Source organism: Streptomyces avidinii (assembly GCF_045161815.1).
Taxonomy (GTDB): Bacteria; Actinomycetota; Actinomycetes; order Streptomycetales; family Streptomycetaceae; genus Streptomyces; species Streptomyces avidinii.
This window is the reverse complement of the sequence record NZ_CP108863.1, coordinates 5469786-5580499: the sequence shown is the minus strand read 5'-3', so window position 1 is coordinate 5580499 and position 110714 is coordinate 5469786. Positions and strand designations below refer to the sequence as shown.

Sequence of the window (110714 nt, the reverse complement as noted above, 5' to 3'; positions counted from 1 at the left end):
GGCGAAATACTAAGGTTAGGCTAACCTAATCCTCGCACGCCACACCCCACCCCCTCTCCCCCCTGCCCGGAGGAAAGTTGATGCGCTCGCATCTGCTGAACGAGACGACCGCGGACCTCTACCGGCGCTCCGTCACCGAGGGCGTCGACCGCGTCGCCGCCAAACTCGCGACGACGCAGCGACCCCACACCGGTATATCCGTCGACGAACTCGCTCCGGTCATCAACGGAATCGACCTGGACAAGCCGCTCGCGGACGCGGCCGCCGTCCTGGACGAGCTGGAGGACGTCTACCTGCGCGACGCGGTGTACTTCCACCACCCGCGCTACCTGGGCCACCTCAACTGCCCGGTCGTCATCCCCGCCGTGCTCGGCGAGGCGATCCTGTCGGCCGTCAACTCCTCCCTCGACACCTGGGACCAGTCCATCGGCGGCACGCTCATCGAGCGCCGCCTCATCGACTGGACCACCGAGCGCATCGGCCTCGGCCCCGGCGCGGACGGCATCTTCACCTCCGGCGGCAGCCAGTCCAACTTCCACGCGCTGCTCCTGGCCCGCGACGAGGCCTGCCGCCTCGTCATGAAGAAGGCGCTCGACGAGGGACGCGAGCTCACCAAGGCCGAACTCCTGCCGAAGCTGCGCATCTTCACCTCCGAGGCCAGCCACTTCAGCGTCCAGAAGTCCGCCGCGATGCTCGGACTCGGCTACGAGGCCGTCATCTCCGTCCCGGTCGACCGCAACCGCCGGATGGACACCGCTGTGCTCGCCCTGGAGCTGGAGGAGTGCGCCGCCGAGGGCCTCTTCCCCATGGCCGTCGTCGCCACCGCAGGCACCACCGACTTCGGGTCCATCGACCCGCTCCCCGAGATCGCCCGCCTGGCCGACGAGCACTCCGCGTGGATGCACGTGGACGCCGCCTACGGCTGCGGACTGCTGGCCTCCCCGACCCGCCGTCACCTCCTCGACGGCATCGAGCGCGCCGACTCGGTCACCGTCGACTATCACAAGTCGTTCTTCCAGCCGGTCAGTTCCAGCGCCATGCTGGTGCGCGACCGCGACACCCTCAAGCACGCCACGTACCACGCGGACTACCTCAACCCGCGCCGCATGGCCGAGGAGCGCATCCCCAACCAGGTCGACAAGTCCATCCAGACCACGCGCCGCTTCGACGCGCTCAAGCTCTGGGTGACCCTGCGCGTCATGGGCGCCGACGGTGTCGGCTCGCTCTTCGACGAGGTCATCGACCTGGCCGCGGCCGGCTGGGACATCATCGACGCCGACCCGCGCTTCGAGGTCGTCGTCAAGCCGCAGATCTCCACGCTCGTCTTCCGCTACGTCCCCGAGGGCGACGGGATCCGCGGCGACCTGGTCGACGAGGCCAACCTGCACGCCCGCAAGGCCCTGTTCGCCTCCGGTGAGGCCGTCGTCGCCGGCACCAAGGTGGACGGGAAGCAGTACCTGAAGTTCACCCTCCTCAACCCGCAGACCACGACGGCCGACATCACCGCCGTCCTCGACCTTCTCGCCGCACATGCCGAGCAGTTCCTGGGAGAATCCCTTGCCCTCCACCGCTAAGACCCACGACTTCATCGGCATCGGCGTCGGTCCGTTCAATCTGGGACTCGCCTGCCTGACCGCCCCGCTCGACGAGATCGACGGTCTCTTCATCGAGTCGAAGCCGCACTTCGAGTGGCACGCCGGGATGTTCCTGGACGGCGCCCACCTGCAGACGCCCTTCATGTCGGACCTGGTCACGCTCGCCGACCCGACCTCGCCCTTCTCCTTCCTGAACTACCTGAAGGACAAGGACCGGCTGTACTCCTTCTACATCCGGGAGAACTTCTACCCGCTGCGGGCCGAGTACAACGACTACTGCCGCTGGGCCGCCGACCGCCTCGACAACGTCCAATGGTCCACCTCGGTCACCGAGGTCACCTACGACGAGCAGGCCGGCCTGTACGAGGTCCACACGGACAAGGGCGAGACCCACCTGGCCCGCCGCCTGGTCCTGGGCACCGGCACCCCGCCGCACGTCCCGCAGGCCTGCGAGGGCCTCGGCGGCGACTTCCTGCACAACTCCGTCTACATGCAGAACAAGGCGGAGCTGCAGAAGAAGAAGTCGATCACCCTCATCGGCTCCGGCCAGAGCGCGGCCGAGATCTACTACGACCTCCTCGCCGAGATCGACGTCCACGGCTACCGGCTCAACTGGGTGACCCGCTCGCCGCGGTTCTTCCCGCTCGAGTACACGAAGCTGACCCTGGAGATGACCTCCCCCGAGTACGTGGACTACTTCCACGCGCTCCCCGAGGACACCCGGTACCGGCTGGAGACCCAGCAGAAGAACCTCTTCAAGGGCATCGACGGCGACCTGATCAACGCCATCTTCGACCTGCTCTACCAGAAGAAGATCAGCATGCCGGGCCAGGTCCCGACCACCCTGCTGACCAACACCTCCCTGAACAGCACCGCGTACGACACCACCACGGGCACGTACACGCTGGGGCTGCGCCAGGAGGAGCAGGAGCGGGACTTCTCCCTCACCTCCGAGGGCCTGGTGCTGGCCACCGGCTACAAGTACAGCTTCCCGGAGTTCCTGAACCCGGTGCGCGACCGGCTGAACTTCGACGGGCACGGCCGTCTCGACGCCGCCCGCAACTACAGCATCGACACCACGGGCCGCGGGGTCTACCTGCAGAACGGCACCACCCACAACCACTCCCTCACCTCGCCCGACCTGGGCATGGCGGCGTACCGGAACGCGTACATCGTCGGTGAGCTCCTCGGCCGCGAGCACTACAAGGTCGAGAAGTCCATCGCGTTCCAGCAGTTCGCCGCCCCGGAAGGCACCCTCTGATGAGCACCACCGAACTCCTCTTCTCCCGCACCGACAAAGAACTCGGTTCCTTCGCCGTGCGCCCCCTGGACCCCTTCGCCGACGCGGAGCTGCTCCACGGCTGGGTCACCCACCCGAAGGCTTCGTTCTGGATGATGCAGGACGCGTCCCTGCCGGACGTCGAGCGCGAGTACATGAGGATCGCCGCCCACGAGCACCACCAGGCCTTCATCGGCCTGCACGAGGGCCGCCCCGCGTTCCTGATGGAGACCTACGACCCGTCCGAGCTGGAGCTGGTCGGCCTCTACGACGCCCGCCCCGGCGACGTCGGCATGCACTTCCTCGTCGCGCCGAGCGACACCCCGCTGCACGGCTTCACCCGCGCCGTGATCACCACCGTCATGGCCGCGGTCTTCGCCGACCCGGCCACCGAGCGCGTCGTGGTCGAGCCGGACATCGCCAACACCGCCGTGCACGCCCTCAACGAGGCCGTCGGCTTCACTGCGGAACGCCAGGTCACCAAGCCGGAGAAGGAAGCCCTGCTGAGCTTCTGCACCCGCGCACAGTTCGAGGCCGCCACGGCCGCCCAGGGGGTCTCCATATGAGCCTCGCCGACGCCGTCGCCCACCTCTCCCCCGAGCTGTGGGCCCGCGCCAACCGCGCCCTGGTCCGCAAGGGCCTCGCGGAGTTCTCCCACGAGCGCCTGCTGACCCCGAAGCCGCTGGGCGAAGGCCGCTACTCGGTCCTCAGCGACGACGCCACCGTGGAGTACCGCTTCGAGGCGGTCCTGCACGCCCTCGACCACTGGTCGGTCGACGAGGCCTCCATCACCCGCCACCGTGACGGTGCCGAGCTGCCGCTGGACGCCCTCGACTTCCACATCGAGCTGCGCGAGAGCCTGGGCCTGAGCCCGCAGGTGCTGCCCGTCTACCTGGAGGAGATCTCCTCCACCCTGGCCGGCACCGGCTACAAGTACACGAAGCCGCAGGTCTCCTCCGACGTCCTCGCGAAGTCCTCCTTCCAGGACATCGAGACGGGCATGACCGAGGGCCACCCCTGCTTCGTCGCGAACAACGGCCGGCTCGGCTTCGGCGTGCACGAGTACCTCTCGTACGCCCCGGAGACCGCCAGCCCCGTCCACCTCGTGTGGGTCGCCGCCCGCAAGGACGTCTCCACCTTCACGGCGGGCGCGGGCCTGGACCACGACTCCTTCATGCGCGAGGAGCTCGGCGACGGGACCATCGGCGTCTTCGCCGAGCGGATGACCGCGCTGGGCCTGGACCTGGCCGACTTCCACCTCTTCCCCGTGCACCCCTGGCAGTGGTGGAACAAGACCACGGTCACCTTCGCGGCCGAGATCGCGAACCGCCGCCTGGTGCTGCTGGGCGAGGGCCCGGACGCGTACCTCGCGCAGCAGTCGATCCGCACGTTCTTCAACCGGAGCGCGCCGCGCAAGCACTACGTCAAGACCGCCATCTCGGTCCTGAACATGGGCTTCATGCGAGGCCTGTCGGCCGCGTACATGGAGGCCACCCCGGCCATCAACGACTGGCTGCACCAGCTGATCGAGGGCGACGAGGTCCTCAAGTCGGTGGACTTCTCGATCATCCGCGAGCGCGCGGCGATCGGCTACCACCACCGCCAGTACGAGCGCGCCACCGACCGGTACTCCCCGTACCGCAAGATGCTCGCCGCGCTGTGGCGCGAGTCCCCGGTGAACTCGATCCAGGGGGACGAGCGCCTCGCCACGATGGCCTCGCTCCTGCACGTGGACGCCGAGGGCAAGTCCTTCGTCGGCGCGCTGATCGCGGAGTCGGGCCTGACCCCGGCCGAGTGGCTGCGCCACTACCTGCGCGCCTACCTGGTGCCGCTGCTGCACTGCTTCTACCAGTACGACCTCGCATACATGCCGCACGGCGAGAACACCATCCTCGTCATCGAGGGCGGCCTGGTGAAGCGGGCGATCTTCAAGGACATCGCCGAGGAGATCGTCATCATGGACGCGGACGCGGTGCTGCCGCCCGCGGTCGAGCGGGTCCGGGCGGACATCCCCGAGGACATGAAGCTCCTGTCGATCTTCACGGACGTCTTCGACTGCTTCTTCCGCTTCCTCGGCGCGATCCTCGCGGACGAGGGCATCTGCGAGGAGGACACCTTCTGGCAGGCGGTCGCGGACTGCGGCCACGCGTACCAGGAGTCGATGCCGCAGCTCGCGGAGCGCTTCGAGCGGTACGACCTCTTCGCGGAGGAGTTCCAGCTGTCCTGCCTGAACCGCCTCCAGCTGCGCAACAACAAGCAGATGGTAGACCTCGCCGACCCGGCGGCGGCCCTCCAGCTGATCGGCAACCTCAAGAACCCCGTCGCGGCCTTCGCCCGGCGGTGACACACGGGGCGGGGAGGCATCGATACGGTCCCTCGGTGCCTCCCCCTCCTCCGCATGACCCGACGGCGTGACCGCGAAGCTCCGACCGGCCCTCTTCGCGGTCACGCCCTCGTGCTCCCCCGCTCTCCCCCGCTGTCCCCCGCTAGGACCAGGGCACGTCCGGCGCCCGGAAGAAGCCGATGCCCTGGGCGTCCAGCCGGGGCGCCTGCGCCGCCAGCCGGCGGCTGTACGCGGCCCAGTCGAGCGCGGACGAGGGGGACCAGCCCAGTTCCGCCAGGCCCAGGACCCGCGGGAAGGCCAGCTGCTCCCACTCCCCCCGCGTCGAGACGGTCTCCGTCCACAGCGGCGCCTCCACCCCCAGCACGGCGGACTCCGGCACCCCGGCCAGGTACGCCCCCGGGTTCCAGGAGTAGGCGCGCCGCACGGGGACGTACCCCGCCCACGCCAGGCCCGGCTTCGTCGCCGGGTCGTACTTCATGTCCAGGTACAGCCGGTCCGCCGGCGACAGGATCAGCGGGTGCCCCGCCTTCGCCGCCGCCACCACCGCGGCCTTGTCCGCGGCCGCGGTCCTGTCGTGGCCCCAGTACTGGAGCACCGCTCCCGGTGCCGGACGGGCCGCCGCCAGCTGGTGCCAGGCCACCACCGTCTTGCCGTACCGCCCCACCACCGCCTGGGCCCGGTCCATGAAGGCCGCGTAGTCCGCCGCCGGTGTCGCGTGCGCCTCGTCGCCGCCGATGTGCAGGTAGCGGCCGGGGGTCAGCTCCGCCAGCTCGCCGAGCACCTCGTCGATGAACTCGTAGGTCTGCTCCCCGGCCACGCACAGCGAGCTGAAACCGACCTTGATGCCGGTGTACCGGTCCGGTGCCCTGCCGTCGCAGTTCAGCTCGGCGTAGGAGGCGAGCGCCGCGTTCGTGTGCCCAGGCATGTCGATCTCGGGGACCACGTCCACGTACCGCTGCTGCGCGTAGGCCACCAGCTCCCGGTACTCGTCCTTCGTCCAGTGCCCGCCGGGCCCGCCGCCGACCTCGCTGCCGCCCCCGTACTCCGCCAGCCGCGGCCAGGAGTCGATCGCGAGGCGCCAGCCCTGATCGTCGGTCAGGTGCAGGTGCAGGGTGTTGACCTTGTACTGGGCGAGCTGGTCCACGTACCTCTTCACCTGCTCCACCGAGAAGAAGTGCCGCGCGATGTCGACCATGGCCCCCCGGTACGCGAACCGCGGCCGGTCGGCGACCGTGCCGCCCGGCACCGTCCCGGGACCGGCCACCGGCACCAGCTGCCGCAGCGTCTGCCCCGCGTGGAACAGCCCGGCCGGTGTCCGCGCGGTGAGGGTGACCCCGCTCGGGTCCGAATCCAGCCGGTACCCCTCCTCCCCCACCCCCTGCGCGCCCTCGTCGATCCTGAGCCGGATCCCGTCGCCCTGCGCCCCGTCGACCACCGGCAGCGGCAGCCCGCTCGGGCCGCGCAGCTGCTCGGCGAGGAGTTCGCCGACCCGGCGGACCTCCCCGCCCCTCCCGCGGCCGGTACGGATGACCGTGCCCGCGCCGAAGGCGTACCCGGGTCCCGCGCCGCGCGCGGAGACGGGCGCGGGCAGCAGCCGTTCGAAGGGGGTGAGGGCCACCGGCGGGTCGTCCCCGGGTCTGGCGTCGTCACCGTGGGCGGAGGTGCAGGCCGTGAGCAGGGCCGGGGCCGCACCGAGGGCGAGGAGGGCGCCGAGCGTACGTCGCAGGACTCTCATGCGCACAGGTATAGGCCAAGTGGGCCGTCCCGTCCGCTGCGGTCATCCAGGGCGGGCGGAAATCATCCGAAGGAGGTCACACCGAGCGCTCTTCTGGTCCAGACCAGAGAGATCCTGCCCGAAATCGGGCAGGATCTTTGCGTTCACCGCCGTTAGCCGCCAATATCTACGAGTGCTCGATCGCCGCCCGTCGCATGACGACCTCGTCGACCACCTGGTGCGCAGCACCGCGCTGCAGCGCGGCGAGGCCGCCCGGGTGGTACTGGACGTGCTCGCCTACTTCGACGAGACGACCGAGGAGTTCGTCCGCCGCCGCCACCGGGAACTGCAGTCCGGCGGAGCGGTGAACGCGGAGATCTTCGAGCGGATCGCGGCCGAACTGCCGCACCGCGCCGTGGCGCCGCCGGAGCTGTCGCTCCGGCAGTTGCGCCGCATCGTCTACGGCTGAGCCGGCGGCCGCGCAGGCGGCTGCGGGCGGGTACACGAACCGAACTTCAGGAGGGGCTAAACCGTATGTGCGGAATCGTCGGTTACATCGGCAAGCGTGACGTGGCACCGCTGCTGCTCGAAGGTCTGCAGCGGCTGGAGTACCGCGGGTACGACTCCGCGGGCATCGTCGTGAACAGCCCGAAGGCCTCCGCCCTCAAGGTGGTCAAGGCCAAGGGCCGGGTCCGCGAGCTGGAGTCCCGCGTCCCCAAGCGCTTCACCGGCACCACCGGCATCGCCCACACCCGCTGGGCCACGCACGGCGCCCCGAGCGACATCAACTCGCACCCGCACCTGGACGCCGAGAACAAGGTCGCCGTCGTCCACAACGGCATCGTCGACAACGCCTCCGAGCTGCGCGCCAAGCTGGAGGCCGACGGCGTCGTCTTCGTCTCGGAGACCGACACCGAGGTGATCGTCCACCTGATCGCCCGCTCCGAGGCCGAGTCCCTGGAGGACAAGGTCCGCGAGGCCGTCAAGGCGATCGAGGGCACCTACGGCATCGCCGTCATGCACGCCGACTTCGCCGACCGCATCGTCGTCGCCCGCAACGGCTCCCCGGTCGTCCTCGGCATCGGCGAGAAGGAGATGTTCGTCGCCTCGGACGTCGCCGCGCTGGTCGCCCACACCCGCCAGGTCGTCACCCTCGACGACGGCGAGATGGCCACCCTGAAGGCCGACGACTTCCGCACCTACACCACCAGCGGTGCGACCACGACCGCCACCCCGGAGACCGTGGAGTGGGAGGCCGCCTCGTACGACATGGGCGGTCACGACACCTACATGCACAAGGAGATCTCCGAGCAGCCCGACGCGGTCGACCGCGTGCTGCGCGGCCGGATCGACGACCGCTTCAACACCGTGCACCTGGGCGGCCTGAACCTGGACCCGCGCGAGGCGCGCGGCATCCGCCGGGTCAAGATCCTGGGCTGCGGCACCTCGTACCACGCGGGCCTCATCGGTGCCGGTCTCATCGAGGGCATGGCCCGCATCCCCGCGGACGCCGAGCCGGCCTCCGAATTCCGCTACCGCAACCCGGTCGTGGACCCCGACACCCTGTACATCGCGGTCTCCCAGTCGGGTGAGACGTACGACGTGCTCGCGGCGGTGCAGGAGCTCAAGCGCAAGGGCGCCCGCGTCCTCGGCGTGGTCAACGTGGTCGGCTCCGCGATCGCCCGCGAGGCCGACGGCGGCGTGTACGTGCACGCCGGCCCCGAGGTCTGCGTCGTCTCCACCAAGTGCTTCACCAACACGGTCGTGGCCTTCGCGCTGCTCGCCGTGCACCTGGGCCGCATCCGGGACCTCTCGGTCACCGACGGCAAGCGGATCATCGAGGGCCTGCGCAAGCTGCCCGCGCAGATCCAGGAGATCCTCGACGGCGAAGAGGACATCAAGAAGCTCGCGGCCGAGTTCGCCGAGGCCAAGTCGATGATGTTCATCGGCCGGGTGCGCGGCTACCCGGTGGCACTGGAGGCCTCCCTCAAGCTGAAGGAGATCTCCTACATCCACGCCGAGGCGTACCCGGCCTCCGAGCTCAAGCACGGGCCCCTCGCCCTGATCGAGCCCTCGCTGCCGACGGTCGCGATCGTCCCGGACGACGACCTGCTGGAGAAGAACCGCGCGGCGCTGGAGGAGATCAAGGCCCGCAGTGGCCGGATCCTGGCGGTGGCCCACCGCGAGCAGGAGAAGGCGGACCACACCATCCTGGTGCCGAAGAACGAGGACGAGCTGGACCCGATCCTGATGGGCATCCCGCTCCAGCTGCTGGCGTACCACACGGCCCTGGCCATGGGCCGGGACATCGACAAGCCGCGCAACCTGGCGAAGTCGGTCACCGTCGAGTAATCGTCGTCCCCACAGCGGAGAACCCCCGTGCGCGGTGCGCACGGGGGTTCTCCGCTGTCGGTGCGGTGGTGCCGGTGGTGCCGGTGGTGCCCCGCCGCCGCTCAGCTCGCGGCGACCGCCCCGCGCCGGGCCTTGCCGACGGCCATCGGCCAGTGCGCCAGTGCCGCGGTGGCCCCGTACCAGGCCAGCAGTCCGGTCACCGCGGCGACCCAGCCGCCCGCCTTGGCGAGCGTGCCGTTGTCGACGAAGGCGCCGATGGCCAGCAGGAGCAGCGACAGGGTCAGCAGGGCGTAGACGCCCTGGCTGAACAGACCGCTCGCGGCGGCGACCGTGAGGGTCAGCGCGAGCATCGCGAACAGGACAAGAAACGTTCCGGCGGCTTCGTCGGTGACCGAACCGCCCGCGCCCTTGGCCCACGTGAACCAGAAGATGCCGAGGCCCGCGAACGCGGTGCCGTTGAACCCGTTGCCGCCGCGGTACTCGAGGAGCCCGAGGAGGAAGAGGGCCGCGCCGCCGACGTACATCGCGAGCGACACGGAGTTGGCAGCGGACACGCCGTCGATGACACCGGTGTGGCCGATACCGAATGCGAGAAGGGTGAGACCCAGGGCTATGTTCCCGAGGGTCGAAGTCGAGGCCGTGCTTCCCGCAGAGACACCATTGTCCACGGCGGGCTCCCTTCGATCTGCAGTTGTTTGCTGCGTCCCAGCAGCATTTATCTACCCTTTACACGGGGGCACAACCGCACAAGCGGCTTAACAGAGGGTCACGGAATGACAACGACGGGTCGCTGTGCGCGCTTGGCCAGCCGGCCGGCGACCGAGCCGAAGATCCGGCCCACGATCCCGTGCGTGGAGCCGACCACGATGGCGTCGGCCGAATACTCCCGGCCGACCTCCTCCAGCTCATGGCAGATGTCACCACCGCGCTCGACCAGGATCCACGGCACTTCGGCCAGATAGTCCGCGCAGGCGAGTTCCAGCCCGAGCACCTCGGTGCGATGGTCCGGCACGTCGACGAAGACGGGCGGCTCGCAGCCGGCCCACACCGTGGTGGGCAGCCGGTTGGCGACGTGGACGATGATCAGACCGGACCCGGAGCGACGGGCCATACCGATCGCATAGGCGAGCGCGCGCTCGCTCGACGTGGATCCGTCGAATCCCACAACGACCCCGTGCCGGAAGGCCGGATCGCAGTGCGTACGTGTCTGTTCCACCGCGCGCAGATCGGCGGCCGACTCGGGGTCGACGACGCGTTTGCGCTTGCGGTCCGCTGGTTCGGAGAATTCGTGACCGGCCATGGGTGTCTCGGCGAAGAGGTCCTTGGAGGAAGCAACAGGGGCGAAATCGGCGACGCAGTGTGACGGAGCTCTGTCCGGGAAGCATCTTCCCAAGCCCATACCCACCAGGGTACGGCGACACTCCTGTCCTGCACAGGGCTTGCCGCCCTTGGAGAGCGTCCCAGGGAGCATGCCGGAGCGAGCGCGCCTTGGCAATGGCCGCTGTCCCCTACAGCCAGTGACGAGACGGGACATCGCCACCCGTGCGCGCAGTGACCGAGCCCCGCCGCCGGGCGTTGGGACATGCGTCCGACCAACAGGTAAGAGCCCGCAGGGAGCACGCCGTGCCCGGTCATCCGGTTCACCCCGTCCAGCCAGCTCAGCCGACGCAAGTCCCCCGTTCACCCCTTCACTCGTCCGTGCGTCCCTCCGGACACCCCCATGACGACCCCGCGGGTGACGTCGTGCGCTGGGCCGCCTTCAGCTGCCTGCTCGTCCCCGTGGTCCTCGTCGTCTACGGAACCTCCTACGGCGGGGCGGCCGTCGCGACCCTCGGCCTGCTCGCCGTCACGGCCGCGTGCCGGGTCCTGCTGCGCCACTCGGAGAAGGTGCAGCGGGCCGAGGCCCGGGTGCGCGCGGAGGAGCCCCTGCCGTCCGCGCACCGCGGCCGGCACTCGCGCGGCGGCGCCGGGAACCGCCGCGGTTGCCGGAGCTCCGACCCCGGCTCCCCGCAGGGCTGACTCATTCGCACACCCACACACGCATGTTTTCAGCCAACTTCCCGGCAGGTTGCCCCCCTTGCCGGAATGTCCCCCCGCCCCCCTCACCACCAGCGACGACAGACCTCGGGGGGCGTTCCGGCCCTACAGGTACTGGCCATGGCCGGGGAGCACGCTTCCTGTTCGGGTAGCGGAGTGGAACGCTTACTGATCGAATGCTTTTCGCCAAGTTGAGAAGTCGACATAGCGCTGCGTGCTGAACTTGTCACGCCGACACCACGGGACGCAGTAGATTCGATCATGTATTTACGGCGGGGGATCCACGTGCAAGGCCGAGGGGAAACGTGCAGGTGCGACCAGACCAAGGAGTCGCGACACCCAAGGGGGGCTTAGCGCCATGAGCCAGGATTCCACCGCCGTCGTCACAGCAGACGCCGGCCGGAAGCTCGCGGGGCGTCGCCGCAGGGAGATCGTCGCGGTGCTGCTCTTCAGCGGCGGACCAATCTTCGAGAGCTCCATTCCACTTTCCGTGTTCGGCATTGACCGGCAGGACGCGGGAGTTCCACGCTATCGATTGCTCGTGTGCGCCGGTGAGGACGGTCCGCTCAGGACCACCGGCGGACTCGAACTGACCGCGCCGTACGGGTTGGAGGCGATCGCCCGGGCAGGGACGGTCGTCGTTCCCGCCTGGCGCTCCATCACATCACCGCCGCCTCCGGAGGCGCTCGACGCACTGCGTCTGGCGCACGAGGAGGGGGCCCGGATCGTCGGACTGTGCACCGGGGCCTTCGTGCTCGCGGCCGCAGGTCTGCTGGACGGCCGGCCCGCGACGACGCACTGGATGTACGCGCCGACGCTGGCCAAGCGGTACCCGTCCGTCCACGTCGACCCGCGCGAACTGTTCGTCGACGACGGCGACGTGCTCACGTCCGCCGGCACGGCGGCCGGAATCGACCTGTGCCTGCACATCGTGCGCACGGACCACGGCAGCGAGGCGGCCGGGGCCCTGGCCCGCAGGCTCGTCGTGCCGCCGCGCCGCACGGGTGGCCAGGAACGCTATCTCGACCGGTCACTGCCGGAGGAGATCGGCGCCGACCCGCTGGCCGAGGTCGTCGCCTGGGCACTGGAACACCTCCACGAGCAGTTCGACGTGGAGACGCTGGCCGCCCGCGCCTACATGAGCAGGCGCACCTTCGACCGGCGGTTCCGCTCGCTCACCGGCAGCGCTCCGCTCCAGTGGCTGATCACGCAGCGGGTGCTCCAGGCCCAGCGGCTGCTGGAGACCTCCGACTACTCGGTCGACGAGGTCGCCGGACGCTGCGGGTTCCGTTCGCCGGTGGCCCTGCGGGGTCACTTCCGGCGGCAGCTGGGGTCCTCGCCGGCCGCCTACCGCTCGGCCTACCGGGCACGGCGGCCGCAGGCCGACGTGGCGCAGGTGTCCGAGATCAACTCCGGTCCGGTTCCGCACCAGCGCACCCCGCAGCCCCACCGGGCGGCGGCGGCCCTGGCCGCGGCGGGTCCCACGGTGACGGAGCTGTACGCGCCGGGCCGGGCGCTGCGGGAACACGCGTAGCCGCTCGATCCGTACGACGCACGAAGGTCCTCCATCGGTCATCGCCGATGGGGGACCTTCCGCATATGCGGTCCGCGCCACGGGGGACCGCATAAGGTGGGACACATGAACGATCGCATGGTGTGGATCGACTGCGAGATGACCGGGCTCTCGTTGACGGACGACGCACTTATCGAGGTGGCCGCACTGGTCACCGACTCGGAGCTCAACGTGCTCGGCGAAGGCGTGGACATCGTGATCCGCCCGCCGGACGCCGCCCTGGAGACCATGCCCGACGTGGTGCGCGAGATGCACACCGCCTCCGGCCTGCTCGACGAGCTGGCCGGCGGGACCACCCTCGCGGACGCAGAGGCGCAGGTCCTGGCCTATGTGCGGGAGCACGTGAAGGAACCCCGCAAGGCGCCCCTCTGCGGAAACTCGGTCGGCACCGACCGCGGCTTCCTGCTGCGCGACATGGCCGCGCTGGAGAGCTACCTGCACTACCGGATCGTGGACGTGTCCTCGGTCAAGGAGCTGGCGCGCCGCTGGTACCCGCGGGCGTACTTCAACAGCCCGCCGAAGAACGGCAACCACCGGGCGCTGGCGGACATCAAGGACTCCATCACCGAGCTGCGCTACTACCGGGAGGCGGTCTTCGTGCCCCAGCCCGGGCCCGACTCGGACACGGCCCGGGGCATCGCCGCCAAGCACGCCGCGCCCCGCGCCTAGCGGCCGACCAGGCCTCTCCGGAGAGGGGTGGCGGGAAACGGGGGAGCGAGCACCCTCCCGGACCCTGTACCCTTTTCTTCGGCCGGTCGGTTTTCCGACCGGACATGGTGGGTGTAGCTCAGTTGGTAGAGCACCTGGTTGTGGTCCAGGTGGCCGCGGGTTCAAGTCCCGTCACTCACCCTGCGGGAAGGCCCCGGTACGCGAAAGCGGACCGGGGCCTTCTGCATGACCGGGCATCTGCACGGGCGGCACCGGGGCCGTCAGGACGACTCCCGGACCACCAGCCGGTTCGGCAGCACGGCGGCCGCCTCGCCCGTCTCCCCGGCGATCCTCCCCAGCAGCATCGTCGTCATGGTCCGGCCCATCTCCTCGATCGGCTGCCGGACGCTGGTCAGCGGCGGGTCCATGTGCCGGGCCACCACCGAGTCGTCGAAGCCGACCAGCGCCACGTCCTCGGGGATCCGCCGGCCGGCCGCGCGCAGCTCCCGCCGGGCGCCCGCCGCCATGACGTCCGAGGCCGCGAAGACCGCGTCGAGCGCGGGACGGCGCTCCAGCAGTTCGCACATGGCCCGCCGGCCACCCTCCTCGGTGAAGTCGCCGACCGCGACCAGCGGCTCGTCGACAGCGTGCCCGGCGGCGGCCAGAGCCTGCCGGTAGCCGTCGAGGCGGCACTGGGCCCCGTACACGTCCAGCGGGCCGGTGATCGTGGCGATCGTGCGGCGGCCCCGGTCGAGGAGGTGGCGTACCGCCTCGGCCGCACCCGCCAGGTTGTCGGAGTCCACGCTGGGCAGGGTCTCGGCGGCCGACCGACGGCCGCTGATCACCGTCGGGATGCCGAGCTCGGCCAGCAGCTCCGGCAGCGGGTCGCCGGCGTGGACGGAGACGAGGAGCACCCCGTCGACGCGGTGCCCGGCCAGGTACTGCGAGAGGCGGCGCCGCTCGCGGTCGCCGCCCGCCAGCGTGAGGACGAGCTGGACCTCGGTCTCGGCGAGGGCGGCGCCGACCCCGCGGACCACTTCGGAGAAGTAGGGCTCGGCGAAGAAACGGGCCTCGGGTTCGGGGATCACGAGGGCGATGGCGTCGGTGCGGTTGGCCGCGAGCGCACGTGCGGCGCGGTTCGGTACGTACCCCAGCTCGGCCACGGCCGCCTCGACGGCGACCCTGGTGTGCTCGCTGACCTTGGAGGATCCGTTGATCACCCGGGAGACCGTGCCGCGCCCGACTCCGGCGCGCGCCGCGACCTCCTCCAGGGTCGGCCGTCCCCCACTGCGCCCGTGCCCGTTCATGGCTTCCTCCCGGTTGTGAATCTACCCCTTGACGACTGTGGGAGCGCTCCCACACTGTGTCACACGACACCCGGCACGTTTCGTCCTTCAGGGAGGAAGCCCATGCGCGTCCGAGCCCGAACCCGAGCCCGAAGAACCCTCCTCACGACCGTCACAGCCGTCGGAGCGGCGGCCCTGCTCCTCGCGGGGTGCGCCCAGGACCCGGAGGAGGGGACCGGGAAGGGCGCCCCGGCCGCCGGCAAGTCCGGCGGCGGCGCACAGACCACCCTCACCGTCGGCGTCTTCGGAGCCTTCGGCCTCCAGGAGGCCGGGCTCTACGACGAGTACATGGCGCAGAATCCCGGGATCCGCATCGAGCAGACCTCCATCGAGCGCAACGAGAACTACTACCCCCAGCTCCTCACCCACCTGGGCACGGGCAGCGGGCTCGCCGACATCCAGGCCGTCGAGGTCAACAACATCGCCGAGATCACCGCCACCCAGGCCGACAAGCTGGTCGACCTGGCCAAGGCGCCCGGCGTGGACAAGGCCGCGTACCTGCCCTGGAAGTGGGCGCAGGGCACGGCGAGCGCGGCCAAGGGCGGGGCCACCGTCGGCCTCGGCACCGACATCGGCCCGCAGGGCATCTGCTACCGCAAGGACCTCTTCGAGGCGGCCGGGCTGCCCACCGACCGGGCGGCGGTCGGGGCACTGTGGGCGGGCGACTGGAACAAGTACCTGGAGGCGGGCCGCGTCTACAAGGCGAAGGCCGGCGACGGGAAGGCCTTCGTGGACTCGGCGTCGGGCGTGATGGCGGCGGTGACCGGCAGCAGCGCCCAGCGCTTCTACGACGACCAGGGCAAGGTCGTCTACAAGACCAACCCGGCGGTGCGCGGGGCCTTCGACCTGGCGGCCTCCTTCGCCACCGACGGGCTGAGCGCCAAGCTCCAGCAGTTCACCCCGACCTGGGACCAGGGCTTCTCCAACGGCTCCTTCGCGACGGTCTCCTGCCCGGCCTGGATGCTCGGCTACATCCAGGACAAGGCGGGCCCGGCGGCCAAGGACAAGTGGGACGTGGCCCAGGCGCCGAAGCCCAGCAACTGGGGCGGTTCCTTCCTGATCGTGCCGAAGGCGGGCAAGAAGGCGCAGGAGGCGGCGAAGCTGGCGGCGTGGCTGACGGCCCCGGCGCAGCAGGCGAAGCTCTTCGAGAAGCGGGGCAGTTTCCCGAGCGCGAGCGCCGCGTACAAGCTGCCCTCGGTGTCGGGCGCGCAGCACGCGTACTTCGGCGGCGCCCCGATCGGCGAGATCTTCTCGAAGGCGGCCGAGGGCGTGCCGGTTGCCGCGGTCGGCCCGAAGGACCTGGTGATCGCGCAGAACCTGGCGGACATCGGGATGCTCCAGGTCGACCAGAAGGGCCGCAGCCCGCAGGAGGGCTGGGAGGCCGCGGTGAAGGCGATCGACAACGCCCTGGACCAGTGAGGCACTGGTGACGGACGAGACGGCTGTTCTGTCCCCTTCCACCGTCGGCCCGGAGCGGCCGGCGGCGGAGGGGGGCGGCCGGGGCCGGCCGGGCCAGGTGTGGCGCTCGCGCCGCTACCGCTGGGACCTGCGCTTCAGCCCCTACGCCTTCGTGGCGCCCTTCTTCCTCTTCTTCGCCGCCTTCGGGCTGTTCCCGCTGCTCTACACGGGCTGGGCGGCGCTGCACCAGGTGGAGCTGACGGATCCCGACAGCATGACGTGGGTGGGGCTGCGGAACTTCACCCGACTGTGGGACGACGAGTTCTTCTGGAACGCGCTGCGCAACACGGTGACCATCGGGCTGCTGTCCACGGTGCCGCAGCTGGCGATCGCGCTGGGCCTGGCCCACCTGCTCAACTACCGGCTGCGCGGCTCGGCCTTCTTCCGGGTCGCGGTGCTCACCCCGTACGCGACCTCGGTGGCGGCGGCAACGCTCGTCTTCGTGCTGCTCTTCGGCCGGGACTACGGAATGGTCAACTGGGCCCTGTCGGCGGTGGGTTTCGACGCGGTCGACTGGCAGAACGGCCCCTTCGCCTCCCAGCTCGCCGTCTCCACCATCGTGATCTGGCGGTGGACCGGCTACAACGCGCTGATCTACCTGGCGGCGATGCAGGCCGTACCGGGCGAGTTGTACGAGTCGGCCGCACTGGACGGGGCCTCGCGCTTCCAGCAGTTCCTGCACGTCACGGTGCCCTCGCTGCGGCCGACCATCTTCTTCACCTGCGTGGTGTCGACGATCGGCGCCACCCAACTGTTCGGCGAACCGCTGCTGTTCAACGGCGGGGCGGGTGCGACGGGCGGCTCGGACCACCAGTTCCAGACGCTCGGCCTGTACCTGTACGAGCAGGGCTGGGTGAACCTGCACCTCGGGCGGGCCTCGGCCATCGCGTGGGCGATGTTCCTGATCCTGCTGCTGATCGCCGGGGCGGCGCGGCTGCTGCGCGGACGGAAGGACGGCTCCCGATGAGATCACTGCGCGCGGGCAGGTTCACCTACGTGGTGCTCGCCCTGTTCACGGCCGGCTCGCTCTTCCCCCTGGTGTGGACGGCGATCGCGGCCTCCCGGAGCAACACGCGCCTGGCCCAGACCCCGCCCCCGTTCTGGTTCGGCGGCAACCTGGGGCACAACCTCCGGGTGGCGTGGACCGACGCCAACATGGGCACCGCCCTGCTGAACACGGTGATCGTGGCGGGCACGGTCGCCGCAGGCACCGTCTTCTTCTCCACGCTCGCCGGGTTCGCCTTCGCCAAGCTCCGCTTCCGCGGCAGCAGGGGGCTGCTGGCCCTGGTGGTCGGGACGATGCTGATCCCGCCGCAGCTGAGTGTGGTGCCGCTCTACATGCTGATCGCGAAGCTGTCGTGGACCGACCGGCTCCAGGCGGTGATCCTGCCGACCCTGGTGGGTGCCTTCGGGGTGTTCTTCATGCGCCAGTACCTGGTCCACGCGCTGCCGATGGAGCTGGTGGAGGCGGCGCGGACGGACGGGGCGAGTTCGCTGCGGGTGCTGTGGCACGTGGTGTTCCCGGCGGCCCGGCCCGCGATGGCGGTGCTGGGGATGCTGACCTTCGTCATGGCCTGGAACGACTTCTTCTGGCCGATCGTCGCGCTGACCCAGAACGGCAGCCCGACGGTGCAGGTGGCCCTGACCGGGCTGGGCCGGGGCTACATCCCCGACCAGTCGGTGATCATGGCGGGCGCGCTGCTGGGCACGCTCCCGCTCTTGCTGGTGTTCCTCGTCTTCGGCCGCCAGATCGTCGGCGGCATCATGCAGGGAGCGGTCAAGGGATGACGCACACGAACACGGACGCGAACACGAGCGCGGAGAGCGCGGAGAGCGCGGAGAGCGCGGAGAGCGCGGAGAGCGCGGAGAGCGCGGAGAGCGCGGAGAGCGCGGAGACGGACACGGACATCGGGGCGCGGGAACTGCGGTTCCCCGACGGGTTCCTGTGGGGCACGGCCACCGCGGCCTTCCAGATCGAGGGCGCCGCCGCACTGCGCGGTCCGTCCATCTGGGACACCTTCTGCAGTACCCCGGGCAAGGTGTACGGCGGGCACACGGGCGAGGTGGCCGCGGACCACCACCGGCTGTGGCGGGAGGACGTCCGGCTGATGGCCTCGCTCGGGCTGGGCGCCTACCGGTTCTCGGTGTCCTGGCCGCGGGTGCTCGCCGGCGGGATCGGCTTCTACGACGCGCTCGTGGACGAGCTGCTCTCGTACGGGATCCAGCCCTGCGTGACCCTGTACCACTGGGACCTGCCGCAGGAGCTGGAGAGCGCGGGCGGCTGGCCCGAGCGGGAGACCGCGTACGCCTTCGCCCGGTACGCCGAGCAGGTCGCGGAGGTGCTGGCCGACCGGGTCGAGCTGTGGACCACCCTCAACGAGCCCTGGTGCAGCGCCTTCCTCGGCTACGCCTCGGGGGTGCACGCCCCCGGCCGCACCTCCCCCGCGGACTCGTTGCGCGCCGCCCACCACCTCAACCTGGCGCACGGGCTGGCCGCCGCGGCCCTGCCCGCCCGGGCCAGGGCCGGTATCGCGCTCAACCCCAGCGCGGTACGGCCGCTGACCGGCTCGGCGGCCGATCTGGACGCCGCCCGCCGGATCGACGCCCTGGCCAACCGGGTCTTCACCGGTCCGCTGCTGCACGGGGCCTACCCGCAGGACCTGCTCGCGGACACGGCCCCGGTGACGGACTGGTCCTTCGTCCGCCACGGCGACGAGGCGCTGATCCACCAGCCGCTGGACTTCCTCGGGGTGAACTACTACACCCCGGCGGTGGTCTCGGCCGCCCCCGGGGGGAACGGCCCGCGCGCCGACGGTCACGGGGCGGCGGAGCACTCGCCCTGGCCCGCGGCGGACACCGTCGCCTTCCACCAACCGCCGGGCGAGCGGACCGACATGGGCTGGTCGGTCGACCCGACCGGCCTGTACGACCTGCTGATGCGCTTCACCCGCGAGGCGCCCGGGCTGCCGCTGCTGGTCACCGAGAACGGCGCGGCGTACGCCCCCGACCTGCACGACCCGCAGCGCATCGGCTACCTGGAGGACCATCTCTCGGCCGTCCACCGCGCCCTGACGGACGGCGCCCCGGTGGAGGGCTACTTCCTCTGGTCGCTGATGGACAACTTCGAGTGGTCCTACGGATACAGCAAGCGCTTCGGCATCGTGCACGTCGACTACGAGACCCAGGCCCGCACCCCGCGCTCCAGCGCCCACTGGTACGCCCGGCTGGCCCGGACGGGAGGCTTCCTCACCTACGGGGACGAGGGGCTCCAGGGGCTCTAGGGGCTCCAGGGCTCAGCGGAATGCCGGGGCGGAGCGTGCCGCCCACTCCGCGAAGGGGCGCGGCGCCCGGCCGAGGATCTCCCGCACGGCCGGGCTCGGCTCCCGTTCCGCGGGCAGGGGTTCCCCGAGGATGGCGAGGGTGCCCTCCACGACCGGCTCGGGCATGAAGGTCAGCATCTGGGCGCGGGCCTCCTCCCGGGTCTGCTCGACGAAGCGGACCGGCTCGCCCAGGGCCGCGCCGATGGCCTCGGCCCGCTCCCTCGGGGTGACCGGGGCGGGCCCGGTGAGCTCGTGGGTGCGGCCCGCGTGGCCCGGATCCCGCAGGACGGCGGCCGCGACCTCGGCGATGTCGGCGGGGTCGACGGTCGGGAGCCCGACGTCGCCGAACGGCGCGGCGGCCGTGCGTGTCGTACGGATGCTCCCGGCCCAGGCGTAGGCGTTGGAATCGAGGCCGCCGGAGCGCAGGATCGTCCACTCCAGGCCGCTGCGGCGGACGGCGTCCTCGAACCGCGCGGGGTGGGCGTAGACCTCCGGGCGGGTTCCGACGCCCTGGGACGAGAGCAGGACGACACGCCGGATCCCGGCGGCCGCGGCCCGGTCCAGGATGCCCTCCGGATCCTCGCCGGCGACGAGCAGGAACAGTGCCTCGGCCCCCTCCAGCGCGGGGGCGATGCTCTGCGGCTCGGCGAGGTCGCCCAGGTGGTGGCGGACCCCTTCGGGCAGCCGCCCCGGCCGCCGGGAGACGGCGGTGACGCGCTCACCGCCCGCGGCGAGGATCCGTACGAGTTCGCGTCCCACGTTCCCGGTCGCACCGGTCACTACGATCATGACGATTCCCCCTGTGAGTTAGTCGACTGACTTAGTTGCGACCATAGCTCTCTCCCCGACCGTTCGTCTAGAGTCAGTCAGGTGACTGACTCAACGAGGGGCCGACGGGGTTCGGGCAAGCGGGAGCGGCTGGCGGCCGCCGCGGCCGAGGTCCTCCACACCCAGGGCGTCGACCGGACCACGCTCGCGGACATCGCCCGCGCGGCGGAGGTCCCGGTGGGCAACGTCTACTACTACTTCAAGACCAAGGACCAGCTCGTCGAGGCCGCGATCGACGCGCACGGCCGGACCCTCGACGGACTGATCGCCGCACTCGACGAACTGCCCACCCCCGAGGACCGGTTGAAGGCCCTGCTCAACGGCTGGGCCGAACAGCGCGAGCTCACCGCCAAGTACGGCTGCCCCACCGGCACCCTCGCCTCGGAGCTCGACAAGCGCGCCGACGGACTCGACCGGTCGATCGCGGCGGTCATGCGGACCCTGCTCGACTGGGCCGAGCGGCAGTTCGCGCAGATGGGCCGGGCCGACGCCCGCGAGCTCGCCGTCGCCCTGATCGCCTCCTACCAGGGCATCTCGCTGCTCACCAACACCTTCCGCGACCCGGACCTCATGACCACCGAGGCCCACCGACTGGAACGCTGGATCGACTCCCTCGCCCGAGGCGGCCCCGGAGACGACGATGCGCGCAGCTGACGGGCCGGGCCGCACCACGCCCCCGCGCCCCCTGGACGTGGAGTCCCTCTTCCCCGGGCTGGCCGCCCACCGCCGCACGGCGACCCGGCTGCACCCGCGCCCCGGCACGCCCGGTCCGCACGACAGCCACGTCGGCGGGCCGCTGCTGTGGCCCGCCGACGACCCGTGGCCGGTGTGCACGACCCCGCACCGGCGCGCCCCCGGTCCGGGACCGCTGCCGCTGCTCGCCCTGGCCCAGCTCCACGCCCGGGACGTGCCGGACCTGCCCGCCGGGCCGGACGGCTGCGACCTGCTCCAGGTGTTCTGGTGCCCCTTCGACGCCCACGGGCCCACGGGCCACGGCATGTACGTGCACCTGCGGTGGCGCCGGGCGGTGGAGGTCCGCGCGGTGGCGGCGGAGCAGCCGGCGCCAGGGGCCGTCGGCTTCGACGGGTACGTGCCCACCCCGTGCCTGCTGCATCCGGAGCGGGTCACCGAGTACCCGTACATCGAGCTGCTCACCGGGGAGCTGGGGGCGGCGGTCGAGGAGTGGGAGGACGCCCAGGAGGAGGCCGCCGACGCGGCCGAGGAGGCGGCGGAGGCGAGGGGCGAGGAGACCCCGGACGGGGCCTGGCCGCCGTCCTACCAGAGCGATCTCTCCATCGCCCCCGGCTGGAAGGCCGGCGGGCACGCCGCCTGGAACCTCACCGGGCCCGGGTCCACGGACTGCGAGGCCTGCGCCGGGCCGATGGAGCTGCTGCTGACCGTCGCGACGAACGAGTGGCACACGGACAGCCTGAGCTGGATCCCGCTGGAGGACAGGCAGCGGAACCCGACCGGGGTGGTCGTCGGCAACCACGGCAGGCTCAACGTCTTCGCCTGCACCCGCGACCCGGCCCACCCGCACCGCTTCAGCGTCCAGTGACGGCTTCCGCGCGGTCCCGCCGGCGGCGTACGGGAAGGAGGGGTGAGCCCTCGGGACCGCCCTCCCGCCCTCAGGACGGCGCTGAGGTCCGCATCGCCGCCAGGCCCTTCGCCAGGTCCTCGGCCGTCATCACGGGGGCGACCTCGACCTCGGCGTTGAACTGCAGGAACAGGTCCTCCATCAGCGACGGCATCTGCGAACTGTCCTGGAGGTCGAAGACGATCCAGCAGGAGCGCACGCCCTCGTGCAGACCGAAGTAGGCGGCCTCCGGCTTCACCCGGTCCATCAACTGCTGCACCACCTGGGGCAGGGCGCCGGTCTTGATGCTGTCGTTGGTCGCGGCCGTGTCCATGTGCGCCCTGAGCATGACTCTCATGCGTGACTCCTTCCGTCACGCCCACCCTCGGCGCGGGCCCGGGGCGCGGCAACATATGCGCCCCCGTCCGGGCCGGGCCGGACCGGGGTCAGCCCGGGAAACCCACACGGCTCGGCGCCGTCGCGACACCGCTGGTGATGTGGTACGCCGTCAGCAGGGTGACGGCGATCAGCACGACCCACCAGGCGCCGAGCACGACCATCCGGGACGCGTTCCGGTACAGGGCGCTCAGCGTGGCGGGGAGCCCGCTCGAGATCAGAGTGTCCATGCCGCGGACCGTACCGAGACGGCGACTTCACGCCTGCGAGGCGCGCCCCCGGTTACGTCGGTTGCCGCGCCGGCCGCGCCCGGCCCGCCCCGCACCGGGGCCGCCGAGGCTCCGGCCGTCCAGGCCGATCCAGACCCGGACCTCCGTACCGCCGAGCACCGAGCGCCCCAGCCGTACGTCGCCGCCGGTCGACTCCGCGACCCGGCGCACGATGTCCAGGCCGAGGCCCGTCGACCCGTCCCGGCCGCCGTCGTTGCCGCGGCGCAGGGCCGCGTCCGGGTCGGCGATGCCGGGGCCGGCGTCCGAGACGAGCACGATGACCGCGTCCCCCGCGTCGTGGACGTCCACCGCGAAGGGGGTGCCCTCCGGGGTGTGCCGGAAGACGTTGCCGAGCATGGCGTCGAGGGCGGCGGCGAGTTCGGGCCGCGCCACGGGGATCCGTACCGTACGGTCCACGCCCGCGAGCCGCACCTCGCGGCCCTCGTCCTCCGCGAGCGCCGACCAGAAGGCCATCCGGTCGCGGATCACCTCGGAGGCGTCGCAGCCGGCGCCCGCCCCGACCAGGCCGGTCGCCGGGCGCTGCTCGCGGGCCGTCCGGATGATCGTGTCGACCTCGCGCTCCAGCTGCTCGACGGCTGCCCGGGTCTGCTCGGCGGCCGGCCCGTCGCCGAGCGAGGCCGTGTTGAGCCGCAGCACGGTCAGCGGGGTGCGCAGCCGGTGCGACAGGTCGGCGGCCAGTTCCCGCTCGTTGGCGAGGAGTTCGACGACCTGGTCCGCCATCGCGTTGAACGCGACGGCCGCCGACCGGAGTTCCTTGGGCCCGTCCTCGGGCACCCGGGCGCCGAGCCTGCCCTCGCCGAGCTGGTGCGCCGCGTCCGCGAGCCGTTCGGCGGGCCGGACCAGCCGGGCGCCGAGCCGGTCGGCGACCCCGACCGAGCCCACGATCAGGGCCAGGCCGACGCCCGCGAGCACCAGCCAGGCGGTCGCGACCCCGTTGCTGACCTCGCTCTCCGGTACGAAGATCTCCACCACGGCGATGTCCCCGGACCCGAGCGCGGTCGGCTGGAGCAGCGCCGAGCCGCTGCCCGACACCGATGCCGTCGTGGCCCGCCCCATCCGCCGGGTCTCCGCGACGGCACGCTCCCCGGCCCGGCCCTCGCCGATGCTCACCGGCGGGCTGTCACCGATCTTGGGCACGTGGACGGCCATCCGCCGGGCGGCGCCCATCTGCGTGGACTCCACCGCCTTGCGCAGCTGCACGGGGTCGGTGGTGATGGACAGCGTCGGCCCGATGGTGGCGGCCTGCCGTTCGGCATTGGAGAAGGCCCGGTCGCTGGCCATCTCCTGGACGACGAGCCCGAGGGGGACGGCGAAGGCCACGACCACCATGGCCGTGACCGCGAGGCACACCTTGACCAGCGCCCATCTCATCGCGCGCTCACCGGGGCGGCTCCAGCTTGACCCCGACCCCCCGCAGCGTGTGCAGGTAGCGCGGCCGGGCGGCGGTCTCGCCGAGTTTGCGGCGCAGCCAGGACAGGTGGACGTCGATGGTCTGGTCGTCCCCGTACGACTGCTGCCAGACCTCGGCGAGCAGTTCGCGGCGGGCCACGACCACCCCGGGCCGCTCGGCGAGGAAGGCCAGCAGGTCGAACTCGCGCCGCGTGAGGTCGAGTACGGCCCCGTCGAGCTCGGCCTGGCGGCGCAGCGGGTCGATGGCGAGCCCGCCGACGCGCAGGACGCGCGAGGGCGGTTCGGCCCCGGCGGTGGCCCGGGCGCGGCGCAGGACGGCGGCCATCCGGGCGGAGAGGTGCTCGACGGAGAACGGTTTGGTCAGGTAGTCGTCGGCGCCGTCGTTGAGCAGCCGGACGATCTCCGCCTCGTCGTCGCGCGCGGTGGCGATGATCACGGGTACGTCGGTGATGCCGCGCAGCATCTTGAGCGCCTCGGACCCGTCCAGGTCGGGCAGTCCGAGGTCGAGGATGACCACGTCGAAGCGGTGGTGCGCGACCTCGCGCAGGGCCTCCAGGGCCGTGCCGACGCTCCGCACGGCGTGCGAGGCCTCGGTCAGGTGCCGGATGAGGGCGGAACGTACGAACTGGTCGTCCTCGACCACGAGCACACTTGCCATGGCCCGCACCGTAGTCCATCCGAGCGACCCAGCGGGGTGTCGGGCCACTGTTGGGGCGCGTGGTGCAGTATGTGCCCTGATGCGACGAGGACTTCTTCATGCCATGGCTTGGACGCTGGCGACCGGTGCGGCGGTGACGCTGTCCTGGTGGGGCGTGCACACCGTCATGTCGGGAACGGCCTACGATCCACCGCTCGCGGTGCCCCTGGCCGCCCGGCCGCTGTCCTCGTCCACGCACGACGCGCAGGAGTCCCGGTCCCCGTCGGGGTCGGCGTCCGCGTCCCCGTCCGCGTCCCCGTCGCCCTCCGGATCGCCCGGCCCGGACGCGTCGTCGCCGAGCGCCGGGTCGACCCCGGAGAAGTCCCCGAAGCCCTCGGACACCCCCCGCGGGTACCAGCCGGCGGTGGGGCAGGACGCGGGCAAGGTGCAGGCCTATCCGGTGTCCGGCGGCCGGGTCGTCTTCTCCCTGGGCGCGTCCACGGCCGAGCTGGTTTCGGCCACCCCGGCGGCCGGGTGGCGGATGCAGGTGTGGAAGCAGGACTTCTGGATCCGGGTCACCTTCACCCGGGACGGCCGTGAGGTGTCGGTTTTCTGCACCTGGCACGACCACCCGCCGATGGTGGAGATCGTCGACCCCTGAGGCATCGGGGCCCGGGGCCCCGATACCCCGACGCCCTACGCGGGAACGGTGCCGACCAGCACGAACTCGTTGTACGGGAAGACCTTGCCCATCGGGCGGGGGAAGGGGAAGGAGTAGGTCCGCCGGACCGCGATGCCGGCCTTGCCCGCGTGGCTGCGCATCTCCTCGAAGCCGACCCAGCGGATGTGGGTGGCGTCGGTGCGGTAGCCGAGCTCCTGCGGGGTGATCATGACGACCGAGCCGCCCGGCCTGACCAGCGGAAGGTACTGCTCCAGCAGCGAGGCCGCGGTCTCCTCGTCGATGTGCTCCAGCACGTGCGCGATCAGCATGCTGTCGAAGGATCCCGGCCCGCAGTCCGGCGCGGCGGCCAGCTCGTCGGGGGTGTACGCGTTCAGTCCGCGCTCGCGGCAGGTCTGCACCGAGTGCGGGTTGTGGTCGACCCCGACACTGTCGGGTCCGCAGTTGAGGAGGTTCCGGCCCAGCCCACAGCCGACGTCGAGGACCCGGCCCAGCTGCAGCCGCTGCAGGTTCCACCGGTAGGGCGCCTGCGTGGGCACGAACCGCTTGATTCCGGACTGCTCCAGGCGCGCGAGCCGCTGGGTGTAGTCGGACGTGGCGGTGCTGGGAGTGCCCGGGGTGCCCGAGGACGGAGCACCGGGGGTGGCGGGGGAATCAGACATTGCTCGTGCCATCTCCTGAACGCGTCGTAGAAGGGGTGAACCTCCTCGGGGTTCACAGGCTACGCAGAGCGGGCGCTCACCGGGAGTACTCCGCGGATCTTTATCTGCCAAGTACCAGTCCACATCCTGGGCCGGACCGTCACCGAAACACCGAGGGCGGCGGCTGCGGCGAGGCCACCGCCGAGGCGTCCGCCACCGGGGCCGCGCCTCCCGCGAAGTCCGCAAGCGCCCGGCCGTGCTCGACGCGGCCCGGGTGCGGGTCGCTCGCGACCCGGCGGGTGAAGTCCGCCACCGGCAGCTCACGGTCGGCCGCCACCAGGACGGCGTTGCCGAATCGTTTACCCCGCCACACCACCGGATCGGCGGCCAGCGCCAGCTCCGTGAACCGCGACGCGGCCGTCGCGATCTGGCTCCGCAGATGGGTCAGCGGCGGACCGTCCGCCAGATTGGCCACGTACCACCCGGTGGGCGCGAGGGCACGGCGTACGTCGTCCAGGAACTCGGTGCTCGTCAGGTGCGCCGGGGTGCGCGCCCCGCTGAACACGTCCGCGATCACCAGGTCCGCCCAGCCGTCCGGGACCTTCGCCAGGCCCGCACGCGCGTCCACCGCCCGGACCCGCACCCGCGCCTGCGGATCCAGCGGCAGGTGTTCCCGTACGAAGGCCACCAGGGCGGCGTCGATCTCCACGATCTGCTGGGTGGAGCGGGGGCGGGAGGCGGCGGTGTAGCGGGCGAGGGTGAAGGCGCCGCCGCCCAGGTGCACCACGTTCAGGGGCTGCCGGGCGGGCGCGACGAGATCGATCAGGTGGCCGATCCGCCGCTGGTACGCGAAGTCCAGGTACCCGGGATCGGCCAGGTCCACGTGCGACTGCGGGGCCCCGTCGATCAGCAGGGTCCAGGCATCGGCCCGCTCGCGGTCCGGCTCCAGCTCCGCCCGGCCGCCGTCCACCTGCCCGACGACCGCCTCGGCGCTGCCGCGTCCGCGCTGCTGCCTGCCCTTGTTCCTGTCCTTGTTCCTGTCCTTGCCTGCCACCACCCCATTGTGCGGGGCGGCGGACGACGACAGCTCCCGGACCGGTCAGCGGCAGTTGTCCGCGGCCTCGATCAGCCGGGCCGCCTCGCCGAGCGCCGCGCGCAGCACCTCCGGGTCGGTGACCGGCCCGACCGCCTCCGGCGGGAGCAGCCAGCCGGTGGCGCCCGCGGTGGGCGAGGCGGCGTCGTCGCCGAAGCGCATCCCGCGCCCGTTGGTCTGCGTGCACGCGCTGCCCGGCATGTCCCAGGCGTCGGCGGTGCCGGACGGGACGAGGAAGCCGAGGGTGTCGCCGGACCCGTCGTGCAGGACCGGCCCGACCCCGCCCGCCTGGCTGGCCGCGCGGCGGATGATGTCCACCGCCTCCAGCCCCTGCCGGGTGGGAACGGTCACCAGGTCCAGGTCCGGGGCCGGGGTATTCGTTCCAGTGCTCTCCATGCCGCCCTCCACCAAGGGAACCCCTCCTCGATCCGTATCCGCATGGGTTCAACGCACGGGAACGTCAACGGGTGCGGTGGCAAGACGCCGCAAAGGATGGCAGTTCATGGCGGATCGTGGGTGAGATATCCGTTTTGTAGCCAAACATCGTGTGAACACCCCGTCACTGGCGGTACGTTCATGCGCGCCGGACCCCAAGTCACAGCACCGGTGCAGCGTTCCTTGCCAGAGAGGCCACGTCCATGGCGGCGTCCCCCCACTCACCCAACTCCACGTTCCGGCGGCTGCGCGGTCAGCACTCCCCGGCCGAGTTCGCGGCGCTGGTGCGCCGGGCGGCGAAGGAAATCGGAGAAACGGTTTCCTGCGACGCGCGCTACATCGGCCGGGTCGAGTCCGGCGAGATCCGCTGCCCCAACTACGCGTACGAGCGGGTCTTCCGCCATATGTTCCCCGGCCGCGCCCTGGCCGATCTGGGCTTCTCCCCCCGCGAGAGCGTCCGCGGCCGCTCGGCCCAGCGCGATCCCTCCTCCGTCCTCACCCACCGTTCCCCTTCCAGTGCCAAGGAGAGCGACGTGCTGCGTCGCGCGTTCATGGCGGGCGGCTCCGCGACCGTGGCGGCCGCGACGCTCAGCCTCACCCTGCTCGGCGACACCCGCCGGCTCCCCTCCCGCGCCGGCGAGTCCGAGGCCGACGCGGTCGAGGACGCGGTACGCCAGATCCGCCTGCTGGACGACCGGCACGGCGCCGACGCCCTGTACCGCCGGGCCGCCGAGCCGCTGCGCACCGCCTACGCGCTGCTCGACGCGGGAGCCACCCGGCAGTCCACCGAGGACCGGCTGCACTCCGGCGCCGGGGAACTGGCCGTCTCGGTCGGCTGGCTGGCCCACGACTCGGGCCGCTTCGACGACGCCCGCTCCCACTACGCGGAGGCCCTGGCGACGGCCCGGGTCGCCCGGGACTCGGGCCTGGAGGCACACGCCTTCAGCAACATGGCCTTCCTGGCCCGGGACCGCGGGCGCTCCCGCGAGGCGGTACGGGCCGCCCAGGCGGGCTGCCGCGCCGCGCGCTCCCTCGGTTCCCCGCGGCTGCTGTCCCTGCTCGCGCTGCGGGAGGCCGGGGGCTGGGCGGGGCTGGGCGACCGCAGGGCGTGCGAGGAGGCGCTGACCCGGGCGCACACGGAGTTCTCGCGGGGCGAGTCGGACGCCGACCCCGAGTGGATGTCCTTCTTCGGGCAGGCGGAGCTGGAGTCGCTGGAGGCGCGCTGCTGGTCGTCGCTGGGCGAGCACGCCCGCGCGGCCCGGCACGCCCGCCGTGCGGCGGACCTCCAGGACCCGCACTTCGCCCGGAACGTGGCGCTGTACACCGCGGAGCTGGCCGGTGACCTGGCGCGGGCGGGGGCGCCGGACGAGGCCGCGTGGGCGGGGGGCCGGGTGCTGGACCTCCTCGCGGAGGTTCAGTCGACGCGGGTCCGGTCGATGCTGTCGGAAACGGCCGACACCCTTGTCCCGCATCAACGCTCCCCCCGGGTCGGCGCCTTCCTCACCCGCCACGCGACGGCCTGACCCTGGCCGCGCCACCACTCCTGGGGCTCCGCCCCAGACCCCGCGCCTCAAACGCCGGCGAGGCTGCATTTGATGTGCGGGCCGGTGCCGCGCGCGGGTTGCCCTGCGGGCGGCTGGGGGTGTGGGTCGGTGCCCCGCACGAGGGTCTCCTCGGCCGGTGCCCCTGCGGGGTGCTCGGCGGTGTGCGGGTGTGGGTCGGTGCCCCGCACGAGGGTCTCCTCGGCTCGGCGCGCGCGGCAGTGCCGTGTTGTGCGGCCTGAGTCGCGCCTCGTCCTGCGGGGACCCTCCTGCGTGTCCCCGCCCCACGGCCGACTTCGACCGTGCCGGGCATCCCGTTGCATGCCTCGCCCGACCGGGTCGGCCCCGGGGGCGGGCGGCTCCTGGCGGCGTGGTCGGCGGAGGGGAGTGGGGACGTGCCGGGGTGTCCCCGCAGGACGAGGCGCGACCACCCCGAGCATCCGGGACATGCCCGCGCGCGCCGAGCCGAGGAGACACCCCGGCACGGCCCCACGCACCGACCTGCGCCGACCCCGCCGCACCATCCAGCCTCGCCGGCGATTGAGGCGCGGGTCCGGGCAGCGCCCGGGACACGGCGCGGCCGGAGCCGGCGCTACGCGAGGTGGCCCGTGTCGTTCCAGCGTTCCAGCGCCGGCGCCCCGTAGGCCCAGCCCAGGACGGAGAGGGACGCCGGCTCCAGCCGGATACGGGCCCCGAAGGCGGCTTCGAAGCCCAGCCAGCGCGCGGCCAGCGTCCGCAGGATGTGGCCGTGCGCGAAGACCAGGACGTCGCGCTCCGCCGCGCGGGCCCAGGCGACGACCTCGTCCGCGCGCGCAGCGACGTCCGCCACGGACTCACCGCCCGGGACCCCGTCGCGCCAGATCAGCCAGCCCGGCCGGACCGCCTGGATCTCCGCCGGGGTCATGCCCTCGTAGTCGCCGTAGTCCCACTCCATCAGCGCGTCCCACGGCTCGGCCCTGGCTCCGAAGCCCGCCAGGTCGCAGCTCTCGCTCGCGCGCACCAGTGGGCTGGTGCGGACCTCCACGCCCGGCAGCCCCCGCCACGGGTCACGGGCCAGCCGCTCGCCGAGCAGCTTCGCGCCCTGCTTGCCCTCCTCCAGCATCGGCACGTCCGTGCGTCCGGTGTGCTTGCCGAGCTGGGACCACGCCGTCTGGCCGTGGCGGGCCAGCAGGATGCGGGGGGCCATGTGAATTCTCCCGGTTCGTTCGAGGTCCGTACATCATCCATCACCCGCCCCCGCAGCCGGTTTCCGCACTAAGTCCACGATTGTCAGTGGCGGATGGGACACTTCCGCGGGTGAGCTCCTACCCGCCCGCCAGCCCCGCGCAGCCGACGACACTGCGGCAGCGGCTCGCCGGTCTGCGTGGCCCCGCCGTGCCGCCCCGCCCGCTCGACGCCCGGGCGCTCGCGGCCCTCGCCGCGAATCCCGGGTGCGGCAGACGCGCCCTGCTCGACGGTGCCGGCGTGGACAAGACGGCCCTCGCCACGGCGCTCGGCTCCCCCGCCTCCTTCGGGCAGTCGCAGTTCGCCATAGTCCGCGGGAACTCCTTCGAGGCCAAGGTCAAGGGCGACGGCGGAGCCGAGCTGCTGCGGCTGGTCCACGCACACCTCGCGCCCGCCGCCGAGCCGCCCGGGTCCCCCGGGGCCGGCGCCCGCGTCCCCGACCTCACCGCCGCCGGGCCCGAGGGCCGGGCCGCCCGGACCGCGCTCGCGCTGCGCGAGGCGACCGCCGCCGGCCGGGACAGCGGGGCCTGGACGCTGCTGGACCATCCGATGCTCGCCCTGGACGTGGCCGGTTCCCCCGCCTACCTGGAGCCGGACGCCGTCGTCGTCCACCCCGACGGCCGCTGGACCGTCGTGGAGATCAAATCGTTCCCGATGATCGACGGCGCCGCCGACGCCGCGAAGGTGGGCGCCGCCGCCCGCCAGGCCGCCGTCTATGTCCTGGCCCTGGAGAGGACCGCCGAGAAGCTGACCGGCGCCGAGGTGTCGCACACCGTGCTGCTGGTCTGTCCGAAGGACTTCTCGAACCTGCCCACCGCCTCCGCCGTCGACATCCGCCGCGAGCGTTCCGTGACCCGCCGCCAGCTGGACCGGCTGACCCGCGTCGAGGAGCTGGCCGCCGATCTGCCCGAGGGCCTCAGCTTCGATCCGGCGACCCGGACCACCGAGGAGCTCGCCCTGGCGGTGTCCGCGGTGGACGCCGCCTACGCGCCCGAGTGCCTGGCCGCCTGCGAGCTGGCCTTCCACTGCCGCGACCGGGCCCGCGCCGCCGATCACGTCACGGCGCTGGGCCGGTCCGTGCGGGGTGAGCTGGGCGCCCTGACCACGGTCGAGGCCGCCCTCGCGGCGGCCGCCGGAGCCGGCTGCGCCGAGGATCCGACCGCCGCCGCGCTGCACCGCGCCGCCCGGCTGCGCGCCGAGGCCCTGGATGCGGCCGCCGCCCGCCCGCCGCACCACGTCCCGGAGACCCCCGCATGTCCCTGCTGAACACCCTGGCCCGGCTGGAGGCCGTACGCGCGGGCCGCGCCCAGCCCCTCGCGACCGTGCGGCACCGCCACCTGAGCGAGCGCCCGATGGTCTTCGTGCCGCTGACCACTGCCGGTGAGGCGGGCGCCCCGCTCGGCGCCATGGTCGGCACCGACCGGCACGCGCCGCAGGTCTTCGTGATCCCCCAGCCGCGCGACCGCGACCGGCGCTGGGCCTTCCTCGCGGACCTGGCGGTCCAGGTGCTGGGCCACATAGACGCGTACGCGGACATCGTGGAGCCGGCCGAGCGCAGCGAGACCGACCCGGAGACGGGCAAGCGGGTCAAGGTCGAGACCGAGCTGTGCGTGGACGCGCCGCAGCTGATCGTGCCGAGCCGGGCGGGCATCGAGTACGTACGGCTGCTCGGGCGCTCGATGCGGTTCCGCCGTACCGCCGAGGAGGACCCGGACAATCCGTATCCGGCTCCCTCGCAGGTGCCGATGCTCGGGCGCTGGTTCACCCACCTCGCCGAGCGGTCCCGGGTGCCCGGCTCCTCGATGCTGCTGTCGGCCACCGATCTGTTGTCCCGGCACTGGGCCACCGGCCAGAGCAATCTGGAGGACCAGCACCTGGGCGCCCTGCTGGGCTGGATCGACCCGCCGGAGGGCCACTGCGGCGCGGAGGCCGCCCACCGGGCCGAGCTGGGCCGCGACAAGGACGGCCAGTTGCTGTGCCCGCCCGCCGGTCCGGCGACCGACCCGGCCTTCGACAACAAGCTGCTGGCTCCGGCGATCGCCCGCTACGACGCCGCGCGCGCGGCCCTGGCGGCCGGTCCCGGGGACGACGACCGCCATGTCCGGTCGGCCGAGCAGGAGGTGTACCGGCTGGTCGCCTCCCAGCTGTCGAGCACCTGGTGGAACACCTGGGAGGCGATCGACCTGCTGCGCGCCCTGCCGCCGGGCGAGCGCGCGGAGGAGCGCTGGACGCGCGACCGCTGGTCGTACACCGGCCATCGGGACCGCGTACGGGCGGGCGAGCCGCCGCAGCCGCGGCGCGACGACGCGGTGACGGCGGCCCAGAAGCTGGCCACGCGGGAGACGGAGCAGGTGCGGCTCGACGCCCAGGAGGCGCTGGACGACCCGCTGGTGATGGCGGGCCGTCGGCTCGCGGGCGAGGCCTTCGCCGGTGAGGTCGCCGAGGTGGTGATGGAATGGACTGAGTCGAAGCGGCCGAGCCCGCGCCCGCTGGTGACCGTGGTGACGGAGGACCGGCCGCAGCTCGCGGACGAGGGCGGCGGGAAGGTGTTCCGCTCGCTGGACGGGCGCCCGCAGAGCGCGCAGTTCGTCCGCTTCGAGGAGGACGGGCGGCTGGTGCTCCGGCTCCTCGACAAGATGGGCCGCGGCCGCGACCCGGAGCCGGGGTCCGTCCCGGAGAAGGGTGACCGGGTCTGCTGGACGCTCTTCGAGCACGACGCGCGCGGTGGCCCGAAGCTCCCGGAGCCCGAGCAGACCCCGTGGACCCACGGCGGCCCGCCCGGGAGCGCGGGTGCCCTCCCCCTGCCCGATTCCGTGACCGACGAGGACCTGCTGTGACCACGACCGCTCCATTCGATCCGGGCGCGGCGGCTGCCCGGGCGACCGCCGCGATCCTGGCCGACACCCTGCACGGGACGGAGCGGGGGGTGGTCGTCGATTCCCCGCCCGGTGCCGGCAAGTCCACGCTCGTGGTCCGGGCGGCCCGGGAGCTGGCCGCGGCGGGGCGCCGGCTGATGGTGGTCGCGCAGACCAACGCGCAGGTCGACGACCTGGTGCTGCGCCTCGCCGACAAGGACCCCGGACTGAAGGTGGGCCGGCTGCACAGCAGCGAGGGGGACGCCTACGACCCGGCGCTGCGCGAGTTGCCCTCGGTCACCCTGTCGGCGAAGCCGAAGGACCTGGCGGAGCTGCCGATCACCATCTCCACGGCGGCGAAGTGGGCGTTCGTCAAGGACGTGGAGCCCTGGCAGCACGCCATCGTCGACGAGGCGTACCAGATGCGCTCGGACGCGCTGCTGGCCGTGGCCGGGCTGTTCGAGCGGGCGCTGTTCGTGGGCGACCCGGGGCAGCTGGACCCGTTCAGTGTGGTCGGCGCGGAGCAGTGGGCGGGCCTGTCCTACGATCCCTCCGCGTCGGCGGTGAGCACCCTGCTCGCGCACAACCCGCAGCTGCCGCAGCACCGGTTGCCGGTGTCCTGGCGGCTCCCGGCGTCGGCCGCGCCGCTGGTCTCCCGCGCCTTCTACCCGTACACGCAGTTCCGCAGCGGTACGGGCCCGGGCGAGCGGCGGCTGTCGTACGGGGTCCCGTCGGACGGCTCGGGCCCGGACCGGGTCCTGGACGAGGCGGCCGAGGCGGGCTGGGGCCTGCTGGAGCTGCCCGCCCGGCACACTCCGCGCACCGATCCGGAGGCGGTCCGGGCGGTGGCCCTGGTGGTCCGCCGGGCGCTGGACCGCGGGGCGGTGACCTCCGACGAGCAGTCCCCGGCCCCGGCTCCGCTGACGGCGGACCGGATCGCGGTCGGCACGGCGCACCGGGACCAGGCGGCCGCGGTCCGCGCGGCGCTGGCCTCGCTCGGGGTCACGGGGGTCACCGTGGACACCGCGAACCGGCTCCAGGGCCGCGAGTACGACCTCACGGTGGTCCTGCACCCGCTGTCGGGGCGCCCGGACGCGACGGCGTTCCATCTGGAGACGGGCCGGTTGTGCGTCCTGGCCTCCCGGCACCGGCACGCGTGTGTGGTGGTGGCCCGGGCGGGGATAGCGGAGCTGCTGGACGACCACCCGTCGACGGAGCCGGTCCAGCTGGGCGTGACGGTGAAGTTCCCGGACGGCTGGGAGGCGAACCACTCGGTCCTGGCGCATCTGGCCGAGCACCGGGTGTCCTGGCGGCCCTGAACCGGCCGGGGCGTCACCGTGGCGCTGGTGCCCGGTGCCTGCGGCGGGACCGGTTCATGTCTTGCGCCGGGCGCCGAGGCGTTCGCGGACCACCTCGCCGACCTCGGCCAGGGTGCGCAGCTGGTCCGGTGTCAGGGCGTCGAGCAGGTGGCGGCGTACGGACTCCACGTGCAGCGGGGCGGCTTCCGTGATCATGGTGACGCCGGACTCGGTGAGGACCACCTCGGCTCCCCGCCCGTCGGAGGCCACTTCCTCGCGGCGGACGACGCCCCGCTGTTCCATCCGGGTGAGCTGGTGGGACAGCCGGCTGCGCGACCAGCGCATCAGCTCGGCCAGTGCGCTGATGCGCATGCGGTGGCCGTCGGTGGACCCGAGCACCGACAGGACGTCGTAGTCGGCCTCGGAGAGTCCGCTGTCCTGGTTGAGGTCGCGCGCGATCTCGGCGTTGACCAGCGGGAACATCCGCCGCCACGCGTACCAGGCGTCCTGTTCGGACTCGGTGAGCCAGCGGGGCCCGGGCTCCGGTGCGGGGGTCATGTCCGCCACTCTAACCAGGTCGGTGACACATCACTTATCTGATTGACACGTCACCCAGATTCCCGCTTCTATAGATGACACATCAACAACCACATCGACCGGAAGCACTCACATGACCCGCCTGCACGTCATCTCCGCCGCCACCCGCCCCACCTCCGCCGGCCGCCCGCTCGCCCACTGGGTCACCGAGCAGGCCCGCGAGCGGGGCGACTTCGAGGTCACCCCCGTCGACCTCGCCGAGATCGCCCTGCCGTTCCTGGACGAGCCCGAATACGCCTCCACCGGCAACTACGCGCATCAGCACACCCGCGACTGGAGCGCCCTGGTCGACTCGGCCGACGCCTTCCTCTTCGTCCTGCCGATGTACAACGGCGGCTTCACGGCCCCGTTCAAGAACGCGATCGACTTCCTCTACAACGAGTGGAAGGGCAAGCCGGTCGGCATCGTCAGCTACAGCGCCGGCCCCACCGGCGGCGCCCCGGCCGCCCAGATGCTGCTCCCCGTCCTCACCCGGCTCGGCATGCTGCCCGCCGAGCGCTCGGTCGCCGTCCCCGGCATCCCCAAGCTGCTCGGGCCCGAGGGCTTCCTGGCCCCGGAGACGCTCGCGGGCGAACTCGCCGGGGTCCTGGACGACGTGGCCGAACTGGCGGCGCAGCGCGCCGCGGAGGCCGTCACGGTCTGATCTCCGCGCCGCTGCGCGTCGAGGGCGTCCACGGGGAACTCCGCGGGCGCCCCCCGCCGTTCACTCAGCCCCGTACGGCGGTCAGCGCCTCGTCGTAGAGGGCCGCCAGGTCGGTGCGGCCGCCGCTGCGGACCCAGACTTCGGTGGCGGCGTCCACGCAGGCGAAGACGGTCGCGACGACCGCTGCGGCGCGCACCTCGGAGACCGGCCCCTCCCCCGCGGCCATGCGGGCCGTGACGGCGGGCAGGACCATTTCCTGCCAGCGCAGCCGCTTCTGCGTGTAGCGGGCGCGCAGCGACGGGGTGTCGAAGATCAGCGTCGTGATCTCCAGCAGCTGCTCGGGGCTGCCGTGAGCATCCATGAGTGCCTCGAAGCCGGCGCGCAGGGCCTCCCACGGGGTGGCGGCGGCGGGCTGGGCCTCCACCGCCGCGCGGAGCAGTTCGCCGTGCTCCTCCTGCTCACCGCAGACGATGTCCTCCTTGGTGCCGAAGTACCGGAACAGCGACCGCTGGGAGATGCCCGCCTCCTTGGCGATCTGCGCGATCGTCGTGGCCTCGTAGCCCCGCTCGGCGAAGAGCCGCATGGCCGTCTCGAAGATGCTCGCAACCACGGCCTGCCGGGAGCGGTCCCACAGGCTCGGCTGCGTTGCGGTGGTCCCCATCCGGCCAGCATATAGGCGGACCGCCTGTCTGGCCTATACTGCCCGATTGGCAGTGACTGCCAGACGGGCATACAGTGATGCTCGATGCTGTCCGTCATCCCATGAGCGAGGAGCCACTGTGAACGCGGTCGACTACCGAGGCAGGACCACTCTCATCACCGGCGCCAGCTCCGGCCTGGGCGCCGAGTTCGCCCGCCGGATCGCCGCCCGGGGTTCCGACCTCGTGCTCGTCGCCCGCCGCGAGGACCGCCTGAAGGAGCTCGCCGGACAGCTGTCCGCGGCCCACGGCGTCGCGGTGGAGACGATCACCATGGACCTGGCCGTCGACGGGTCGGGCGAACTGCTGGCCGCCGAGGTCGACCGGCGCGGCATCAAGGTCTCCGGCGTCATCAACAACGCCGGCTTCGGCACCTACGGCCGCTTCCACGAGGAGGACCCGCAGCGCCTGCGCCAGGAAGTGGGCCTCGACGTGATGGCCGTCGTCGACATCAGCCGCGCCTTCATCGGGCGGCTGCGCGCCCACGGCGAGGGCGTGCTGGTGAACGTCGCCAGCATGGCCGCCTACCAGCCCGTCCCGAACATGGCCGTGTACGCCGCCACCAAGGCGTTCGTGCTCAGCTTCACCGAGGCCCTCTGGCAGGAGAACCGGGGCACCGGGCTGCGCGTCCTGGCCCTGTCGCCCGGCGCGACGAAGACGGAGTTCTTCGACGTGGTCGGCACGGAGGACGCCGCCGGCGGCACCCGGATGCAGACCTCCGAGGAGGTCGTACGCACCGCGCTGAAGGCGCTCGACCGGAAGAACCCGCCGCCGAGCGTGATCTCCGGAGGCATGAACCGGGCCATGGCCTTCGCCGGCCGGTTCGCGAGCCGCCGCACGGTCGTGCGAATGGTCGACCGGATGTCCGCCCCCAGGACCGCCTGACGGGGATTCCGCGGGCGCGGAGACCGGCGCCGGCCGCTCACCAGCTCGACTCCCTCACCACGGAAACCGTCGACCTGCTCCTGCGTCCCGTCGGCCGTACAGGTGTTCCAGCCCGTCGCGCAGGGGTCTTGCGCGGCGTTGGACAATGGACGGTGGCCCGGAATCACTTCGCACGCGCAGCAGGAGGACACGCATGGCAGAGCCCGAGCGGACCGAGCGGCGGCTGCGGCCGGCGCCTCTGCTCTTCGAGCCCTCGGAGGCCGTGGCGGACCCGGAGCACTTCTTCGACCTGGAGTCGATCGAGGACCCGCGCGAACTGCTGGCCCGTGCGACCGAGCTGACGCTGGCCTTCCGGGCCGCGCAGGAGCGGGCGGTGGAGTTCCAGGCCCTGGCGGCCGCCCAGCTGGCGGACCCCCGGCGGTTCGACCGGCTGACGCCGGCGCTCATCGCCGAGCAGGCGGAGTGGACCGAGGACTACGCCCGCAAGATGATCGAGTTCGGCGAAACCCTCCAGCGCGGCACCGGCACCGACCTCGTATGAGGGGTCGTTCCACGGCGGGGACGTGACGCAGGTCACGGGAACCCCCTCGTGGGTGCCGGACAGCCGACAGGAGTGACAACAGAGATGCGAACCCGGGTGCGGTCCGGGGATCCGGACGCCTATGCGGAGCTGTTCGACAGCTACGCCCGCACCGTCTACAACCATGCCTTCCGGATGACCGGGGACTGGGCCTCCGCCGAGGACGTCATGTCGGCGGTCTTCCTGGAGGCATGGCGACTGCGCGGCACGGTCGACGCCGAGGGCGGGTCACTGCGGCCCTGGCTCCTGGGCATCGCCACCAACCTCGCCCGCAACCACTGCCGCAGCAACCGGCGCTACCGGGCCGCCGCTGCCGCCGCCACGGCGGCGGCCGGCGCCGCATCCGCGCCCGACCACGCCGACGAGGTGGCCGGCCGGCTGGACGACCGGCAGCAGATCGCGGCCACGCTGGCGCAGTTGAGCGCGCTGCGCGGACCCGAGCGCGAGGTGCTCCTGCTGTGCCTGTGCGAGGGCCTGGAGTACGCCGAGGCAGCCCGGGTCCTCGGCATCCCGGTCGGGACCGTGCGCTCCCGGCTGTCCCGGGCCCGTACGAAGCTGCGCAAACTCGCCGACGCGGAACTGAAGAAGAACAAACGGGAACTCGCGGCTCGCCCCCGACAGACATATGGCGACCGCGCGAAAGCGGTCCGGTCCGCACAGGAAGGAACCCGATGAACGCCGACCTTTCCCGCCCCCACCCGGCCGGCCAGGAGGAGAACTCTCCCCTTCTGCCGTTCGCCGAACGGGAACTGCCCGCGGGCCGCCACCAGTTCCACAAGGAGCGACTGATGGCCCAGATCCACGAAGACCTCCGCGCCGCCGACGCCGGCACCACCGCGACCCCGGCCCGCGCCCGCACCACCACCTCGCGCAACCCGTTCCTGCGCCGCTCGTTCCTCGTGCCCGCCGCCGGCTTCGCCCTGGCCGGCGCGCTCGCCGTCGGCTTCTTCTCCTACGTGGACCGGGGCGCCGCGGACGGACCCGGCTCCACGATCGCCACGGGCCCGGCACTGACCACCCGGATCGGCGCCGCCGACCCCAAGGGGGCCCCGCAGCTCCTGGACCGCATCTCCCTGGCCTCCGCCTCCATCGCCGGCCCGGCGGTGCGCGCGGACCAGTTCATCTACATCGGCAGCAAGACGGCCAACACCTACGTGAAGACCGTCGGCAACAAGAGCACCCTGGTCAGCGAGCAACTGCACATGCGCCACCAGTGGAACTCCGCGGACGGCACGATGGGCTGGCTGATCGAGCCCGGCAACACCGGACCGGAGGGCGTGACCCTGGCCGGGCCCGACGAAAACGGCAATGCTCCGACGCCGCACCTCAACGCGCCCACCCACAACTACCTCGCGGGGCTGCCCACCGACCCCGACGCGCTGCTCCGGCGGATCTACGAGGAGACCAAGGGCAAGGGCAACAGCCCCGACCAGGAGGCCTTCACCACGATCGGCGACCTGCTGCGCGGCAGCTATCCGCCGGCCGAGCTCACGACCGCGCTCTACCGGGCGGCGGCGAAGATCCCCGGCGTGGTGATGGTCGACGACGCGGTCGACGCCGCGGGCCGCAGCGGCATCGCGGTCGCCCGGCTCGACGAGCACTCCGGCCAGCGCGAGGAGTGGATCTTCGACCGTCAGACCCTTGCGTTCCTCGGCGAGCGCAGCGTCCAGGTGCAGGGCGAGTCCGGCGAACAGGGCCTGATCAAGCCCGGCACGGTCGTGTTCACCAGTGCCGTCACGACGCGGACGATCGTCGACCGGATCAAGGAGATCCCGGCCGGTTGATCCGAACCGCTCGGGCCCGCGACGGGCGTGCGGGTGATCGTCGGGCCCGCACGCCACCCGCACCGCCGAGCGCGGCGGACCGGCGGGCGCAAGATACTCCAGTGCCACCCGCCGCGTCCCGGTTTTCGGTGACTCGGGGCATTCATATCGCTACGGCGGGTACACCTGGCATATGACGACGCTGACGACGGCTCCCGCGCTCACCGCTCCCGCCACCCACGTCACCCCGCAGGGCGCCGCCTGGCTCGCCTCCGCAGCCGCCCACCCCCGGCGCACCCTCGCGGTGTGGCAGGCGCGGCCCGGACTGCCCGCCACGCTGCCCTGCGGGGACCCCTTCGACGTCGTCAACGTCCCGCTCGTCCTCGGGCGCCGCGTCCTGGACCTGCTCCGGGCCGAGGGGCCCGGCTCCGGGCCGGTCGCCGTGCACCGCGGCCGGATGCTGCTCTTCGCCGCCCCCGGTACCGCGCACCGGCTGCCCGCCCTGCTGGCGTGGGAGGAGTGGGGCGGTTCCCGTACCGCCCCGGTGCCGCTGTGCCACGGCCGCGGGGACGCCGTCACCGTGCCGCCGCTGGCCGCCACGCCCGGCCCCGCCCGGTGGCTCGTGGCGCCCGACATGCGGGAGCCGTGGCTCCCCGGGCCCGAGGCCCTGCTCTGGGCCTTCGTACGGGCGGCCCGCACCCCGGCACCGACCGGACCTGGGGATATCGATTTTTCGTTCCGCGGATCCTCCTGCTAATGTCTTCCTCGTCAGCAAGCGCCGCTAGCTCAGTTGGTTAGAGCAGCTGACTCTTAATCAGCGGGTCCGGGGTTCGAGTCCCTGGCGGCGCACAGACGGAAGAAGGCCCCCACGCGAGTGGGGGCCTTCTTCGTCATGTCGTGATCTTCACCGTGTACGCGCCGGACCGGGTGCGGTCCGCCACCTCGATGGTGATCCGCTCCCCCGGCACGGTGTACGTCTCGCCCACCTCCAGCGGCGCGTCCGCCAGCGGCGGGTACACCGAGCGGTCCCAGCACGCCTCCGTGGACGGGTGCGCGTCCAGCACCTCGATGGGGCCGCCGCCCGACGCCGCCTCGTTGCGCACCCGGTAGACCAGGACGCCCTCCGTGCAGGTGTCGCCGTCGTTGCCGGCGGAGCCCCGCGCCTCGACGGCGATCGCGCTGCCGGGGCCCGTACGGATCACCGCGAGTCTGGTCCCGCCGATCCCGCCGCTCGGCGGGGCCTCGGCCAGCGGCTGGAGGGTGTGCAGCGAGGAGCCCGACTGCACGCAGTCCACCTGGGACGCGTCCAGCCAGCCCAGCTTCCACTTGTGCCAGGCGAAGAGGTCCGGGGCCATGCCGAACTGGCTGCCCATGACGTCCCAGTCCCCGACGTACGTGTCCCAGTCGCCCTTGCCGTCCGTGGGCCGGTGGTAGAGGTCGGGCAGGTCGAAGACGTGCCCGGTCTCATGGGCCAGGACGTTCCGGTCCGGCGGGTGGCGCTCGAAGACGGTCACGATCCGGCGCAGTTCCGTGCCGTCCGCGACGATCGGGTGCTCGAAGTTGACGACCTTCGTGGCGTCGGAGTCCACGCCGGGCGCGTCCGGGTCGGCCACGAAGTACACGACGTCGTACTTGCGGAAGTCCACCTGCGCGTCGGCGGTCGCGACCGCGTCCCGCAGGTAGGCCGCCCGGTCCGCGGCGGCCCAGTCTCGCTTTATGCCGTACGCCGTGGACGGCTTGGGCATCTGGATCCACTGCTTCTGCGGGTGCGGGGCCAGCCGGAACCGCCCGTACGAGGCCTGCTCGAAGAAGTTGCTGGTGGCGGGGAAGTAGTCGCCGACGATCTCCTCGGTCGTCAGGGCGCTGCGGTGGTCGGGGAAGGAGAGGAAGACCATGACCGCGTCGAGCGTGCGCTCGGGCTTGGGGTAGGCGCCGTTCCAGGTGTCCAGGCCGAGGGAGTGGTGCGCCGTGGTGCGGGTCAGTGCGCAGGGTCCGGCTCCGGAGTCGGCCACTGCGGGTCCGGCGACGAGCGACATGGCGGCGAGCGCCGTCAGGGAGGTGAGCGCCGCGGCGGTACTTCGGATGCGGGAGGGTTCCACTCCCCCGGGTGTCTGCTGTCGCGCCACATCGACCTCCGGTGGTGGATTCGTGCCTGTTCATCCACCTTGAGGCGATTGTCTTACTAATGCCCTGTTCCGCTGCCCCACACGAGTGAGCAATGCGGCAAGCCGGTGACCCCCGGACTTCACGCCCCTGCCTACAGAACGTCACGACCGATCACCTGAGATCAGCAGGGGCATCCGCATGCTCAGAGCCGCGCAGAAACGATCACCCGATCTTCGGGCGGCGATCCGTCATCACACCGAACTGACCCGTCCCAACCGGTGGCGCCGCTGGATAGAGCCTCCCGGCAGCCTCTATGATCGGCACACTTTCCTGCGCGGACACTCACGAACACTGCGGGAGCCAACGGTGAGCGGAACCTCAGAAGGAACCGGTTCGGCGGCCGACAGCATCCGATCGGCCATTACGGAGCGTCACCCGGCAGTGCCGGCAGTGCCGTCGGCATCGGCCACCCGGGCCGCCCCGGCGTCGCCGCACCGCGCCGAATCCGACCTGCGCGACTACCGGGCCGCCTTCAACGCGGCCCACCTCGCCATGGCCGTCGTGGACCGCGAGGGCTACGTCGTCGCCGCCAACCAGGCCTTCGCCGGGCTCCTCGGCAGCGAGCCCCACGCCCTCGTCCACCGGTGCGCCGCCGACCTGGTGGACCTGGCCGCGGAGGCCCGCACCTGGGCCGCGTACCAGGAGGTGCTCCGCGGGCGGCAGGCCCGGCTGCGCTGCACCCGCCGCCTCAAGCACCCCGACGGGCACTCGCTCTGGACCGAGGTCACCCTCGGACCCGTCCCCGGCACCGGGAACGTCCTGCTGTCGGTGGCCGACATCAGCGACCGCCGCGACCTCCAGGCCCGCCTGCGCCACCTCCAGATGCACGACCCGGTCACGCGCCTGCCGAACCGCGCCCTGTTCTTCGAACGGCTCTCCGCCGCCCTGGAGGCCGCCTCGTACGAACACGGCGGCGGCACCGGCCGGATCGGGCTGTGCTACCTGGACCTCGACGGGTTCAAGGCCGTCAACGACACCCTCGGCCACCGGGTCGGCGACCGGCTGCTCACCGCCGTCGCCGCCCGACTCACCCAGTGCGCCGACCAGTCCGGCTACGGGCGCACCGGCGGGCACCTGGTCGCGCGGCTCGGCGGCGACGAGTTCGCCCTGCTGGTCGAGGACTCCACCGGCACCGAACAGCTCGCGGACCTGGCGCGGAGCGTCCTCGCCGCCGTACAGGAACCTTTCGATCTGGCCGGACAGCGGCTGTCCGTCTCCGCCTCGATCGGGGTCGTGGAGCGGGCCGCGGCCGGCACCTCGGCGACCGGTCTGATGCAGGCCGCCGACACGACCCTGTACTGGGCCAAGGCGGACGGCAAGGCCCGCTGGACGCTCTTCGACCCGGAGCGCAACGCTCACCGGATGACCCGCCAGGCGCTCTCCTCGACGCTCCGGCCGGCCGTGGAGCGGGACGAGTTCGAGCTGGAGTACCAGCCGCTGGTGGACCTGGAGAGCGGCGCGGTGCGCGGCGTCGAGGCCCTGGTGCGCTGGAACCACCCGCAATTCGGCACGCTCACGCCGAATCGGTTCATCGGGATCGCGGAAGAGGACGGCTCCATCGTCCAGTTGGGGCAGTGGGTCCTGCGGACCGCCTGCCGGCAGGCCCGCCGCTGGCAGATCGAACAACCCAGCGACGCCCCGGTCTTCGTGTCCGTCAATGTCGCCGTCCGGCAGGTCTGGGACTCCGACCTCGTGGGCGACGTCGCGGAGATCCTGGCCGAGACGGGCCTCGCTCCGCAGCTCCTGCAGCTGGAACTGACCGAGTCGGCGGTGATGGGCTCCGCCGGGCGCCCCTTGCAGGCCCTTCAGGCGCTCAGCGACATGGGCGTGCGGATCGCGATCGACGACTTCGGCACCGGCTACTCGAACCTCGCCTACCTCAGCAGGCTCCCTGTATCAGTTCTGAAACTGGACGGCTCCTTCGTCCGGGGATTCCGCTACGAGGAGGGCACCCACCCGAACCCGGCCGACGAGACCATCGTCGAGGCCCTGGTCCAGCTCGCGCACCGGCTGGGCCTGACGGTCACCGCCGAGTGCGTGGAGACCGCGGGACAGGCCGCACGGCTGCGGCGCGTGGGCTGCGACACCGGCCAGGGCTGGCTCTACTCGCGGGCCGTGGCCCCGGAGCGGATCGCCGAGATGATCGGCACCCGGCCGGGTGCCGACCACCCCCGCTAGCCCGTTCCGCTTCGCGGTTCCGAGGGCTTCTAGGGTCCCTTTCATCGCTGGACAGGCCAAAACCCCCCTGTGACGATCTTCAAACGCAGGAAGTCCGACCGGCTTCCGTGATGTTGTGGGGGAAACCAGCATGAAGCTCACCCGTTCCGCGCTCGCCCTGACCGTCGGCGCCTTGGCCCCGGCCCTGCTGCTCGCCACCCCGGCCCTGGCGGCCGGCCCGGCCGCCGCAGCGCCCGCCAAGGCGGCGGCGGTGACGGCCGGGGAGTCGCCGTACGACACCATGTCGGACGCCGACCTGCGCGTCGAGGTCGCCCGCATCCTGGCCACCAACCCGGGCAAGGGGGTCACCCGGGCGGCCAACAAGGCTCTCGACGGCACCACCGAGGACGTACGCACCTTCCTGAAGACGGGCCTGGCCAAGGCGCAGGACGACGACAACAAGGTCGCGATCCTGCGGATCCTCAACACCAAGCCCGGCAAGGGCGTGACCCGCGAGGCCGGCAAGGCCCTCGACGGCACTCCGGCCGACCGCGTCGCCTTCCTGGCCACCGGCCTCGCCAAGGCCCAGGACGAGGACAACCGGGTCGCCATCGCCAAGATCCTGTTCGCCAACCCGGCCACCGGGAAGGCCGTCAAGCGCGAGGCCGACAAGGCCCTCGACGGCACCGCCGCCGACCGGGTCGCCTTCCTGAAGACCGGCCTGCGACTGGCCCAGGCCGAGGACGACCGCGTCGACGTCGCCCGTATCCTCGCCCGCCCGGGCATCAGCGACGCCCTGCGCGCCGAGGCGGGCAGGCTCCTGGACGGCGGCACCCCGGAGGAGCTCCGGTACTTCATCACGGTCGGCCAGTACCAGCTCTGACACGAGGAGGCCGGGCCGCCCGCTCCTCGACGGACGCGGGCGCCGTGTCCCGGCTGCGCGCTGATCCGGATCGTCCTTGCGGCTCCGGCCCGAGTCGGGGACTCTCGTCCCCGCCGTCCCGCCCACGAACACGGAGGCGGCGCTCGCCGGGGGCGGCCGACTGCACCCGGGGGCTGGGAGATGCTGCAAACGCCGGGTCTCGGGGCGGATGTGGAAGCCGTGTACCGGGGCATGCCGGCCGACCCTTCGGGAGGGGTCGCCGAGCCGAGCGCCCGACTCGGCCGCACCGAGACCCGGGTCCGCGAGGGCCTGGACCGGCCCGTCGATCTCGACCTGCTCCGACCGTCACGGGACTGCCCGGGCGAGCTGCGCGCGGTGAGACCCGAACTGGGCCTGGAGCTCTGCTGCGCCGCCAGGAGGAGAAGCCGGCCCGGCAGCAGCAGGGGCTGCCCCGCAGCAAGGCGGCCGCCGCGCAGGTGGTCTCCGAATTCGCGGAACTCAGCCCGAACACCGAGGTCGACGGCGCGGAACGGCTCGTGGGGATGCACGCCATCCAGAGCCGGCTGGAGCAGCTCGCCCACGGCCTGGAGCGGGAATGCCTGGCGATCCTGCCCGGCGGCGCACTGTCCGGGGCGAGCCTGGACGCCTCCCGGCCGCGGGACCGGCGTGCGCTGGCCCGCGGCATCGAGATGCGCTCGGTCCACCGGGACAGCGCGCGCAACGATCCGACGACGCCGGCCTACGCCCGGTGGCTGACCGAGCAGGGCGGCCAGGTGCGGACCAGCCCGCTCCTGCCGCCCCGCCTCCTGATATTCGACCGCGCCGTGGCGGTGGTCCCGATCGACCCCGACCGCGACCGAGCTCGAACTGTTGAAGCTCCTGGCCTCGGGGTGTCCTTGCGTACCGTCAGGCGCCAGATGCCCGCCCTCATGGAACGCCTCCACGCGACGAGCCGCTTCAAAGCGGCGCAGCAGGACTGGCTCTGACGGTCAGAGACTCCGAACGAAGGTCCCGAACGCCTCTGCCGTGACCGTGAAGACCGGCCCGCCGGGGTTCTTGGAGTCCCGCACAGCGACCTGGCCGTCTCCTCCGGTGGTTCCGCTGTACGAGGCCTTGCGCCAGGCGGCGGTGCCGAGCGGGGCGCACTCGACGCAGTCGCCACCGGTGTTCCCGCTGTAGCTGGACTTACGCCACAGCATGCCGGTCAGGTTCTGGCTGCTCCCCATAACGCTCCTCCATTACCTGCGCGATCAACACCGCCGAGTCCTCTACGGAGAGTGCGGCGGCCTGCAAGTGAGCGTAACGAAGCGCGGCTTCCCTGACTGTGTCGGGGTTGGCCGTCATGTGACCCGAGATGAGGTCTTCCGTGTAGACGATGTCCGGATCACTGTCGAAGCGCAGTCCATTGAACGACCCGATCAGGCCAGCGTGTTCACCTGCCGCACACGGCAGCACCTGGATCTGAACCCACCGGTTCTCATGGAAGCTCAGCAGGTGGGCGAGTTGCGCGTGCATCACCTGATGACCCCCTATCGGCCGGTGCAGCACTCCCTCATCGAGCACCACCCAGATCATCGGGGACTGCTCCCGATGCAGGATGCGGTGACGCTCCATCCGCGCCGCCACCAACTCATCGAGTCGGTCCGGCATTCCGGTCATCAGCACCGCCCGCGCGTACGCCTCCGTCTGGAGGAGTCCGTACACCACCTGCGACTGGTAGGTGGAGATGAACGTCGCCCGGGCCTCCATCTCCGCGTACGCCTGGAACCACGTCGGCAGGACGCTCCGCAGGACCAACCCCACCAGGCGGGAGAAGTGCCCGTCCGTGCCCAGCGCCGCGTCCACCCGTTCCGAGAAGTCCCGGGTCGGGACCCGCTTGCCGTTCTCGATCATGCCGATCAGGGAACCGGTGCAGAAGATGATCGCGCCCAACTGGGCCTGCTTCAGGCCCGCCTCTTCTCTCAGCCGCCGCAGCTCGTAACTGTAGTAGTCCAGTGGCGAGGCACTGGGATCGATGTCGCGGGCCTGAACCATGGGACGGCACCTCCAAGCGGAGAACGAGCTTGTCGCCGAGCGTAGCGATGCCGACACGCGGCGGTGCCGTGAATCCCGCAACCGTGTGACACACCTCCGCCCCACCCCCGGGAGAGAGGGGGCAGGGCGGGGTGTCGCTCGGCGCGGGGTGGGGGGAGATCAGCAGGCGCCGAGGTCCTTCCAGACACCCCACTCACCCGTGGTGCCCGGCGTCTCGTTCTGCGTCCACCACTGGGCCTTGTACTTGCGGCCGTTGTGGGACACCTCGTTGCCGGCGGTGTAGACGGTGCCCGCGACGTACGCCGGGGTCGAGCCGCAGCCCGTGGTCGGCGGGGTCGTCGGAGGCGTGGTCGGAGGCGTCGTGGGCGGAGTGGTCGGAGGCGTCGTCGGCGGGGTGGTCGGCGGGACCGTGGTGCCACCGAGGGCGTCCGAGATCTGGTTCAGCAGCGTGGTGTTGTTGTCCAGGCCGAGCAGGGAGTACATCATCGCGCCGGCCAGGCCGCGCTGCTTGCCGTAGTCGACCCGGGCCTGGATGGACTTCTGGTTCAGGCCGGTGAAGAACTCGCCGTCCTTGTAGAAGTAGGAGGCCTTGGCCTGGTCGTCCCAGAAGGTGGTAGCCGCGTTGTCGACGAGGCCGCCGAGCTCCTTGTAGTTGGCGATGCCCGCCTGCTGGCTGGTGGGCCGGGCGCCCGAGGCGCCGGTCGCGGACTGGGCGAGGCCGTTGTTCGCCCCGGCGGGGACGCCCTTCCAGCCGCGGTAGTAGAACTCGTAGCCCAGCGTCAGCTTGTTGGCGGGGAAGCCGCCGGTGATCCCGTAGGCCGGGTTGCCGTCGATCCAGGAGTCGATCGCGTTGTCGATGCTGTACTTCTGGGTGCCCGGCGCGATCGGGTCGGTCGGGTCGCCCGCCGGGGAGTACAGCGGGGACTGGTGGTACGTCGGGCCGTCGCTGTCCCAGGCGCCGTGCATGTCGTACGTCATGATGTTCGCGTAGTCGAGGTACGCGCCGATCTTGTCCGTCTCGATGTACTTGATCTTGTCCTGGCCGGCCGGGAGGGCCGAGGTCAGCATGTACTTCTTGCCGCCGTTGGCCTGGCCGTAGGCGTCGAGCTGCTCGCGGAACTCCTTGAGCAGGAGCGTGAAGTTCTGCTTGTCCTCGGGGGCGTAGTGGTTGCCGAGGTGGCCGCCGGACGAGCCCGGGTACTCCCAGTCGATGTCGATGCCGTCGAAGATGCCGGCGGCGACGCCCTGGCCACCGTAGCCGCCCTCGACCGGCAGGTTGCCCTTGATGTACTGGTCGATGCAGGAGGACACGAGCTTCTTGCGGGAGGCGTCGGTCTTGGCCGCGTCGCTGAAGTACTTGGAGTAGGTCCAGCCGCCCAGCGAGATGTTGATCTTCAGGTGGGGGTACTTGGCCTTGAGCTGCTTGAACTGGTTGAAGACGCCGACGATCGGCTGGTCCCACTTGTCGGCGACCCCGCTGACGCTGTCCGCGGCGCTGAAGGACTTCTGGTAGTCGGCGTACGAGTCGCCCGCGCCGTCACCGGCGTTGGGGTTGTTGTCGTCGCCCGCCGCCTTGTTCGCCTCGAAACAGGTGAGGTCGGTGGGGTGGATATTGCCGAACGAGTAGTTGATGACGTCCAGCTTGCCCGCGATGCCGCGGGTGTCGAGGTGCTTGGGGTAGAAGGCGTTCCCGTACACGCTCCACTGGTCGTAGTAGGCGATACGGACACCGCCCGCCGCGACGGTGGTGCCGGCGTCGGCGGCCTGGGCCGTGCCGAGTCCCGCGAAGGAGGCAAGCGCTCCGGCTGCCAGCGCGGCCGTGGCGGCGGCCGCGATGAGGGGTTTACGGATGTGCATGAACTGCCTCCGGGGGGGGGCTGGGAGGAGAGAGCAAGAGGTTCGGGTGAGAGAAGTGATAGCGATCACGCCAGCCCCGCGTCAATGGTTCGGACCAAAGAAGGACTAGACCACTCAAGCGCCATTTCCCCAAGTCAGAGAGCTGAGCGCACATCAGAAACCGCTCGCCACCCCGGGTGACGAGCGGTTTAAGGCTGCCTTCAGGAAGCCCCCCGCAAGGTTTCGGCAACGAACCAGCAAAACCCCGTTCGTACTCCGTCAATCACCGGCGGGCGCCTCCACCGGCATGCCGTATACATCGGCGACGAGCCCGTAGGAACGCAACCGGGCTGCCCCGCTGTGGGCGTTGGCGGTCAGCATCAGCTCGTCCGCACCCGTCCGTCCGACGAGGTCGTCGAGCCCGGTGCGGACCTCGTCGGGGATGCCGTGGACCACGTTCGCGAGCCAGCCGTCCACGAACTCCCGCTCCAGCGGGGAGAAGGCGTACGCCGCCGCCTCCTCGGGCGTCGGGATCAGGCCGGGCCGTCCGCTGCGCAGCCGCAGCATCGACAGCGCGCCCGTCAGTACCTGCGCGCGGGCCTCCTCGTCGGTGTCGGCGGCGAGCGCGGAGACCCCGATGACGGCGTAGGGGGCGTCGAGGACGGCCGAGGGGCGGAAGCTCCGGCGGTAGAGGTCGAGCGCGGGCAGGGTGCCGGCGGCCGAGAAGTGGTGGGCGTAGGCGAAGGGCAGGCCGAGCTCGCCGGCCAGGCGGGCGCTGAAGCCGGAGGAGCCGAGCAGCCACAGCGGCGGGCGTCCGGCGGGGCCCTGCACCGGGCCCGGTACGGCGTGCACGCGGGCGTACGGGTGCCCGTCGGGGAAGTCGTCGTCGAGGAAGCGGGTGAGCTCCGCGAGGCGCCGGGGGAACTCGTCCGCGGCCTCGTCGAGGCGCCCGGGCCCGCGGAGCGCGGCGGCCGTGCGGCCGTCGGTGCCGGGGGCGCGGCCGAGTCCGAGGTCGATCCGGCCCGGGGCGAGCGCCTCCAGGGTGCCGAACTGCTCGGCGACGGCGAGCGGGGCGTGGTTGGGCAGCATGACCCCGCCGGAACCGAGCCGGATGCGGGAGGTGTGCGCGGCGAGGTGGGCCAGGATCACGGCGGGCGAGGAGCTGGCCACGCCGGGCATGGAGTGGTGTTCGGCCACCCAGTGGCGGTAGTAGCCGCGGGACTCGGCGAGGCGGGCGATCTCCACGCTGGTGCGGAGGGAGGCGTGGGCGGTGCTGCCCGCGCCCACCGTGACGAGGTCCAGGACGGAGAGCGGTACGGCCGCCCGGCCGTGTGCGGTGCCGCGGATCCCGCTCGCGTTCCGGTTCGCCGCCCCGTCCGCGCCCGACCGGCCCTGTGCGTCGTCCCCTGCGTCACTCATCGTCGCTCCCGTTTCGCTCTTCCGTGCGCACGACATCAGTGCGACACCGTACGAAGAACTCGAACCGTGGGCGGCCGCCGGGCATTCCCGGCCGTGCGGGGCGATGTTCATGCCTGTGGCATATGCCAATGGAGTAGGTCCAGGCAGACAGTCATGATTGAGCCATCAATCTCATCAACAGGCGCTCCACATGGGCCCCTTGATGGCTATCGTGGTAGGGCAAGCGGTAACAACCTGCTAGGGGGAAACCGTGGCGCTGAAGCCCGAGCCGACCGCGCCGTTCCACTCGGTGCAGTACGCACTACGCGTACTCGAAACGATCGCACGTCACACCGGCGGTGTGACGGACGTGCAGATCGCGCGTGAGACCGGCCTGCCCGCAGTCCATCTCGCCCCGATGCTGCTCATGCTGCGCCGGGAGGGATATGTGCTGCAGGTGTCCGACGGGGCGTACGCCATAGGGGACTCCCTCGTACTGCTCGGCTCGGGCATCGACCGGCAGCAGGCACTCACGGACAAGCTCCAGGAGACGCTGGACCGGCTGCGCGACTCGGTCGGCGCGGCCGTCTACATCAGCCGGTACGTGGACGGCGAGGTGCGGATCACGCAGTTCGCGGACAGTCCCCGCACTCCGAAGGTGCACGAGTGGGTCGACTTCCGCTCCGCGGCGCACGCCAGCGCGGTCGGCAAGTGCCTGCTGACGCAGCTCGACCTGAACGGGCGGCGCGACCACCTGTCCCGGCACAAGATCGCCCGGCTCACGTCGAAGACGATCGTGAACGAGCGGATCCTGTTCTCCAAGCTGGACGCCCAGCCGGCCACCGTGCCCGTACTGGACCTGCAGGAATACGCGGTGGGCACGGTCTGCGCGGCCGTTCCGATCACGGCCGGGGCCTCGGTGGGCTGCCTGGCCCTGTCCATGCCGGTCGAGCACGCGCACCGGCTGCGGGCCGCCGCGGACACCCTGAACCGGAAGGCCGCACCGCTGCTGCTGTCACTCACGCTCTAACGGGGTTCCGGGGGGGCGGGGCCGGTGGATCCGCGGGCCGGAAAACACTTCGGGCGGTTCCCGGTGAACCGGAAACCGCCCGAAGGACAGGTGCGCCGCCAGGGACTCGAACCCCGGACCCGCTGATTAAGAGTCAGCTGCTCTAACCAACTGAGCTAGCGGCGCCTGCTGACAGAGAAAATACTACCCGGTCCCCAGGGGTGCTCAAAACCATTACCCGCGGAGGTAGGCGAGGACCGCCAGGACCCGGCGGTGGGTGTCCTCTGCGGGCGGCAGGTCGAGCTCTCCGAGGATGTTCCCGATGTGTTTACCGACGGCCGCCTCGGACACGACCAGCTCCCGGGCTATGGCCCCGTTCGACTTGCCCTCCGCCACCAGGCCGAGCACCTCCCGCTCCCGCGGGGTCAGCGCGGCCAGCGGGTCGCGCCGCCGGCGCAGGAGCTGGCGTACGACCTCCGGGTCCACCACCGTGCCGCCGGCGGCCACCGTGACCACCGCGTCGAGGAACTGCTCCACCTGCCCGACCCGGTCCTTGAGCAGGTAGCCGACGCCGCTGCCGTCCCCGGAGTCCAGCAGGTCGGCGGCGTACGAGCGCTGCACGTACTGGCTGAGCACCAGCACCGGCAGGTCGGGCCGGACCGCCCGGAGCTCCACGGCGGCGCGCAGTCCGTCGTCGGCGAGACCCGGGGGCATCGTACGTCGGTCACGACGATGTCCGGAGCGTGCGCGGCCCCGGTGAGGGCGCTCCCGGCGAGGTGGCCGGCGGCTCGCCAGGGCCATGCGGAGCGGAGGTACCGGCCGCGGGCCAGGGCCTGCCAGGGGGTGCGGGCTCGTTCGTCCATACGGGAACGCCAGCCGCGGGCCGCCCGCTCGAACCATGGCCCCAGGGGGCGTCCGCGGGTATGGCCGGCCCTACCCCCGGGGGCGGCCCGGGGGTGGGGCCGGATGTGCCGGCGCGGCCGAAAGCCCCGGGTCTCCGCCCCGGACCCCGCGCCTCAAACGCCGGCGGGGCTGGATTTTGCCCGGCGTTCGAGGCGCGGGGTTCGCGGCGGAGCCCCCCGCAGCGGTGGGTCAGTGCGTGAGAAGGGCTGTGCGGCCGTGGGCCTCGTAGGACGCGAGGAGGGTGGTCAAAGTGGCGGCGTCGAGGGGGGTGTAGGCCCCGGCGGGGGATCGGTGCCAGACGGGGTCTTCGCAGCGGAAGCCCGCGCGGCGGAGGGAGACGCGGTGGACCTTGTTCGTCGCCGTGGTCGGCATCGCCCCGACGATCCGGACGTAGCGCGGGGCCATCTTCGTACCCAGGTCCGGCTGGCGGGAGAGGAAGGCCGCGAAGGCCTCCGGGGAGAACACCGCGCCCTCCCGGAGGGCCAGCGCCGCCATGACCTGGTCCCCCGCCACCTCGTCCGGGACGGCGTAGACGGCGACCGCCGCCGCGTCCGTCCAGCGGGCCAGGATGTTCTCGATCATCGCCGCGGCGAGGTTCTCGCTGTCGACCCGGAGCCGGTCGTCGGTGCGGCCCGCGAAATAGAGGAAGCCCGCCGCGTCGCGGAAGAAGAGGTCCCCGGTCCAGTACCAGCCGTCCCGGGTGCGGTCGGCCTCCGCGTCCGGGTTGCGCCAGTACCCCTCGAAGAGGCTGCGGCCCCGGTTGACCAGCTCGCCGATCGCCGCCGAGCCGTTGAGCAGACGGCCGTCCGGGGCGAGGAGCGCGGGCGGGCATTCCGCGCCCGTCTCCGGGTCGATCACCGCCAGGTCGTCGCCCGCGCCCGCCCGGCCCAGGGCGCCCGGTGGGGTGTCCGGGGTGCGCTGGACCGAGGCGCCGCCCTCGGTGGCTCCGTAGCCCTCCACCAGCCGGACCCCGAACCGCTCGGCGAAGCGGGCCGCGTCCACCGCCCCGGCCTCGGTGCCGAAGCCGAGGCGCAGGGTGTGCGTGCGGTCGTCGGGGCGGGGTTCGGTGGCCAGGAGGTACTGGATCGCCCGTCCGACGTAAGTGAAGTACGTGGCCCTGTACGCCCGTACGTCGTCCAGGAACGCGGAGGCCGAGAAGCGGCGCCGCAGGGCCACCGCGGCCCCGCCGACGAGCGCCGGCAGCCAGTCGGCGATGACGGCGTTGCCGTGGAAGAGCGGCATGCAGACGTAGTGGACGTCGTCCGGGGTGACGCCGAACCGGCGGGCCAGCGCGGATCCGGCCGCCGCGAGCCGGCCCTGGGTGCAGATGGCGGCCTTGGGGGCGCCGGTGGAGCCGGAGGTGAAGTAGAGCAGGAGGCGGGAGTCGGGTCCGGGGGCCCGCAGCGCGGCTTCGCCGGGCTTGGCGGCGGCGTAGGGGGCGAGGAGGGCCTCGTACTCCTCGGTGCCGGTGACCAGGACGCGTACGCCGGGCAGGTCGAGGCCGCGCAGCAGCGGCAGGTGGGCGCGCTCGGTGATCAGGATCCGGCAGTCGGTGTGCAGGATGTCGCGGACCAGCTCGGGGCCGCGCCGGGTGGGGTTGATCCCGGCGACGGCGGCCCCGGCGAGGGCCGCCGCGCCGAGCCAGAACGGGAACTCGGGGGTGTTGTCGAGCAGGACCCCGAGGTGGGGCTCGGCCCCCGGAGGCATGAGGTCGACGAGGAGCGCGGCGCGCGCGGCGGCCTCCTGGGCGGTCCGGTGGTGGGTGAGGAGGCCGTCCTCGTGTTTCAGCCCGGGCCGGTGGTCGCCCCATTGGCGCGCTATGAGCTCCGCGACGGTTTCGGGTGCAGTCGTCGTCCGCATGCCGCCGGAGGGTAGCTGACGTATCGTCAGAACTGAACGTCGGAGCAGGCGTAGAAGGCCATCGGGGTGTCGTTGACGGTCCAGACCGCCAGGATCAGGTGCCGGCCCGACTTGCCGCTCGGCATGGCGCCCTGGTGGACGGTGGTCATGGCGGGGCGGGCGCCGTTGTAGGCGACCGTGAGGAAGGGCTGCGGTTCGAGGTCGGCGCGGGTGAGGGCCTTGGTGCCGGTCCAGCCGTTCTTGGTGACGTAGTACTTGAAGTCGGTGGTGGAGTGGTTGGCGGTGAACTGCCACCGGAAGCCGTAGCTCTGCCCGCTGGTCACCTTGGTGGTGGGCCAGGCGCCACCGCGCGGGTTGTCGAGCTCGGAGAACTGGGAGAGCCCGCCGGAACATATCTTGCCGTCGGCGGGACCGGCGGCCGGGAACCCCTTGAAGCCCTCGACGCTCTGCGGCTCCCACTGGATCGCGCCGCAGTCGGAGACGGTCCGGTTGGCGCAGAGCTTCTGGCGGCTGATCGGGGTGTCGGTGTAGCCGTGGCTGCTGGCGGCGGGGGCGCTGACGAGGGTGATTCCGGCGACGAGGCCGAGGCCGAGCGCGGCGACGCCGGCCCGTTTGGGCATGCGGATGGGACGCATGATGCTCCTTGAACGTGGGGGGAGTTCGGTGAGAGCGCGCGCGTGTGGGGATTAGGTCTAGACCAAGTCCCAGATTATTGACGAGAGTTGGCCATGTCCATACCAATGGGAAAACGGGTGGTCCGGTAACTTCCGGCCACCCGCTCCCGCACCGCTGAACTCCCCCGAGCCCCTCGCCCCGAACTCCCCGGTCGCCCTACTCGGAGCGGCCCGTGTAGAAGGCGACCGTGAGGTCCTTCACCAGCGCCTTGCGCTCGTAGTCGTCGAGCTCCACCAGTCCGCGCGAGGTCAGCCGGTGGACGGTGTCGTCGACCGCGTCCACGACCGAGGTGAGCACGCTGTCCCGGTGCTTGGCGTCGATCGCCGCGACCCGGCGGCGGCGCATGGCCTCGGCCACCTCGGCCGCGTACTCGATCCGGGTCGGCTGGGCAGAGAAGACCTCGATCCCGACGGCCTCGGTCTCGGCCGCCAGCATCCGGGTCAGCGCGTCACCGACGGCCTCGGCGTCGCGCAGGGTCGGGGCGTCCTCGTGGAAGGCGTCGGCGGGCAACTGCGAGAGCACGCGGGCCATCGCCGATTCGACCTGCTCGGCGAGGTACTCCGTGTGGTCCTCGACGGCGAGGGTGGCCCGGGCGGTGTCCCTGACCTGCCAGACGACCTGGACGACCACCTGGAGGGCGAGGCCGCCCGAGTCCACGGCGGGCATGGGGTCGCTGCGCCAGTGACGCAGGCGCACGTCCACCCGGCGGCGCAGCAGGAGCGGGCTCACCCAGGTCAGGCCGGTACGACGGACCGTGCCGCGGTAGCGGCCGAAGAGGGTGAGCACCCAGGCGTGCCCGGTACGGGCCCGGCCGAGGCCGCCGAGCGCCACGAGGGCGACGATGCCGAGGAAGGCGAGCGGGGGCCAGTGGGTGGCGCGCAGGCCCTGGTACGCCCGGGGGGCCGCACCGAAGGCGGCCACGAAGGGGGCGGGGACGACCCCGGTCCGCCAGAGCACGGCCATGCAGCCGGCGAGCGCGAGCCCGCCGACGGACACGCCGACCCAGCCGGGCAGCACCGGCCCGCGGTGCTCCCGGAGCCGGTCGTCGCCGCGGGGGACACGGCGACCGGGGGCGGGGCGGGGGGCGCGGGCGACGGGAGCGGCGGGCGTGGCTGCGGGAACCACCGGGAGCTGCTGCGTGACGCTGAACGGGAGGTGCACCGGCACCTCGACGACCGAGGTGCCCCGGTGGGCCTCCGGGCGCGGGAGGTCCGGCACACCGTCGGCGTCGTCCAGGCCGCGGGCCACGGCCCGGGCGACGATCTCCATCGGCCCGGGGCCGGGGATGCCGGAGTGCGGCTGCGCCGCGGCCGGCGGCTCGGGTGCGGGTGCCGGGGCGGCCTCGATCTCGGCCTCGGCCTCGGCCTCGACGGCGGCTTCGGCGGCCGCCTCGGCTTCGGCCCCCGCTTCGGGCGCGAGCTCCGGCTCCGGCTCCGGCTCGACGGCCCGCAGGCGCAGGGTGGCGACCCCGGCGTGGGCCTCCTCGTCCTGCGGGTGCGGGATGTCCGGCCCCGGGGCGGCGGCCGGCAGGTCGGCGCCCTGGTCCCCTTCGTCGTACGGGTGGGCCCGGGCCGCCGGCACCTCCCACCCCTGCGGCAGCTCGGGCGCCGGGCGGGCGGCCTCCGCCGCGGCCCAGCCGAACGAGGTCTCGGCGGCTCCGGCGTGCTCCGCCACGGCGGGGCCGCCCACCAGGGCCGGCGGCGGGCTCGGTTCGACCGCCGCGCGCGGCCCGGCGACGGCCACGGCCACCGGCGCGGCCGTGTGTTCCCGCGTCGGCACGGTCGTGTACACGGGGTGGGCCGCGGGTCCGGGCTCGGGCGCGGCGCCGTACACCGGGTGGGCCGCGGGGGCGGGCGTCGGCAGGGGCGCGGCTGCCGGCATCGGCGCCGCGGCGGGCTCGGGCGCCGGGGCGGGCGCGGGGGCGGGAGGCGGCGTGGCTGCGGGGTCCGCCGCCCGGACCGCCATCGGGGCGGCCAGCGGCGGCACTCGGAGGGTGCCCGTGGTCGAGGTGGTGCGCGTGGGGAACATCGTTACCTCCGTCATGCGAACAGCCGGCGCCAGGTTTCCGGGCCCGGGTAGCCGTCGGCCGAGGCGCCGGTCCAGCCCTGCGCGCGCTGGAAGGCCTCGACGTTGCGGCGGTCGGCCTCGCTCCAGCGCGGCCCCGGACCGGATGTGTAGTACTTGCCGAAGCCCTTCTTCACCAGCTGGAGGCCGAGGGCCCTGATGGCCTCGCTCGACTGGCCCGGGCGGAACACCGAGGCGCCCGGGTAGGCCCGTACGCCGCCCGGCCCCGGCGCGCCCACCACCGTCGGCGGGATGTTCTTGCCCTGCTTCTCGACCAGCAGCCGCCAGGTGTGCGCGCCCGGAATGCCGTCGGCCTCCGCGCCCGTCCAGCCCTGCGCGCGCTGGAAGGCGGCGGTGGCGAGCTTGTCGTGGTCGCTCCACGTCCGGTCGGCCACCCCCTTGGGGTAGAAGCGGTACGCGCCCCGCTCGATCAGCATCCGGCCGAGCTGGGCCACGTAATCGTTGGTGGCGCCGGGACCGAACTTGGCCACGCCCGGGAAGACCTTCGCGTCGCCCGGCTTGGGGCCCGCAGGCGGCTCGGCGCCGGGGGTGTCCGGCAGGATCCCGCCCGGCACCCCGTTGAACCGGTACGGGACGTACTTGGTCGTGTTGCTCCAGTACCCGTAGGGCGTGGCCAGCTTCCGCGTGATCGGGCGCGTCTGCTCGTAGGCGACGTAGTGCGTGTGCGTCTCGTCGACCCAGCCGCCGAAGATGACGACGTGCGAGCCGTTGTTGGGGTCCGCCGGGTTGTGGAAGAGCAGCATGTCCCCCGGCAGCAGCTCATCCTTGGTGATCTTGGTGGCGAATTTGTCGAGGCTGCCGGTCCACTCGTTCGTACCGAGGTTCCAGACCATGGAGACGTAGCCGGAGCAGTCCTGCCGGTATCCGTCCGTCCAGTACTCGGACATGCTGTACGGGACCTTGGCGTCCAGCCACAGCTTCGCCCGGTTGATGATCGTCGCGCGGTCGATCCGCCGCACGGCGCCCGGCTTGGCCGCCGGAGCGCCGGGCTTCCCGACGGGCCCGCCCTTCGGGCCGTGCAGCGGGGTCCGCCCGCCCTGCGGGGAACCGGGGTCGTCCAGGGCCACCGGCCCCGGGGCCGGGGTGGTCACCGCCACTGCGGTCGCACTTCCGCCACCGAGGACCACTCCCGCGGCGGTGGCCAGCACCAGCGCCCGGCGGGCGCCGCGTGCGGCCGGGTGCCCCCCGTCCCGGAGCGGTATGGCCCGCGCGCGGGCGAGGGCGCGGCGATGCTGCGCGCAGCCCCGGCACACGCAGTCGCCCGCGGGCTCGTACTCCTCGAAACCGGGCATCGGCATCTGCACATGCGTCGGAGGCTGCATCGTCATGCGGTTCCGTCCACTCCCCTGCTCGTCCACTCGTCCACTGGTCGGCGGAGGCCGCACCTGATAAAGCATCAGATGCGGCACGCGCAGACATATCGTGCACGATAAACCCGTCAAACATGGGTTAATCGGACAAGGCGGGCGTGGCTGGTCACGGACACTCCCGGACGTGGGGTAGAGTTTTCTCTGTCAGCACGCGCCGCTAGCTCAGTTGGTTAGAGCAGCTGACTCTTAATCAGCGGGTCCGGGGTTCGAGTCCCTGGCGGCGCACAGACGGAGGAAGCCCCTCGCAGCGAAAGCTGCGGGGGCTTCTTCGTTTCCTGCTGCGTTCGCGATCCGTTTCGCCGATCCGTTTCGTGCTCAGGCCGCGGTACCCGGCGTGCCCGGGCGGGCTCCCACGCCCGTCAGGTAGGCGGAGACCACCACGTTCGCCGTGTACTCCTTGGCCACCTTGTCGTACGAGCCCCCGCAGGTCACCAGCCGCAGCTCCGCGCGGCCGCGCACCCGCTGGCCGTAGGCCTTGTGCGGGTCGAAGGCGGCGCGCTCGTAGACCCGTACGTCCTCGACCGTGAACTCGGCGACCGAACCGTCCGCCCGCACCACCCGCACCTTGGCGCCGGGCTGCGCCGAGCTCAGCCCGTAGAACACCGCCGGCTTCGAGCGGGTGTCCACGTGCCCCACCATCAGCGCCGTCCCGGCCGCCCCCGGCTGGGTGCCCCGGCCCCACCAGCCCACCGTGCCCGGCCGGTCGTACGGGGGCGGCTCGATCGCGCCGTCCTTGTCCAGGTCCCGGGGGATCACCGGGGCCTGGATGCCTATGGAGGGCAGGTCGACGCGCTGCGGCAGCGCCGCGGCGACCGGGGCGTGCGCGGCCGGCAGCCCCGGCCCCACCGTCCCGCCCGCCTGACCCGCGGGCGGGGCCGGGGCCACGGTGAGCTGGCGGCCCCACAGCCACAGGCCGAGGACCAGCACCGCCCAGGCGGCGAAGGTCAGCAGCCGGCCGCCCGCGGAGGCCTTGTCCTCGCTCACCGCCCTCACTCACCGCTGCGGCGGCGGCGCAGCGCCAGCGCCCGGCCCGCCACGGCCAGGGTGGCCACCGCGGCGAGGATGGCGCCGATCACCGTGTGCGGCAACCCGGGACCGTCGGCGCTGTGGCTCTTCTTGGCCGTCTCGGCCGCGAGCTCGGCCGCCATGCCGCCGCCTCCCGCGTGGACCGGCCAGACGGGACTGGGGTGGTGGGAGGGGCGGTACTGCGAGATCTGGACCGAGCCGCTGATCTTCTCGTGGCCGTCGCACATCACCCGGACGGAGTGCCAGCCGGGCGAGACGTGCGAGCTGACCGTCCCCTCGCCGTAGAGCGGGCTGCGGCCGCCGTCCCGTCCGTACAGGTCGATGTCCGACACGAAGGCGGCGGACTTGGCCGATCCGCGGGTGCCGTCGCAGCCCTGGACGCGCAGCTTGACCTGCGCCCCGGGGTGCGCCGGATTCGGGTCGACCGCGATGCTGCCGCGGTCGCCGCGGCCGCCGCGATCCTCCTCGCCGGCCAGGGCGATCGGTGCGGTCACCACCGAGAACGCCGCCAGGGTGACGGCCATCGCGGTGGCGCGGACAGCGATCGGAACACTGCGCATGGTGAACCTCCTCGACAAGGAGATTCACGCGCGGCGCGCCGCCGCGCATCCGGAGCGGCGCCGTATGTGTCAGCCGTACGCCCCAAACGCGGTACGCCCGTTCGGCCCTGCGCGGCCCGAGATCCCCCACCCGGCGACCCCGCGACCCGGCGCACTGGCGCCCCGGCGTCAGACCAGGTCGACCAGGTCCGCGATCGAGGCGACCGTCTTGGTCGGGCGGAACGGGAACTTCTCGGTGTCCCGCTCGGTGGTCAGCCCGGTGAGGACGAGGAAGGTCTGCATGCCCGCCTCCAGACCGGCCAGCACGTCGGTGTCCATCCGGTCGCCGATCATCGCGCTGGTCTCCGAGTGCGCGCCGATGGCGTTCAGGCCGGTACGCATCATCAGCGGGTTCGGCTTGCCGGCGAAGTACGGCTTCTTGCCGGTCGCCTTCGTGATCAGCGCGGCGACCGCGCCGGTGGCCGGGAGCGGGCCCTCGGTGGAGGGGCCGGTCTCGTCGGGGTTGGTGCAGATGAAGCGCGCGCCCGCGTTGATCAGGCGGACCGCCTTGGTCATCGCCTCGAAGCTGTACGTCCGGGTCTCGCCCAGGACCACGTAGTCGGGCTCGTGGTCGGTCAGGATGTAGCCGATGTCGTGCAGGGCTGTGGTCAGACCGGCCTCGCCGATGACGTACGCCGTGCCGCCGGGGCGCTGGTCGTCGAGGAACTTGGCGGTGGCCAGCGCCGAGGTCCAGATGTTCTCGACGGGAACGTCGAGGCCCATCCGGTGCAGCCGGGCCTGGAGGTCGCGGGGGGTGTAGATGGAGTTGTTGGTCAGCACCAGGAAGGGCTTGCCGGACTCGCGCAGCCGCTTGATGAAGGCATCGGCGCCGGGGATCGGGGTGCCCTCGTGGATGAGGACCCCGTCCATGTCGGTGAGCCAGGATTCGATCGGCTTGCGCTCTGCCACTGGACTGTTCTCCGCTCTCGGTGACCTGCGACATCTGGTCTGTACCACCCTATCGGGGCCGGGCCGTGGACGGCAGGGACGTCCACAGCCCGGACCTCGAGGGGGCACCGGCCCCGGGAACCGGACCGGGTGATCAGCCCAGACGGACGTCGTCGACGGTCCAGTACCAGTTGTTGTTGCCGCTGTAGCGGAAGCGGACCTGGACGTCGGTGGCGCCGGCCGGCACCTGGAGGGCGATGGACTCGGACCGGGCGACGGCGTCGGCCGTGTAGGACTTCACCACGGTCGGGGCGGCGCCGTTGTAGGAGACCAGGACCTGCGCGGTCTGGCCGGCTTCCTGGCGGTAGTGCGTCTGGAAGGTCAGATTCCGGGTGCTGCCGCCGGTGACCGCCCACTTGGGGGTGATCAGGGTGGAGTCGAAGCTTCCGGTGTGGCTCTTGTCGTCCCACTCGTCGGAGTCGGCGACGGCGAAGACGTCACGGGAGCGGACGTTCAGCTCGCGCCACTGGTCGCGCTGCGACTGGCTCCAGAACTCGTCGGTCGCGAAGGCCCAGCCGGCCCACTCGGTGACACCGCCGGTGCCCATCCCGGAGTTGTCGACGGACCAGCCGGCGGGCGGGGTGTGCGTGAAGCCCTTCACCCCGGCCGGGATACCCGTCTCGTCCACCCGGGCCTGGAGGTTCGGGCGCAGGGTGTCGAAGGGGTCGGAGTCGGGGGCGTTCAGCGGGGTGCCGTCGATGCCGGGGGCGCTGACGCCGACCTGGGCGAGGGCGGTCGCGGCGACGTCGACCAGCTTCACGTCGTCGCGCACCGAACCGGCCGGGATGCCCGCGCCCCTGGCGATGACGAAGGTGCCGCGCTCCTGGATGGTGGAGCCGCCGTGGCCGCCGGAGTTGGTGTGGCCGTGGTCGGTGGTGACCAGGACCTTCCAGTTCTCCTGCGCGTACGTCGGGCGGTTCTGGACGGCGGTGAGGAGCCGGCCGACCAGGGTGTCGACGCGGGCGATGGTGTCGAGGTACTGCTGGCTGGCCGCGCCGTAGGAGTGGCCGGCCGCGTCGATCTCGCCGAGGTAGACGAACGCGGCGTCCGGGTTCTGGTCGCGCAGTTCGGCGGCGGCCGCGGCGGCGATCTTCGGGTCCTCGTTGCGGTATCCGTCGCGGTCGCCCTTGAGGGAGAGCCGCTTGTCCACCTTCGGGGAGAAGATCGGGCCGTTCTGGTCGGTGGAGGTGATGGGCTCCCAGTCGGCGGCCGCGTACGTGTTGAGCGCCGGCTTCGCGTTCTCGATGCGGGTCAGGAAGTCCGGGTAGGCCGTGTAGTTCTTGCCGGTGAAGGAGTTGTCCTTCACCCCGTGCTTGTCGGGCCAGGCTCCGGTGGCGATGGTGGACCAGCCGGGGCCCGAGGAGGTGGCGGCCATGGGATTCGCGTAGAGGGTGCTGCGGGCGGTCAGCCCCTGGGCCATCAGGCCGTTCAGGTGCGGCGCGTTGGCGACCTTGACGCGGTCCAGGACCGCGCCGTCGATGCCGATGACGAGGACCTTGTCGGTGTTGGCGGCCGCGTCGGCGGCGCCGGCGGGGGTGGCCGCGACCGTGGCGGCGATCAGGGCGGAGGTGACGGCGGTCGCGGCGATGGCACGACGTCCGGGCAGGGCAGGGGACACGTACTCCTCCTGGGAGCAAGTGAGCGGCGAAAGAGCGGGGGCGTGGGGCTTGGGGCATGTGCCGGGTCGGACCGGGGGTGCGGTCCTCGGTCCAGACCCGTTATGCAAGCGTCACTCTGCCGTTCCTGGGTGGCCAGGAAGTAACCGGTCAGCTTCCGGTTGCCGACTTCCACGCGTCGACGTAGCCGGTGAGGTTCTTGTCGATGTCCGCCCAGTCCGGCTCGAAGATCTCGACACCCGACATGAGCCTGGTCAGTTCGACGGCGTTGGCGTCGGTCGCCTTGACGTCGGTGCGCGCCGGGAAGCCGCCGCCGATCCCGCTGACCAGCTGCTGGGCCTCCTCGCTGAGGAGGTGGTCGAGGAGCTTCTTGCCGTTCTCGGTGTGCGGGGCCTTGTCGACCAGACCGGCCGCGTACGGCAGGGCGAAGGTGGTGGGCTTGCCGCCGTCCTTGGCGGGGAACCAGATGCCGAGGTTCGGCATGGACCTGGACTGCGCGAAGTTCATCTGGACGTCGCCGTTGGCCACGAGCAGCTCGCCCTTGTCGGTCTTGGGCGCCAGCTTGCTGGTGGAGGAGGACGGGCCGACGTTGTTGGCCTGGAGCTTCTTCAGGTACTCCATCGCCGGCTCCTTGCCGCCGAAGTCGTGCATCGCCTTGATGAGCACGGCGGTGCCGTCGCCCGCGACGCCCGGGGTGGAGTACTGCAGCTTGCCCTTGTACTTGGCGTCCAGCAGCTCCTCCCAGGTCCTGGGTGCCTCGGCGAGCTCCTTCTTGTTGTAGACGAAGCCGAAGTAGTTGTTGACGACCGAGGTCCACTTGCCGTCGGAGGACTTGTCCCCGCCGTTGACCTTGTCGGAGCCCTGCGGCTTGTACGCCTGCAGCAGGCCCTTGCCGTCGGCCTGCTGGATGAAGGGCGGCAGGGTGATCAGTACGTCGGCCTGGGTGTTGGTCTTCTCGCGGACGGCGCGCTGCACCATCTCGCCCGAGCCGCCCTCGACGTACTTGACCTCGATGCCGGTCTTCTTGGTGAAGTCGGCGAAGACCTTGTCGTACCAGCCGTCGCCCTTCTCGCTCTTGAGGCCGTCGGCGCTGTAGACGGTGACGACCTTCTCGCCGCCCTCGGAGTCCGCGGCGGAGGAGCCGCCGCCGCAGGCGGTGAGGGAGGAGGCGAGGGCGAGGCTGCCGGTGACGACGGTGGTGGTGCGGAGGAGTCTCTTGCCGTTCATGGAACTTCCTTACGGGGAAAGGGAGCCAGCGGAGGATGAGAGCTGCGGGGAGGGCGGTTCAGCGGTAGGAGGCCCTGGTGCGGACGCAGGAGACGGCCAGGAGGACCAGGAGGGTGGTGGCCATCAGGACCACGGCGACGGCGGAACCGCTGAAGAGCGAACCGCGGTCGGTGGCGGTGAAGATGCGGACCGGGAGGGGCATCCAGTCCGGCGGGTAGAGCATCATCGTGGCGCTCAGCTCGCCCATGGACAGGGCGAAGCAGAGGCCGGCCGCGGCCGTGAGGGACGGCAGCAGGAGGGGGAGTTTGACCCGCCACAGCACGTACGCGGGACGGGCGCCCAGGGAGGCCGCCGCCTGCTCGTACGCGGGGTCGAGCCGTACGATCGCCGCCGAAACCGACTGGTGGGCGAACGCCGTGACAAGGATCGTGTGCGCGAGGATGACGATCGAGCCGGTGCCGTTGAGCAGGACCGGCGGCCGGCTGAAGGCGACGAGCACGGCGAGGCCGACGACCACGGACGGCACGGCGACGGGCAGCATGAACAGCGCGTCCATGAGCCGCTTCCCCCGCTTCTTCAGCGTGGCCGCGGCCAGCGCCGCCCAGGTCCCGACGGCGAGCGCGAGCAGGCTGGCGGCGACGGCGGTGACCAGGCTGGTGGTCAGGGCCTGGAGGGATTCGCCGCGCACGGCGGCGGCGTAGTTCTCGGTGGTCGGACCGGAGGGGAAGGCCCCGGACCAGTGCGTCGAGAAGGACGCGGCCACCACGACGAGCAGGGGCAGGGCGAACAGCGGCAGGAAGAGGAGGCCGAAGAGGCCCCAGGCGGCCCAGCGGCCGCTCTTGCTATGCACCAGCACGCTTGCCCACCATCCGGTAGAGGCCGAACAGGCCGACGGATATCGCGATGTTGACGACGGCGACCACACAGGCGGCCGAGTAGTCGGATTCGAGGATGGCCTTGCCGTAGATGAGCATCGGGAGGGTCGTGACGTCCTTGGCGCCGGTGAACAGGACGATCCCGAACTCGTTGAGGCACATGACCAGGACGAGGCTGCCGCCGGCGGCGAGGGCCGGGAGGGCCTCGGGCAGGATCACCTGCCGGACGATCCGGGCGGGCCGCGCGCCGAGGCCGGCGGCGACCTCCAGCTGGGCGGTGTCCAACTGGGAGAAGGCGGCGAGCAGCGGGCGCATCACGAAGGGCGTGAAGTACGTGATCTCCGCGAGCAGGACGCCCCAGGGGGTGGTCAGGAAGTGGAAGGGCCCTTCGGCCGTGCCGGTGAGGTCGGTGACGAGACCGTTGGCCATGCCGACCGTGCCGTAGACGAAGAGGAGGGCGAGGGTGATGAGGAAGGAGGGGAAGGAGAGGAAGACGTCGATGAACCTGGCGACGGCGCGGGCCCCGGGGAAGGGCACGAAGGCGATGACCAGCGCGAGCGCGAAGCCGAGTACGAGGCAGCCGACAGTGGCGCCGACGGCCAGCCAGACCGTGGTCCCGAGAGCCTCGCGGAAGCTCTGCGAGGCGAAGACGGAGGTGTACGCGTCGAAGGCGCCCCCGCCGTTCTCGGGGCTGAACGACTGCTGGACGACGAGCGCGAGCGGGTACAGGAACACCAGCCCGAGCACGACCACGGGCGGCAGCGCCCAGACCGGGTTCAGCCTCGCCGGCGTTCGAGGCGCGGGGCCCGGGGCGGAGCCCCGATCCTGAGCCGGCACCGGCACCGGCACCGGCACCGGGACGGGAGCGGCGCGCCGCGTGGCCTCAGCCATCCGACACCCCCGCGGCCAACAGCACCGCGTCCCGCGGCTCGAAGTGGAGCGTGACCCGGTCCCCCAGCGCGGGCGTCTCCCGCAGCTCGGGGAGGTCCGCCTTCACCCGGTGGCCGCCGACGTCCACGTAAAGCCGGTGCGTCGAGCCCCGCCACTGGACCTCGGCGATGGTGCCGCTCAGCGCGTTGGGGCCGGCCCCGAGCCCGAGCAGGTGCGGCCGTACGCACAGGGTGGCCGTGGAGCCCGGCGCCGCGCGGCCGCGGTCGAGGGTCAGCGCCCGGCCCTCGAAGACCGCGCCGACCTCGGCGACCGTCACCGGCAGCAGGTTCGCGTTGCCGACGAACGAGGCGGTGAACTCGGTGCGCGGGGCCCGGTACAGCTCCTGCGGGGTCCCGCAGTCCTGCAGCCCGGCCCGGTCCATGACGGCGATCCGGTCGGCCAGGGTGAGCGCCTCCACCTGGTCGTGGGTGACGTACAGAATCGATACGTCGGGCAGTTCGCGGTGCAGCCGGGCCAGTTCGGCGAGCATCCCGGAGCGCAGCTGCGCGTCGAGGGCGGACAGCGGCTCGTCGAGCAGCAGCACTCCGGGGCGGATCGCGAGGGCGCGGGCGATGGCCACGCGCTGCTGCTGACCGCCGGACAGCTCGCGCGGATAGCGCCCGGCGTACGCCGCCATCCCGGTCATCTCGAGCGCCTCGGCGACGCGCCCCGGGATCTCGGCCCGGGGCGCCTTCTGCGCCTTGAGGCCGAAGGCGACGTTGTCCTCGACCCGCATGTGCGGGAAGAGCGCGTACTGCTGGACGACCATGCCGATGCCGCGCTTGTGCGGCGGGAGCGCGGTGACGTCCCGGTCGCCGATCAGCACCCGGCCGCTGACCGGCCGTACGAAGCCGGCGACGGCGCGCAGGGCGGTGGTCTTGCCCGAACCGGAGGGGCCGAGCAGGGCCATCACCTCGCCCGGTTCGACGGTCAGGTCGAGGGAGTCCAGCACGGTGTTGCCGCCGTAGGCGACGCTGACGCCGTCGAAACGGATACCGCTCACGGCGACTCCACGAGCAGGGCGGGGAGTTCGGCGACGGAGGCGAGGACGTGCGTCGCGCCGTGCTCGGTGAGCGCCGCGCGGTCGTGGGCGCCGGTGAGGACGCCCGCCACGATCCCGGCGCCGGCGCGGCGGCCGCTGAGCATGTCGTAGGCGGTGTCGCCCGCGACCACGACGTCGGTCACGTCGTCCACGGCGCCGGTGCGCAGGAACGCGGTCAGCACCATGTCCGGGAAGGGGCGGCCGCGGCCGCCCGCGTCCGCGGGGCAGAGGGTGAGGTCGGCGAGGTCCTGCCAGCCCAGGGCGTCGAGGATGGCGTCCTGGGTGACCCGGGCGAAGCCGGTGGTCAGGGCGACGGTGCGGCCGTCGGCGCGGAGCTTCTCGATCGCGGCGCGGGCGCCGGGGAGCGGGGTGACGAGACCGCCGTCGACGAGTTCCCCGTAGGCCTCCTCGAAGGCGGAGTTGGCGCGGCGGGCCAGTTCCTCCGTACCGAAGAGGTGACGGAAGACGGAGATCTTGGACTCGCCCATGGTGTCGAGGACGTACTGGAGCTTCGCGGCGTGGTCGGGGGTGCCGGGCTCGACGCCGAGGCGCTCGGCGGCCTGCTCGAAGGCGCGCTCGACGAGGCCGCCGTCGGCGACGGTGGTGCCGGCCATGTCGAGGACGACCAGCTTGCGGCGGGTGACGACGCCGGAGGCTTCGGCGGTGTCATGGGTGTCGTTCGTGATGTCGCTCATCTGACTTACCAGCCCAGTTCGTTCGCGGTGGTCTCGGCCATGGCGGGCGAGCAGGTCATGCCGCGCCCGCCGGGTCCGGTCACCAGCCAGACGTCGTCGGCCACCTGCTGGCGGTGGACGACGCGGGTGGTGTCGGTGCACTGCGCGTACACGCCCGCCCAGCGGCGGCGGATCCTCGGCAGCGGGCGGCCCAGGAAGGACTCGGCCACGGCGGCGACGTGCTCGTAGGGGTCTTCGAGGGTGTCGAAGGCGAAGGGGTGCTCGTACTCGTGGGTGTCGCCGATGGTCAGTCCGCCGTCCCGGCGCTGGACCATCAGCAGCTGCATCTTGTGCGCGGCGGCGATCGGCGCCTGCTCCTGCTCGGCGTTGAGGACGTCGAGCGCCGGGGACGTGTAGGCCGGGTAGTAGCGGAAGCTGTCGGCGTCCGCGATCGAGGTCGTCAGCCGTTCGCCGAGCGGGTCGGTCTGCATCATCTGGAGGCGGACGCGGCGCACGGGCAGGTCGGGGGCCAGTTCGCGGACCAGGCCGGACAGCCAGGCGCCGGTGGCCAGGACCACCGCGTCGGCGCGGTGCACGTCGCCGTGGTCGTCGCGGACGGCGGCGCGGCCGACCACCTCGCGGACCTCGCGGCCGGTGAGGAAGGTGTAGCGGCCGGAGGCGCGCAGGGCCTCGCGCAGGTGGAGCTGCGCGGTGCGCGGCTCGACGGCCGCGTCCCGCTCGCACCACAGGGCGGCCTCGAAGGCGCCGCGCAGCGCCGGGTTGATCTCCCGCGCCTCGGCCGCGGTGACCAGCTTGTAGCCGCGGGCGGCGGCGTCCGGGCGGGCCAGGGCCGCCTCGGCGACCGCGAGTTCGCGGGGGGTGCGGACGGGGGTGAGGGAGCCGTTGGCGCGGAAGCCCAGGCCGGGCACCTCCGCGCCGATGCGTTCCCAGAGCTCGCGGGCCCGCAGGGCGGTGTCGAGCTCCTCGCCCCCGGCCCGTCCGCTGACCCAGATCTGGCCGAAATTGCGCAGCGACGCGCCGCGGGCCTCCGCTTCTCGCTCGATCTGGACGACCTCGTGGCCGCGTTCGACTGCTTGCCAGGCGTGCATGGTACCGACCACGCCGCCTCCGACGACTATGACTCTCACGTCGGCAACGGTGGGTGCGGCCCGTGACCCGGGAGGATCGGCCCGGCAACGCGCCGGTGAACAGACCTCGACACTTGGACTAGACCCGTTACCTTTCCGTGATGGAAATACGCCCCACTATGCCCGGTACGGAGGGATGGATCCTGCGCTATTCGGCGCGCAGGCGGGTCGTGAAGCTGAACCGATCACCACGGTAGAGCGAACGGACCCGCTCCAGCGGCCGGCCGTCCTGGTCCCGCGAGAAGCGGTGGATGAGCAGCATGGGGAGGGCGGGAGGGGTGCCGATCAGCAGGGCTTCGCGGGGGGTCGCGAGGACCGTCTCCAGCTTCTCGTCGGCCTCGCCGAAGGAGATGCCGAGGCTGTCGCGGAGGTACCCGTAGAAGGATGAGTCGGGCTGGAAATCGACGTCCAGGCGCGGGGCCCGCGCCACCCGGATGTACGTGCTCTCCAGGCCGACGCGCTCGTCGTCGGCGAGCAGGACCCGCTCCAGGTGCCAGACGGGCTCGCCGGGCTCGGCGCCGATACCGGGAGCGACGTCGGGCGGGCAGCGGAACTGCTCCAGGCCGATGAGGTGACGGCCCGGACGGCGGCCCTGGCGGCGCACGCCCTCGGTGTAGCTGGCGAGGGAGAGGGGCTGCTCCAGCTTGGGCCCGGCGGCGACGGTCCCGCGGCCGGAGCGGCGCAGCCGGCCCTCCAGCAGCAGCTCGCGCAGGGCCTGGCGGACGGTCTCGCGGGACACCTCGTACCGCTCGGCGAGATCACGCTCGGTGGGCAGCGCGCCGCCCTCGCCGAGCTCGTCGAGGAGCTCGGAGATCCGGGCCTTGACGGCGTAGTACTTGGGGATGCGGCCGTGCTCGGGAATACCGGAACGGACGGGCGAGCCGGGGCGGTGACGATGGGTCTGTTCTTCCACGATGGGACTCTATGCGGGGCGCCCGGAGCGGCGTGGGCACGGGGGCGCGGAGCGGCCACCGGCGGACGGCCGCGTTCAGCTCATGGAACGGCGCAGCCGCCGGGCGCCCAGCAGCAGCCCGCCTCCGGTGGCGAGCGCGGCCACGGCCCCGGCGCCGTACGCCCACTCGCGGGGGCCGGTGTGGGCGAGGGAGCCCGCCTCGACGGGATCGGCCGGGCCCTCGACCGAGAACCGGTAGCCGCCGGCCTCGCCGATCCAGTCACCGTCGTCACCCTCGCGCTGGACGAGGGCCGCGTCGGCGACGACCTCGCCGACGGGGGCGTCGGGGGCGAAGGCGAGGCCCACCTTGACGGTGAGGGACCCGCCGGGACCGACGGAGAACCCGGGGAAGGCGTCACCGCCGTCGAAGACGGCGATGATCTCGTCGCGGTCGCTCCGCTCCAGGCTGACGGGGAAGGTACCGCCCGGGGCGTCGAAGTCCATGCGCAGGTGGGCGGGGCGCAGGGTGCGGGCCTTGTCCGTGAAGACGACGATCGGGTGGATGGCCGTGCACTCGGAGTTCGTGGTGTTGGTCAGGTCCAGGTACCAGGTCTGCGGCCCGGCACCGGTGCGGTACACGGGCGGACCGCCGCGGATGCGCGCCCCGATGGGGAAGGCGGTGCTCTTCCCGTCGCCGCAGGTGGCCTGTGTACGGGAGGGCAGCGCGGGCGCGGGACGGCCACCGCCCGCACCGATGTCGGCCCCGGCGGTGGGCGCGGTGACGGCGACCAGGGCGGCGGAGAACACGGCGGTGAGGGCAAGGGCTTTGCGCAGTCGCATGGAAGACCTTCGCTGCTCGCCGGACGGGACGATGATCGGACCAGGTGACAATCACCCCGGCCCTGCCCGCACCCTGCCACCCCCGCGCAACCCCTCCCGGGGAGCCACGCCTGAGTCGTTCCGGTTTACGCCCGAATGCCGCAAGGGTCAACCCCACCCCGCCAATCCAGCCCCGCCGGCAAACCCGGCCCCGCCGGCGCTTGAGGCAATCTTTCAGCCCCGCCGGCGCTTGAGGCGCGGGGGTCCGGGGGCAGCGCCCCCGGCAACGGCGCCGCACCCGGCACACCGCACCCGCACCCGCACCACGTCACCCCGCCCGCCCGAACACCGGCCCGAGCGCCAACTCCGCCGCCCCCTCCGCCACCCCCGCCCCCGCCAGGGCGACCACCGGCCGGGCCGGATCCAGCGCGCGGGCCGCGAGAACGGCCCCGACCCCGGCCACGAACACGTCCGGCGCCGCCGCCACCACACGCCCCCCGAGCAGCACACGGTCCACATCCAGCAGCGCCACCAGATTGGCCGCAGCCTCGCCCAGGATCCGCGCCGCCTCGGGAAGATCGCCCCGGGCCACCGCCCCCAGGCACAGCGCCTCCACGCAACCGCGCGCCCCGCACCGGCACGGCGGGCCGTCCAGCAGGATCACCTGGTGCCCGAACTCCCCCGCCGCCGAGCGCTCACCGCGGTAGACCCCGCCGCCCAGCCACAACCCCGCGCCGAGCCCGGTCCCGACGTGCAGGTACACGCAGGTGCGGGGCCCTCTAACGGCATCCGCGTACGCGTACGGCCCGCCATCCGCGTCCCGCCCGGCAACCGCATCCGCGTCCATATCCGCATCCGCATCCCCATCCGGCCAGGCGGCCAGGAGCCACGCCCCGGCAGCCGCGGCCGCACCGGCGTTCGTGTCCTTGTCCAGCAGCACCGGCATGCCCAGCCGCCCCTGGAGCACCCCCCGCAGCGGAAAGCCCTTCCAGCTCGGGTACCCCGTCACCCGCCCCATCGTCCCGGCCCGGTGGTCGAGCGGCCCCGGTGCGGCCACCCCGACGCCCAGGGGCGGCAGCCCGGCCGGGTCTTCGACCCTCGCGACCGCCCGTACGACGGCCTCCACCACCGCCTCCGGGCCGGCCCCGAAGTCCAGCGGGCCACTGGTCTCGGCGACGACGCGGCCCGCCAGGTCCACCCGTACCGCCCGGAGCTCGTCGCGGTCCAGGTGCACTCCGACGGCGTGATGCACGTCCGGCACCAGCCGGAGCAGGGTGCGCGGTTTGCCGCCGGTGGACGCGGCTCGCCCGGCCTCGGCGACCAGCCCGTCCGCGCCGAGCCGGGCCGTGATCTTGCTGACGGCCTGCGGGGTGAGTCCCGTACGGGCCGCCAGCTCGGCGCGGCCCAGGCCGGCCGGGCCCGCGCCGCGCAGCAGATCCAGCATCAGCGCCTCGTTGTACCCGCGCAGCGCCGGCAGGTTCACCCCGCCGCGTCCGTCCCCGCTACCCCTGTTCACGAGTCCATTGTCCACCTTCCTTGCACTTCGGCAACACTGTTGCCAAAGTGGCTCCATGAGCAACCCCGCCTCCCCCGCCTCCCCCGCACCCCTCCGTGTCGGCCTCATCGGCTACGGACTCGCCGGCTCCGTCTTCCACGCCCCCCTCGTGGCCGCCACGGACGGGCTCGCCCTCGACACCGTCGTCACCTCCGACCCGGACCGGCAGGCCCGGGCCCGAGCGGAGTTCCCCGACGTCCGCATCGCCGCCACCGCCGCCGAGCTGTGGGACCGGGACCTCGACCTCGTCGTGATCGCCTCCCCCAACCGTACGCACGTCCCGCTCGCCACCACCGCCCTCGAAGCCGGCATCCCGGTCGTCGTGGACAAGCCGCTCGCCGCCACGGCCGCCGAGGCCCGCGCGCTCGCCGCCCTCGCGGACCGCAGCGGAACCTTCCTCTCCGTCTTCCAGAACCGGCGCTGGGACAACGACTTCCTGACCCTGCGCCGTCTGCTCGCCGATGACGAACTGGGCGAGGTCCAGCGCTTCGAGTCCCGTTTCGAGCGCTGGCGCCCGCAGCTGAAGGGCGGCTGGCGCGAGTCGGGCGCCCCGGAGGAGATCGGCGGCCTGCTGTACGACCTCGGCAGCCATGTCGTCGACCAGGCCCTCGTGCTGTTCGGCCCGGCGGTACGGGTCTACGCGGAGACCGACGTACGCCGCCCGGGCGCCGAGACCGACGACGACACCTTCATCGCGATCACGCACGCGAACGGGGTCCGCTCCCACCTCTACGTCAGCGCGACCACCGCCCAGCTCGGGCCGCGGCTGCGCGTCCTGGGCTCCCGGGCCGGGTACGTGAAGTACGGCCTCGACCCGCAGGAGGGCGCCCTGCGCGACGGGCTGCGGCCGGGCGGGGATCTGCCCTGGGGCGAGGAGCCCCCGCACCTGTGGGGGCGGCTGGGCTCCGGCGAGTCGCCGCTGACCGGCGGCGGGATCCCGGTGCCGACGGAGCAGGGCGACTACCCGGCGTACTACGCGGCGGTGGAGGCCGCACTGCGCACGGGCGGGCCCGCGCCGGTGACGGCGCACGAGGCCGCGCGGTGCCTCGACGTACTGGAGGCGGCCCGCCGGTCGTCCCAGGAGGGTGTGGTGGTGGAGATTCCCGCCGCGGAGTGACGCCCGTGCGGGCGGACGGGCCCTCGGGCTCCGCACCCGCACGCACGGGAGGGGCGGGGCCGCCACCGGCGGCCCCGCCCCTCCCGTCCCCTCCCCTGTTCCGCCGCTACGCGCCCTTGAACTCCTGGCGCTGACGGCCGAGACCCTCGATCTCCACCTCCACGACGTCACCGGCGCGCAGGTACGGCTTCGGCTCCGGCTGGCCCATGGCCACGCCCGCCGGCGTACCGGTGACGATGACATCGCCCGGGTACAGGGTCATGAAGTGGCTCAGGTACCGGACGACGTCGCCGACCGGGAAGATCTGGTCCGCGGTGTTGCCGTCCTGCTTGAGCTCGCCGTTGACCCACAGCTTCACGTCCAGGGCCTGCGGGTCCGGTACCTCGTCGGCCGTGACCAGCCACGGGCCGAGCGGGGTGAAGGTCTCGCAGTTCTTGCCCTTGTCCCAGGTGCCGCCGCGTTCGATCTGGAACTCGCGCTCCGAGACGTCGTTGACCAGCACGTAGCCGCCGACGTGCGCGAGCCCCTGCTCCGCGGAGTCCAGGTAGCGCGCGGTGCTGCCGATGACGACGCCGAGCTCCGCCTCCCAGTCGGTCTTCACGCTGCCGCGCGGGATCAGCACGGTGTCGTCGGGGCCGACCACGGTGTCCGCGGCCTTCAGGAACAGGATCGGCTCGGCCGGCGGCTCCGCGCCGATCTCGGCCGCGTGCCCGAAGTAGTTCAGGCCGATGCCCACGACCTTGCCGATCCGGCCCACCGGCGCACCGATCCGCAGACCCTCGGCGCCCAGCACCGGAAGCTCGCCGGAATCGGCCGCGTCCCGCACCCGGGTCAGCACGGTGTCGTCGGCGAGCAGGGCCCCGTCCACATCCGTGATCAGGCCGGACAGGTCACGCAGGGTGCCGTCCTGGTCGAGCAGCGCGGGGCGCTCCGACCCTACGGGTCCGACACGCAGCAGCTTCATGGGCATTCTCCCGTGGTCGTGGGTGGTCGGCCCATGGGCGTGCCCCGGGCCGGCCGATGGGTTGCGGCCATCGGAGGATTTGGTCGATCCTCCAAGATGGCCACCCAATCCGCAAGACCCTGTTCACAGACTGGAACGCATGCCTCCGTCCACCGGCTGGTCCGCGCGCTGCTCCGACCGCTGCTCCGCGCGCTCCTTGCGGTACTGGAGCCAGGCCCGCTCCGCCACCGACCACGCGGTGGTGGTCACCAGGTAGAGCCCGGCGGCCAGTGGCACCACGGCGGCGGTGATCAGCGTCCCGAAGGAGAGCAGGGGCAGTACGCCGCCCAGCTTGCGCATGACTTCCTGCTGCTCGGCGCTCACCTCGGCCATGACCCCCGCCCCGACGCCGGCGCGCGCCCCGGGCTTCTTGGCGGCAGCGGCCTTCGCAGGGGCAGCGGCGGTGGCAGCCGCGACCGCGGCGGCCGTCCGGCGCCCCCGCACCGCACTCCACGCGGCCACCACCGCGATCGCCGCGAACAGGCCGAGGAACACCAGCCCCTGCGCCCCGAACAGGCCGCCCTCGCCGAGCGCATCGGTCCACCGGGACCCGAGCGGCGCGGCGAAGAGCCGGTGCCCGAGCAGCTCGTTGGCCTTCCCGCCCACCTCGGCGGAGGAGAACGCGTGGTACATCACGAAGAACACCGGCAGCTGCAGCAGCACCGGCAGGCACCCCGCCGCCGGGGTCGCCCCGCGGAACGCGGCCCGGCTCAGCGGATGCAGGGCGAGCCGTACGAGCACGGTGAACAGCACGATCGCGGCAGCGGTCGCGGACTGCGCCAGCACCGGCTCGAGAAGCCGGCCCAGCTCAGCAACAAGGTGGGTGAAAACGGACACGCGGGCCCTCCGAAGGGTCTCGTCGAACGTCGAAAGAGATGCATTTCGGCGTGACGACCCGCGAGGGGCGACAGCAGTGATCAGTCAGCAGAAGGCGGGATGTGCTGCGCGCCCCTACGCGGCCGTCGGGACGAGACGGCCGGGCGCCCTGGGCCGCGACCGGCCCGAGGCATCGGGATCGCGCTGCGGCAGGAAGGCCGTGCGCTGCTCGCGATCACGGATCGCGGTGCGTATTCGGTGCGGCGGCACGGGCCGCACGAGCCGCGCGGCGGCGGCCAGGGCCGCGGTGCCCACGGCGACGGTGGCCGTGAGGGCGACCACCACGGCGCCCAGCCCGCCCTCCCCGGCGAACAGCCCGAGGAGACCCCCGAGCAGCACGATCGGGAGCAGCACGGCGAGGACCCGCGAGGTCCGGGCGAACAGCGCGAAGGGCAGCAGGCCGCCGCCTCGACGCTGTCGTTGCTGCCGAGCCATACGGACCTCCTCCTCTCCACTCCCGCGCACGAACTCCCGTACGAGTACGAGACCGATGGTAGCCGGGCCCACCGACAACGCCGTCGGCCAGGACGCCTCGGCCGCCTCGGACGCCTTGGAGGCCTTGGAGGCCTTGGAGGCCTTGGAGGCCTTGGAGGCCTTGGAGGCCCAGGACGCCTGCGACGTCTAGGAGGCCTTGAGGGTCCCCCAGACCACGAGCCGGTACTTCGAGCTGTACTCGGGCGTGCAGGTGGTGAGCGTGATGTAGGCGCCCGGCTCGCCGTACCCCTGGTCCGGCTTCACCACGCTCCGCGGCACGGGCGCGATCACCCCGGTGTCCCGCTCGGTGGTCTGGCTCAGGACCTTCCCGACCACGTACGTGTAGCGGCGCCCCCGCATGTCGACGATCAGCTCGTCGCCCGCCCGCAGCCGGTTGATGTACCGGAACGGCTCGCCGTGGGTGTTGCGGTGCCCGGCCAGCGCGAAGTTCCCCTGCGCCCCGGGCCCGGCGGTCCCCGGGTACTGCCCGGCGTAGCCCTTGTCCAGGACGGCCCGCTTGTCGACCCCCTGCGCGACGGGGACGACCAGGCCCAGCCGCGGGATGCGCAGGACGGCGTACGCCCCGCTCTCCCGGCCCTGCCGGACCTCCCGGTCCTCCCGCTCCGCGGACCCGGCGGCCCGGGTCGCGGCCGGGTCCGGAACACGCCCGGCCACCGGCACCTCCGCACCCCCGGACCCGGGCCCCGGATCGACACCGGCGGGAGCCTCCGAAGGAGACCCCGCGGCGGGGTCGGCGCCGCCCCAGGCCCGCTCCAGTGCCCGCACCTGCTCGTGCGCGGCGGCCACCGCCTGCCGGTTGGTCCACCACACCTGGTGCACCACCAGTAACAGGACCACCACGCCCATGGTGACGATCAGCTCGGCGGACGCCCACAGCACACCGGCGAGACCGGCCCGGCGCCCACGCCGGCCGCCCCCCTGCACCACCACGGGTACGCGATCTCGCACGGGCGGCACCCTAAGTCCTCCCCCGTCAACTGACCAGGGCAGTACGGTGTGAACCATGCGCCCCGACACGCCTGCCGAGCACATCGCCGAAGCCGAGCGCCTCATCCGCACGGCGACCCGCTACCCCGAGGACCAGGAGCCCTTGCTCCTCCAGGCCGCGGCCCACCTCGAACTGGCCGACGCACGCGACCGGGCGAGTGCCCTGTACGACCAACTCCTCTCCTCCTCCCCGTCCGACCCCCACCTGGTCAAGGCCCTGCAGGCGGCCAACCTCTGGGAGTACGGCCACGAGGCGGAGGCCCGCGCCCTCATCTCGGGCATCCGTGCCGCCTCGCCCAAGGACCCGGCGCCGTGGGAGGTCATCGCGGAAGCCCTGGAGGCTCACGACGAGTTGGAGGCCTCGCACGACTGCTTCACCGAGGCGGCCACCCTCCTCATCGCGGAGGACGACCCGCTGACCCCGGCCACCACCGCGCTCCTCACCGGCCGCCACCGCGTACGCCGCCTCCTCGGACGCCCGCACGACGACTGGGACATGGTCGCGGACACCCGCCACATCGGCCCGATCCCCCTCGACGAGCTCCACGACCCGAAGCGCATCTGGGCCCTGGGCTCCGACGACCCCACCGAGCTGCGCGCGGAGATCGCCCGCCTGCGCGCCGAACTGGGCGACCGCCGTGCGGCCCTCTCCCGCCCCTTCCCGGTGGCGATCCTGCACTGGCCGCAGCGCGAACTGTCCGAGCTGCTGACCAGCTACCCGACCCTCGCCTCCGAGTACCCCTCGCACGAGGCCCACCTGAGGGACATCGAGACCTCCCTGCGCGCCCTGGCCGCCTCGGGCACCACGAACCTCGGCATCGTCACGGCGAGCGTCCCGTCCTACGAGGCCTTCGCGGCGTCGGAGAAGACCTCTCCGGCCTCCCCGTCCCTCCTGGCCGAGTACGCCACGACCCTGGCCGCCCGCGGCAAGGCCACCCCCTGGCCCCCGACCCCCACGGCCCCCTGCTGGTGCACATCGGGCAAGCCGTACTCGGAGTGCCACAGCACCACCTGAGTCCGGGTCGATGGTGGACGAGGGGGGCTGACATCATGCGTCCATGCCTGGTGCTGCCCCCTCCTCCCCCGGTGTCTCGGCGCGTATGAGTCGACAGGCCTCACGCGACACGACACAGGAGTTGGCCGTTCGCCGTCTCCTCCACGCGTCCGGCCTCCGCTACCGCGTGAACTTCCCGGTTCCCGGCATACGCCGCCGCACCATCGACATCGCCTTCACCCGCGCGAAGATCGCCGTCTTCCTCGACGGCTGTTTCTGGCACGGCTGCCCCGCGCACGCGACGCAGCCGAAGGCGAATGCCGAATGGTGGCGGGCCAAGCTGGACAAGAACATGTCCCGCGACCGCGAGACGACCGCTCACCTGGAGGCGACAGGCTGGACGGTGCTGCGGTTCTGGGAGCACCAGACGCCGGAGGAGGTGGCCCGCTCGATCACGCTGACGCGCGACGGCTCCCCGACGTACCTCGCTCCCCCGCCACCGCGCCCCGACCGAAGCGCCTGAAGCCCTGAAGCGACGGGTCCGGCGCGGAGCCCCTCAGGCCTGGTTCCGGCGGTCCGCCGCAACGTACGAGGCTGCGGCCATTGCGGCGGCCGCCGTGAAGACCGCCGGCCAGGCGCCGATCTTCTTCGCCAGGGGGTGCGATCCCGCGAACGCGGCGACGTAGGCCGTGCCGAGGAGGGCCGTCGTCGTCGGGGACGTGCGGCGGTGCCATTCGCGTCCCGCGAGGGTGCCGGCGGCCGCGAGGATCACGCCGCCGAGCGGGCGCCGGCCGGTCCAGCGGGCCGTGGCGTAGCCGCCGACGAGGCCGGCCGCCGCTATTGCCGAGGTAGGGATCTGCGCCATCGTGGAGGCCTCCGGTCGTTCGAACATGACCGTACGAGGCTAACGCGCGCGCCGCGTGAAGCGGCGGGCGGCCATCACCCCGAGGACCACGACCGCGCCGCCGAGGACGCCGGGCGGCAGCGTGTCCTGGACGGCTCGGGGCAGCACCGCCATGACGCCCAGGATGATGAAGAACGCCACCGCGGACGCGGTGAGCCCGGCCAGGGCCCGGCGCAGGAGAGAAGTACGCACACGGGTTCAACGCCGCGCCGGGGTGCGGCGATACGGGCGGTCCGGATCCGGTGGACGGAAGTCGGATTTGTCGCACACCCTCCGGATCCGCGCACGTGCCCTCCGTGGAACCTCCCCGGCGTAGATTCACTCTCCTACACGGGCGATACGACCGAAGACGCCCAAGCCGGCCCAAGGAGCTGCAAACGTGATCTGTTACGGACCGGCCGTGCTGGACCTGTCGGACGAACTGGCCGACGCCTACAGCGAGGTCTTCTCCGCGCCACCGTGGAACGAGGACGAAGAAACCATTCGCCAGTTCTCCCTCCGGCTCCAGGCGGACAGCCGCCGCACCGGATTCCGTACCGCCTTCGCCCAGTCACCCGCCGGCATCGACGGCTTCGCCACCGCCTGGCTGACCCCCAGGACCTTCCCCCGGGACCGTGCGTACGGGCAGGTCGCCGCGCAGCTCGGCCGGCCGCGCGTACGGGAACTGCTCATCGGCGCACTGGAGATCGACGAGCTCGCCGTACGCCCGCACGCGCGCGGACACGGCACCGGGCGCGCCCTGCTCGCCGAGATCACCGCCGACGCCCCCGACGACCGCGCCTGGCTGCTGACCGCCCGGGTGGCCACCGACACCGTCGCCACCTACCGGCGCCTGGGCTGGCACGAGATCACCCCGCTGCCCGGCACGCAGAACGGCGTCGTCGTCTTCCTCGCCCCGAACCACCCCGCGGCCTGAGCATCGCGCGCGCCCCACCGGGCATATCCCGGGCATGATCACCTGCCCCGGCTCCCTCGCCCGCATCGCCCGGCGCCAGCTGAACATTGGCCACCTACCACCAGCTCAAGCAGGCCGGGATCCCGGCCGGCACCATCAGCGGCCGCAGCCGCCGCGGAGGGCCCTGGCAGCGGCTCCTGCCACGGGTGTACCTCCTGCAGACCGGCCCGCCGGACACCCGGCAGCAGGCGCTGTCCGCCGTCCTGTACGCCGCCCACCCCGCGGCCGACCCGCTCTCCGGGTCCACCGCCGCACTCACGGGCGGCGCCGCCCTCGCGCTCCTGGGCATCCGCGACGCCCCGCCCGAACCGCTGGACGTCCTCGTCCGCGTCCCGCGTTCGCCGGCCGCCGCGGGCCGGGTCCGGCCCTGCCCGACCTCGCGCTGGCCCGCCACCATCCACATCTCCGGCGTCCCCGGCACCCGCCCGATCCGGGCCGCCGCGGACTTCGCGGCCCGTACGGACGATCTCGACCTCGTGCGTTCCGTACTGGCCAACGTCGTGCAGGGCGGCTGGTGCCACCCGCACGACCTGCACGCCGAACTGCGCGCGGGCCGCCTTCGCGGCCGCCCCGCCGTGCGGATGGCGGCCGCGGAACTGGTCGCGGGGGTCCGTTCGATCGCCGAGGGCCGCGCACGCGACACCCTGGCGGCCACCGACCTCCCGGCCCCGATCTGGAACGCCCGCCTCCACGGCCCGGACGGGGCCTTCCTCGCCAGCCCGGACGCGTACTGGCCCGAGGAGGGCGTGGCACTGGAGATCGACTCCGTGGAGTACCACTACACGCGCGACGCCTGGCAGGCCACCCTGCTCCGGCGGCTGCGCCTGGAGTCCCGCGGGGTCCTGGTGGTCAGCACGACGCCGGGGATCCTCCGCGACAGACCGGCGGACGTGATCGCCGCGCTGTGCGCCCTCCTCTCCCTGGGCGCCGCCCGCCGCACCCCCGACGGTCACGGCACGCGGGCACGCCCAGCCGGAACTGCCGCTCCCGCCGCCCTACGCCCCGAAGGCGCGGGACACCGTATAGATCATCAGGCCGGCCAGGGCGCCGACCACCGTTCCGTTGATACGGATGAACTGCAGGTCACGGCCGATGTGGGCCTCGATCTTGCGGGAGGTGTGCTCGGCGTCCCAGCCCGCCACCGTGTCCGTGATCAGCGAGGTGATCTCGGTCCGGTAGGTGGTGACGACATAGACGACCGCGCCCTCGATCCAGCCCTCCACCTTCGCCTGCAGGCGGCCGTCGGTGGCCAGTCGCGCACCGAGGGAGATCAGCGAGGCACGGACCCGCAGGCGCAGCTCGCTCTGCTCGTCCTCCGCCGCCGAGATGATCATCGAGCGGATCGCCGACCAGGCGGAGGCGATGACGTCCTGGACCTCGTCGCGGGCCAGGATCTCGGACTTGAGCCGTTCCACCTTCGCGCGGGTCTCCGTGTCCGACTGGAGGTCGGACGCGAAGTCCGTCAGGAACCGGTCCACCGCCGCGCGCGCCGGATGCTCCGGCATGTCCCGCATCTCCGTCACGAAGCGGAGCAGCTCCTTGTAGACGCGCTCGCCCACCTTGCGGTCCACGAACCGCGGGGTCCAGCCGGGGGCGCCGCCCTGGACCGCGTCCGTGATCGAGGCCCCGTGCGTGACCAGCCAGTCATGGGCCTTGGCGCAGATGAGGTCGACGGCGCGGCGGTGGCCGCCGTCCTCGACGACCCGCTCCAGCGTCTTGCCGATGCCCGGCGCGATCTCGGCGCTCTCGGCGCGCCGGGTGATGGCCTCACCCACGACGGCCTGCACGTCGGAGTCGCGCAGCACGGTCAGGGCGCCGCGGAGCGCGGCGGCCAGCTCGGCGGTGACCCGGTCGGCGTGCTCGGGCTCGGCCAGCCAGGAGCCGAGGCGGCCGCCGATGCCGAGGGCGTGGAGGCGGGCCCGGACCACGTCGGAGGAGAGGAAGTTCTCCCCGACGAACTCGCCCAGGGACACACCGAGCTGGTCCTTCTTGGTCGGAATGATCGCGGTGTGCGGGATGGGCAGGCCGAGCGGGTGCCGGAAGAGGGCGGTGACGGCGAACCAGTCCGCGAGCGCGCCGACCATACCGGCCTCGGCCGCGGCGGCGACGTACCCGGCCCAGCCGCCGGCGCCCCAGGAGTGCTGGGCGTACTTGGCCAGTACGTAGATCAGCGCGACCAGGATCAGCAGACCGGTCGCGGTGGTCTTCATCCGCCGGACCCCGCGGCGGCGCTCCTCGTCGGCGGCGCTGAAGACGAACGCGCCGCGGGTGGGTGGTGGCGGTGGGGCGGTGCCGGTACCGCCGGTGGTGCCGTTACCTCCGGTGGTGCCGTTACCTCCGGTGGTGCTGCGGTTCTCCACGTGCTCCTGCCTTCCCCCGGGGGCGCCGGTTTTGTCTGCATAGCATCCGACTCCCGGGAGGCCGGTGGAGTTCCCGCCACGCCCGTCCGCTCCCGCGGGGGAAGCAGTCCGGGCGCTCCTGCGGGCCGTGTGCCGGGCGCTGCCCGGACCCGCGCCTCAATCGCCGGCGAGGCTGGATGGTGCGGGCCTGTCGGCGCTGGTCGGTGCGTGGGGCCGTGCCGGGGTGTCTCCTCGGCTCGGCGCGCGCGGGCATCTCGGGGATGCTCGGGGCGGTCGCGCCTCGTCCTGCGGGGACACCCCGGCACGTCCCCACTCCCCTCCGCCGTCCCAGCCGCGGTGTCGGGGATGCCCAGTACTGCCGAAGCCCGGGCGTGGGGCGGGGACACGCAGGAGGGTCCCCGCAGGACGAGGCGCGACCCAGGCCGCACAACACGGCACTGCCGCGCGCGCCGAGCCGAGGAGACCCTCGTGCGGGGCACCGACCCACACCAGGACACGGCCGGCCGCACACCGCCGAGCACCCCGCAGGGGCCGCGGCACCGACCCACCCGGGATCCGCCACATCAAGCCTCGCCGGCGTTTGAGGCGCGGGGTCCGGGGCGGAGCCCCGTGCAACGGCGGGGTGCGGGGCACCGACCCACCCCCAGCCGCCCGCAGGGCAACCCGCGCGGGGCCACGGCCCGGGCCGTACACCGCCGAGCACCCCGCAGGGCTACAGCTCCTTGCGGAGGGAGTGGCCGCCCGGGGGGCGTTTGCGTTGCTTGACCTTGATCTCCACGCCGCCCCAGAAGGCGAAGCCCGTCACGACCACCCGCGGAGCGCCCGGTTCGAACGGGCCCGGGTTGTCGCGCTGGTCGAAGGCGCCCATGAAGCCGAAGCCGCGGACGTCCAGCTCCACCCCCGGCGGGACCGTGATCTCGATGCCGCCCATGATCGCGACGCAGTTGATCACCACCTCGCGCTGCGCGAAGTCCGCCTCGCGCAGGTCCAGCTGGCCGCCGCCCCAGAACGCCACCGCGTCGAACCGCGCCGGCACCGTCCACCGGCCCTTGCGCTGGAAGCCCGACATGACCGCCACGGCGGCCGTCGAGGAGCCCGCCCCGCCGATCCGGCCCGTCCAGGGCTCCGCGGCCGTCGACGGCCGGCCCGCCGGACCGCCCGCCGGGGCCGGCAGGTCCCGCGTCAGCGGCTCCAGTTCCGCGTACGTCCGGGACTTGTACGCCGCCTCCAGCCGCTCCTCGAACTCCTCCATGTCGAGCCGGCCCTCGGCGACGGCGTCCCGCAGACGCTCCACCACCCGGTCCCGGTCGGCATCCGACGCCCTCAGCTCCGGCAACGGCTTCTCCGGCCGCTCGTCACTCATGCGGACCAGACTATGCAGGGTTGTCGGGGAGTTGTATGACCAATCCCCTGAGATCGTCCCGAGATCGACCCCACCTTTTCCCCGAGATCACCCCCGGTGTCACCCCCGGCCCGCGTACATCCGCGCGATCACGTCCTCGATGTCCGGCTCCCGCACCGACAGGTCCACCAGCGGGTAGTCCGCCGCCACCGCCGCCACCAGCGGCGCCGCCGACGCCCCCGCCGGGAAGGCCAGCCACTGCCGCGGCCCCTCCACCTTCACCACCCGCGCACCCGCCACGCTGATCGGCGCGAGCTCCCGTTCCAGGTCGACCACCAGCGTGCGCTCGCTCTCCCCCACCGCCCCCGCCGCGTGCAGCCCGCCCAGCGGCCCGTCGTACATCAGCCGCCCGTGGTCGATCACCATCACCCGCTCGCACAGCTGCTCGATGTCCTGGAGGTCGTGCGTCGTGAGCAGCACCGTCGTGCCGAGTTCCTCGTTCAGCTGCCGCAGGAAGCCCCGTACCTTCGCCTTGCTCACCACGTCCAGCCCGATCGTCGGCTCGTCCAGGTACAGCACCTCCGGATCGTGCAGCAGAGCCGCCGCGATGTCCCCGCGCATCCGCTGCCCGAGCGACAACTGCCGTACCGGCACGTCCAGCAGCTCGCCCAGGTCCAGGCGGTCCACGCAGCGCTCCAGGTTCTCCTCGAACCGGGCCCGCGGCACCCGGTACAGCCGCCGCATCAGCCCGTACGAGTCCTTCAGCGGCAGGTCCCACCACAGCGTGGTGCGCTGCCCGAACACCACCCCGATCCGGTGGGCGAGCCGCATCCGCTCCCGCGCCGGATCGATGCCCGCGACCCGCAGCCGGCCGCCGCTCGGCGTCAGGATGCCCGTCAGCATCTTGATCGTGGTCGACTTCCCGGCGCCGTTCGGCCCGATGTAGCCGACCATCTCACCGCGGGCGACCTCGAAACTGATCCCGTCCACCGCCCTGACCCGGCGTTTCTCCCGGCGCATCAGGCTCACCCGGCGCCGTACGTCAAAGACCTTCTCGACCCCGTCCAACGAGATCAGCGCATCCGCCACAGCTCTAGCTCCCCGTGCTTCGGTACGAACGGACTCCCGCGCGCCACGCCAGCGACGCGGGCAGGAACACCACGAAGGCCACCAGTGGGCTCAGGTACGCGACCCACCCGGGCAGCCCCAGCGGATCGGGCCGCCCCAACACGTGCAGTGCGGGCAGCCAGTTGACGAAGGCCAGCGGGACGACGAAGGTCACCCCGCGCAGCAGGTCCTTCGCGAAGACCGTCGGCGGGTACTGGAGCATCGTGCAGCCGCCGTAGGTGAAGGAGTTCTGCACCTCCGCCGCGTCACCGGTCACGAACTGGAAGGCCGCGCCGGTGACCATCACCGCCGCGAAGATCGCCGCCCCGGCGAGGACCATCCCGGGAACCAGCAGCACCTTGCCGGCCGTCCAGTCCACGTCCAGGGTCCAGACCGCCCAGCCCATCACGCCCAGCCCCTGCCCGATGCGGCCCAGCCGGCGCAGCGCGAAGCGGTCCGCAGCGACCTGCGCGAGGACCGGGACGGGGCGCACCAGCATCGTGTCGAGCGAGCCGTCGCGGATCCGGGCGCCGATCCGGTCGGTGTTCCCCAGCAGCATGTCCGCCAGGCCCAGGGAGGCCGAGCAGGAGCCGTACAGCAGGGCGATCTCGGGCAGCGTGAAACCGCCGAGGGCGTCCACGTGGGAGAACATGATGTAGATCGCGACGAAGTCCAGCAGGGTGATCGCCGCGTGCCCGACGGTCGTCAGGACGAAGGACGTCCGGTACGTCATCGTGGAGCGGATCCACATGCCCACGATCAGCCGGTAGCCGCGCAGCCCCTCCCGGACCGGGCCGCCGCGCCGCACCCGCCCCTCCATCGGCACAGGGCCGACGTCCACGGCGAACCCCCGCGGCCTCGCCGGTACCGCCTGCACCTCCGTCTCCACCCCCACCTCCGCCTCAGCCACCCTGGACCACCACCTTCCGCGTCGCGGCCGACTGCAACAGCCGCCCCGTTCCCAGCAGTACGAGCGCCCACCCGGCCTGGAAGCCCAGCGCCCCGGCCGCGCCCCCGGCCCCCGCGTGCTTGCCCAGCAGGACGTCCAGCGGAACCTGGAGCATCGCCGACCACGGCAGGGCCCGGACGAACTCGCCGAAGCCGCCCGGGAAGACGGTCAGCGGCAGCAGCATCCCGGAGAAGAAGATCGAGGTGACGGTGGCCATGATGTTGACGCCCGCCCCGTCCATCAGCCAGAACGCCACCAGCCCGACCATGTAGCGCAGCGCGAAGCTCACCACCAGGGCGAGCAGCACGGACACCAGGAACAGCAGCCAGCGCAGCGGATCGACGGGCAGCGCCAGCGGGAACGCGAGCGCCCCCGCCACCAGCGGCACCACGCCGCGGCCCAGCAACTGGAAGCCCGCCCGGCCCAGATCGGCCGCGAGCCACCACATCTGGAGGTCCGCCGGCCGGTACAGGTCGACGGCGATGTCGCCCGTCCGGATCCGCTCCTGGAGCTCCTCCTGGAACCCGCCGCCGATCAGGGCACCGGCGGCCAGCAGCGATTGGCTCACCCAGACGAAGGTCAGCGCCTGTGCCTGGTCGTAGCCGCCGAGTCCGGGACGCTCGTCCCACAGCGCGATGTACGTGTACGCGACGATGAACCCGAACACGGTATTGGTGAACACCCCGGCCGCTGTCGCCGTCCCGTAGGTGGCGTACCGCCTGAATCCGCCTGCCGCGACCGCCAGGTAGAGACGCACTCTCCGGCGCACCGTATCCCTCCGTTTCCCAGGTCGTTCCTACGTCGGCCAAAGCGCGCGAGCTTAGTGCGGAGGGGCGAGCCACGCGACCGATTTATGCCCGTCCGGAGCGGAATCAGCGGCCATCGGGTAGACACCATGAGGTACAGAAGTGGATATTTCGAACGGCGTCGAGGAGTCCTGGAGATGAGCGACCAGTCACCACCCCCGGGCTGGACCCCTCGCGACCCCGACACCCCGCCCGGCGCACCCCACGACGTCCCGCAGCCGCGGGCGCACGACCAGGACCGGAAGCGGCCGCCGCACCCGCCCGGCCGGAGCGGGAAACCCCGGCGCCCGAGGACCGGCTGGCGCCGCGCCGTCCCCACCTGGCGCATGGTCCTGGGCGGCCTCCTGCTCCTCGCCCTGCTGATCGGCGGCGCCCTCGTGGCCGGCTACCTGCTGGTCGACATCCCGCCGGCCAACGCCGCCGCCACCGCGCAGTCCAACGTCTACCTCTACTCCGACGGCTCCCTGATCGCGCGCGACGGCGAGGTCAACCGCGTCAACGTGCCCCTCACGCAGGTCCCACGGACCGTGCAGGAGGCCGTACTGGCCGCCGAGGACCGGGACTTCTACTCCGAACGGGCGGTCGACCCCAAGGCGATGGTCCGCGCCGCCTGGAACACCGCGACCGGCAAGGGCACCCAGTCCGGCTCGACGATCACCCAGCAGTACGTCAAGAACTACTACTTGGGCCAGGAACAGACGATCAAACGCAAGGTCAAGGAGTTCTTCATCGCGATCAAACTCGGTCGCGAGAAGTCGAAGGACTACATCCTCGAGGGCTACCTGAACACCAGTTACTTCGGCCGCAACGCCTACGGCATCCAGGCCGCCGCCCAGGCCTACTACGGCAAGGACGTCAACAAGCTCACCATCGCCGAGGGCGCCTACCTCGCCACCCTCCTCAACTCCCCCAGCGCCTTCGACGTCGTCTCACACCCCCAGAGCCGCCCGCGCGCCCTCGCCCGCTGGAACTACGTACTCGACGGCATGGTCAAGAAGCGGTGGCTGCACGCCGCCGACCGCGCGACAACCACGTTCCCGGAACCGGGCAAGGTCCGCGCGGCCGCCGGACTGTCCGGCCAGCGCGGCTACCTCGTCGAAGCGATCAAGGACTACGTCGTCGACAACAAGATCCTCGGCGACAAGACCCTCGCCGAGGGCGGCTACCGCATCTCCACCACCGTCGACAAGCGCCGCCAGACCGCCCTCGTCGACGCCGTCGACCAACAGCTGGTCAGCAAGCTCGAACCCGACACGCGCAAGGCCGACCGCCTGGTCCGGGCCGGCGGGGTCTCCATCGACCCGGCCACCGGCAAGGTCGTCGCCATGTACGGCGGCATCGACTACACCAAGCAGTACGTCAACAACGCGACCCGGCACGACTACCAGGTCGCCTCCACCTTCAAGCCGTTCGTCTTCGCCGCCGCCGCCGAGAACGGCTCCCGCACCCAGGACGGCCGCCGGATCACCCCGAACACGATCTACAACGGCGACAACAAGCGCCCCGTCGTCGGCGGCCGGATCCGTTTCGCCCCCGAGAACGAGGGCCAGGTCTCCTACGGCAACATCACCGTCAACACCGCCACCGACCTCTCCGTCAACGCCGTGTACGCACAGATGGCGGTCGACGTCGGCACCGGCACGGTCAGGCAGACCGCCATCGACCTCGGCATCCCCGAGAACACCCCGAACTTCGTATCCGGCCCCGCCATGGCACTCGGCACCCTCCAGGCCGGCGTCGTGGACATGGCCCAGGCCTACGCCACCCTCGCCGACCACGGCCGACGCACCCCCTACACCTTCGTCGAAAAGATCACCAAGGGCGGCGACACGATCGGCCTCCCCCCGCGCACCCCCACCCAGGCCATCAGCCGCGAAGCCGCCGACACCACCACATCCATGCTGGTCAGCGTCGTGGACAACGGCACCGGTACGGCCGCCCTCGCCGCCGGCCACCCGGCCGCCGGCAAGACCGGCACCGGCGAACTGGACCGCTCGGCCTGGTTCGCGGCCTACACCCCCGAGCTCGTCACCGTGATCGCGATGATGGGCCAGGACCCGGACACCGGAACCCTGCAATCCCTCTACGGCGCCCTCGGCGAGCCCCGCATCGGCGGCGGCGGATACCCGGCCCGGATCTGGGCCGCGTACACGAAGACCGCCCTGGAGGGCACCGACCCCGTCGACTTCGACCTGGAACTCCAGCCCGGAGCCGCACAGCCCCCGCCGCCGACCGGCCCCGAGTCCGAACCGCCCCGGGAAACCCCCGGCGAACCCACGCCCAGCACCCCGGAACGCCCGACCCGGCCCACCCCCTCGAACGGGACCGGCGGCCGCAACCAGGGCGGACAGAACAACGGCGGCCAGAACCAGGGCGGCCAGGACAACGGCGGCCGCACGAACGGCGGCCGGGACAACGGCGGTCAGGGCAACGGCGGCCAGGACAACGGCGGCACCACCCAGGGCGGCGACCAGGGCGGCACCACCCAGGGCACGGAGGGCAGCGCCCGGGGCAGCACACAAGGAACCGACAGCGACCCGGCGGAGGGCCTGCGACCGCCGTCGGCATTCCTCGAATAGGCCGCCAGAACTCGCCGATCAGGTCAGTGACCGGAGGTCACCTTCAACCCCACGACGGCGACCAGCAGCAGACAGATGAAGAAGATCCGGGCGGCGGTGACGGGCTCACCCAGCACCGCCATACCGAGCACGGCAGCACCGGCGGCGCCGATGCCCACCCACACCCCGTACGCCGTCCCGATGGGCAGGGTCTTCGCGGCGTAGGACAGCAGCACCATGCTCGCGACGATCCCGGCGCCCGTGAACACACTGGGCCACAGCCGGGTGAAACCTTCGGTGAACTTCATGCCGATCGACCAGCCGACCTCGATCAGACCGGCGACGAGAAGAAGAACCCATGCCATGACGGCACCTCCGAGACATCGAGCGATACGGGGTGCGTCGTCTTGTCGTACCCGGTACGGCGCGTCTCGTCGGGTTCTCCTCCACCGTAGCAAAAGGCAGCCAAAAGGGCCGGTGACCTGCGCCACCAGCCCTTTCACCGCTCCTGTGAGAGCCGCAGACCTACAGATACAGCCCGGTCGAGTCCTCAGACCCCTCCAGCCGCTCCGCGGCCACGGCGTGCAGGTCCCGCTCGCGCATCAGCACGTACGTCGCTCCCCGCACCTCGACCTCGGCACGGTCCTCGGGGTCGTACAGCACCCGGTCACCGGGCTCGACCGTCCGTACGTTCTGCCCGACCGCGACCACCTCGGCCCAGGCCAGCCGCTTGCCCACCGCGGCCGTCGCGGGAATCAGGATGCCGCCGCCCGAGCGGCGCTCGCCCTCCGGCAGATCGGACTTCACGAGCACGCGGTCGTGCAGCATGCGGATGGGCAGCTTGTCGTGGGTGGTGTTCTCGCTCACGCCCCGAACCTACCTGTCCCTACCCGCCCCGTACCGCTCAGGGTCATCCGCGCCTGCGGCGCGCCGACACCACGAGCAGCCCGACCAGACCCACCGCGACCAGGGCGACGGGCACGATCCGGTCGACGCGCGGGGCCCCGTCGTCGTGGCGCAGGCCGTCCTTCAGATCGGTCACGATCCGGTTCACCGTGGCGAAGGCCCGCCCGGCGGTGTGGTCGACGGTCGAAGCGACCCGTGCCTTCGCGTCCCCGATGATCGTCTTCGGGTGCATGCGCACGCCGATCTCGTCGAGCGTCTCGGCGAGCTGCTCGCGGCGGCGGACGATGTCCGCCTCGATCTGTGCGGGGGTCCTGGCTTCCGACACCGCGCTGCCTCCGTCGTCGTGGTCCTGTGGGGCGTAGTCCGCCATGAACAGTCTGTCAGCTTAGTCTCATGGCATACCGATCCCCTCCCGAGGAGAGTGTCAACGATGAGCGAGCGGCTCCAGCCGGGCGACACCGCCCCCGCCTTCACCCTGCCCGACGCGGACGGCAACGAGGTCTCGCTCGCCGACCACAAGGGCCGCAAGGTGATCGTCTACTTCTACCCGTCCGCGCTGACGCCGGGCTGCACGAAGCAGGCCTGCGACTTCACGGACAACTTGTCCTTCCTGACGGGACACGGCTACGACGTCATCGGCGTGTCCCCGGACAAGCCGGAGAAGCTGGCGAAGTTCCGCGAGAAGGAGGACCTGAAGGTCACCCTGGTCAGCGACCCGGAGAAGGAGACGCTGACGGCGTACGGCGCGTACGGCGAGAAGAAGCTGTACGGCAAGACGGTCACCGGGGTCATCCGCTCCACGGTGGTCGTCGACGAGGACGGCAAGGTCGAGCACGCCTTTTACAACGTCAAGGCGACGGGCCACGTAGCCAAGATCATCAAAGACCTGGGCCTCTGACCCCACCCCGCCCCCGGAAGCAACGGCCCGCACCCACCCGGTGCGGGCCGTTCCGTTTATCGGACGAGACCGGCCGTAACTGCCCGCCTGTCGGTCCGTTACTCCATACGGGAGTCGCACACGCGGCCGGGAGGAGAAGGCAATGGCGGTCCGATACACCCGAGAGCTGTTGGAAGCCGCGGCTCGCGAGACGAACACGTGGGACGACGCCGTCCGATGGTGCGGCGGCACGCCGAGCAGCGGAAGCAGGCGCTATCTACGGGCGAAGATGCGGGAATCGGGGATCGACTGTTCCCACTTCCCCACGAAATGGGCGCGGCACACCGAGGAGCGGCTGCGGGAAGTCGTTTCCGGATCGACATCGATCTCAGAGGTGGTCAGCCGCCTCGGCATCAGCAACGTCGGCGGCAACCAGACGCACATCGCCCGGCGGATCTCGACCCTTTGCATCGACACATCGCACTTCGTCGCTGCCCGAAAGCCTCGCCCCAAGGGGGCTCTGGGACCGACGCTCTCCCTCAGAGATCCGCAGGACGGCAGGGTCCCCGGTGACCGCTTGCGACGGGAACTGCTGAAGGTCGGCGTTCCCGAGGAATGCGCCGAGTGCGGGGTCGGCACGCAGTGGAACGACAAACCACTTCGGCACGAGGTCGATCACATCAATGGCGAGTGGTGGGACAACCGGCGGGAAAACCTCCGGATCCTGTGCCCCAACTGCCATGCGGCCACCGACACGTACCGCGGCCGCAAGGCGAGGAGGGCCGCATGAGCGAGGTCAGGTACACCCGGGACCTGCTGAGCCGAACCGCGCCACTGGCCACCAGCCTGGTCGACCTCCTGAGGCGGCTGGACGCCCCACTGCTCGCCGGCCCCCGACGGTACGTGCGTGACAGGCTGGCTCACTACGGCATCGACACATCCCACTTCGTCGACGAGCCACTTCCCGTCCGTGTCCGGCAGCGCTACACGGAAGAGCGGCTACGGGAAGCAGCCGCCCACACGGACAGCATCACGGGCATGCTCGCCCACATGGGCGTCGAGCCGTACAACAGCGCTCACGTCCATATCGCCAAGCTCATCGAACGGTTCGGGACAGACACGTCGCACTTTCCCCGTCGAGGCATTTCGTCACGCCTCTTCGTCCACGAGGAGATCGCACCCGCGGTCGCCGGCTCGAAGAGCATGGCCGGGGTCATGCGCGCCCTCGGCCACCACCCCTTCGACGGCGCCGCACGCTCCAGAGCCAGGCGGAGCATCGAGGAATACGGGCTGTCGACAGAGCACTTCACGGGCCAGGGGCACGCCGTCGGCCGCCCTTCCCCGGCGCGCAAGTCGGCACCAGAGATCCTGAGGCGACTCGAAGTCGGCTCGTCCCGCACCAAGACCGCGACTCTGCGTCGAGCCCTGGACGACCTCGGAGTGCCACGTGTATGCACGGAGTGCGGCATCGGGGACGTGTGGCGCGGTCAGAGACTCGTCCTGGAGATCGACCACGTGAACGGTGACCGGCTGGACAACCGCCGGGAGAACCTCCGCTATTTGTGCCCCTCCTGCCACAGCCAGACGCCGACCTTCGCCAAACGATCAAGGTCGGCCATTCCATCGCAACGGACCCCCGTCGACCAGTAAGGTGGTCGCACGGGTCCGTACCCCAGCTGGCCAGAGGGCGCCGGTTTAGGTCCGGTGTGTCGTGGGTTCGAGTCCCACCGGGCCCACATCAACGGCCGGTCGTCTCGTCATGAGATGACCGGCCGTCGCCGTTCAGGGCTCAGCCCAGGAGGGCGCGGACGAAGGGGACCAGGGCGCGGAAGGCCTGGCCGCGGTGGGAGATGGCGTTCTTCTCCGCCGCCGTCAGCTCCGCGCACGTGCGGGTGTCGCCCTGCGGCTGGAGGATCGGGTCGTAGCCGAAGCCGCCCGTGCCGGACGGGGTGTGGCGGAGGGTGCCCAGGAGGCGGCCCTCGACGACGCGTTCGGTGCCGTCCGGCAGGGCCAGGGCCGCCGCGCACGCGAAGTGGGCCCCGCGGTTCTCGTCGGCGATGTCCCCGAGCTGGGCCAGCAGCAGGTCCAGGTTGCCCTTGTCGTCGCCGTGGGTGCCGGCCCAGCGCGCCGAGAAGATGCCGGGGGCGCCGTGCAGGACGTCCACGCAGAGGCCGGAGTCGTCGGCGACCGCCGGGAGGCCGGTGGCCTGCGCGAGGGCGTGGGCCTTGAGGAGGGCGTTCTCGGCGAAGGTGACTCCGGTCTCCTTGACGTCCGGGATCTCCGGGTACGCGTCCGCGCCGACCAGCTCGTGCGGCAGGCCGGCGTCGGACAGGATCGCGCGGAGTTCGGAGACTTTGCCCGCGTTGCGGGTGGCCAGGATGAGGCGGCTGGGCGTCGAGGTCATGCCCCCATTATCCCGGGGTGCAGACCTTGGAGATCTCGCTGGCCGCGTCCGCGACCGGCTGGATGTCCGGGACGGTGTTGCCGCTCTCGATGGAGGTGCGGACGTTCTTCACGGCGGTGTTCATCGAGTCGATGGCCTTGCCGAGGTCGGCGTTGTCCGTCTGGTCGCCGATCTTCTTGAGGTTCGCCTCGATCTGGTCGAGCGCGTTCTTGGCGTCCTGGGGGCTGTTGCCCGCCTGGGAGACGGCCTGCTGGAGGTCGTTGGCGCCGTCCGTGATGGCCACGGCCGTGTTCGCGCAGTCCATTGCCGTGGAGATCGCGTCGCACGCGGACAGGGCCGGGACGGTGAGTACGACGGCCACGGCTACGGCCGCTATGCGGAGCTTCATGCGGTTCTCCCCCTGAGGGCTTGGACGCTACGAGGACGGGCGCACGGCTCTGAAACCGTGCGCCCGTATCTTCCTGGACGCCGGGCCGGGCCCGACGGTTGCCCTACAGTTCGAGCGCGCCCAGCTGGATGGCTTCCAGGTCCGCGCAGCCGCCGGCGGCGAGGTCGAGGAGGGCGTTCAGTTCCTTGCGGTCGAAGGGCTCGCCCTCGGCGGTGCCCTGGACCTCGACGAAGCGGCCGTCGCCGGTGCAGACCACGTTCATGTCGGTCTCGGCGCGCACGTCCTCCTCGTAGCAGAGGTCGAGGAGCGGGACGCCATCGACGATGCCGACGCTGACGGCGGCGACGGTGCCGGTGAGGGGCTTGCGGCCGGCCTTGATCAGCTTCTTCTTCTGGCCCCAGGCGACGGCGTCGGCGAGGGCGACGTAGGCGCCGGTGATGGCGGCGGTGCGGGTGCCGCCGTCGGCCTGGAGGACGTCGCAGTCCAGGACGACGGTGTTCTCGCCGAGGGCCTTGTAGTCGATGACGGCGCGCAGGGAGCGGCCGATCAGGCGGGAGATCTCGTGGGTGCGGCCGCCGATCTTGCCGCGGACGGATTCGCGGTCGCCGCGGGTGTTGGTGGAGCGCGGCAGCATCGAGTACTCGGAGGTGACCCAGCCTTCGCCGCTGCCCTTGCGCCAGCGCGGGACGCCTTCGGTGAAGGAGGCGGTGCAGAAGACCTTGGTGTCTCCGAAGGAGATGAGGACGGAGCCCTCGGCGTGCTTGCTCCATCCGCGTTCGATGGTGACCGGGCGGAGCTGTTCGGGCGTACGGCCGTCGATGCGAGACATGGCTCCGAGCCTAGTCGGTGCGGTGGAACGCGAAGACCCCGTCCGGGTGCTTCCGGGACGGGGTCCGCTGTGCTGTGGGGCGCGAGGCCCGGACTAGGGAGTCCGGATCACATCATGTCTTCGATGTCGGCGGCGATCGGGTCGGCGTCGGTGCCGATGACGACCTGGATCGCGGTGCCCATCTTGACGACGCCGTGGGCGCCGGCGGCCTTGAGCGCGACTTCGTCGACGAGGCCGGGGTCCTTGACCTCGGTGCGCAGGCGGGTGATGCAGCCTTCGACCTCTTCGATGTTGTCGATGCCGCCGAGCCCGGCGACGATCTTCTCAGCCTTGGTGGCCATGTGTTTCTCCCTGAGTGATGCGAAGAACGAGTCTCAGCGGCCGGATCATGGATACCCACCTGCGCGGTCCGCATTGTCACGGTAACGCACGGTTGGCCCATCTATGCGAGCGCATGTCCGGTCCCTGCCGAATGATGACGATCAGCAGCAACCTACCCACAACTGGTCTACACCAGTGTGCCGTAAGTGTTGCGGCAGCCAAAAACGGGCCGGTCAGGAGGACACCGATGAGCGCGACCAGCGCCGCCGCAGTGCCGCAACCGAATTGGCGGAACAGCCTGTTCCAGTCGTTGCAGAAGATGGGCCGCAGTCTTCAGCTGCCGATCGCAGTCCTCCCCGCGGCCGGCATCCTCAACCGCTTCGGCCAGCCCGACATGTTCGGCGCGGACGGCCTGGGCTGGACGGACGTCGCCAAGGTCATGGCCGCCGCAGGTGGCGCGCTGCTCAACGCGGACCTCGGTCTGCCGCTGCTGTTCTGCGTCGGCGTCGCGATCGGCATGGCCAAGAAGGCGGACGGCTCGACGGCCCTGGCCGCGGTGGTCGGCTTCCTCGTCTACCGGAGCGTGCTGCGGGTCTTCCCCACCCCCTGCCCCGTGGGGACCAAGGACATCGGGGGCGGCTGCCTGGGGCCGGACGACACCTTCGCCGAGTACACCTTCCAGAATCCGGGGGTCTTCGGCGGCATCGTCATGGGCCTGCTGGCCGCCTGGTTCTGGCAGCGCTACCACCGGGTCAAGCTGGTGGCCTGGCTCGGCTTCTTCAACGGCCGCCGGCTGGTCCCGATCATCATGACCTTCGTCGCGATCGCCTTCGCCGCGCTCTGCCTGTGGATCTGGCCGCCGATCGGCGACGCGCTGGAGAGCTTCTCCGACTGGCTGGTCGGCCTGGGCTCCTGGGGTTCCGGCATCTTCGGCGTCGCGAACCGCGCGCTGCTGGTGATCGGCCTGCACCAGTTCCTGAACGTGCCGGTGTGGTTCCAGTTCGGCAGCTACACCCCGCCGGGCGGCCCGGTCGCGCACGGTGACATCCCGATGTTCCTGGCGGGCGATCCGAACGCCGGGCAGTTCCTCTCCGGCTTCTTCCCGATCATGATGTTCGCCCTTCCCGCGGCGGCGCTGGCGATCACGCACTGCGCGAAGCCGCAGCGCCGCAAGGAGGTCGGCGGTCTGATGCTCTCGGTGGCCCTGACCTCGTTCGTCACGGGCATCACGGAGCCGCTGGAGTACTCCTTCCTGTTCGTGGCGCCCGCGCTGTACGCGATCCATGCGCTGCTGACGGGTGTCTCGATGGCGGTGACGTGGGGGCTGGGCGTCCACGACGGCTTCAGCTTCTCGGCCGGGCTGATCGACTACGTCATCAACTGGAGCCTGGCGACGAAGCCCTGGATGATCATTCCGATCGGCCTCGCCTTCGCGGTCGTCTATTACGTGGTCTTCCGCTTCGCGATCACGAAGTTCGACATCCCGACCCCGGGGCGGGAGTCGGACGAGGAGATCGCGGTGATGGAGGCGGAGAACACCAAGGCCTGAACCCGCTTCGGAACAGGGCCCGGACCGGCCCGTCAAGGGCCCTCGGATCACGATCCGGGGGCCCTTCGGCACACCCCGGGGCATGTGACCCAGGCCACAGGAAATCGAAGGTTCCTTATCTATCCCTCACCGTGTTACAACTGGTCTACACCATGAATTGGTGTAGACCACGACCGCTTCCCCCCGGCGGCGTGTGCCCCCTTTCTGAGACGTCGCCGTCCCCCTAGGTTTCACCCCCTTGGCGGCGCCTTGCTCCCCGGAGGAAGTTATGAGTACGGCTACTGACGCCGCTGCGCCGCCCGCCAAGAAGCGAGGAGCCGGCCTGATCCAGGGTCTGCAGAAGGTCGGCCGCAGCCTCCAGCTGCCCATCGCCGTTCTGCCCGCCGCCGGCATCCTGATGCGCCTCGGCCAGCCCGACGTCTTCGGCAAGGACGGCCTCGGCTGGGACAAGGTCGCCGCGGTGTTCGCCACCGCCGGTGACGCCGTCTTCGCGAACCTGCCGCTGCTGTTCTGCATCGGCGTGGCGATCGGCTTCGCCAAGAAGGCGGACGGTTCCACGGCGCTCGCCGCACTGGTCGGCTTCCTGGTCTACAAGAACGTCCTCACCGCCTTCCCGGTGACCGAGGCCGTCATCAACACCACTGAGAACAAGGGTGTCGACGTCGCCGCGACGTACAACAACCCGGGCGTTCTCGGCGGCATCATCATGGGTCTGCTCGCCGCCGTCCTGTGGCAGCGCTACCACCGCACCAAGCTGGTGGACTGGCTCGGCTTCTTCAACGGCCGCCGGCTCGTGCCGATCATCATGGCGTTCGTCGGCGTCCTCGCCGGTGTGTTCTTCGGTGTGGTCTGGGAGCCGATCGGCGAGGTCATCTCCAACTTCGGTGAGTGGATGACCGGTCTGGGCGCCGCGGGCGCCGGCGTCTTCGGTGCCATCAACCGCGCGCTGATCCCGATCGGCATGCACCAGTTCGTCAACACCGTCGCGTGGTTCCAGATCGGTGACTTCACCAACGCCGCCGGCGAGGTCGTTCACGGTGACCTGAACCGCTTCTTCGCCGGTGACCCGGACGCCGGTCTGTTCATGACGGGCTTCTTCCCGATCATGATGTTCGGCCTGCCGGCCGCCGCCCTGGCCATCGCGCACACCGCCCGCCCGGAGCGCCGCAAGGCCGTCACGGGCATGATGGTCTCGCTCGCGCTCACCTCGTTCGTCACGGGTGTCACCGAGCCCATCGAGTTCTCGTTCATGTTCATCGCGCCGGTGCTCTACGCGATCCACGCGGTCCTGACCGCCCTCTCCATGGCGATCACCTGGGCGCTCGGGGTCCACGCGGGCTTCACCTTCTCCGCGGGTCTGATCGACCTCGGCCTCGGCTGGAGCAAGGCGACCAACCCATGGATGATCATCCCGATCGGTCTGGTCTTCGGAGCCATCTACTACTTCGGGTTCCGTTTCGCGATCACCAAGTTCAACCTTCCTACGCCGGGCCGCGAGTCCGACGAGGAGCTGGCCGAGATGGAGAAGGCCGAGGCCAAGTAGGCCCCGTACCACCGAAGAAGCCCCCGCTCTCCCTTCCGGGAGGGCGGGGGCTTCCGCGTTCCGGCTGCTGGGACTCAGACCTCGTAGACCGCGCCCGCGTGCGCCAGGTCGACCCGGCCGTCGTAGACCGCTCGGGCGTCGGCGAGGTTCTGCTCCGGGTCGGTCCACGGCGGGATGTGCGTCAGGACGAGCCGGCCGACGCCGCCGCCCGCCGCGTACTCGCCCGCCTCGCGGCCGTTCAGGTGCAGGCCCGGGATGTCCTCCTTGCCGTGCGTGAAGGAGGACTCGCACAGGAAGAGGTCGGTGCCGTCGGCGAGCAGGCCCAGCTCGGGGCAGGTGCCGGTGTCCCCGGAGTACGTGAGCGAGCGGCCGCCGTGCTCGATGCGGATGCCGTACGCCTCGACCGGGTGGGAGACCCGCTCGGTGCGGACCTGGAAGGGGCCGATCTCGAAGGTCCCCGACTTCAGCGTGCGGAAGTCGAAGACCTCGCTCATCGAGCGCTCGTCGGGGACGTCGTCGTAGGCGGTGGTCAGACGGCGCTCGGTGCCCTCGGGCCCGTAGACGGGGATGGTGCCGCAGCGGCCGCCCTCGTGCCGGTAGTAGCGGGCCACGAAGTAGGCGCACATGTCGATGCAGTGGTCGGCGTGCAGGTGGCTCAGGAAGATCGCGTCGAGGTCGTAGAGACCGATGTGGCGCTGGAGCTCGCCGAGGGCGCCGTTGCCCATGTCGAGGAGCAGCCGGAAACCGTCGGCCTCGACGAGGTAGCTCGAACAGGCCGATTCCGCGGAGGGGAACGACCCCGAACAGCCGACGACGGTGAGCTTCATGGAGCGTGAACCTCCGAGGACGGTCCGTGGACGGAATGCGGGCCGTGCGTGGGTCGAGCGTAAGGCGCGAAACGTCCGGTCGCTCCTCCGCGGCAGGCCGTTGTGGGGGGAATCACCTGCGCTGTCACCCGGGGGAGCGACGGTGGGTACGGGCGTTGCCATGCCGGGGCGTTCCCGCGCGGCTACGGTCGAAACATGGACACGTCCTGGTGGCCCGCAGTGGCCGCGGTGGTGGCCGTGGCGCTGCTGGTGCTGTTCGCCGGGGGTCGGGTCGGGTTGCCCCGGCGGACCCCGCCGGCGCACGGGACCGGTCCGCCGCCGCAGCCGAAGGCGGGTGAGCTGTGGTCCCTGGCGGACGGCCGTACATGCCTGGTCCTCGCGGTGGGGTCGGTACGGGGCCACCGCGCGCGGGTCGCATGGATCACCGGGAAGTACGACGACCGGCGGGCCGGGGTGATCCCGCTGCCCCCGGGGACGGTGGGGGCGCAGGGCCGGGCGGGCTTCCTGGAGGCGGACCGGCCGGAGGAGGTGTCGCTGTGGGAGTTCCGGACCAGGCTGGGGATGCTGGACCCCGCGGTGTGGGACGAGATCAAGGGCCTGGGAGGCGCACGGTGACGCAGCGGCCGGTGATCCGCCTGCGGCGGGTGTACGACCCGCCGGATCCGGCCGCGGACGGGGTAAGGGTCCTGGTGGACCGGCTCTGGCCCCGCGGCCTGGCGAAGGCGGTGGCCGGGGTGGAGGAGTGGCCGAAGGCGGTGACGCCGTCGACGGAGCTGCGGAAGTGGTTCCACGACGGCGGCTCGGCGCAGGAGTTCCGGCGCCGGTACGAGGCCGAGCTGGCGGATCCGGGGGCGGTGGCGGAGCTGGCCCGCCTGCGCGAGCTGGCCGCGGCGGGGCCGATCACGTTGCTGACCTCGGTCAAGGACCCGGCGGCCAGTCACGCGGCCGTGCTCGCGGAGCTGCTGGGCGGCTGACCCTGCAGCGCCGCTTCCCGGGCTGCCCGGACCCGGTCCTCAAACGCCGGACGGCTGAAGAGCCGGCCTCGCCGGCGTTTGAGGCGCGGGGTCCGGGGCAGAGCCCCGGCAGCGGCGCCGCGCCCGATACCCGTGGGCGACCCCGCAGGGGACACGGCAGGGGCTACGCCCAGAGTTGGCCCTGGAGGACCTCGATGGCTTCCTCGGTCGTCGCGGCCGTGTAGACGCCCGTCGACAGGTACTTCCAGCCGCCGTCGGCCACGACGAAGACGATGTCCGCCGATTCGCCCGCGGCCACCGCCTTGCGGCCGACGCCGATCGCCGCGTGCAGGGCGGCTCCGGTGGAGACGCCCGCGAAGATCCCCTCCTGCTGGAGGAGGTCCCGCGTGCGGGTCACCGCGTCCGCCGAGCCCACCGAGAAGCGGGTGGTGAGCACGGAGGCGTCGTAGAGCTCCGGGACGAAGCCCTCGTCCAGGTTGCGCAGCCCGTAGACCAGGTCGTCGTAGCGCGGCTCGGCGGCGACGACCTTGATGCCGGGCACGTGCTCGCGGAGGTAGCGGCCGACGCCCATGAGGGTGCCGGTGGTGCCCAGGCCCGCCACGAAGTGGGTGATCGAGGGGAGGTCGGCGAGGATCTCCGGGCCCGTGGTGGCGTAGTGCGCGCCCGCGTTGTCCGGGTTGCCGTACTGGTAGAGCATCACCCAGTCCGGGTGCTCCGCGGCCAGTTCCTTGGCCACCCGGACCGCGGTGTTCGAGCCGCCGGCGGCCGGCGACGAGATGATCTCGGCTCCCCACATGGCCAGCAGGTCACGCCGCTCCTGGCTGGTGTTCTCCGGCATGACGCACACGATGCGGTAGCCCTTGAGCTTGGCCGCCATCGCCAGCGAGATGCCGGTGTTGCCCGAGGTGGGCTCCAGGATGGTGCAGCCGGGGTGGAGCCGGCCGTCCTTCTCGGCCTGCTCGACCATGTGGAGCGCGGGGCGGTCCTTGATCGAGCCGGTCGGGTTGCGGTCCTCCAGCTTCGCCCAGAGGCGGACGTCGTCCGAGGGCGACAGCCGGGGCAGCCGGACCAGCGGCGTGTTGCCGACCGCGGCCAGCGGGGAGTCGTAGCGCATTACTTCGATCCGCCGGCCACGGCCGGGAGGATGGTGACGCTGTCGCCGTCCTTGAGGGCGGTGGAGATGCCGTCGAGGAAGCGGACGTCCTCGTCGTTGAGGTAGACGTTGACGAAGCGGCGCAGCTGGCCGCCGGCCGCCTGGTCGATGAGTCGCTCTCGAATGCCCTTGTGACGGGTTTCCAGGTCCGCGAAGAGGTCGGCGAGGGTCGCGCCCTCACCGGAGACGGCCTTCTCGCCTTCGGTGTAGGTGCGGAGGATGGTGGGGATGCGGACCTCGATGGCCATGGCTGTCTCCAGTCGTCGGGGAGTGCGTGAGAAGGGTGCGGCGCGCGGTTCGTCGGCCCTCCGCGCGGAAGGGCTCTGGTGCTTCAGACGGCAGGACAGATGGCGCTGGCGAGGCGGCACAGGTCGACGTGCAGCCGCGCCACGAGCAGCAGCCTGCCGGGCGTCTCGATGCTCACGTCGTGGGAAACCATGCGGTCATGTTAACGATTCCCGGTGCCCCGTTTGGAGTGTGATCCCGCATCGTGGACGCCCAGTGCTCACATGGTGGTCAGTAGGCCTCGACGACCTGCACTTCTTCCTCGGTGATCACTCCGTCGACGATCCGGTAGGAGCGGAACTGGAACTCTCCGAGGCCGTCCTTGTCCGCCGTCGAGACGAGTACGTAGTGCGCGCCGGGCTCGTTGGCGTAGGTGACGTCCGTGCGCGAGGGGTAGGCCTCGGTCGCGGTGTGCGAGTGGTAGACGATCACCGGCTCCTCGTCGCGGTCGTCCAGATCGCGGTAGAGCTTCAGCAGATCCTTCGAGTCGAACTCGTAGAACGTGGGCGAGCGGGCGGCGTTGAGCATCGGGACGAACCGCTCGGGGCGGTCGGTGCCCGCCGGGCCGGCCACGACACCGCACGCCTCGTCGGGGTGGTCCTGGCGGGCGTGCTCGACGATCCGGTCGTACAGATCCTGGGTGAGGGTCAGCATGAGCGACAGGATAAGCAGACGGGCCCTTCCGTACCGAGGAGTGGTACGGAAGGGCCCGCATGGTGGACACGACGTCTGTGGGAGCGAGGCTCCCGGCCGCGGCAGGCGGCCGGGAACCGGTACGGCAGTCGGGCTCCGGTGTCCTACGAGGCCTTGCTGAAGGCCGCACCGCGCGGGTCGCGGGACTTCATGACCAGGTACGCGACGCCCAGGATCAGGCCCCACAGCGGGGCGCAGTACAGCGAGACGCGGGAGTCCTTGTCGGCGCCCATCATCACGATGACCATGCCGATGAAGAGCAGCGCGAACCAGCTCGTGTACGGGGCGCCGGGGGCGCGGAACGCGGACTGCGGCAGCTCGCCGCGGTCGGCCTTGGCCCGGTAGCGGATCTGGCAGACCAGGATCATGATCCAGGCCCACATGCCGGAGATGGTGGCGAAGGAGACGACGTAGTCGAAGGCCTTGCCCGGGGCGACGTAGTTGATCCAGACGCCCACCAGCATCAGCGCGGCGGAGAAGGTGGTGCCGATGAGCGGGGTGCCGCTCTTGGTGAGCCTGGTGAAGAACTTCGGGCCCTGGCCGTTGAGCGCGAGGTCGCGCAGCATGCGGCCGGTGGAGTACATGCCCGAGTTGCAGGAGGACAGCGCGGCGGTCAGCACGACGAAGTTGACGATCGCGGCGCCGATGCCGAGGCCCATGCGCTCGAAGGCGGCGACGAAGGGCGAGACGCCGGGCTGGAAGTGCGTCCACGGGACGACCGACAGGATCATGATCAGCGCGCCGACGTAGAAGACGGCGATGCGCCACGGCACGGTGTTGATGGCCTTGGGCAGGGTCTTCTCGGGGTCCTTGGACTCGCCGGCGGTGACGCCGACCAGCTCGACCGCGAGGAAGGCGAACATCACGATCTGCAGGGTCATCAGCGTGCCGCCGATGCCCTTGGGGAAGAAGCCGCCGTCGTTCCACAGGTTGGAGACGGTGGCGGTGTCGGCCGCGTCGGAGAAGCCGATGGTGAGGATGCCGGCGCAGATCAGGATCATGCCGACGATGGCGGTGACCTTGACCATGGAGAACCAGAACTCCAGCTCACCGAAGAGCTTCACGGAGATCAGGTTGGCGGCGTAGAGGACGACCGTGAAGATCAGCGCGTAGGCCCATTGCGGGAAGCTGTCGTGGGTCCAGTACGACATGTACTGCGCGGCCGCGGTGACCTCGGTGATGCCGGTGACCACCCAGAACAGCCAGTACGTCCAGCCGGTGACGTATCCCCAGAACGGGCCCAGGAACTCGCGGGCGTAGTCCGAGAAGGAGCCGGAGACGGGCCGGTACATGAGCAGCTCGCCCAGGGCCCGCATGATGAAGAAGATGACCAGGCCCGCGATGGCGTACGCCAGGATCAGGCTGGGGCCGGCCTTGGAGATCGCCTTGCCCGCGCCCAGGAACAGGCCGGTGCCGATGGCGCCGCCGATCGCGATCATCTGGATCTGGCGGGCGCCGAGCGTGCGGTGGTAACCCTCGCCGCCGTCGCCCTGAGTGCCCTCGCCGGGCTTCTTGTCGTGCTGCTCGACCTGCACAGAGGTCATGTCTGGTGCGCCTTTCTCCACGCCGACCCGCGCCTTCATTGGCTGCGGATCGGGTCCTCGATCCCCCCGGATACGGATGGAGTTGCACGCCGGCGGTCAGCCGGTCCAAGCGGGCCGGGGGACATGGGTGGCGTCCCGGCGGCGATCGTGAAGATTTATCACGTGCTTACGGCTGCCGGAGGGGGAGAAATGTGGCGCAGGGCATCAAAAATTCACCCCAAAGTCATGGAAATGGATCAGATCACCGCATGGCGGTGATCTGATCGTTATCCGGATTTGAGCGTCCGCTGAGCGAACGACGTTCCGGTTTGAGGATTCTCAGAGGGTTTCGATCAAGGTTTCCTGGAGGCCGCCGAGCCAGAGGTACGCCATCACCATCGGCTTGCGCGGATCCTCGTCCGGCAGCCGGAACAGCACCGCGCTCTCGTCGTCCTCGGTGATGTCCAGGCGGGCCGCGATGGTCAGCCGCAGGTCGTTGAGCGCGCCGAGCCAGTGCAGCGGCAGCTCGCCGGACAGCTCCAGCACCGCCGCCCCGTCGCCGGCCGGGGTCAGCCCGTCCAGGCTGCGTACGACCGCGAGCGCGTCCTCGCGCTTGCGGGCGCGCAGGTCGTTCTCGGTGAAGCGGCGGAACTCCGCGGAGCGGGCCTCCAGCTCCTTCGGGTCCACCCCCTCGTCGCCGGCCCCGTCCGGGGCCCCGTACGCGTCGGGGAAGAGCCGGGCCAGCGCCGGGTCGGACGGGGGCTCGGAGGGGCCCTCGGCGAACAGCGCGGCGAGCGGGTCGGCGTCCTCGGCCGGCTCCGGCGCACCGGGGCCGATCAACTCCAGCAACTGCACTGCCAGGGAGCGCAGGATCGAGATCTCGATCTCGTCGAGCGCGATGGCGGCGCCGCCGCCCTTCATGGACTCGAAGGTGCCGCCCATCAGTTGCGGTCCTGCGAGAGGGTCGCCCACAGGCCGTAGCCGTGCATGGCCTGCACGTCGCGCTCCATTTCCTCGCGGGTGCCGCTGGAAACGACGGCCCGCCCCTTGTGATGGACGTCGAGCATCAGCTTGTGCGCCACGTCCTTCGAATAGCCGAAGTACGCCTGGAACACGTACGCCACGTAGCTCATGAGGTTGACCGGGTCGTTGTGCACCAGGGTCACCCAGGGGACGTCGGGTTCGGGGACCGCGAAGGTCTCTTCGGCGGATTCGGTGCGTTCGATCTCAACAGGAGCAACACTCACTCGTCCCATGCTGCCACCTCGACTGCGCCGCCGCCCAAACAGGGGCCGGACGGACCCCGTCGCCGACCGCTCTTCTGCCCCGCGACGGGCCGGTCTCACCATCGGCACCCACATCTCGTCACTTTGACGAAATGTGCGCTAGCATCCCAGCCATGAACCCTGCGGACCTGGGCCTGCCGGTGGACGTACCGTCGACAGCGCTCTTCACGGACCATTACGAGCTCACGATGTTGCAGGCCGCCCTGGCCAACGGCACCGCCGACCGACGCTCGGTCTTCGAGGTGTTCACCCGGCGGCTCCCCGAAGGACGCCGCTACGGGGTGGTCGCCGGAACCGGGCGGGTGCTCGACGCGGTGGAGAACTTCCGCTTCGACGGCGCGGTGCTGGAGTTCCTGCGCGAGCGGGCCGTCGTCGACATGCGGACCCTGGACTGGCTGGCCTCGTACCGCTTCTCCGGCGACATCTGGGGCTACCCGGAGGGAGAGGTCTACTTCCCCGGCTCCCCCGTCCTGCGGGTGGAGGGCAGCTTCGCCGAGTGCGTGCTGCTGGAGACCGTGATCCTGTCGATCCTGAACCACGACTCGGCGATCGCCGCGGCCGCCTCCCGGATGTCCTCGGCGGCGGGCGGACGCCCGCTGATCGAGATGGGCGCCCGGCGCACCCACGAGCTGGCGGCCGTCGCCGCGTCGCGGGCCGCGTACGTGGGCGGCTTCACCTCCACCTCGGACCTGGCGGCCGGATTCCGGTACGGGATCCCGACCGTCGGCACCAGCGCGCACGCCTTCACCCTGGTCCACGACAGCGAGCGGGACGCCTTCACCGCGCAGGTGGCCTCGCTGGGGCGGGGCACCACCCTGCTGGTGGACACGTACGACGTGGCCGAGGCCGTCCGAACGGCCGTCGAGGTGGCCGGCCCCGAGCTGGGCGCGGTCCGCATCGACTCCGGCGACCTGCTGCTGGTGGCCCACCGGGTGCGGCAGCAGCTCGACGAGCTCGGCGCGACCTCGACGAAGATCGTGGTCACCTCGGACCTCGACGAGTACGCCATCGCCTCGCTGGCGGCGGCCCCCGTGGACGCGTACGGCGTGGGCACCCAGCTGGTGACGGGCAGCGGGCACCCGACGTGTTCGATGGTCTACAAGCTGGTGGCGCGGGCCACCTCGGCCGACCCGAAGGCGGCGCTGGCGCCGGTGGCGAAGAAGTCCACGGGCGGGAAGACCTCGATCGGCGGCCGCAAGTGGGCGGCCCGGCGGCGGGACGCGGAGGGGGTGGCGGAGGCCGAGGTGATCGGCGTGGGGCCGGTGCCGGCGGCCCTGGCCGACCAGCAGCTCCTGACCCAGCTGGTCAAGGCGGGCGAGGTGGTCGCCCGCGAGCCGCTGGAGGCCGCCCGGGACCGCCACCGCGAGGCCCTCGCGGGCCTGCCGCTGTCCGCGACGCAGCTGTCGCGCGGCGAGGCCGTGCTCCCCACGGAGTACGTGTAACCCTGCGGCGCCGCTGCGGGGGGCTCCGCCGCGGGCGCGGAGCGCCGTAGGGGTCTGGGGCAGCGCCCCAGTTTCGGGAAGGGGCGGGGTGGGGGAAGAGCCCTCGCAGGGCCCCGCCGCCGCACAGAGACATCGAGCCGAAGGACACGTCATGCACCGCGCACTGATCGTCGTCGACGTACAGAACGACTTCTGCGAGGGCGGCAGCCTCGCGGTCACCGGCGGAGCCGACGTCGCCGCCGCCGTCACCGAGTACATCGGCCAGGCCACGCCCGCGTACCGGCACGTCGTCGCCACCCGCGACCACCACGTCGACCCCGGGTCGCACTTCGCCCACCCCCCGGCCGAGCCGGACTACGAGACGTCCTGGCCCGTGCACTGCGTCGCCGGGACCGAGGGCGTGGGCTTCCACCCGAACTTCGCCCCCGCCGTCGCCTCGGGAGCCGTCTCCGCCGTCTTCGACAAGGGCGCCTACGAGGCCGCGTACAGCGGTTTCGAGGGCGCCGACGAGAACGGGACGGGGCTCGGCCAGTGGCTGCGGGACCGGCAGGTCACCGAGGTGGACGTGGTCGGCATCGCCACCGACCACTGCGTGCGGGCCACCGCCCTCGACGCCGCCCGCGCCGGCTTCGGCACGCGCGTCCTGCTGGACCTGACCGCCGCCGTGGCCCCGCACACGGCCGCACGGGCCCTGGACGAGCTCCGTGCGGCCGGTGTGACCCTCGTCGGCGACCAGGGCGGCCGGGCCGACGGGACGGCCCCCTAGGCCGCCTCTTCCGGATCCTGCCGGCCCGGCAGGATCCGGAAGAGACGGCCTAGGTGCCCAGCAGGGCCCGGATGGGGTGCCAGAGCTCCTGCGCCCGGTCCGGTGCGCCGCGCCAGAGCAGCCCGTCCGGGTGGTGCAGGACCGCCGTGATCTCGTCCGGCGTCGGCGGGTGCGCGTTGCCCCGCAGGTACACCGCCCGCATCCCGAGGTTCCGCAGCCTGGTCAGGGCGCGGGCCCGGTTCGCGGCGTGCACCAGCACGCGGACATTTCCACCTTCTCCGGACGGCCTCGGCAGCATGAGTGCAACCACCACACTGCCGCCCGGCAATCTGACAAAACCTCCGCCTGGCATGGCTGTCATCTCCCCCGTCAATAAGAAACTCGTACCGGGCATCTAAACGCGAACGGCCGCCGCCCGCTAGAGGGCGACGGCCGATCATGCTTTGACCTGCGGTTTTACCGAGTTACTTCGAGGAGGGGCCGACCTCGACGGTCATGACCTCACCGTCGTAGGTCTCCTTCAGGATCTTGATCTTGGTGTTGGTGTCAGTGACCTTCACCGATCCGGTCGGGTTCTCGTCGTAGTAGTACTTGCCCTTGTGGTCGTCGAAGACCAGGTTGGCGGGCTTCGGCTTCAGGAACAGCGACTCGCCGTTCTTGTGCAGCGTGAAGGCATCCGTCGAGTACGCGCTGAAGGCGGCGTCGTACGGCTGGATCTTGTTGCGCAGCAGGGTGCCGTCCGCCCACTTCATGGGCTTGGCGTTGGCGTCGATCGGCAGGATCAGACCCTGGCCCGGGTGGACGCTGGTGTTGTTGTCCTTCTGGCTGGTGTCCCACTGCCAGATGAGCAGGCCGTCCTGGTACGGGTAGTGCTCGACCCAGTCCGGACGCGTGTTGCCGAAGCCGAAGTTGTACGGGCCCACCTTGAGGGTGGAGTCGTACGAGACGTAGCGGCGGTTCTCGGCGATGTAGCGCTGGTCGTACTCCTTGGTGAAGTCGGCGCCGATGCGGGAGAAGCCCTTGCCGGTCCAGCCGTTGTCGCCGTTCTCGGCGCCGTCGGTGAACAGCGCGGAGCCGTCCGCGGTCAGGGTGACGGCGTCGGCCGTGAAGCCCTTGCCGCCCGCGCCGCCGTCCGTCTGGTAGCGGAAGCGGAGGTCGACCTTCTTGCCCGCGTAGGCGTCGAGCGGGAAGTTCAGGTTCTTCCAGTCACCCGAGACACCGGTGAGCGACGGGCTGCCGGAGGCGTCGGCCGGGAGGGCCGCGCCGTCGGCGGTGCCGGCGAGGGCGGTCCAGGTGGCGCCGCCGTCCGTGGACACCTCGGTGTAGAGGTAGTCGTAGTCGGCCTCGATGTCCCACCAGCCCTTGAGGGACAGGGCGGCGGACTTCTTGCCCGTCAGGTCGACCGACCGGGTCAGGGTGTTCTTGAGGTCGTCACCCATGTTGCTCCACCACTGGGTGGCGCCCTCGGCCGGCTTGACGACCTCGGTCTTGACCTTCTTCTTGGGCAGCTCGACGACCAGCGCCTGCTTGTCCTTGGTGTTGTACTCCGCCACGCCCAGCTTGTGGGTGGACTTCGTGCCGGCCTTGGCCACGTCGTAGTTCAGCCAGCCCAGCTGCAGCTTGTCCCAGGCAGTCATGTCGCCCGGGAGGTCGCCGATGGAGTCCTGGCCCTTGCCGAGCCAGGAACCGGCCGACATCAGGGACCAGAAGCCGACGCCGTTCTCGCCGCCACCGGAGGTGTCGTAGAGGTCGGGCAGGCCCAGGTCGTGGCCGTACTCGTGCGCGAAGACGCCGAGGCCGCCGTTCTCGGGCTGCATCGTGTAGTCGCCGACCCAGATGCCGGTGCTGCCGATCTGGGTGCCGCCGGCCTTGTTGTTGTCCGGGCCGGTCTTGCCCGCCGCGGTGCCGTAGGCGTACCAGCGGTGCGCCCACAGCGCGGTCGTGCCCTGCACGCCGCCACCGGCCGACTCGTCCTCGCCCGCGTGGACGATCTGGAAGTGGTCGATGTAGCCGTCGGGCTCGTTGAAGTTGCCGTCGCCGTCGAAGTCGTAGCGGTCCCACTGGTCGTACTGGGACAGCTGCGCCTTGATCTGCGCGTCGGTCTTGCCGGCCTTCTTCTGGGCCTCCGACCATGCGGTGACGCCGTCCTTGACGGTGTCCCACACGTTGGAGCAGTTGGTCTGGCCGCAGTAGTTGGAGCCGTAACGGCCCTCGTTGTACGGGACCTTGACCCAGTCGGCGACCTCGCCCTCGACCGAGTAACGGCCCGAGGAGGTCTTCTCGTAGTAGGTCTTCAGCGAGTCCTTGCCCTGACCCGTGGCGAAGTACAGGTCCTGGAAGTACTCACGGCTGAAGTCCTTGCGCCAGGCGGTGCTGTTGTCCTTGGCGCGGTCCGGCTGGGCGATCGTGTTGTGCAGCGGACCGGGGGTACCGCCGTACTTGGGGACCTCGGGCTTGGGGCCCGGGCCGTCCGGGTCGAACATGGTCGTGTTGTCGACCTGGTCGCCGAACTCGACGAGGATCGTGAAGATCTTGTCGGTCTTCTCGCGGCCGAGCTCGACGTACTTCTTGTCGTCCAGCTTGACGACCTTGGAGGCGCCGCGCTGCTCGACGCCCTTCTTGCCCTGGAGCACCTGGTCCAGAGCGGCCTTGCGCTGCTGGGCCTGCTGCTCGCTGAACGGGCCCTTGAGGTCGTGCTCGACGACCTTGGCGGGAGCGGTCGGGTCCTGCCGGTCGGCCGCCGGAGCGGCCTGGTTCTTGCCCTCGGCCTGGGCCGCGGTGACGGTGAAGAAGGTGGCGCTTGTCGCACAAGCGGCCATGGTCACGGTGACGGCGGCAGCACGTATCGCACGCCGTCTGGCGGAATTGCTGGTCACTTGATGTCGTTCCCCTCCCGCGGCCGCAACGTTGGTCGGAACTTCTCCATAGGAGCGGGGGGTTCCGCGCGGCGCGCGTCTCAAGTGACGACATTTGACCGGAGGGAAGCAAGAAAAGACAGACCTTGACTTGACCCTTACAACTGCACTATGCGGTCAGGGAGTTCCGCTATCCGGACGTTCCGCAGCCATACGGGGCGAACGGCGCTTCACGACCCCGCTGACGGTCCGTCCCGTCCCCCTTTCTCCCCCCGGCATCGCCCGGAAAATGATGCCGTGCGCCCCCTGTGCTCCGGCACCGTGTGTTAGGTCACGCATACCGGCGGTCCGGCTCGGGCATCCCGTCGTAGAGTCACTTGACACGCGAACCGGTCGAGCCGACTCCCCCTCCACTCCTGAGGACGGATATCGCCATGCCGCGACCGACTGCCGCACAGCTCGCGTACGGGTCCGCCACGGTCGTCGTGTCGACGATCGCCATGCTGCTGCTCTCGCAGACGACCACCGGCCTCGGCGTCGCGGTCATCTCCGCCGCGGCGCTCGCCCTGGGTCTGCTCGTCGCCCTCACCGTGCCCCTCCCGCGGCGCCGCGGCCGCCATGCGGCCCGTACGGGCGCCCCCGCGGCCGCCGGAGCCCCCGCGGCCCGGGAGGGCGCGACCGGAGCCGCCCGGGTGCCCGAGCCCCGGACGGCCACGGCCGAACACCCCGTCCACCACTGACGGACCGCGCCCGACACGGCGCGGGCGGCCTCCCCGGAGGGAGACCGCCCGCGTTGCGCTGCGCGATGCCCGCGCCCGGCGCCTAGGTGGTGGCCCGGACCACGACCGTCTTGGCCACCTTGTCGTGCAGGCCCTGCTTGTACGGCTTGTCGACCAGGATCGAGACGATCAGTGCGATCGGCCACAGGCAGGCGCAGCAGAGCAGCGTCGGCAGCCAGAGGACCGCGGCCCGGGTGAGCGAGGCGCTGGAGTTCGGCACGGTGCCGTCGTTGAGCATCGCGACGCGCAGGCCCATGGCCTTCTTGCCGACCGTCTGGCCGTTCTTCTTGGTGAACCACCAGTCGTAGCCGACGTACGCGACGATCGAGATCAGGGTCATCACCAGGCCGCTGCCGCTGTAGGACCTGGTGACGACCTCGCTGACGTCCTCGCCCTGGTCCGTGTCGAAGCGGTAGCGGTTCGTCCCGAAGGCCAGCTGGATGAGTGCCAGCGGGATCGCGATGATCACGACGTCGATGATGCGCGCGAGGAGCCGCTTGCCGAAGTCGGCGAGCGGGGGCATCCCGGCGAGCGGGTCGGGCATGCCGTAGCCGCCGCTCCCGCCGTACGGGTCCCCGCCGCCGTACGGGGGCGGCGGTGGCGGGTATCCCCCGCCACCACCCGGGCCTCCGGGCGGGGGCGGCGGCGCACCACCGCTTCCGGGGGGCGGCGAGCCGTACGGCGAACCGCCCGACGGAGGCGTCGGTTCCTGGGGCTTCTTGAGGAACGGGTCGTCCTCGGGCGGCTGGCCCGGCGGCGGCTGGTCGGTACTCATGGCCCGAGTCGAACCCGGCTCCGGCAGCCCCGCAACGGGACCGCGTCCATTCGGGGGGAGGGTCGGTTCCGGAGGCGGCGGGGCGCCCTCAGCGGGCCACGTACGTCCTCGCCGCCTTGTCGTGCCAGGCCTGCCGACGCGGGCGGTCCACAAGGCACCAGAGGCTGCCCGGAATGCCGAGGAGGGCGTACACCAGCCAGCGGCGCAGGGCCGCGCCGAAGGTGGGCGGGCTCAGGGTGGCGGTCGCCAGGACCCGGACGCCCAGCAGCTTCTTGCCCGGGGTGCGGCCCCAGCGGGCGGTGGGCAGCGCCTCGTACAGGACCCCGAAGAGGAGGACCGCGCCGAGGACCAGGCCCAACTGGCCGGCGATGGTCGCGTCGAGGAGCCAGACGGTGGTGGTGCGGCCGCTCACCCGGGCGGCGTCCACCTTGGCCTCGACGTGGGCGGTGGCCGCGGGCAGGAGGGGCCGGGCGACGGCGGCCGCGACGGCGGCGAGGACGAGGGAGTCCAGGGCGCGGGCCACGGCGCGGCGCACCAGCCCGGCGGGGCGCACGGCCCGTTCGGCCATGCGCTCGAACACCTCCCGGGGCGTACGGGCCCCCGCGGGCCGGGAGCCGGAGTCGC

At 71.8% G+C, this 110714-nt stretch carries 111 protein-coding genes, 5 tRNA genes, 2 pseudogenes and 1 riboswitch (1 of these 119 only partly in view); of the genes and pseudogenes, 49 read left to right on the top strand and 69 right to left on the bottom strand.

Annotation, left to right across the window (positions count from 1 at the left end):
* The first annotated feature begins 80 nt into the window (after nt 1-80).
* Genes OG373_RS25065 through OG373_RS25050 form a run of 4 tightly spaced genes read left to right on the top strand, consistent with a single transcriptional unit; the run spans nt 81 to nt 5218 of the window.
* Complete coding sequence (locus OG373_RS25065; RefSeq protein WP_397731181.1) at nt 81-1574, top strand: pyridoxal phosphate-dependent decarboxylase family protein; 1494 nt, start codon at nt 81-83, stop codon at nt 1572-1574.
* Nucleotides 1558-2856 (top strand): lysine N(6)-hydroxylase/L-ornithine N(5)-oxygenase family protein, encoded by a 1299-nt coding sequence (locus OG373_RS25060; RefSeq protein WP_229920086.1) that lies wholly within the window; start codon nt 1558-1560, stop codon nt 2854-2856. Before OG373_RS25065 ends, OG373_RS25060 begins: the two co-directional genes overlap by 17 nt.
* Nucleotides 2856-3440 carry a GNAT family N-acetyltransferase gene (locus OG373_RS25055; protein WP_397731177.1) on the top strand — a complete coding sequence of 195 codons (585 nt, stop codon included), beginning with the start codon at nt 2856-2858 and terminating at the stop codon, nt 3438-3440. The genes OG373_RS25060 and OG373_RS25055 overlap by 1 nt, the downstream gene beginning before the upstream one ends.
* Complete coding sequence (locus OG373_RS25050; protein ID WP_405440457.1) at nt 3437-5218, top strand: IucA/IucC family protein; 1782 nt, start codon at nt 3437-3439, stop codon at nt 5216-5218. Before OG373_RS25055 ends, OG373_RS25050 begins: the two co-directional genes overlap by 4 nt.
* Before the next feature lie 142 nt (nt 5219-5360).
* Here the strand turns inward: OG373_RS25050 and OG373_RS25045 are convergent, their stop codons facing one another.
* Nucleotides 5361-6953: a beta-N-acetylhexosaminidase gene (locus tag OG373_RS25045; protein ID WP_405440455.1), complete on the bottom strand. Its 1593-nt coding sequence runs from the start codon at nt 6951-6953 to the stop codon at nt 5361-5363.
* A gap of 172 nt (nt 6954-7125) precedes the next feature.
* Between OG373_RS25045 and OG373_RS25040 the strand changes: the two genes are divergently transcribed.
* Both OG373_RS25040 and glmS read left to right on the top strand, forming a co-directional pair.
* Nucleotides 7126-7401, top strand: coding sequence for a hypothetical protein (locus OG373_RS25040; RefSeq protein WP_030008735.1), 276 nt, complete (start codon nt 7126-7128; stop codon nt 7399-7401).
* A 65-nt stretch (nt 7402-7466) separates the two neighbouring features.
* Nucleotides 7467-9284 carry a glutamine--fructose-6-phosphate transaminase (isomerizing) gene (gene glmS / locus OG373_RS25035; protein ID WP_405440453.1) on the top strand — a complete coding sequence of 606 codons (1818 nt, stop codon included), beginning with the start codon at nt 7467-7469 and terminating at the stop codon, nt 9282-9284.
* A gap of 101 nt (nt 9285-9385) precedes the next feature.
* Here the strand turns inward: glmS and OG373_RS25030 are convergent, their stop codons facing one another.
* A complete protein-coding gene (locus tag OG373_RS25030) occupies nt 9386-9952 on the bottom strand; it encodes an acetate uptake transporter (protein ID WP_405440451.1) in 567 nt (188 codons plus the stop codon).
* 98 nt (nt 9953-10050) lie between these two features.
* Nucleotides 10051-10584, bottom strand: coding sequence for a universal stress protein (locus OG373_RS25025; protein WP_189964809.1), 534 nt, complete (start codon nt 10582-10584; stop codon nt 10051-10053).
* A gap of 443 nt (nt 10585-11027) precedes the next feature.
* On the opposite strand from OG373_RS25025, the gene OG373_RS25020 reads away from it, so the two are divergent.
* The 4 genes from OG373_RS25020 to OG373_RS25005 all read left to right on the top strand — a co-directional run bounded on the left by OG373_RS25020 (nt 11028) and on the right by OG373_RS25005 (nt 13743).
* Nucleotides 11028-11303, top strand: coding sequence for a hypothetical protein (locus tag OG373_RS25020; protein WP_405440449.1), 276 nt, complete (start codon nt 11028-11030; stop codon nt 11301-11303).
* Between the two features lie 376 nt (nt 11304-11679).
* Nucleotides 11680-12855, top strand: a complete 1176-nt coding sequence (locus tag OG373_RS25015) for a helix-turn-helix domain-containing protein (RefSeq protein WP_397731168.1) — start codon at nt 11680-11682, stop codon at nt 12853-12855.
* Between the two features lie 105 nt (nt 12856-12960).
* Nucleotides 12961-13563: an oligoribonuclease gene (gene orn / locus OG373_RS25010; protein WP_397731166.1), complete on the top strand. Its 603-nt coding sequence runs from the start codon at nt 12961-12963 to the stop codon at nt 13561-13563.
* Between the two features lie 107 nt (nt 13564-13670).
* Nucleotides 13671-13743, top strand: a tRNA-His gene (locus OG373_RS25005).
* 80 nt (nt 13744-13823) lie between these two features.
* On the opposite strand, the gene OG373_RS25000 is transcribed toward OG373_RS25005, so the two are convergent.
* On the bottom strand, nt 13824-14849 hold the full coding sequence (locus OG373_RS25000) for a LacI family DNA-binding transcriptional regulator (protein ID WP_405440447.1): 1026 nt from the start codon (nt 14847-14849) through the stop codon (nt 13824-13826).
* A 102-nt stretch (nt 14850-14951) separates the two neighbouring features.
* Here OG373_RS25000 and OG373_RS24995 point away from each other — a divergent pair, with 102 nt between their 5' ends.
* The 4 genes from OG373_RS24995 to OG373_RS24980 are packed head-to-tail and all read left to right on the top strand — an operon-like array spanning nt 14952 to nt 19627.
* Nucleotides 14952-16307: an extracellular solute-binding protein gene (locus tag OG373_RS24995; RefSeq protein ID WP_405440445.1), complete on the top strand. Its 1356-nt coding sequence runs from the start codon at nt 14952-14954 to the stop codon at nt 16305-16307.
* A 7-nt stretch (nt 16308-16314) separates the two neighbouring features.
* Nucleotides 16315-17313, top strand: a complete 999-nt coding sequence (locus tag OG373_RS24990) for a carbohydrate ABC transporter permease (protein WP_189964608.1) — start codon at nt 16315-16317, stop codon at nt 17311-17313.
* Nucleotides 17235-18134 (top strand): carbohydrate ABC transporter permease, encoded by a 900-nt coding sequence (locus OG373_RS24985; RefSeq protein ID WP_397731158.1) that lies wholly within the window; start codon nt 17235-17237, stop codon nt 18132-18134. Before OG373_RS24990 ends, OG373_RS24985 begins: the two co-directional genes overlap by 79 nt.
* Nucleotides 18131-19627: a GH1 family beta-glucosidase gene (locus OG373_RS24980; protein ID WP_405440443.1), complete on the top strand. Its 1497-nt coding sequence runs from the start codon at nt 18131-18133 to the stop codon at nt 19625-19627. Before OG373_RS24985 ends, OG373_RS24980 begins: the two co-directional genes overlap by 4 nt.
* A 12-nt stretch (nt 19628-19639) precedes the next feature.
* Here OG373_RS24980 and OG373_RS24975 read toward each other — a convergent pair whose 3' ends face one another.
* On the bottom strand, nt 19640-20455 hold the full coding sequence (locus tag OG373_RS24975; RefSeq protein ID WP_405440441.1) for an SDR family oxidoreductase: 816 nt from the start codon (nt 20453-20455) through the stop codon (nt 19640-19642).
* 81 nt (nt 20456-20536) lie between these two features.
* Here OG373_RS24975 and OG373_RS24970 point away from each other — a divergent pair, with 81 nt between their 5' ends.
* Together OG373_RS24970 and OG373_RS24965 are read left to right on the top strand one after the other, a co-directional pair.
* The gene (locus OG373_RS24970; protein ID WP_405440439.1) at nt 20537-21148 is read left to right on the top strand and encodes a TetR/AcrR family transcriptional regulator; all 612 of its coding nucleotides are present in this window, start codon (nt 20537-20539) and stop codon (nt 21146-21148) included.
* On the top strand, nt 21135-22052 hold the full coding sequence (locus OG373_RS24965; RefSeq protein WP_405440437.1) for a hypothetical protein: 918 nt from the start codon (nt 21135-21137) through the stop codon (nt 22050-22052). Before OG373_RS24970 ends, OG373_RS24965 begins: the two co-directional genes overlap by 14 nt.
* A gap of 70 nt (nt 22053-22122) precedes the next feature.
* Here OG373_RS24965 and OG373_RS24960 read toward each other — a convergent pair whose 3' ends face one another.
* The 4 genes from OG373_RS24960 to OG373_RS24945 all read right to left on the bottom strand — a co-directional run bounded on the left by OG373_RS24960 (nt 22123) and on the right by OG373_RS24945 (nt 24824).
* Nucleotides 22123-22428, bottom strand: coding sequence for a hypothetical protein (locus OG373_RS24960; RefSeq protein ID WP_405440436.1), 306 nt, complete (start codon nt 22426-22428; stop codon nt 22123-22125).
* Nucleotides 22429-22516: 88 nt separating this feature from the next.
* The gene (locus OG373_RS24955) at nt 22517-22696 is read right to left on the bottom strand and encodes a DUF5993 family protein (RefSeq protein WP_405440434.1); all 180 of its coding nucleotides are present in this window, start codon (nt 22694-22696) and stop codon (nt 22517-22519) included.
* Nucleotides 22697-22723: 27 nt separating this feature from the next.
* A complete protein-coding gene (locus OG373_RS24950; RefSeq protein WP_405440432.1) occupies nt 22724-24127 on the bottom strand; it encodes a sensor histidine kinase in 1404 nt (467 codons plus the stop codon).
* Nucleotides 24128-24134: 7 nt separating this feature from the next.
* Complete coding sequence (locus OG373_RS24945; protein WP_189964623.1) at nt 24135-24824, bottom strand: response regulator transcription factor; 690 nt, start codon at nt 24822-24824, stop codon at nt 24135-24137.
* 79 nt (nt 24825-24903) lie between these two features.
* Between OG373_RS24945 and OG373_RS24940 the strand changes: the two genes are divergently transcribed.
* Nucleotides 24904-25464, top strand: coding sequence for a hypothetical protein (locus OG373_RS24940; RefSeq protein WP_405440431.1), 561 nt, complete (start codon nt 24904-24906; stop codon nt 25462-25464).
* A 35-nt stretch (nt 25465-25499) separates the two neighbouring features.
* Here the strand turns inward: OG373_RS24940 and OG373_RS24935 are convergent, their stop codons facing one another.
* The 3 genes from OG373_RS24935 to OG373_RS24925 form a co-directional block, all read right to left on the bottom strand.
* Nucleotides 25500-26144 carry a class I SAM-dependent methyltransferase gene (locus OG373_RS24935; RefSeq protein ID WP_397731141.1) on the bottom strand — a complete coding sequence of 215 codons (645 nt, stop codon included), beginning with the start codon at nt 26142-26144 and terminating at the stop codon, nt 25500-25502.
* A gap of 139 nt (nt 26145-26283) precedes the next feature.
* On the bottom strand, nt 26284-27177 hold the full coding sequence (locus OG373_RS24930; RefSeq protein WP_405440429.1) for a spermidine synthase: 894 nt from the start codon (nt 27175-27177) through the stop codon (nt 26284-26286).
* Between the two features lie 45 nt (nt 27178-27222).
* Nucleotides 27223-27612 (bottom strand): hypothetical protein, encoded by a 390-nt coding sequence (locus tag OG373_RS24925; protein WP_405440427.1) that lies wholly within the window; start codon nt 27610-27612, stop codon nt 27223-27225.
* 242 nt (nt 27613-27854) lie between these two features.
* On the opposite strand from OG373_RS24925, the gene OG373_RS24920 reads away from it, so the two are divergent.
* A complete protein-coding gene (locus tag OG373_RS24920) occupies nt 27855-29174 on the top strand; it encodes a tetratricopeptide repeat protein (RefSeq protein ID WP_405440425.1) in 1320 nt (439 codons plus the stop codon).
* 610 nt (nt 29175-29784) lie between these two features.
* On the opposite strand, the gene OG373_RS24915 is transcribed toward OG373_RS24920, so the two are convergent.
* The gene (locus OG373_RS24915) at nt 29785-30378 is read right to left on the bottom strand and encodes a histidine phosphatase family protein (RefSeq protein ID WP_397731133.1); all 594 of its coding nucleotides are present in this window, start codon (nt 30376-30378) and stop codon (nt 29785-29787) included.
* A gap of 86 nt (nt 30379-30464) precedes the next feature.
* Between OG373_RS24915 and OG373_RS24910 the strand changes: the two genes are divergently transcribed.
* The 3 genes from OG373_RS24910 to OG373_RS24900 are packed head-to-tail and all read left to right on the top strand — an operon-like array spanning nt 30465 to nt 34590.
* Nucleotides 30465-31682, top strand: coding sequence for a hypothetical protein (locus OG373_RS24910; protein WP_405440424.1), 1218 nt, complete (start codon nt 30465-30467; stop codon nt 31680-31682).
* Entirely contained in the window at nt 31670-33253 is a 1584-nt protein-coding gene (locus OG373_RS24905; protein WP_405440422.1) for a hypothetical protein, read from the top strand. The genes OG373_RS24910 and OG373_RS24905 overlap by 13 nt, the downstream gene beginning before the upstream one ends.
* The gene (locus OG373_RS24900; RefSeq protein WP_405440420.1) at nt 33250-34590 is read left to right on the top strand and encodes an AAA domain-containing protein; all 1341 of its coding nucleotides are present in this window, start codon (nt 33250-33252) and stop codon (nt 34588-34590) included. The genes OG373_RS24905 and OG373_RS24900 overlap by 4 nt, the downstream gene beginning before the upstream one ends.
* Before the next feature lie 54 nt (nt 34591-34644).
* Here the strand turns inward: OG373_RS24900 and OG373_RS24895 are convergent, their stop codons facing one another.
* Nucleotides 34645-35127, bottom strand: a complete 483-nt coding sequence (locus OG373_RS24895; RefSeq protein WP_405440418.1) for a MarR family winged helix-turn-helix transcriptional regulator — start codon at nt 35125-35127, stop codon at nt 34645-34647.
* Between the two features lie 112 nt (nt 35128-35239).
* Here OG373_RS24895 and OG373_RS24890 point away from each other — a divergent pair, with 112 nt between their 5' ends.
* A complete protein-coding gene (locus OG373_RS24890) occupies nt 35240-35809 on the top strand; it encodes an NADPH-dependent FMN reductase (protein ID WP_405440417.1) in 570 nt (189 codons plus the stop codon).
* A 64-nt stretch (nt 35810-35873) separates the two neighbouring features.
* Here the strand turns inward: OG373_RS24890 and OG373_RS24885 are convergent, their stop codons facing one another.
* Nucleotides 35874-36470: a TetR/AcrR family transcriptional regulator gene (locus OG373_RS24885; protein WP_405440415.1), complete on the bottom strand. Its 597-nt coding sequence runs from the start codon at nt 36468-36470 to the stop codon at nt 35874-35876.
* 118 nt (nt 36471-36588) lie between these two features.
* Here OG373_RS24885 and OG373_RS24880 point away from each other — a divergent pair, with 118 nt between their 5' ends.
* From OG373_RS24880 to OG373_RS24855, 6 genes and pseudogenes are all read left to right on the top strand, one after another.
* Complete coding sequence (locus tag OG373_RS24880; protein ID WP_405440414.1) at nt 36589-37392, top strand: SDR family NAD(P)-dependent oxidoreductase; 804 nt, start codon at nt 36589-36591, stop codon at nt 37390-37392.
* A 193-nt stretch (nt 37393-37585) separates the two neighbouring features.
* The gene (locus tag OG373_RS24875) at nt 37586-37933 is read left to right on the top strand and encodes a hypothetical protein (RefSeq protein ID WP_405440412.1); all 348 of its coding nucleotides are present in this window, start codon (nt 37586-37588) and stop codon (nt 37931-37933) included.
* An 84-nt stretch (nt 37934-38017) separates the two neighbouring features.
* A complete protein-coding gene (locus OG373_RS24870; protein WP_189973467.1) occupies nt 38018-38647 on the top strand; it encodes an RNA polymerase sigma factor in 630 nt (209 codons plus the stop codon).
* A complete protein-coding gene (locus OG373_RS24865) occupies nt 38644-39756 on the top strand; it encodes a CU044_5270 family protein (RefSeq protein WP_405440410.1) in 1113 nt (370 codons plus the stop codon). Before OG373_RS24870 ends, OG373_RS24865 begins: the two co-directional genes overlap by 4 nt.
* Before the next feature lie 172 nt (nt 39757-39928).
* A pseudogene (locus OG373_RS24860) lies at nt 39929-40520 on the top strand (bifunctional DNA primase/polymerase).
* Nucleotides 40511-40584, top strand: a tRNA-Lys gene (locus OG373_RS24855). The pseudogene OG373_RS24860 and the gene OG373_RS24855 overlap by 10 nt, the downstream one beginning before the upstream one ends.
* Before the next feature lie 41 nt (nt 40585-40625).
* Here the strand turns inward: OG373_RS24855 and OG373_RS24850 are convergent.
* Nucleotides 40626-41861, bottom strand: coding sequence for a M6 family metalloprotease domain-containing protein (locus OG373_RS24850; RefSeq protein WP_405440408.1), 1236 nt, complete (start codon nt 41859-41861; stop codon nt 40626-40628).
* A gap of 346 nt (nt 41862-42207) precedes the next feature.
* Between OG373_RS24850 and OG373_RS24845 the strand changes: the two genes are divergently transcribed.
* The 3 genes from OG373_RS24845 (at nt 42208) to OG373_RS24835 (ending at nt 45927) form a co-directional block, all read left to right on the top strand.
* Complete coding sequence (locus OG373_RS24845; RefSeq protein ID WP_397731113.1) at nt 42208-44079, top strand: putative bifunctional diguanylate cyclase/phosphodiesterase; 1872 nt, start codon at nt 42208-42210, stop codon at nt 44077-44079.
* 130 nt (nt 44080-44209) lie between these two features.
* Nucleotides 44210-44941, top strand: a complete 732-nt coding sequence (locus OG373_RS24840) for an ALF repeat-containing protein (protein WP_405440406.1) — start codon at nt 44210-44212, stop codon at nt 44939-44941.
* Between the two features lie 476 nt (nt 44942-45417).
* Nucleotides 45418-45927, top strand: a complete 510-nt coding sequence (locus tag OG373_RS24835; protein ID WP_405440405.1) for a hypothetical protein — start codon at nt 45418-45420, stop codon at nt 45925-45927.
* Nucleotides 45928-45930: 3 nt separating this feature from the next.
* Here the strand turns inward: OG373_RS24835 and OG373_RS24830 are convergent, their stop codons facing one another.
* The 4 genes from OG373_RS24830 to OG373_RS24815 form a co-directional block, all read right to left on the bottom strand.
* Complete coding sequence (locus OG373_RS24830; RefSeq protein WP_405440403.1) at nt 45931-46167, bottom strand: DUF397 domain-containing protein; 237 nt, start codon at nt 46165-46167, stop codon at nt 45931-45933.
* Nucleotides 46127-46975 (bottom strand): helix-turn-helix transcriptional regulator, encoded by an 849-nt coding sequence (locus tag OG373_RS24825; protein WP_405440402.1) that lies wholly within the window; start codon nt 46973-46975, stop codon nt 46127-46129. The genes OG373_RS24830 and OG373_RS24825 overlap by 41 nt, the downstream gene beginning before the upstream one ends.
* Nucleotides 46976-47134: 159 nt before the next feature.
* Nucleotides 47135-48832 (bottom strand): glycosyl hydrolase family 18 protein, encoded by a 1698-nt coding sequence (locus tag OG373_RS24820; protein WP_405440400.1) that lies wholly within the window; start codon nt 48830-48832, stop codon nt 47135-47137.
* Nucleotides 48833-49090: 258 nt separating this feature from the next.
* On the bottom strand, nt 49091-50230 hold the full coding sequence (locus OG373_RS24815) for an LLM class flavin-dependent oxidoreductase (RefSeq protein WP_405440398.1): 1140 nt from the start codon (nt 50228-50230) through the stop codon (nt 49091-49093).
* Nucleotides 50231-50480: 250 nt separating this feature from the next.
* Here OG373_RS24815 and OG373_RS24810 point away from each other — a divergent pair, with 250 nt between their 5' ends.
* Nucleotides 50481-51239: an IclR family transcriptional regulator gene (locus tag OG373_RS24810; protein WP_030388591.1), complete on the top strand. Its 759-nt coding sequence runs from the start codon at nt 50481-50483 to the stop codon at nt 51237-51239.
* A gap of 91 nt (nt 51240-51330) precedes the next feature.
* Here OG373_RS24810 and OG373_RS24805 read toward each other — a convergent pair.
* The 6 genes and pseudogenes from OG373_RS24805 to OG373_RS24780 all read right to left on the bottom strand — a co-directional run bounded on the left by OG373_RS24805 (nt 51331) and on the right by OG373_RS24780 (nt 58039).
* Nucleotides 51331-51404, bottom strand: a tRNA-Lys gene (locus OG373_RS24805).
* Between the two features lie 48 nt (nt 51405-51452).
* Nucleotides 51453-51967: pseudogene (locus OG373_RS24800) on the bottom strand (LuxR C-terminal-related transcriptional regulator); the annotation flags it as partial.
* 343 nt (nt 51968-52310) lie between these two features.
* A complete protein-coding gene (locus OG373_RS24795; RefSeq protein ID WP_405440396.1) occupies nt 52311-53981 on the bottom strand; it encodes an AMP-binding protein in 1671 nt (556 codons plus the stop codon).
* 26 nt (nt 53982-54007) lie between these two features.
* Nucleotides 54008-54601: a lytic polysaccharide monooxygenase gene (locus OG373_RS24790; protein WP_405444194.1), complete on the bottom strand. Its 594-nt coding sequence runs from the start codon at nt 54599-54601 to the stop codon at nt 54008-54010.
* Nucleotides 54602-54812: 211 nt separating this feature from the next.
* Nucleotides 54813-56684 (bottom strand): SPFH domain-containing protein, encoded by a 1872-nt coding sequence (locus tag OG373_RS24785; protein ID WP_405440395.1) that lies wholly within the window; start codon nt 56682-56684, stop codon nt 54813-54815.
* A gap of 11 nt (nt 56685-56695) precedes the next feature.
* Complete coding sequence (locus tag OG373_RS24780; protein ID WP_405444192.1) at nt 56696-58039, bottom strand: peptidoglycan-binding protein; 1344 nt, start codon at nt 58037-58039, stop codon at nt 56696-56698.
* A gap of 223 nt (nt 58040-58262) precedes the next feature.
* On the opposite strand from OG373_RS24780, the gene OG373_RS24775 reads away from it, so the two are divergent.
* A tRNA-Lys gene (locus OG373_RS24775) sits at nt 58263-58336 on the top strand.
* A gap of 90 nt (nt 58337-58426) precedes the next feature.
* Here the strand turns inward: OG373_RS24775 and OG373_RS24770 are convergent.
* From OG373_RS24770 to OG373_RS24710, 13 genes are all read right to left on the bottom strand, one after another.
* Complete coding sequence (locus tag OG373_RS24770; RefSeq protein ID WP_405440393.1) at nt 58427-59095, bottom strand: class F sortase; 669 nt, start codon at nt 59093-59095, stop codon at nt 58427-58429.
* 5 nt (nt 59096-59100) lie between these two features.
* Nucleotides 59101-59697 carry a hypothetical protein gene (locus tag OG373_RS24765; RefSeq protein WP_405440392.1) on the bottom strand — a complete coding sequence of 199 codons (597 nt, stop codon included), beginning with the start codon at nt 59695-59697 and terminating at the stop codon, nt 59101-59103.
* Nucleotides 59698-59865: 168 nt separating this feature from the next.
* Complete coding sequence (locus tag OG373_RS24760; RefSeq protein ID WP_030388598.1) at nt 59866-60645, bottom strand: HAD-IIA family hydrolase; 780 nt, start codon at nt 60643-60645, stop codon at nt 59866-59868.
* A 133-nt stretch (nt 60646-60778) separates the two neighbouring features.
* Nucleotides 60779-62302: an alkaline phosphatase family protein gene (locus OG373_RS24755; protein WP_405440390.1), complete on the bottom strand. Its 1524-nt coding sequence runs from the start codon at nt 62300-62302 to the stop codon at nt 60779-60781.
* 148 nt (nt 62303-62450) lie between these two features.
* Entirely contained in the window at nt 62451-63527 is a 1077-nt protein-coding gene (locus tag OG373_RS24750; protein ID WP_405440388.1) for a 2-aminoethylphosphonate ABC transporter substrate-binding protein, read from the bottom strand.
* A 58-nt stretch (nt 63528-63585) separates the two neighbouring features.
* The gene (locus tag OG373_RS24745) at nt 63586-64383 is read right to left on the bottom strand and encodes an ABC transporter permease (RefSeq protein ID WP_405440386.1); all 798 of its coding nucleotides are present in this window, start codon (nt 64381-64383) and stop codon (nt 63586-63588) included.
* Entirely contained in the window at nt 64370-65293 is a 924-nt protein-coding gene (locus tag OG373_RS24740) for a 2-aminoethylphosphonate ABC transporter permease subunit (protein ID WP_405440384.1), read from the bottom strand. The genes OG373_RS24745 and OG373_RS24740 overlap by 14 nt, the downstream gene beginning before the upstream one ends.
* Complete coding sequence (locus tag OG373_RS24735) at nt 65286-66335, bottom strand: ABC transporter ATP-binding protein (protein WP_405440382.1); 1050 nt, start codon at nt 66333-66335, stop codon at nt 65286-65288. The genes OG373_RS24740 and OG373_RS24735 overlap by 8 nt, the downstream gene beginning before the upstream one ends.
* Nucleotides 66332-67069 carry a phosphonatase-like hydrolase gene (locus OG373_RS24730; RefSeq protein WP_405440381.1) on the bottom strand — a complete coding sequence of 246 codons (738 nt, stop codon included), beginning with the start codon at nt 67067-67069 and terminating at the stop codon, nt 66332-66334. Before OG373_RS24730 ends, OG373_RS24735 begins: the two co-directional genes overlap by 4 nt.
* A 5-nt stretch (nt 67070-67074) precedes the next feature.
* Nucleotides 67075-68196: a TIGR03364 family FAD-dependent oxidoreductase gene (locus tag OG373_RS24725; RefSeq protein WP_405440379.1), complete on the bottom strand. Its 1122-nt coding sequence runs from the start codon at nt 68194-68196 to the stop codon at nt 67075-67077.
* A gap of 148 nt (nt 68197-68344) precedes the next feature.
* Complete coding sequence (locus OG373_RS24720) at nt 68345-69109, bottom strand: GntR family transcriptional regulator (protein WP_405440377.1); 765 nt, start codon at nt 69107-69109, stop codon at nt 68345-68347.
* A gap of 75 nt (nt 69110-69184) precedes the next feature.
* Nucleotides 69185-69928: a hypothetical protein gene (locus tag OG373_RS24715; RefSeq protein WP_405440375.1), complete on the bottom strand. Its 744-nt coding sequence runs from the start codon at nt 69926-69928 to the stop codon at nt 69185-69187.
* A gap of 307 nt (nt 69929-70235) precedes the next feature.
* A complete protein-coding gene (locus OG373_RS24710) occupies nt 70236-71480 on the bottom strand; it encodes an ROK family protein (protein WP_405440374.1) in 1245 nt (414 codons plus the stop codon).
* On the opposite strand from OG373_RS24710, the gene OG373_RS24705 reads away from it, so the two are divergent.
* Complete coding sequence (locus OG373_RS24705; protein ID WP_405440372.1) at nt 71479-72579, top strand: Gfo/Idh/MocA family oxidoreductase; 1101 nt, start codon at nt 71479-71481, stop codon at nt 72577-72579. The two genes, OG373_RS24710 and OG373_RS24705, sit on opposite strands and share 2 nt — an antisense overlap.
* A 106-nt stretch (nt 72580-72685) precedes the next feature.
* On the opposite strand, the gene OG373_RS24700 is transcribed toward OG373_RS24705, so the two are convergent.
* From OG373_RS24700 to OG373_RS24685, 4 genes are all read right to left on the bottom strand, one after another.
* Nucleotides 72686-73543, bottom strand: a complete 858-nt coding sequence (locus OG373_RS24700) for a fumarylacetoacetate hydrolase family protein (RefSeq protein ID WP_405440371.1) — start codon at nt 73541-73543, stop codon at nt 72686-72688.
* A 123-nt stretch (nt 73544-73666) separates the two neighbouring features.
* The gene (locus OG373_RS24695) at nt 73667-74419 is read right to left on the bottom strand and encodes a YidC/Oxa1 family membrane protein insertase (protein WP_405440369.1); all 753 of its coding nucleotides are present in this window, start codon (nt 74417-74419) and stop codon (nt 73667-73669) included.
* 114 nt (nt 74420-74533) lie between these two features.
* The gene (locus tag OG373_RS24690) at nt 74534-74893 is read right to left on the bottom strand and encodes a DUF6412 domain-containing protein (RefSeq protein WP_405440368.1); all 360 of its coding nucleotides are present in this window, start codon (nt 74891-74893) and stop codon (nt 74534-74536) included.
* 186 nt (nt 74894-75079) lie between these two features.
* Nucleotides 75080-75901 carry a class E sortase gene (locus OG373_RS24685; protein WP_405440367.1) on the bottom strand — a complete coding sequence of 274 codons (822 nt, stop codon included), beginning with the start codon at nt 75899-75901 and terminating at the stop codon, nt 75080-75082.
* A 55-nt stretch (nt 75902-75956) separates the two neighbouring features.
* Here OG373_RS24685 and OG373_RS24680 point away from each other — a divergent pair, with 55 nt between their 5' ends.
* Entirely contained in the window at nt 75957-76955 is a 999-nt protein-coding gene (locus OG373_RS24680; RefSeq protein ID WP_405440365.1) for a tetratricopeptide repeat protein, read from the top strand.
* A 43-nt stretch (nt 76956-76998) separates the two neighbouring features.
* Nucleotides 76999-77457, top strand: a complete 459-nt coding sequence (locus OG373_RS24675) for a very short patch repair endonuclease (protein WP_405440363.1) — start codon at nt 76999-77001, stop codon at nt 77455-77457.
* Between the two features lie 33 nt (nt 77458-77490).
* Here OG373_RS24675 and OG373_RS24670 read toward each other — a convergent pair whose 3' ends face one another.
* Both OG373_RS24670 and OG373_RS24665 read right to left on the bottom strand, forming a co-directional pair.
* Nucleotides 77491-77826, bottom strand: a complete 336-nt coding sequence (locus tag OG373_RS24670) for a hypothetical protein (RefSeq protein WP_405440362.1) — start codon at nt 77824-77826, stop codon at nt 77491-77493.
* Between the two features lie 12 nt (nt 77827-77838).
* Complete coding sequence (locus OG373_RS24665) at nt 77839-78030, bottom strand: hypothetical protein (protein WP_405440361.1); 192 nt, start codon at nt 78028-78030, stop codon at nt 77839-77841.
* 187 nt (nt 78031-78217) lie between these two features.
* Between OG373_RS24665 and OG373_RS24660 the strand changes: the two genes are divergently transcribed.
* Nucleotides 78218-78754 carry a GNAT family N-acetyltransferase gene (locus OG373_RS24660; protein ID WP_405440359.1) on the top strand — a complete coding sequence of 179 codons (537 nt, stop codon included), beginning with the start codon at nt 78218-78220 and terminating at the stop codon, nt 78752-78754.
* A 1034-nt stretch (nt 78755-79788) separates the two neighbouring features.
* Here OG373_RS24660 and OG373_RS24655 read toward each other — a convergent pair.
* The 5 genes from OG373_RS24655 to OG373_RS24635 form a co-directional block, all read right to left on the bottom strand.
* Nucleotides 79789-81153, bottom strand: coding sequence for a DUF445 domain-containing protein (locus OG373_RS24655; protein ID WP_405440358.1), 1365 nt, complete (start codon nt 81151-81153; stop codon nt 79789-79791).
* A gap of 712 nt (nt 81154-81865) precedes the next feature.
* Nucleotides 81866-82516 carry a DUF1707 domain-containing protein gene (locus tag OG373_RS24650; protein ID WP_405440356.1) on the bottom strand — a complete coding sequence of 217 codons (651 nt, stop codon included), beginning with the start codon at nt 82514-82516 and terminating at the stop codon, nt 81866-81868.
* 99 nt (nt 82517-82615) lie between these two features.
* The gene (locus OG373_RS24645; protein WP_405440354.1) at nt 82616-83584 is read right to left on the bottom strand and encodes an ATP-binding cassette domain-containing protein; all 969 of its coding nucleotides are present in this window, start codon (nt 83582-83584) and stop codon (nt 82616-82618) included.
* 4 nt (nt 83585-83588) lie between these two features.
* A complete protein-coding gene (locus OG373_RS24640) occupies nt 83589-84422 on the bottom strand; it encodes an ABC transporter permease (RefSeq protein ID WP_405444190.1) in 834 nt (277 codons plus the stop codon).
* An 82-nt stretch (nt 84423-84504) separates the two neighbouring features.
* Nucleotides 84505-85308 (bottom strand): ABC transporter permease, encoded by an 804-nt coding sequence (locus tag OG373_RS24635; RefSeq protein WP_405440353.1) that lies wholly within the window; start codon nt 85306-85308, stop codon nt 84505-84507.
* A gap of 186 nt (nt 85309-85494) precedes the next feature.
* On the opposite strand from OG373_RS24635, the gene OG373_RS24630 reads away from it, so the two are divergent.
* Nucleotides 85495-87936, top strand: coding sequence for a transglycosylase domain-containing protein (locus OG373_RS24630; protein ID WP_405440352.1), 2442 nt, complete (start codon nt 85495-85497; stop codon nt 87934-87936).
* A gap of 23 nt (nt 87937-87959) precedes the next feature.
* Here the strand turns inward: OG373_RS24630 and OG373_RS24625 are convergent, their stop codons facing one another.
* The 3 genes from OG373_RS24625 to OG373_RS24615 form a co-directional block, all read right to left on the bottom strand.
* Entirely contained in the window at nt 87960-88280 is a 321-nt protein-coding gene (locus OG373_RS24625) for a DMT family transporter (RefSeq protein ID WP_397731018.1), read from the bottom strand.
* Nucleotides 88281-88311: 31 nt separating this feature from the next.
* Nucleotides 88312-88381, bottom strand: a riboswitch (guanidine-III (ykkC-III) riboswitch).
* 59 nt (nt 88382-88440) lie between these two features.
* Entirely contained in the window at nt 88441-88782 is a 342-nt protein-coding gene (locus OG373_RS24620) for a co-chaperone GroES (protein WP_030009035.1), read from the bottom strand.
* A 43-nt stretch (nt 88783-88825) separates the two neighbouring features.
* The gene (locus OG373_RS24615; protein WP_189973486.1) at nt 88826-89146 is read right to left on the bottom strand and encodes a DUF3618 domain-containing protein; all 321 of its coding nucleotides are present in this window, start codon (nt 89144-89146) and stop codon (nt 88826-88828) included.
* A gap of 105 nt (nt 89147-89251) precedes the next feature.
* Here OG373_RS24615 and bcp point away from each other — a divergent pair, with 105 nt between their 5' ends.
* The 4 genes from bcp to OG373_RS24595 all read left to right on the top strand — a co-directional run bounded on the left by bcp (nt 89252) and on the right by OG373_RS24595 (nt 91434).
* A complete protein-coding gene (gene bcp / locus OG373_RS24610; RefSeq protein ID WP_397731016.1) occupies nt 89252-89719 on the top strand; it encodes a thioredoxin-dependent thiol peroxidase in 468 nt (155 codons plus the stop codon).
* A 142-nt stretch (nt 89720-89861) separates the two neighbouring features.
* A complete protein-coding gene (locus OG373_RS24605; RefSeq protein ID WP_397731015.1) occupies nt 89862-90488 on the top strand; it encodes an HNH endonuclease in 627 nt (208 codons plus the stop codon).
* Nucleotides 90485-91348: an HNH endonuclease gene (locus OG373_RS24600; RefSeq protein ID WP_405440349.1), complete on the top strand. Its 864-nt coding sequence runs from the start codon at nt 90485-90487 to the stop codon at nt 91346-91348. The genes OG373_RS24605 and OG373_RS24600 overlap by 4 nt, the downstream gene beginning before the upstream one ends.
* Nucleotides 91349-91359: 11 nt before the next feature.
* Nucleotides 91360-91434: transfer RNA gene (locus OG373_RS24595), tRNA-Leu, on the top strand.
* A gap of 53 nt (nt 91435-91487) precedes the next feature.
* Here OG373_RS24595 and rdgB read toward each other — a convergent pair.
* The 4 genes from rdgB to OG373_RS24575 all read right to left on the bottom strand — a co-directional run bounded on the left by rdgB (nt 91488) and on the right by OG373_RS24575 (nt 93660).
* Nucleotides 91488-92102: an RdgB/HAM1 family non-canonical purine NTP pyrophosphatase gene (gene rdgB / locus OG373_RS24590; RefSeq protein WP_405440347.1), complete on the bottom strand. Its 615-nt coding sequence runs from the start codon at nt 92100-92102 to the stop codon at nt 91488-91490.
* A gap of 7 nt (nt 92103-92109) precedes the next feature.
* Nucleotides 92110-92490 (bottom strand): hypothetical protein, encoded by a 381-nt coding sequence (locus OG373_RS24585; protein ID WP_397731009.1) that lies wholly within the window; start codon nt 92488-92490, stop codon nt 92110-92112.
* Between the two features lie 103 nt (nt 92491-92593).
* Nucleotides 92594-93319 (bottom strand): ribonuclease PH, encoded by a 726-nt coding sequence (gene rph / locus OG373_RS24580; protein ID WP_327262680.1) that lies wholly within the window; start codon nt 93317-93319, stop codon nt 92594-92596.
* Between the two features lie 107 nt (nt 93320-93426).
* On the bottom strand, nt 93427-93660 hold the full coding sequence (locus tag OG373_RS24575; RefSeq protein ID WP_053683090.1) for a glucose PTS transporter subunit EIIB: 234 nt from the start codon (nt 93658-93660) through the stop codon (nt 93427-93429).
* Nucleotides 93661-93887: 227 nt separating this feature from the next.
* Between OG373_RS24575 and OG373_RS24570 the strand changes: the two genes are divergently transcribed.
* Both OG373_RS24570 and OG373_RS24565 read left to right on the top strand, forming a co-directional pair.
* Nucleotides 93888-95189 carry a PTS transporter subunit EIIC gene (locus OG373_RS24570; RefSeq protein WP_405440346.1) on the top strand — a complete coding sequence of 434 codons (1302 nt, stop codon included), beginning with the start codon at nt 93888-93890 and terminating at the stop codon, nt 95187-95189.
* A 268-nt stretch (nt 95190-95457) separates the two neighbouring features.
* Nucleotides 95458-96732, top strand: a complete 1275-nt coding sequence (locus tag OG373_RS24565) for a PTS transporter subunit EIIC (RefSeq protein WP_405440345.1) — start codon at nt 95458-95460, stop codon at nt 96730-96732.
* 74 nt (nt 96733-96806) lie between these two features.
* On the opposite strand, the gene OG373_RS24560 is transcribed toward OG373_RS24565, so the two are convergent.
* Nucleotides 96807-97559, bottom strand: a complete 753-nt coding sequence (locus OG373_RS24560; RefSeq protein ID WP_405440343.1) for an MBL fold metallo-hydrolase — start codon at nt 97557-97559, stop codon at nt 96807-96809.
* 195 nt (nt 97560-97754) lie between these two features.
* On the opposite strand from OG373_RS24560, the gene OG373_RS24555 reads away from it, so the two are divergent.
* Both OG373_RS24555 and OG373_RS24550 read left to right on the top strand, forming a co-directional pair.
* Nucleotides 97755-98174 carry a hypothetical protein gene (locus OG373_RS24555; RefSeq protein ID WP_405440341.1) on the top strand — a complete coding sequence of 140 codons (420 nt, stop codon included), beginning with the start codon at nt 97755-97757 and terminating at the stop codon, nt 98172-98174.
* Entirely contained in the window at nt 98171-98533 is a 363-nt protein-coding gene (locus OG373_RS24550; protein ID WP_405440339.1) for a DUF488 domain-containing protein, read from the top strand. The genes OG373_RS24555 and OG373_RS24550 overlap by 4 nt, the downstream gene beginning before the upstream one ends.
* A gap of 163 nt (nt 98534-98696) precedes the next feature.
* On the opposite strand, the gene OG373_RS24545 is transcribed toward OG373_RS24550, so the two are convergent.
* The 7 genes from OG373_RS24545 to clpS all read right to left on the bottom strand — a co-directional run bounded on the left by OG373_RS24545 (nt 98697) and on the right by clpS (nt 103443).
* A complete protein-coding gene (locus tag OG373_RS24545; protein ID WP_405440338.1) occupies nt 98697-99647 on the bottom strand; it encodes a PLP-dependent cysteine synthase family protein in 951 nt (316 codons plus the stop codon).
* Nucleotides 99647-99934: a MoaD/ThiS family protein gene (locus OG373_RS24540; protein ID WP_189973415.1), complete on the bottom strand. Its 288-nt coding sequence runs from the start codon at nt 99932-99934 to the stop codon at nt 99647-99649. Before OG373_RS24540 ends, OG373_RS24545 begins: the two co-directional genes overlap by 1 nt.
* 83 nt (nt 99935-100017) lie before the next feature.
* The gene (locus tag OG373_RS24535) at nt 100018-100125 is read right to left on the bottom strand and encodes a putative leader peptide (protein WP_312847437.1); all 108 of its coding nucleotides are present in this window, start codon (nt 100123-100125) and stop codon (nt 100018-100020) included.
* Nucleotides 100126-100202: 77 nt separating this feature from the next.
* Nucleotides 100203-100625 carry a Mov34/MPN/PAD-1 family protein gene (locus OG373_RS24530; protein ID WP_397730994.1) on the bottom strand — a complete coding sequence of 141 codons (423 nt, stop codon included), beginning with the start codon at nt 100623-100625 and terminating at the stop codon, nt 100203-100205.
* A gap of 143 nt (nt 100626-100768) precedes the next feature.
* A complete protein-coding gene (locus OG373_RS24525) occupies nt 100769-102208 on the bottom strand; it encodes an amino acid permease (protein ID WP_405440336.1) in 1440 nt (479 codons plus the stop codon).
* 318 nt (nt 102209-102526) lie between these two features.
* On the bottom strand, nt 102527-103129 hold the full coding sequence (locus tag OG373_RS24520) for a DUF2017 domain-containing protein (RefSeq protein WP_405440333.1): 603 nt from the start codon (nt 103127-103129) through the stop codon (nt 102527-102529).
* Nucleotides 103129-103443, bottom strand: coding sequence for an ATP-dependent Clp protease adapter ClpS (gene clpS / locus OG373_RS24515; protein WP_030010601.1), 315 nt, complete (start codon nt 103441-103443; stop codon nt 103129-103131). Before clpS ends, OG373_RS24520 begins: the two co-directional genes overlap by 1 nt.
* Before the next feature lie 143 nt (nt 103444-103586).
* On the opposite strand from clpS, the gene OG373_RS24510 reads away from it, so the two are divergent.
* Complete coding sequence (locus OG373_RS24510; protein WP_405440332.1) at nt 103587-104915, top strand: nicotinate phosphoribosyltransferase; 1329 nt, start codon at nt 103587-103589, stop codon at nt 104913-104915.
* Between the two features lie 151 nt (nt 104916-105066).
* The gene (locus OG373_RS24505; protein ID WP_405440330.1) at nt 105067-105681 is read left to right on the top strand and encodes an isochorismatase family protein; all 615 of its coding nucleotides are present in this window, start codon (nt 105067-105069) and stop codon (nt 105679-105681) included.
* 49 nt (nt 105682-105730) lie between these two features.
* Here the strand turns inward: OG373_RS24505 and OG373_RS24500 are convergent, their stop codons facing one another.
* Nucleotides 105731-106033, bottom strand: a complete 303-nt coding sequence (locus tag OG373_RS24500; RefSeq protein ID WP_052874225.1) for a hypothetical protein — start codon at nt 106031-106033, stop codon at nt 105731-105733.
* A gap of 112 nt (nt 106034-106145) precedes the next feature.
* Nucleotides 106146-108500 (bottom strand): immune inhibitor A domain-containing protein, encoded by a 2355-nt coding sequence (locus tag OG373_RS24495; RefSeq protein WP_405444188.1) that lies wholly within the window; start codon nt 108498-108500, stop codon nt 106146-106148.
* Between the two features lie 470 nt (nt 108501-108970).
* Between OG373_RS24495 and OG373_RS24490 the strand changes: the two genes are divergently transcribed.
* Complete coding sequence (locus OG373_RS24490) at nt 108971-109276, top strand: hypothetical protein (RefSeq protein WP_397730986.1); 306 nt, start codon at nt 108971-108973, stop codon at nt 109274-109276.
* Between the two features lie 82 nt (nt 109277-109358).
* On the opposite strand, the gene OG373_RS24485 is transcribed toward OG373_RS24490, so the two are convergent.
* Together OG373_RS24485 and OG373_RS24480 are read right to left on the bottom strand one after the other, a co-directional pair.
* On the bottom strand, nt 109359-110090 hold the full coding sequence (locus OG373_RS24485) for an RDD family protein (protein WP_405440328.1): 732 nt from the start codon (nt 110088-110090) through the stop codon (nt 109359-109361).
* 88 nt (nt 110091-110178) lie between these two features.
* Nucleotides 110179-110714, bottom strand: the 3' portion of a protein-coding gene (locus tag OG373_RS24480; RefSeq protein WP_405440326.1) for an RDD family protein. 1003 nt of this gene lie beyond the right edge of the window; only the last 536 of its 1539 coding nucleotides appear in the window; the start codon falls outside the window, past its right edge — the gene reads right to left on this strand; its stop codon occupies nt 110179-110181.

What these genes read in the sequence shown, in the direction of transcription:
- OG373_RS24565 (WP_405440345.1), top strand. Translation starts at nt 95,458, where the DNA reads ATGAGTACGGCTACTGACGCCGCTGCGCCGCCCGCCAAGAAGCGAGGA.
- OG373_RS24690 (WP_405440368.1), bottom strand. Translation starts at nt 74,893, where the DNA reads ATGGCTCGGCAGCAACGACAGCGTCGAGGCGGCGGCCTGCTGCCCTTC.
- OG373_RS24980 (WP_405440443.1), top strand. Translation starts at nt 18,131, where the DNA reads ATGACGCACACGAACACGGACGCGAACACGAGCGCGGAGAGCGCGGAG.
- OG373_RS24570 (WP_405440346.1), top strand. Translation starts at nt 93,888, where the DNA reads ATGAGCGCGACCAGCGCCGCCGCAGTGCCGCAACCGAATTGGCGGAAC.
- OG373_RS25055 (WP_397731177.1), top strand. Translation starts at nt 2,856, where the DNA reads ATGAGCACCACCGAACTCCTCTTCTCCCGCACCGACAAAGAACTCGGT.
- glmS (WP_405440453.1), top strand. Translation starts at nt 7,467, where the DNA reads ATGTGCGGAATCGTCGGTTACATCGGCAAGCGTGACGTGGCACCGCTG.
- OG373_RS24700 (WP_405440371.1), bottom strand. Translation starts at nt 73,543, where the DNA reads ATGAAGCTGCTGCGTGTCGGACCCGTAGGGTCGGAGCGCCCCGCGCTG.
- OG373_RS25000 (WP_405440447.1), bottom strand. Translation starts at nt 14,849, where the DNA reads ATGAACGGGCACGGGCGCAGTGGGGGACGGCCGACCCTGGAGGAGGTC.
- OG373_RS24630 (WP_405440352.1), top strand. Translation starts at nt 85,495, where the DNA reads ATGAGCGACCAGTCACCACCCCCGGGCTGGACCCCTCGCGACCCCGAC.
- OG373_RS24705 (WP_405440372.1), top strand. Translation starts at nt 71,479, where the DNA reads ATGAGCAACCCCGCCTCCCCCGCCTCCCCCGCACCCCTCCGTGTCGGC.
- OG373_RS24495 (WP_405444188.1), bottom strand. Translation starts at nt 108,500, where the DNA reads ATGGCCGCTTGTGCGACAAGCGCCACCTTCTTCACCGTCACCGCGGCC.
- rph (WP_327262680.1), bottom strand. Translation starts at nt 93,319, where the DNA reads ATGTCTCGCATCGACGGCCGTACGCCCGAACAGCTCCGCCCGGTCACC.
- OG373_RS24975 (WP_405440441.1), bottom strand. Translation starts at nt 20,455, where the DNA reads ATGATCGTAGTGACCGGTGCGACCGGGAACGTGGGACGCGAACTCGTA.
- OG373_RS24710 (WP_405440374.1), bottom strand. Translation starts at nt 71,480, where the DNA reads ATGGAGCCACTTTGGCAACAGTGTTGCCGAAGTGCAAGGAAGGTGGAC.
- OG373_RS24490 (WP_397730986.1), top strand. Translation starts at nt 108,971, where the DNA reads ATGCCGCGACCGACTGCCGCACAGCTCGCGTACGGGTCCGCCACGGTC.
- OG373_RS24750 (WP_405440388.1), bottom strand. Translation starts at nt 63,527, where the DNA reads ATGAACGGCAAGAGACTCCTCCGCACCACCACCGTCGTCACCGGCAGC.
- OG373_RS24940 (WP_405440431.1), top strand. Translation starts at nt 24,904, where the DNA reads ATGCGACGAGGACTTCTTCATGCCATGGCTTGGACGCTGGCGACCGGT.
- OG373_RS24500 (WP_052874225.1), bottom strand. Translation starts at nt 106,033, where the DNA reads ATGCCAGGCGGAGGTTTTGTCAGATTGCCGGGCGGCAGTGTGGTGGTT.
- OG373_RS24730 (WP_405440381.1), bottom strand. Translation starts at nt 67,069, where the DNA reads ATGAGCGACATCACGAACGACACCCATGACACCGCCGAAGCCTCCGGC.
- OG373_RS24640 (WP_405444190.1), bottom strand. Translation starts at nt 84,422, where the DNA reads ATGGAGGGGCGGGTGCGGCGCGGCGGCCCGGTCCGGGAGGGGCTGCGC.
- OG373_RS24765 (WP_405440392.1), bottom strand. Translation starts at nt 59,697, where the DNA reads ATGCGCAGTGTTCCGATCGCTGTCCGCGCCACCGCGATGGCCGTCACC.
- OG373_RS24530 (WP_397730994.1), bottom strand. Translation starts at nt 100,625, where the DNA reads ATGCTGACCCTCACCCAGGATCTGTACGACCGGATCGTCGAGCACGCC.
- OG373_RS24505 (WP_405440330.1), top strand. Translation starts at nt 105,067, where the DNA reads ATGCACCGCGCACTGATCGTCGTCGACGTACAGAACGACTTCTGCGAG.
- OG373_RS24520 (WP_405440333.1), bottom strand. Translation starts at nt 103,129, where the DNA reads ATGGGCGGCACCTTCGAGTCCATGAAGGGCGGCGGCGCCGCCATCGCG.
- OG373_RS24865 (WP_405440410.1), top strand. Translation starts at nt 38,644, where the DNA reads ATGAACGCCGACCTTTCCCGCCCCCACCCGGCCGGCCAGGAGGAGAAC.
- OG373_RS24540 (WP_189973415.1), bottom strand. Translation starts at nt 99,934, where the DNA reads ATGGCCATCGAGGTCCGCATCCCCACCATCCTCCGCACCTACACCGAA.
- OG373_RS24600 (WP_405440349.1), top strand. Translation starts at nt 90,485, where the DNA reads ATGAGCGAGGTCAGGTACACCCGGGACCTGCTGAGCCGAACCGCGCCA.
- clpS (WP_030010601.1), bottom strand. Translation starts at nt 103,443, where the DNA reads ATGGGACGAGTGAGTGTTGCTCCTGTTGAGATCGAACGCACCGAATCC.
- OG373_RS24890 (WP_405440417.1), top strand. Translation starts at nt 35,240, where the DNA reads ATGACCCGCCTGCACGTCATCTCCGCCGCCACCCGCCCCACCTCCGCC.
- OG373_RS24925 (WP_405440427.1), bottom strand. Translation starts at nt 27,612, where the DNA reads ATGGAGAGCACTGGAACGAATACCCCGGCCCCGGACCTGGACCTGGTG.
- OG373_RS24605 (WP_397731015.1), top strand. Translation starts at nt 89,862, where the DNA reads ATGGCGGTCCGATACACCCGAGAGCTGTTGGAAGCCGCGGCTCGCGAG.
- OG373_RS24545 (WP_405440338.1), bottom strand. Translation starts at nt 99,647, where the DNA reads ATGCGCTACGACTCCCCGCTGGCCGCGGTCGGCAACACGCCGCTGGTC.
- bcp (WP_397731016.1), top strand. Translation starts at nt 89,252, where the DNA reads ATGAGCGAGCGGCTCCAGCCGGGCGACACCGCCCCCGCCTTCACCCTG.
- OG373_RS24965 (WP_405440437.1), top strand. Translation starts at nt 21,135, where the DNA reads ATGCGCGCAGCTGACGGGCCGGGCCGCACCACGCCCCCGCGCCCCCTG.
- OG373_RS24560 (WP_405440343.1), bottom strand. Translation starts at nt 97,559, where the DNA reads ATGAAGCTCACCGTCGTCGGCTGTTCGGGGTCGTTCCCCTCCGCGGAA.
- OG373_RS24945 (WP_189964623.1), bottom strand. Translation starts at nt 24,824, where the DNA reads ATGGCAAGTGTGCTCGTGGTCGAGGACGACCAGTTCGTACGTTCCGCC.
- OG373_RS24995 (WP_405440445.1), top strand. Translation starts at nt 14,952, where the DNA reads ATGCGCGTCCGAGCCCGAACCCGAGCCCGAAGAACCCTCCTCACGACC.
- OG373_RS24485 (WP_405440328.1), bottom strand. Translation starts at nt 110,090, where the DNA reads ATGAGTACCGACCAGCCGCCGCCGGGCCAGCCGCCCGAGGACGACCCG.
- OG373_RS24670 (WP_405440362.1), bottom strand. Translation starts at nt 77,826, where the DNA reads ATGTTCGAACGACCGGAGGCCTCCACGATGGCGCAGATCCCTACCTCG.
- OG373_RS24650 (WP_405440356.1), bottom strand. Translation starts at nt 82,516, where the DNA reads ATGAGTGACGAGCGGCCGGAGAAGCCGTTGCCGGAGCTGAGGGCGTCG.
- OG373_RS24935 (WP_397731141.1), bottom strand. Translation starts at nt 26,144, where the DNA reads ATGTCTGATTCCCCCGCCACCCCCGGTGCTCCGTCCTCGGGCACCCCG.
- OG373_RS25015 (WP_397731168.1), top strand. Translation starts at nt 11,680, where the DNA reads ATGAGCCAGGATTCCACCGCCGTCGTCACAGCAGACGCCGGCCGGAAG.
- OG373_RS24510 (WP_405440332.1), top strand. Translation starts at nt 103,587, where the DNA reads ATGAACCCTGCGGACCTGGGCCTGCCGGTGGACGTACCGTCGACAGCG.
- OG373_RS25050 (WP_405440457.1), top strand. Translation starts at nt 3,437, where the DNA reads ATGAGCCTCGCCGACGCCGTCGCCCACCTCTCCCCCGAGCTGTGGGCC.
- OG373_RS25045 (WP_405440455.1), bottom strand. Translation starts at nt 6,953, where the DNA reads ATGAGAGTCCTGCGACGTACGCTCGGCGCCCTCCTCGCCCTCGGTGCG.
- OG373_RS24915 (WP_397731133.1), bottom strand. Translation starts at nt 30,378, where the DNA reads ATGGCCCCCCGCATCCTGCTGGCCCGCCACGGCCAGACGGCGTGGTCC.
- OG373_RS24950 (WP_405440432.1), bottom strand. Translation starts at nt 24,127, where the DNA reads ATGAGATGGGCGCTGGTCAAGGTGTGCCTCGCGGTCACGGCCATGGTG.
- OG373_RS24840 (WP_405440406.1), top strand. Translation starts at nt 44,210, where the DNA reads ATGAAGCTCACCCGTTCCGCGCTCGCCCTGACCGTCGGCGCCTTGGCC.
- OG373_RS24960 (WP_405440436.1), bottom strand. Translation starts at nt 22,428, where the DNA reads ATGAGAGTCATGCTCAGGGCGCACATGGACACGGCCGCGACCAACGAC.
- OG373_RS24885 (WP_405440415.1), bottom strand. Translation starts at nt 36,470, where the DNA reads ATGGGGACCACCGCAACGCAGCCGAGCCTGTGGGACCGCTCCCGGCAG.
- OG373_RS24830 (WP_405440403.1), bottom strand. Translation starts at nt 46,167, where the DNA reads ATGGGGAGCAGCCAGAACCTGACCGGCATGCTGTGGCGTAAGTCCAGC.
- OG373_RS24525 (WP_405440336.1), bottom strand. Translation starts at nt 102,208, where the DNA reads ATGACCTCTGTGCAGGTCGAGCAGCACGACAAGAAGCCCGGCGAGGGC.
- orn (WP_397731166.1), top strand. Translation starts at nt 12,961, where the DNA reads ATGAACGATCGCATGGTGTGGATCGACTGCGAGATGACCGGGCTCTCG.
- OG373_RS24585 (WP_397731009.1), bottom strand. Translation starts at nt 92,490, where the DNA reads ATGAAGCTCCGCATAGCGGCCGTAGCCGTGGCCGTCGTACTCACCGTC.
- OG373_RS24795 (WP_405440396.1), bottom strand. Translation starts at nt 53,981, where the DNA reads ATGCGGACGACGACTGCACCCGAAACCGTCGCGGAGCTCATAGCGCGC.
- OG373_RS24575 (WP_053683090.1), bottom strand. Translation starts at nt 93,660, where the DNA reads ATGGCCACCAAGGCTGAGAAGATCGTCGCCGGGCTCGGCGGCATCGAC.
- OG373_RS24895 (WP_405440418.1), bottom strand. Translation starts at nt 35,127, where the DNA reads ATGACCCCCGCACCGGAGCCCGGGCCCCGCTGGCTCACCGAGTCCGAA.
- rdgB (WP_405440347.1), bottom strand. Translation starts at nt 92,102, where the DNA reads ATGACCTCGACGCCCAGCCGCCTCATCCTGGCCACCCGCAACGCGGGC.
- OG373_RS24625 (WP_397731018.1), bottom strand. Translation starts at nt 88,280, where the DNA reads ATGGCATGGGTTCTTCTTCTCGTCGCCGGTCTGATCGAGGTCGGCTGG.
- OG373_RS24875 (WP_405440412.1), top strand. Translation starts at nt 37,586, where the DNA reads ATGGCAGAGCCCGAGCGGACCGAGCGGCGGCTGCGGCCGGCGCCTCTG.
- OG373_RS24715 (WP_405440375.1), bottom strand. Translation starts at nt 69,928, where the DNA reads ATGCGACTGCGCAAAGCCCTTGCCCTCACCGCCGTGTTCTCCGCCGCC.
- OG373_RS24680 (WP_405440365.1), top strand. Translation starts at nt 75,957, where the DNA reads ATGCGCCCCGACACGCCTGCCGAGCACATCGCCGAAGCCGAGCGCCTC.
- OG373_RS24815 (WP_405440398.1), bottom strand. Translation starts at nt 50,230, where the DNA reads ATGAGTGACGCAGGGGACGACGCACAGGGCCGGTCGGGCGCGGACGGG.
- OG373_RS24790 (WP_405444194.1), bottom strand. Translation starts at nt 54,601, where the DNA reads ATGCCCAAACGGGCCGGCGTCGCCGCGCTCGGCCTCGGCCTCGTCGCC.
- OG373_RS24675 (WP_405440363.1), top strand. Translation starts at nt 76,999, where the DNA reads ATGCCTGGTGCTGCCCCCTCCTCCCCCGGTGTCTCGGCGCGTATGAGT.
- OG373_RS24740 (WP_405440384.1), bottom strand. Translation starts at nt 65,293, where the DNA reads ATGGCTGAGGCCACGCGGCGCGCCGCTCCCGTCCCGGTGCCGGTGCCG.
- OG373_RS24920 (WP_405440425.1), top strand. Translation starts at nt 27,855, where the DNA reads ATGGCGGCGTCCCCCCACTCACCCAACTCCACGTTCCGGCGGCTGCGC.
- OG373_RS24555 (WP_405440341.1), top strand. Translation starts at nt 97,755, where the DNA reads ATGGACACGTCCTGGTGGCCCGCAGTGGCCGCGGTGGTGGCCGTGGCG.
- OG373_RS24905 (WP_405440422.1), top strand. Translation starts at nt 31,670, where the DNA reads ATGTCCCTGCTGAACACCCTGGCCCGGCTGGAGGCCGTACGCGCGGGC.
- OG373_RS24955 (WP_405440434.1), bottom strand. Translation starts at nt 22,696, where the DNA reads ATGGACACTCTGATCTCGAGCGGGCTCCCCGCCACGCTGAGCGCCCTG.
- OG373_RS25025 (WP_189964809.1), bottom strand. Translation starts at nt 10,584, where the DNA reads ATGGCCGGTCACGAATTCTCCGAACCAGCGGACCGCAAGCGCAAACGC.
- OG373_RS25065 (WP_397731181.1), top strand. Translation starts at nt 81, where the DNA reads ATGCGCTCGCATCTGCTGAACGAGACGACCGCGGACCTCTACCGGCGC.
- OG373_RS24820 (WP_405440400.1), bottom strand. Translation starts at nt 48,832, where the DNA reads ATGCACATCCGTAAACCCCTCATCGCGGCCGCCGCCACGGCCGCGCTG.
- OG373_RS24825 (WP_405440402.1), bottom strand. Translation starts at nt 46,975, where the DNA reads ATGGTTCAGGCCCGCGACATCGATCCCAGTGCCTCGCCACTGGACTAC.
- OG373_RS24780 (WP_405444192.1), bottom strand. Translation starts at nt 58,039, where the DNA reads ATGCCGATGCCCGGTTTCGAGGAGTACGAGCCCGCGGGCGACTGCGTG.
- OG373_RS24785 (WP_405440395.1), bottom strand. Translation starts at nt 56,684, where the DNA reads ATGTTCCCCACGCGCACCACCTCGACCACGGGCACCCTCCGAGTGCCG.
- OG373_RS24535 (WP_312847437.1), bottom strand. Translation starts at nt 100,125, where the DNA reads ATGGTTTCCCACGACGTGAGCATCGAGACGCCCGGCAGGCTGCTGCTC.
- OG373_RS24870 (WP_189973467.1), top strand. Translation starts at nt 38,018, where the DNA reads ATGCGAACCCGGGTGCGGTCCGGGGATCCGGACGCCTATGCGGAGCTG.